119 protein-coding genes and 1 pseudogene (2 of these 120 running past the window's edge) are annotated in these 115343 nt (G+C 33.8%); 78 read left to right on the top strand and 42 right to left on the bottom strand.

Features of this window, described 5'->3' with window-relative positions; translation table 11 throughout:
* From HGP29_RS03090 to HGP29_RS03100, 3 genes are all read left to right on the top strand, one after another.
* Window positions 1-1078, top strand: the 3' portion of a protein-coding gene (locus tag HGP29_RS03090; protein WP_168880862.1) for a glycoside hydrolase family 36 protein. The gene continues 812 nt to the left of window position 1, outside the view; only the last 1078 of its 1890 coding nucleotides appear in the window; its start codon lies beyond the left edge, outside the window; its stop codon occupies window positions 1076-1078.
* Window positions 1079-1394: 316 nt separating this feature from the next.
* Window positions 1395-4106: a D-alanine--D-alanine ligase family protein gene (locus HGP29_RS03095; RefSeq protein WP_168880864.1), complete on the top strand. Its 2712-nt coding sequence runs from the start codon at window positions 1395-1397 to the stop codon at window positions 4104-4106.
* A 2-nt stretch (window positions 4107-4108) separates the two neighbouring features.
* Complete coding sequence (locus tag HGP29_RS03100; protein WP_168880866.1) at window positions 4109-4951, top strand: PASTA domain-containing protein; 843 nt, start codon at window positions 4109-4111, stop codon at window positions 4949-4951.
* A 69-nt stretch (window positions 4952-5020) separates the two neighbouring features.
* Here the strand turns inward: HGP29_RS03100 and HGP29_RS03105 are convergent, their stop codons facing one another.
* The 3 genes from HGP29_RS03105 to folP all read right to left on the bottom strand — a co-directional run bounded on the left by HGP29_RS03105 (window position 5021) and on the right by folP (window position 7747).
* Complete coding sequence (locus tag HGP29_RS03105; RefSeq protein WP_168880868.1) at window positions 5021-5902, bottom strand: leucine-rich repeat domain-containing protein; 882 nt, start codon at window positions 5900-5902, stop codon at window positions 5021-5023.
* A gap of 111 nt (window positions 5903-6013) precedes the next feature.
* Window positions 6014-6832 carry a diadenylate cyclase CdaA gene (gene cdaA / locus HGP29_RS03110; RefSeq protein ID WP_168880870.1) on the bottom strand — a complete coding sequence of 273 codons (819 nt, stop codon included), beginning with the start codon at window positions 6830-6832 and terminating at the stop codon, window positions 6014-6016.
* Window positions 6833-6913: 81 nt separating this feature from the next.
* The gene (folP, locus tag HGP29_RS03115) at window positions 6914-7747 is read right to left on the bottom strand and encodes a dihydropteroate synthase (RefSeq protein WP_211093185.1); all 834 of its coding nucleotides are present in this window, start codon (window positions 7745-7747) and stop codon (window positions 6914-6916) included.
* Between the two features lie 72 nt (window positions 7748-7819).
* Between folP and HGP29_RS03120 the strand changes: the two genes are divergently transcribed.
* The 4 genes from HGP29_RS03120 to HGP29_RS03135 all read left to right on the top strand — a co-directional run bounded on the left by HGP29_RS03120 (window position 7820) and on the right by HGP29_RS03135 (window position 11182).
* Complete coding sequence (locus HGP29_RS03120; RefSeq protein ID WP_168880872.1) at window positions 7820-8368, top strand: DUF1599 domain-containing protein; 549 nt, start codon at window positions 7820-7822, stop codon at window positions 8366-8368.
* A gap of 75 nt (window positions 8369-8443) precedes the next feature.
* Complete coding sequence (locus tag HGP29_RS03125; protein ID WP_168880874.1) at window positions 8444-9604, top strand: BT_3928 family protein; 1161 nt, start codon at window positions 8444-8446, stop codon at window positions 9602-9604.
* 5 nt (window positions 9605-9609) lie between these two features.
* The gene (locus HGP29_RS03130) at window positions 9610-10665 is read left to right on the top strand and encodes an ABC transporter permease (RefSeq protein ID WP_168880876.1); all 1056 of its coding nucleotides are present in this window, start codon (window positions 9610-9612) and stop codon (window positions 10663-10665) included.
* Between the two features lie 10 nt (window positions 10666-10675).
* Entirely contained in the window at window positions 10676-11182 is a 507-nt protein-coding gene (locus tag HGP29_RS03135; protein WP_168880878.1) for a shikimate kinase, read from the top strand.
* A gap of 45 nt (window positions 11183-11227) precedes the next feature.
* Here the strand turns inward: HGP29_RS03135 and HGP29_RS03140 are convergent, their stop codons facing one another.
* A complete protein-coding gene (locus HGP29_RS03140) occupies window positions 11228-12094 on the bottom strand; it encodes a DUF3108 domain-containing protein (RefSeq protein ID WP_168880880.1) in 867 nt (288 codons plus the stop codon).
* 152 nt (window positions 12095-12246) lie between these two features.
* On the opposite strand from HGP29_RS03140, the gene HGP29_RS03145 reads away from it, so the two are divergent.
* The 7 genes from HGP29_RS03145 to HGP29_RS03175 all read left to right on the top strand — a co-directional run bounded on the left by HGP29_RS03145 (window position 12247) and on the right by HGP29_RS03175 (window position 17250).
* Entirely contained in the window at window positions 12247-13026 is a 780-nt protein-coding gene (locus HGP29_RS03145) for a TatD family hydrolase (protein ID WP_168880882.1), read from the top strand.
* 7 nt (window positions 13027-13033) lie between these two features.
* Entirely contained in the window at window positions 13034-14119 is a 1086-nt protein-coding gene (locus tag HGP29_RS03150) for an asparaginase (RefSeq protein WP_168880884.1), read from the top strand.
* 259 nt (window positions 14120-14378) lie between these two features.
* Entirely contained in the window at window positions 14379-15191 is an 813-nt protein-coding gene (locus tag HGP29_RS03155; protein ID WP_168880885.1) for a MotA/TolQ/ExbB proton channel family protein, read from the top strand.
* A gap of 60 nt (window positions 15192-15251) precedes the next feature.
* Window positions 15252-15599 (top strand): hypothetical protein, encoded by a 348-nt coding sequence (locus HGP29_RS03160; RefSeq protein WP_168880887.1) that lies wholly within the window; start codon window positions 15252-15254, stop codon window positions 15597-15599.
* Window positions 15600-15601: 2 nt separating this feature from the next.
* Window positions 15602-16150 carry an ExbD/TolR family protein gene (locus HGP29_RS03165; protein ID WP_168880889.1) on the top strand — a complete coding sequence of 183 codons (549 nt, stop codon included), beginning with the start codon at window positions 15602-15604 and terminating at the stop codon, window positions 16148-16150.
* Window positions 16151-16205: 55 nt separating this feature from the next.
* Window positions 16206-16667 carry an ExbD/TolR family protein gene (locus tag HGP29_RS03170; RefSeq protein WP_168880891.1) on the top strand — a complete coding sequence of 154 codons (462 nt, stop codon included), beginning with the start codon at window positions 16206-16208 and terminating at the stop codon, window positions 16665-16667.
* Between the two features lie 70 nt (window positions 16668-16737).
* On the top strand, window positions 16738-17250 hold the full coding sequence (locus HGP29_RS03175) for a flavodoxin family protein (RefSeq protein WP_168880893.1): 513 nt from the start codon (window positions 16738-16740) through the stop codon (window positions 17248-17250).
* A gap of 32 nt (window positions 17251-17282) precedes the next feature.
* On the opposite strand, the gene pulA is transcribed toward HGP29_RS03175, so the two are convergent.
* The gene (gene pulA, locus HGP29_RS03180) at window positions 17283-19307 is read right to left on the bottom strand and encodes a type I pullulanase (RefSeq protein WP_211093186.1); all 2025 of its coding nucleotides are present in this window, start codon (window positions 19305-19307) and stop codon (window positions 17283-17285) included.
* Window positions 19308-20019: 712 nt separating this feature from the next.
* On the opposite strand from pulA, the gene HGP29_RS03185 reads away from it, so the two are divergent.
* The 10 genes from HGP29_RS03185 (at window position 20020) to HGP29_RS03230 (ending at window position 31656) form a co-directional block, all read left to right on the top strand.
* Window positions 20020-20601, top strand: a complete 582-nt coding sequence (locus HGP29_RS03185; RefSeq protein ID WP_168880896.1) for a GNAT family N-acetyltransferase — start codon at window positions 20020-20022, stop codon at window positions 20599-20601.
* Window positions 20602-20630: 29 nt separating this feature from the next.
* Window positions 20631-21842, top strand: a complete 1212-nt coding sequence (locus HGP29_RS03190; protein ID WP_168880898.1) for an argininosuccinate synthase — start codon at window positions 20631-20633, stop codon at window positions 21840-21842.
* Window positions 21843-21968: 126 nt separating this feature from the next.
* Window positions 21969-22958 carry an N-acetyl-gamma-glutamyl-phosphate reductase gene (argC, locus tag HGP29_RS03195; RefSeq protein WP_168880900.1) on the top strand — a complete coding sequence of 330 codons (990 nt, stop codon included), beginning with the start codon at window positions 21969-21971 and terminating at the stop codon, window positions 22956-22958.
* Between the two features lie 24 nt (window positions 22959-22982).
* Window positions 22983-24122, top strand: a complete 1140-nt coding sequence (locus HGP29_RS03200; protein WP_168880902.1) for an aspartate aminotransferase family protein — start codon at window positions 22983-22985, stop codon at window positions 24120-24122.
* 34 nt (window positions 24123-24156) lie between these two features.
* Window positions 24157-25110: an N-acetylornithine carbamoyltransferase gene (locus HGP29_RS03205; RefSeq protein ID WP_168880903.1), complete on the top strand. Its 954-nt coding sequence runs from the start codon at window positions 24157-24159 to the stop codon at window positions 25108-25110.
* 69 nt (window positions 25111-25179) lie between these two features.
* On the top strand, window positions 25180-25956 hold the full coding sequence (argB, locus tag HGP29_RS03210) for an acetylglutamate kinase (protein WP_168880904.1): 777 nt from the start codon (window positions 25180-25182) through the stop codon (window positions 25954-25956).
* A 150-nt stretch (window positions 25957-26106) separates the two neighbouring features.
* On the top strand, window positions 26107-27186 hold the full coding sequence (locus HGP29_RS03215; RefSeq protein WP_168880905.1) for a M20 family metallo-hydrolase: 1080 nt from the start codon (window positions 26107-26109) through the stop codon (window positions 27184-27186).
* An 88-nt stretch (window positions 27187-27274) separates the two neighbouring features.
* Window positions 27275-28570 (top strand): argininosuccinate lyase, encoded by a 1296-nt coding sequence (argH, locus tag HGP29_RS03220; RefSeq protein WP_168880906.1) that lies wholly within the window; start codon window positions 27275-27277, stop codon window positions 28568-28570.
* Window positions 28571-28829: 259 nt separating this feature from the next.
* Entirely contained in the window at window positions 28830-30839 is a 2010-nt protein-coding gene (locus HGP29_RS03225; RefSeq protein WP_168880907.1) for a TonB-dependent receptor, read from the top strand.
* Window positions 30840-31062: 223 nt separating this feature from the next.
* Entirely contained in the window at window positions 31063-31656 is a 594-nt protein-coding gene (locus tag HGP29_RS03230) for a hypothetical protein (RefSeq protein WP_168880908.1), read from the top strand.
* Window positions 31657-31674: 18 nt separating this feature from the next.
* On the opposite strand, the gene HGP29_RS03235 is transcribed toward HGP29_RS03230, so the two are convergent.
* Genes HGP29_RS03235 through HGP29_RS03245 form a run of 3 tightly spaced genes read right to left on the bottom strand, consistent with a single transcriptional unit; the run spans window position 31675 to window position 33877 of the window.
* Entirely contained in the window at window positions 31675-32196 is a 522-nt protein-coding gene (locus HGP29_RS03235; RefSeq protein ID WP_168880909.1) for an AAA family ATPase, read from the bottom strand.
* Entirely contained in the window at window positions 32165-32743 is a 579-nt protein-coding gene (gene pnuC, locus HGP29_RS03240; protein ID WP_168880910.1) for a nicotinamide riboside transporter PnuC, read from the bottom strand. The genes HGP29_RS03235 and pnuC overlap by 32 nt, the downstream gene beginning before the upstream one ends.
* A gap of 3 nt (window positions 32744-32746) precedes the next feature.
* Complete coding sequence (locus HGP29_RS03245; protein ID WP_168880911.1) at window positions 32747-33877, bottom strand: hypothetical protein; 1131 nt, start codon at window positions 33875-33877, stop codon at window positions 32747-32749.
* Between the two features lie 29 nt (window positions 33878-33906).
* Between HGP29_RS03245 and HGP29_RS03250 the strand changes: the two genes are divergently transcribed.
* On the top strand, window positions 33907-34914 hold the full coding sequence (locus HGP29_RS03250) for a helix-turn-helix domain-containing protein (RefSeq protein ID WP_168880912.1): 1008 nt from the start codon (window positions 33907-33909) through the stop codon (window positions 34912-34914).
* A 539-nt stretch (window positions 34915-35453) separates the two neighbouring features.
* Here the strand turns inward: HGP29_RS03250 and HGP29_RS03260 are convergent.
* Genes HGP29_RS03260 through HGP29_RS03270 form a run of 3 tightly spaced genes read right to left on the bottom strand, consistent with a single transcriptional unit; the run spans window position 35454 to window position 38945 of the window.
* Window positions 35454-37373 carry an STN domain-containing protein gene (locus HGP29_RS03260; RefSeq protein WP_168880914.1) on the bottom strand — a complete coding sequence of 640 codons (1920 nt, stop codon included), beginning with the start codon at window positions 37371-37373 and terminating at the stop codon, window positions 35454-35456.
* Window positions 37374-38351: a FecR family protein gene (locus HGP29_RS03265; RefSeq protein WP_168880915.1), complete on the bottom strand. Its 978-nt coding sequence runs from the start codon at window positions 38349-38351 to the stop codon at window positions 37374-37376.
* A 54-nt stretch (window positions 38352-38405) separates the two neighbouring features.
* Window positions 38406-38945: an RNA polymerase sigma-70 factor gene (locus HGP29_RS03270; RefSeq protein ID WP_168880916.1), complete on the bottom strand. Its 540-nt coding sequence runs from the start codon at window positions 38943-38945 to the stop codon at window positions 38406-38408.
* A 128-nt stretch (window positions 38946-39073) separates the two neighbouring features.
* On the opposite strand from HGP29_RS03270, the gene HGP29_RS03275 reads away from it, so the two are divergent.
* The 7 genes from HGP29_RS03275 (at window position 39074) to HGP29_RS03305 (ending at window position 43477) form a co-directional block, all read left to right on the top strand.
* Window positions 39074-39853 carry a phosphatidylethanolamine N-methyltransferase family domain-containing protein gene (locus tag HGP29_RS03275; protein WP_168880917.1) on the top strand — a complete coding sequence of 260 codons (780 nt, stop codon included), beginning with the start codon at window positions 39074-39076 and terminating at the stop codon, window positions 39851-39853.
* A gap of 116 nt (window positions 39854-39969) precedes the next feature.
* Complete coding sequence (gene rplS, locus HGP29_RS03280) at window positions 39970-40323, top strand: 50S ribosomal protein L19 (RefSeq protein ID WP_168880918.1); 354 nt, start codon at window positions 39970-39972, stop codon at window positions 40321-40323.
* Between the two features lie 125 nt (window positions 40324-40448).
* Window positions 40449-41192, top strand: a complete 744-nt coding sequence (locus tag HGP29_RS03285) for a UDP-2,3-diacylglucosamine diphosphatase (RefSeq protein ID WP_168880919.1) — start codon at window positions 40449-40451, stop codon at window positions 41190-41192.
* The gene (locus HGP29_RS03290; RefSeq protein WP_168880920.1) at window positions 41158-41973 is read left to right on the top strand and encodes a hypothetical protein; all 816 of its coding nucleotides are present in this window, start codon (window positions 41158-41160) and stop codon (window positions 41971-41973) included. Before HGP29_RS03285 ends, HGP29_RS03290 begins: the two co-directional genes overlap by 35 nt.
* Window positions 41974-41975: 2 nt before the next feature.
* Window positions 41976-42464: a YkgJ family cysteine cluster protein gene (locus HGP29_RS03295; protein WP_168880921.1), complete on the top strand. Its 489-nt coding sequence runs from the start codon at window positions 41976-41978 to the stop codon at window positions 42462-42464.
* Window positions 42465-42606: 142 nt separating this feature from the next.
* On the top strand, window positions 42607-42993 hold the full coding sequence (locus tag HGP29_RS03300; protein ID WP_168880922.1) for a hypothetical protein: 387 nt from the start codon (window positions 42607-42609) through the stop codon (window positions 42991-42993).
* A gap of 115 nt (window positions 42994-43108) precedes the next feature.
* Window positions 43109-43477 (top strand): hypothetical protein, encoded by a 369-nt coding sequence (locus HGP29_RS03305; RefSeq protein ID WP_168880923.1) that lies wholly within the window; start codon window positions 43109-43111, stop codon window positions 43475-43477.
* 58 nt (window positions 43478-43535) lie between these two features.
* Here the strand turns inward: HGP29_RS03305 and HGP29_RS03310 are convergent, their stop codons facing one another.
* From HGP29_RS03310 to HGP29_RS03325, 4 genes are all read right to left on the bottom strand, one after another.
* Window positions 43536-44195, bottom strand: a complete 660-nt coding sequence (locus tag HGP29_RS03310) for a hypothetical protein (protein ID WP_168880924.1) — start codon at window positions 44193-44195, stop codon at window positions 43536-43538.
* 127 nt (window positions 44196-44322) lie between these two features.
* Complete coding sequence (locus tag HGP29_RS03315; RefSeq protein ID WP_168880925.1) at window positions 44323-44898, bottom strand: hypothetical protein; 576 nt, start codon at window positions 44896-44898, stop codon at window positions 44323-44325.
* Window positions 44899-45135: 237 nt separating this feature from the next.
* A complete protein-coding gene (locus tag HGP29_RS03320) occupies window positions 45136-45522 on the bottom strand; it encodes a hypothetical protein (protein ID WP_168880926.1) in 387 nt (128 codons plus the stop codon).
* A gap of 127 nt (window positions 45523-45649) precedes the next feature.
* The gene (locus tag HGP29_RS03325; protein ID WP_211093187.1) at window positions 45650-46138 is read right to left on the bottom strand and encodes a thioredoxin family protein; all 489 of its coding nucleotides are present in this window, start codon (window positions 46136-46138) and stop codon (window positions 45650-45652) included.
* A 21-nt stretch (window positions 46139-46159) separates the two neighbouring features.
* Here HGP29_RS03325 and HGP29_RS03330 point away from each other — a divergent pair, with 21 nt between their 5' ends.
* Window positions 46160-46369 carry a YgjV family protein gene (locus HGP29_RS03330; protein ID WP_168880927.1) on the top strand — a complete coding sequence of 70 codons (210 nt, stop codon included), beginning with the start codon at window positions 46160-46162 and terminating at the stop codon, window positions 46367-46369.
* Window positions 46370-46371: 2 nt separating this feature from the next.
* Here the strand turns inward: HGP29_RS03330 and HGP29_RS03335 are convergent, their stop codons facing one another.
* Window positions 46372-47817, bottom strand: a complete 1446-nt coding sequence (locus tag HGP29_RS03335; protein ID WP_168880928.1) for an arginine deiminase family protein — start codon at window positions 47815-47817, stop codon at window positions 46372-46374.
* A 583-nt stretch (window positions 47818-48400) separates the two neighbouring features.
* Between HGP29_RS03335 and pckA the strand changes: the two genes are divergently transcribed.
* Together pckA and HGP29_RS03345 are read left to right on the top strand one after the other, a co-directional pair.
* Entirely contained in the window at window positions 48401-50011 is a 1611-nt protein-coding gene (gene pckA / locus HGP29_RS03340; RefSeq protein WP_168880929.1) for a phosphoenolpyruvate carboxykinase (ATP), read from the top strand.
* A 362-nt stretch (window positions 50012-50373) separates the two neighbouring features.
* Window positions 50374-51666, top strand: a complete 1293-nt coding sequence (locus HGP29_RS03345; protein WP_168880930.1) for a porin — start codon at window positions 50374-50376, stop codon at window positions 51664-51666.
* Between the two features lie 64 nt (window positions 51667-51730).
* On the opposite strand, the gene HGP29_RS03350 is transcribed toward HGP29_RS03345, so the two are convergent.
* The 3 genes from HGP29_RS03350 to HGP29_RS03360 all read right to left on the bottom strand — a co-directional run bounded on the left by HGP29_RS03350 (window position 51731) and on the right by HGP29_RS03360 (window position 56949).
* Window positions 51731-52345, bottom strand: coding sequence for a hypothetical protein (locus HGP29_RS03350; protein ID WP_168880931.1), 615 nt, complete (start codon window positions 52343-52345; stop codon window positions 51731-51733).
* Window positions 52346-52472: 127 nt separating this feature from the next.
* The gene (locus tag HGP29_RS03355) at window positions 52473-55997 is read right to left on the bottom strand and encodes an ABC transporter permease/M1 family aminopeptidase (protein WP_235958249.1); all 3525 of its coding nucleotides are present in this window, start codon (window positions 55995-55997) and stop codon (window positions 52473-52475) included.
* 67 nt (window positions 55998-56064) lie between these two features.
* Window positions 56065-56949 carry an ABC transporter ATP-binding protein gene (locus tag HGP29_RS03360; protein WP_168880933.1) on the bottom strand — a complete coding sequence of 295 codons (885 nt, stop codon included), beginning with the start codon at window positions 56947-56949 and terminating at the stop codon, window positions 56065-56067.
* 192 nt (window positions 56950-57141) lie between these two features.
* Here HGP29_RS03360 and HGP29_RS03365 point away from each other — a divergent pair, with 192 nt between their 5' ends.
* From HGP29_RS03365 to HGP29_RS03380, 4 genes are all read left to right on the top strand, one after another.
* Window positions 57142-58095: an aldo/keto reductase gene (locus tag HGP29_RS03365; RefSeq protein WP_168880934.1), complete on the top strand. Its 954-nt coding sequence runs from the start codon at window positions 57142-57144 to the stop codon at window positions 58093-58095.
* Between the two features lie 222 nt (window positions 58096-58317).
* Window positions 58318-58698, top strand: a complete 381-nt coding sequence (locus tag HGP29_RS03370) for a hypothetical protein (protein ID WP_168880935.1) — start codon at window positions 58318-58320, stop codon at window positions 58696-58698.
* 12 nt (window positions 58699-58710) lie between these two features.
* Window positions 58711-59202 carry an RNA polymerase sigma factor gene (locus HGP29_RS03375; RefSeq protein WP_168880936.1) on the top strand — a complete coding sequence of 164 codons (492 nt, stop codon included), beginning with the start codon at window positions 58711-58713 and terminating at the stop codon, window positions 59200-59202.
* The gene (locus tag HGP29_RS03380) at window positions 59184-59819 is read left to right on the top strand and encodes a hypothetical protein (protein ID WP_168880937.1); all 636 of its coding nucleotides are present in this window, start codon (window positions 59184-59186) and stop codon (window positions 59817-59819) included. The genes HGP29_RS03375 and HGP29_RS03380 overlap by 19 nt, the downstream gene beginning before the upstream one ends.
* Before the next feature lie 43 nt (window positions 59820-59862).
* Here the strand turns inward: HGP29_RS03380 and HGP29_RS29055 are convergent, their stop codons facing one another.
* Window positions 59863-61209 (bottom strand): DEAD/DEAH box helicase, encoded by a 1347-nt coding sequence (locus HGP29_RS29055; protein WP_168880938.1) that lies wholly within the window; start codon window positions 61207-61209, stop codon window positions 59863-59865.
* Window positions 61210-61370: 161 nt separating this feature from the next.
* On the opposite strand from HGP29_RS29055, the gene HGP29_RS03390 reads away from it, so the two are divergent.
* The 6 genes from HGP29_RS03390 to HGP29_RS03415 all read left to right on the top strand — a co-directional run bounded on the left by HGP29_RS03390 (window position 61371) and on the right by HGP29_RS03415 (window position 66487).
* Window positions 61371-62564: a thioredoxin family protein gene (locus HGP29_RS03390; protein WP_168880939.1), complete on the top strand. Its 1194-nt coding sequence runs from the start codon at window positions 61371-61373 to the stop codon at window positions 62562-62564.
* Window positions 62565-62575: 11 nt separating this feature from the next.
* Window positions 62576-63109: a DUF1697 domain-containing protein gene (locus HGP29_RS03395; protein ID WP_168880940.1), complete on the top strand. Its 534-nt coding sequence runs from the start codon at window positions 62576-62578 to the stop codon at window positions 63107-63109.
* Between the two features lie 141 nt (window positions 63110-63250).
* Window positions 63251-63679 (top strand): MarR family winged helix-turn-helix transcriptional regulator, encoded by a 429-nt coding sequence (locus HGP29_RS03400; protein WP_168880941.1) that lies wholly within the window; start codon window positions 63251-63253, stop codon window positions 63677-63679.
* Between the two features lies 1 nt (window position 63680).
* On the top strand, window positions 63681-64229 hold the full coding sequence (locus tag HGP29_RS03405) for an NADPH-dependent FMN reductase (protein WP_168880942.1): 549 nt from the start codon (window positions 63681-63683) through the stop codon (window positions 64227-64229).
* Window positions 64207-65025 carry a pirin family protein gene (locus HGP29_RS03410; RefSeq protein WP_168880943.1) on the top strand — a complete coding sequence of 273 codons (819 nt, stop codon included), beginning with the start codon at window positions 64207-64209 and terminating at the stop codon, window positions 65023-65025. The genes HGP29_RS03405 and HGP29_RS03410 overlap by 23 nt, the downstream gene beginning before the upstream one ends.
* Before the next feature lie 67 nt (window positions 65026-65092).
* The gene (locus tag HGP29_RS03415; RefSeq protein ID WP_168880944.1) at window positions 65093-66487 is read left to right on the top strand and encodes an MATE family efflux transporter; all 1395 of its coding nucleotides are present in this window, start codon (window positions 65093-65095) and stop codon (window positions 66485-66487) included.
* 47 nt (window positions 66488-66534) lie between these two features.
* Here HGP29_RS03415 and HGP29_RS03420 read toward each other — a convergent pair whose 3' ends face one another.
* Together HGP29_RS03420 and HGP29_RS03425 are read right to left on the bottom strand one after the other, a co-directional pair.
* Window positions 66535-66936 carry a hypothetical protein gene (locus HGP29_RS03420; RefSeq protein ID WP_168880945.1) on the bottom strand — a complete coding sequence of 134 codons (402 nt, stop codon included), beginning with the start codon at window positions 66934-66936 and terminating at the stop codon, window positions 66535-66537.
* A 110-nt stretch (window positions 66937-67046) separates the two neighbouring features.
* Window positions 67047-67631 (bottom strand): Crp/Fnr family transcriptional regulator, encoded by a 585-nt coding sequence (locus HGP29_RS03425; protein ID WP_168880946.1) that lies wholly within the window; start codon window positions 67629-67631, stop codon window positions 67047-67049.
* Between the two features lie 137 nt (window positions 67632-67768).
* Here HGP29_RS03425 and HGP29_RS03430 point away from each other — a divergent pair, with 137 nt between their 5' ends.
* Entirely contained in the window at window positions 67769-68635 is an 867-nt protein-coding gene (locus HGP29_RS03430; protein WP_168880947.1) for a lysophospholipid acyltransferase family protein, read from the top strand.
* Between the two features lie 88 nt (window positions 68636-68723).
* A complete protein-coding gene (locus tag HGP29_RS03435) occupies window positions 68724-69158 on the top strand; it encodes a hypothetical protein (protein WP_168880948.1) in 435 nt (144 codons plus the stop codon).
* On the opposite strand, the gene HGP29_RS03440 is transcribed toward HGP29_RS03435, so the two are convergent.
* Window positions 69155-70507: a sulfatase-like hydrolase/transferase gene (locus tag HGP29_RS03440; protein ID WP_168880949.1), complete on the bottom strand. Its 1353-nt coding sequence runs from the start codon at window positions 70505-70507 to the stop codon at window positions 69155-69157. The genes HGP29_RS03435 and HGP29_RS03440 overlap by 4 nt on opposite strands.
* Window positions 70508-70724: 217 nt before the next feature.
* On the opposite strand from HGP29_RS03440, the gene HGP29_RS03445 reads away from it, so the two are divergent.
* The 4 genes from HGP29_RS03445 (at window position 70725) to HGP29_RS03460 (ending at window position 73489) form a co-directional block, all read left to right on the top strand.
* Window positions 70725-71261, top strand: coding sequence for an FKBP-type peptidyl-prolyl cis-trans isomerase (locus tag HGP29_RS03445; protein WP_168880950.1), 537 nt, complete (start codon window positions 70725-70727; stop codon window positions 71259-71261).
* 126 nt (window positions 71262-71387) lie between these two features.
* Window positions 71388-71909 carry an FKBP-type peptidyl-prolyl cis-trans isomerase gene (locus HGP29_RS03450; protein WP_168880951.1) on the top strand — a complete coding sequence of 174 codons (522 nt, stop codon included), beginning with the start codon at window positions 71388-71390 and terminating at the stop codon, window positions 71907-71909.
* Between the two features lies 1 nt (window position 71910).
* Entirely contained in the window at window positions 71911-72117 is a 207-nt protein-coding gene (locus HGP29_RS03455) for a YwbE family protein (RefSeq protein ID WP_168880952.1), read from the top strand.
* An 85-nt stretch (window positions 72118-72202) separates the two neighbouring features.
* Complete coding sequence (locus HGP29_RS03460) at window positions 72203-73489, top strand: DEAD/DEAH box helicase (protein ID WP_168880953.1); 1287 nt, start codon at window positions 72203-72205, stop codon at window positions 73487-73489.
* Between the two features lie 299 nt (window positions 73490-73788).
* Here the strand turns inward: HGP29_RS03460 and hpt are convergent, their stop codons facing one another.
* Window positions 73789-74334, bottom strand: a complete 546-nt coding sequence (gene hpt, locus HGP29_RS03465) for a hypoxanthine phosphoribosyltransferase (protein WP_168880954.1) — start codon at window positions 74332-74334, stop codon at window positions 73789-73791.
* 286 nt (window positions 74335-74620) lie between these two features.
* Between hpt and HGP29_RS28720 the strand changes: the two genes are divergently transcribed.
* The 3 genes from HGP29_RS28720 to HGP29_RS03480 are packed head-to-tail and all read left to right on the top strand — an operon-like array spanning window position 74621 to window position 76721.
* The gene (locus HGP29_RS28720; protein WP_211093189.1) at window positions 74621-75289 is read left to right on the top strand and encodes a hypothetical protein; all 669 of its coding nucleotides are present in this window, start codon (window positions 74621-74623) and stop codon (window positions 75287-75289) included.
* A gap of 17 nt (window positions 75290-75306) precedes the next feature.
* Entirely contained in the window at window positions 75307-76161 is an 855-nt protein-coding gene (locus HGP29_RS03475; RefSeq protein ID WP_168880955.1) for a hypothetical protein, read from the top strand.
* Window positions 76162-76169: 8 nt separating this feature from the next.
* Window positions 76170-76721, top strand: coding sequence for a hypothetical protein (locus HGP29_RS03480; protein WP_168880956.1), 552 nt, complete (start codon window positions 76170-76172; stop codon window positions 76719-76721).
* On the opposite strand, the gene HGP29_RS03485 is transcribed toward HGP29_RS03480, so the two are convergent.
* The 7 genes and pseudogenes from HGP29_RS03485 to HGP29_RS03515 form a co-directional block, all read right to left on the bottom strand.
* Complete coding sequence (locus tag HGP29_RS03485) at window positions 76718-77605, bottom strand: DUF4249 family protein (protein WP_168880957.1); 888 nt, start codon at window positions 77603-77605, stop codon at window positions 76718-76720. The two genes, HGP29_RS03480 and HGP29_RS03485, sit on opposite strands and share 4 nt — an antisense overlap.
* A gap of 8 nt (window positions 77606-77613) precedes the next feature.
* Window positions 77614-80256, bottom strand: a complete 2643-nt coding sequence (locus tag HGP29_RS03490) for a TonB-dependent receptor (RefSeq protein WP_168880958.1) — start codon at window positions 80254-80256, stop codon at window positions 77614-77616.
* A gap of 37 nt (window positions 80257-80293) precedes the next feature.
* Entirely contained in the window at window positions 80294-81817 is a 1524-nt protein-coding gene (locus tag HGP29_RS03495) for a helix-turn-helix domain-containing protein (protein ID WP_317169933.1), read from the bottom strand.
* A gap of 347 nt (window positions 81818-82164) precedes the next feature.
* Window positions 82165-82515 (bottom strand): hypothetical protein, encoded by a 351-nt coding sequence (locus tag HGP29_RS03500; protein ID WP_168880960.1) that lies wholly within the window; start codon window positions 82513-82515, stop codon window positions 82165-82167.
* A gap of 83 nt (window positions 82516-82598) precedes the next feature.
* Window positions 82599-82871 (bottom strand): annotated as a pseudogene (gene hisE, locus HGP29_RS03505) (phosphoribosyl-ATP diphosphatase); the annotation flags it as partial.
* A gap of 238 nt (window positions 82872-83109) precedes the next feature.
* The gene (locus HGP29_RS03510) at window positions 83110-83349 is read right to left on the bottom strand and encodes a DUF6952 family protein (RefSeq protein WP_168880962.1); all 240 of its coding nucleotides are present in this window, start codon (window positions 83347-83349) and stop codon (window positions 83110-83112) included.
* The gene (locus HGP29_RS03515; RefSeq protein WP_168880963.1) at window positions 83349-83666 is read right to left on the bottom strand and encodes a thioredoxin family protein; all 318 of its coding nucleotides are present in this window, start codon (window positions 83664-83666) and stop codon (window positions 83349-83351) included. The genes HGP29_RS03510 and HGP29_RS03515 overlap by 1 nt, the downstream gene beginning before the upstream one ends.
* Window positions 83667-83843: 177 nt before the next feature.
* Between HGP29_RS03515 and HGP29_RS03520 the strand changes: the two genes are divergently transcribed.
* The 3 genes from HGP29_RS03520 to xerD all read left to right on the top strand — a co-directional run bounded on the left by HGP29_RS03520 (window position 83844) and on the right by xerD (window position 85754).
* Window positions 83844-84452: a beta/alpha barrel domain-containing protein gene (locus tag HGP29_RS03520; protein WP_168880964.1), complete on the top strand. Its 609-nt coding sequence runs from the start codon at window positions 83844-83846 to the stop codon at window positions 84450-84452.
* Between the two features lie 91 nt (window positions 84453-84543).
* On the top strand, window positions 84544-84849 hold the full coding sequence (locus HGP29_RS03525; protein WP_168880965.1) for a hypothetical protein: 306 nt from the start codon (window positions 84544-84546) through the stop codon (window positions 84847-84849).
* Window positions 84849-85754 carry a site-specific tyrosine recombinase XerD gene (gene xerD, locus HGP29_RS03530; protein WP_168880966.1) on the top strand — a complete coding sequence of 302 codons (906 nt, stop codon included), beginning with the start codon at window positions 84849-84851 and terminating at the stop codon, window positions 85752-85754. Before HGP29_RS03525 ends, xerD begins: the two co-directional genes overlap by 1 nt.
* 75 nt (window positions 85755-85829) lie before the next feature.
* Here the strand turns inward: xerD and HGP29_RS03535 are convergent, their stop codons facing one another.
* Window positions 85830-86207 (bottom strand): DUF1987 domain-containing protein, encoded by a 378-nt coding sequence (locus tag HGP29_RS03535; protein ID WP_168880967.1) that lies wholly within the window; start codon window positions 86205-86207, stop codon window positions 85830-85832.
* An 11-nt stretch (window positions 86208-86218) separates the two neighbouring features.
* On the bottom strand, window positions 86219-86767 hold the full coding sequence (locus tag HGP29_RS03540; protein WP_211093190.1) for a SiaB family protein kinase: 549 nt from the start codon (window positions 86765-86767) through the stop codon (window positions 86219-86221).
* Window positions 86768-87064: 297 nt separating this feature from the next.
* Between HGP29_RS03540 and HGP29_RS03545 the strand changes: the two genes are divergently transcribed.
* The 4 genes from HGP29_RS03545 to HGP29_RS03560 all read left to right on the top strand — a co-directional run bounded on the left by HGP29_RS03545 (window position 87065) and on the right by HGP29_RS03560 (window position 91546).
* Window positions 87065-88165 carry a DUF1573 domain-containing protein gene (locus HGP29_RS03545; RefSeq protein ID WP_168880969.1) on the top strand — a complete coding sequence of 367 codons (1101 nt, stop codon included), beginning with the start codon at window positions 87065-87067 and terminating at the stop codon, window positions 88163-88165.
* 9 nt (window positions 88166-88174) lie between these two features.
* A complete protein-coding gene (locus HGP29_RS03550; protein ID WP_168880970.1) occupies window positions 88175-89086 on the top strand; it encodes a hypothetical protein in 912 nt (303 codons plus the stop codon).
* Between the two features lie 2 nt (window positions 89087-89088).
* A complete protein-coding gene (gene murI / locus HGP29_RS03555) occupies window positions 89089-89880 on the top strand; it encodes a glutamate racemase (protein ID WP_168880971.1) in 792 nt (263 codons plus the stop codon).
* 115 nt (window positions 89881-89995) lie between these two features.
* Window positions 89996-91546, top strand: a complete 1551-nt coding sequence (locus tag HGP29_RS03560; protein WP_168880972.1) for a M20/M25/M40 family metallo-hydrolase — start codon at window positions 89996-89998, stop codon at window positions 91544-91546.
* 80 nt (window positions 91547-91626) lie between these two features.
* Here HGP29_RS03560 and HGP29_RS03565 read toward each other — a convergent pair whose 3' ends face one another.
* The 4 genes from HGP29_RS03565 to HGP29_RS03580 all read right to left on the bottom strand — a co-directional run bounded on the left by HGP29_RS03565 (window position 91627) and on the right by HGP29_RS03580 (window position 95199).
* Window positions 91627-92196, bottom strand: a complete 570-nt coding sequence (locus HGP29_RS03565) for a TlpA family protein disulfide reductase (protein WP_168880973.1) — start codon at window positions 92194-92196, stop codon at window positions 91627-91629.
* A 38-nt stretch (window positions 92197-92234) separates the two neighbouring features.
* Window positions 92235-93143 (bottom strand): gliding motility-associated ABC transporter ATP-binding subunit GldA, encoded by a 909-nt coding sequence (gene gldA, locus HGP29_RS03570; protein WP_168880974.1) that lies wholly within the window; start codon window positions 93141-93143, stop codon window positions 92235-92237.
* Window positions 93144-93257: 114 nt separating this feature from the next.
* On the bottom strand, window positions 93258-94898 hold the full coding sequence (locus tag HGP29_RS03575; RefSeq protein WP_168880975.1) for an FAD-binding oxidoreductase: 1641 nt from the start codon (window positions 94896-94898) through the stop codon (window positions 93258-93260).
* 31 nt (window positions 94899-94929) lie between these two features.
* The gene (locus tag HGP29_RS03580; protein WP_168880976.1) at window positions 94930-95199 is read right to left on the bottom strand and encodes a SelT/SelW/SelH family protein; all 270 of its coding nucleotides are present in this window, start codon (window positions 95197-95199) and stop codon (window positions 94930-94932) included.
* A gap of 111 nt (window positions 95200-95310) precedes the next feature.
* On the opposite strand from HGP29_RS03580, the gene HGP29_RS03585 reads away from it, so the two are divergent.
* Window positions 95311-96378: a lactonase family protein gene (locus HGP29_RS03585; RefSeq protein WP_168880977.1), complete on the top strand. Its 1068-nt coding sequence runs from the start codon at window positions 95311-95313 to the stop codon at window positions 96376-96378.
* A 68-nt stretch (window positions 96379-96446) separates the two neighbouring features.
* On the opposite strand, the gene HGP29_RS03590 is transcribed toward HGP29_RS03585, so the two are convergent.
* Window positions 96447-97448, bottom strand: a complete 1002-nt coding sequence (locus tag HGP29_RS03590; protein WP_168880978.1) for an META domain-containing protein — start codon at window positions 97446-97448, stop codon at window positions 96447-96449.
* A gap of 233 nt (window positions 97449-97681) precedes the next feature.
* Between HGP29_RS03590 and HGP29_RS03595 the strand changes: the two genes are divergently transcribed.
* From HGP29_RS03595 to HGP29_RS03620, 6 genes are all read left to right on the top strand, one after another.
* Window positions 97682-98053 (top strand): hypothetical protein, encoded by a 372-nt coding sequence (locus tag HGP29_RS03595; RefSeq protein ID WP_168880979.1) that lies wholly within the window; start codon window positions 97682-97684, stop codon window positions 98051-98053.
* Between the two features lie 217 nt (window positions 98054-98270).
* Window positions 98271-99179: a PfkB family carbohydrate kinase gene (locus HGP29_RS03600; RefSeq protein ID WP_168880980.1), complete on the top strand. Its 909-nt coding sequence runs from the start codon at window positions 98271-98273 to the stop codon at window positions 99177-99179.
* Window positions 99180-99268: 89 nt separating this feature from the next.
* Entirely contained in the window at window positions 99269-99934 is a 666-nt protein-coding gene (locus tag HGP29_RS03605) for a TatD family hydrolase (RefSeq protein ID WP_168880981.1), read from the top strand.
* 34 nt (window positions 99935-99968) lie between these two features.
* On the top strand, window positions 99969-100688 hold the full coding sequence (locus HGP29_RS03610; protein WP_211093191.1) for a tRNA threonylcarbamoyladenosine dehydratase: 720 nt from the start codon (window positions 99969-99971) through the stop codon (window positions 100686-100688).
* Window positions 100689-100812: 124 nt separating this feature from the next.
* Window positions 100813-101406, top strand: a complete 594-nt coding sequence (locus HGP29_RS03615) for a 1-acyl-sn-glycerol-3-phosphate acyltransferase (RefSeq protein ID WP_168880982.1) — start codon at window positions 100813-100815, stop codon at window positions 101404-101406.
* A gap of 138 nt (window positions 101407-101544) precedes the next feature.
* A complete protein-coding gene (locus tag HGP29_RS03620) occupies window positions 101545-102363 on the top strand; it encodes a serine O-acetyltransferase (protein ID WP_168880983.1) in 819 nt (272 codons plus the stop codon).
* Window positions 102364-102447: 84 nt separating this feature from the next.
* Here HGP29_RS03620 and HGP29_RS03625 read toward each other — a convergent pair whose 3' ends face one another.
* From HGP29_RS03625 to HGP29_RS03635, 3 genes are all read right to left on the bottom strand, one after another.
* Window positions 102448-102984 (bottom strand): hypothetical protein, encoded by a 537-nt coding sequence (locus HGP29_RS03625; RefSeq protein ID WP_168880984.1) that lies wholly within the window; start codon window positions 102982-102984, stop codon window positions 102448-102450.
* Window positions 102985-103138: 154 nt separating this feature from the next.
* Window positions 103139-103969 carry a PspA/IM30 family protein gene (locus HGP29_RS03630; protein WP_168880985.1) on the bottom strand — a complete coding sequence of 277 codons (831 nt, stop codon included), beginning with the start codon at window positions 103967-103969 and terminating at the stop codon, window positions 103139-103141.
* A 6-nt stretch (window positions 103970-103975) separates the two neighbouring features.
* Window positions 103976-104407: a J domain-containing protein gene (locus tag HGP29_RS03635; protein WP_168880986.1), complete on the bottom strand. Its 432-nt coding sequence runs from the start codon at window positions 104405-104407 to the stop codon at window positions 103976-103978.
* Window positions 104408-104819: 412 nt separating this feature from the next.
* Here HGP29_RS03635 and HGP29_RS03640 point away from each other — a divergent pair, with 412 nt between their 5' ends.
* The 3 genes from HGP29_RS03640 (at window position 104820) to HGP29_RS03650 (ending at window position 107851) form a co-directional block, all read left to right on the top strand.
* The gene (locus tag HGP29_RS03640) at window positions 104820-106517 is read left to right on the top strand and encodes an AMP-binding protein (protein WP_168880987.1); all 1698 of its coding nucleotides are present in this window, start codon (window positions 104820-104822) and stop codon (window positions 106515-106517) included.
* A gap of 81 nt (window positions 106518-106598) precedes the next feature.
* On the top strand, window positions 106599-107264 hold the full coding sequence (locus HGP29_RS03645) for an alpha/beta hydrolase (protein ID WP_168880988.1): 666 nt from the start codon (window positions 106599-106601) through the stop codon (window positions 107262-107264).
* Complete coding sequence (locus HGP29_RS03650; protein WP_168880989.1) at window positions 107261-107851, top strand: phospholipid scramblase-related protein; 591 nt, start codon at window positions 107261-107263, stop codon at window positions 107849-107851. Before HGP29_RS03645 ends, HGP29_RS03650 begins: the two co-directional genes overlap by 4 nt.
* Here the strand turns inward: HGP29_RS03650 and HGP29_RS03655 are convergent, their stop codons facing one another.
* Window positions 107852-108754, bottom strand: a complete 903-nt coding sequence (locus tag HGP29_RS03655; RefSeq protein ID WP_168880990.1) for an RluA family pseudouridine synthase — start codon at window positions 108752-108754, stop codon at window positions 107852-107854. It abuts the gene before it with no gap.
* A 300-nt stretch (window positions 108755-109054) separates the two neighbouring features.
* Between HGP29_RS03655 and HGP29_RS03660 the strand changes: the two genes are divergently transcribed.
* From HGP29_RS03660 to HGP29_RS03690, 7 genes are all read left to right on the top strand, one after another.
* Window positions 109055-111070, top strand: a complete 2016-nt coding sequence (locus HGP29_RS03660; protein WP_168880991.1) for a T9SS type A sorting domain-containing protein — start codon at window positions 109055-109057, stop codon at window positions 111068-111070.
* 33 nt (window positions 111071-111103) lie between these two features.
* The gene (gene ribD, locus HGP29_RS03665; protein WP_235958250.1) at window positions 111104-112141 is read left to right on the top strand and encodes a bifunctional diaminohydroxyphosphoribosylaminopyrimidine deaminase/5-amino-6-(5-phosphoribosylamino)uracil reductase RibD; all 1038 of its coding nucleotides are present in this window, start codon (window positions 111104-111106) and stop codon (window positions 112139-112141) included.
* 12 nt (window positions 112142-112153) lie between these two features.
* The gene (locus tag HGP29_RS03670; RefSeq protein ID WP_168880992.1) at window positions 112154-112861 is read left to right on the top strand and encodes a DNA alkylation repair protein; all 708 of its coding nucleotides are present in this window, start codon (window positions 112154-112156) and stop codon (window positions 112859-112861) included.
* A gap of 23 nt (window positions 112862-112884) precedes the next feature.
* Window positions 112885-114153 carry a bifunctional folylpolyglutamate synthase/dihydrofolate synthase gene (locus HGP29_RS03675; protein ID WP_168880993.1) on the top strand — a complete coding sequence of 423 codons (1269 nt, stop codon included), beginning with the start codon at window positions 112885-112887 and terminating at the stop codon, window positions 114151-114153.
* 254 nt (window positions 114154-114407) lie between these two features.
* Window positions 114408-114764 (top strand): hypothetical protein, encoded by a 357-nt coding sequence (locus HGP29_RS03680; protein WP_168880994.1) that lies wholly within the window; start codon window positions 114408-114410, stop codon window positions 114762-114764.
* A gap of 99 nt (window positions 114765-114863) precedes the next feature.
* Window positions 114864-115112, top strand: coding sequence for a hypothetical protein (locus HGP29_RS03685; RefSeq protein WP_168880995.1), 249 nt, complete (start codon window positions 114864-114866; stop codon window positions 115110-115112).
* A 204-nt stretch (window positions 115113-115316) separates the two neighbouring features.
* Window positions 115317-115343: the 5' portion of a DUF4251 domain-containing protein gene (locus HGP29_RS03690; RefSeq protein ID WP_168880996.1), read on the top strand. 600 nt of this gene lie beyond the right edge of the window; only the first 27 of its 627 coding nucleotides appear in the window; it begins with the start codon at window positions 115317-115319; the stop codon falls past the right edge of the window.

Genomic DNA, 115343 nt, shown 5'->3' on the forward strand with positions numbered 1-115343 from the left:
GGAATACATTCAGCTGGATGATGGTTACCAACCGTATATGGGAGATTGGTTAGATCCGAACCCTGCTTATGGCGACGTTCGAAAAACTATTGATGGCATCGCGGCAAAGGGTTTTAAACCAGCTATTTGGGTGGCTCCATTTATTGCTCAAAAGGAATCTAGAGTGTTTAAAGAACATCCAGATTGGTTTGTAAAAGGAAAAGACGGGAAGCCGCTAAATTCTAAAACGGTAACGTTTGGTGGTTGGAGAGAAGGCCCATGGTATTGTTTGGATGGAACACACCCAGAGGTACAGAAACACTTTACTCATATCTTTAAGACAATGCGTGAAGAATGGGGTGTAAATTATTTTAAGTTGGATGCGAATTATTGGGGAGCGATACAAGAAGGGGCTTTTTATGATGAATCAGCTACACGAATTGAGGCTTATAGAAGAGGTATGGAAGCCATCTTAAAAGGTTGTGATGAGAACTCAGTAGTATTAGGTTGTAATGCTCCAATTTGGCCCTCATTGGGTTTGGTTTCGGCACAACGAACGAGTGCAGATATCAACAGGAAGTGGACAAACTTTAGAAAATTAGCTATTCAAAACCTAAGTCGTTGTTGGCAAAACGAAAAAATATGGGATGCAGACCCTGACTGTATTGTTCAGGTGGCAGATAGTCCTTTTAAAAGTGCTAAACCAACAGAAATAACAAAAGAGGAGTGGTTTTTCCATCTTACCTCTATCCATGCCGTAGGTGGTTTTGCGTTGAGCAGTGATAAAGCTGAATTAATGACAGATGAAGATTTTAGAATTCTAAAAAAACTATTTAAACCTACAGGTAAGGGAGCAAAATTTAAGAATTCAAAATTGGAAGTAGGAGTCACTGACTTAGGTGATACACAATACTATTATGTATTCAATTGGACAGAAGAACCCATTGATATTGATGTAGATATTATAAAGAAAGGAAATTTGAAAGATTTCTGGACTGAAGAAGAAATAGGAACTGTAGAGGGAAAGTATTCAGTAAAACAATTGAAGCCTCATGCAGCAAAATTATTAGTAGCAACAAATGCTAAAAAAGCTATTTAATTTATAAAAACTAGGTACTAGTAATTTGTCAGTCAATTAATGTATGACTACTAGAATTAAACATTTTATACAAAAGTAATCTTATTAAATGATGAAAAGCTCAAAGATATTCTTTGGGCTTTTTATTTTCCTTCAACTTTTAACTTCTTCATTTATTTATTAAAAGGTAATTTGGTACTTTTATAAGTTGTTTTCAGTCAATAAATTTAAATACTGATTTGATTGTAAGGATTAAACTGCTTTATCTTCCAATTGTCTACTAAGTGATTGGTTGAACATAGCAAAAACCTAATTCTTTTTCCTAAATTTGCTCGTCATGATGAAAGTAGGGATTTTTTTTGGAGGTATTTCGCGAGAACGTGAAATCTCCTTTGCAGGTGGTAGAACAGTGTATGATAACCTAGATAAGCACTTGTTTGAGCCCGTACCAATATTTGTAGATAGTTTAGGCAACTTCATTCATTTGGAGTGGTCATATGTATATAAAGGAACAGTAAGAGATTTTTATCCCCCAGTACAAAGTATTCCTGAAGAATTATCAGGTTTCCAGATGTATGTAGAATCTCTTGGTAAACTTACAGAAAGTGAGGCTTCTGAAATGGCCTCAAAAGTGGGCCGAAAAGTAAACCCAAGTGACTTTTCTGATTTATTTGACTTTGCCTTTTTAGCACTTCATGGTCCATTTGGTGAAGATGGAAACTTACAAGGTTTATTGGAGTGGTATGGTATTCCTTACTCAGGAGCAGGGGTTCTTTCTTCTGCGATCGGTATTGATAAAATTACTCAGAAGAAATTATTTAAAGACTTAGGTTTAACCACTCCAGATTATGAAGTGATTGAGACTAAGGATTTAGAAGACGATATTATTGAAACTACTTACAAAAACTTAAAAGCCTCTTTAGGTATGCCTTTAGTGGTGAAAGCACCTCGTCAGGGGTCTTCATTAGGCGTAAGTATTGTAAAAGAAGATAATCTTGAGGCATTTAAGCATGCTGCAAAAAAATCATTATTTATTGAGGAAGTAAGCCAATCAGATTGGGTATCACTTTCTGATGATGATAAGATACGTTTTGTACATGATTTTGTAGATGTGAGATTAGGTATTGGACTTCCTGTGTATGTAAATGGACAAGAAGATCATATCATCTATAATCCAAAAGAACTATACGATCACCTATCATCATCTTTTGATAAAGAAGGTTTAGAGTCTGTAAGTTATCAGTCATTAGACGCGGAAGAGCGTTTACTTATCGAACAACATGTAAAAGGTAGAGAGTTTTCATGTATCGTTGTTGAAGACGAAGATGGAACTCCACTAGCATTGCCGCCTACGGAAATTGTTAGAGGTAATGAAGGTGTATTTGATTACCGTTCTAAGTACCTTCCTGGTATGAGTAGAAAGGTGACACCTATTGATCTGCCATTAGAAAAAGTACGCGAAATTCAATCAGATTGTGAGGATTTATATAAGAAATTACAGTTTGATGTATATGCTCGTATCGATGGTTTTGTGACAGAAGACGGGACAGTTTATCTAAATGACCCGAATACTACTTCTGGAATGATGCCTTCTTCATTCTTTTTCCATCAGGCAGCCGAAATAGGATTGAACCCTTCTCAGTTCTTAACTTTCATCATAAGAACATCTTTGGCTTGTCGTATCAGATCAGGAAAGAATACAGTTGTTACAAAACCACTATTAAGAACACTAGATCAACAAATATCTCATTCTAATTCACTTCAACAGGAGTCTCTGAAAGTTGGTGTTATTATGGGAGGTTATTCTTCAGAACGCCATATTTCTGTTGAATCTGGTCGTAATATCTATGAAAAATTAGCATCATCACATAAGTATGAAGCTATTCCTATATTTCTGACTGGTGATCATGATAACCACGAGTTGTATGAATTGCCAGTTAATATCATGTTGAAGGACAATGCTGATGATATTAAATTAAAAGTAAATCAAGCTTTAGCAGGTGAGAAGAATGCTATTCTAACGGAAGCTATTGAAAAGGCGAAACCTATTACAAATAAGTATGCTGCAGGAGCTTGTTTTGATCCTAAACCTTTAAATTATGATACGCTAAAAGAGCGTGTTGATGCAGTATTTATTGCGTTACATGGTCGACCTGGCGAAGATGGTGCGGTACAGAAACATCTTAATGAAAAGCATATTCCATATAATGGTTCTGATGTTGATAGTTCAGAAATTACAATTGATAAATATGTAACAACAGAGATTCTAGGTAAGAAAGATATTTTTGTCGCTGAACATATGTTGTTAGAAAAATCTATCTGGCAAGAAGATGCAAAAGCAGCTATAGACCAGGTAGAAAGTCGTTTTAAATTTCCTCTTATTGCAAAACCTGCCGATGACGGATGTTCTTCTGCAGTAATGATGATTAAGAAGAGAGAACAGTTGGAAAACTTTGCCCTAGCGATGTTTAGATCTGAAGAAGAGGTAAGTGAAGAACTTCGCCTTAAATTGGATTTAGATAAAAACGAAGAATTTCCAAGTAAACAACGCATCCTGATTGAAGAATTGATTAGTGCAAAAGATGCAGATCATTTCCTTGAGATTACAGGAGGTATGTTAACAAAGTGGCATGAAGATGGCACTCGTTCATATGAAGTTTTCGAACCATCAGAAGCATTAGCTAGTGGAGAGATCTTATCTCTTGAAGAAAAGTTTTTGGCAGGGGAAGGTCAAAATATAACACCTCCTCGTTTCTCTACGAATCCAGAAGAACAAAAATGGGTTTCTGATGCAGTAAGAAAGGATTTAGAAAAAGTAGCTAAAACATTAAATGTACAAGGGTATTGTAGAATTGATGCTTTTGTGAGAATTTGGAAAGAAGAGAAAAAGGTAGAAACTATTGTAATTGAAGTGAATTCACTTCCAGGTATGACACCTGCTACTTGTATTTTCCATCAGGCAGCAATTAATGGATATAAGCCTTTTGATTTTATTGATAGTATCTTAGATTACGGAATTAAACGAACTGAAGCTAATCTTAGCAAATAATAATGGATAAAGACAAGATTAAAAAAATCGTTTTTGGAGACTCTCCTTTATCACTTTTAATAAACTTAGTTTTAATAGCTGTTGCTTTTGTTGTTATACTATTTTTATTCTTTCAGGTGTACTTGCCTTCTTCAACAAAGCATGCAGAGACGGTTACTGTACCTAAAGTAGATAGTATGTCATTAGTAGATGCTACAAAGCGTTTAGAGGCAGCAGGTTTACGAGTAGCTGTTTTTGATTCTGCTCCTGTGAATTATGATGCAGGATTACCTTACTTAACAGTTTTAGCTGCTACACCTAAGGCAGGTGAAAAGGTGAAAGATAACCGTAAAATCTATCTTACTGTTAACCCAGCTCAACCAGAAGCAATTACTTTAGATGACCTTTTAACTTCTTCGTTGAAAAATGCAGCTGAGGTGTTAAAGACGAAGGGAATTACTCCTGGTAAAGTAACTCGAGTGCCAGATCGTTATGAAGGTATTCTTGAGGTGCGTTACAGAGGAACAATGATTCAGAAGTACGATAAAAAGAGAGGTAAGAAAATTCTTACCAAAAATAAAGTACATAGAGGAGGAAAAGTTGACATTGTTGTTGGTGATGGCCTTGGTAAACAAGATACTGAAGTTCCTAATTTAGTAGGAATGTCAGAAGGTGATGCTGAGTTTGCTCTGTTTGGTCAAGGCTTAGGGAAAGGTAGAGTGCAATATATCCCATATGATACTATTCCAGGTGTTGTAGTGAAACAATATCCTTCAGCAGAGAAAGATGAAGAAGGTAAATATCCTAGAATTAGATTTGGTCGAACGATAGATCTTTGGGTGTCTGAATTTACAGGCAAACAATAAACTATCATGTATATAGAAACAGAAAAGGGAAGCATCTACGCTTCCCTTTTTTTATTTTCTTGTTATATCTTACATATCAAAAATGATTTGAGTATCATGTAACTCAAGTTTGAGTTTCTTAATATCACTTTTACTGATTGGGTTACCAGATAAAACCAAAACATCCAACCCTTTTAATTGACTAATATCTTTAGGTAGCTTCTTGAATTGATTTAATGATAAATCAAGCACTTTTAAAGATTTAAGTTGCTGAATATTTTTAGGCAAACTGTGCAATCTATTCCCCCTCAAATTTAGATAGGCTAAATGAGATAATGTTGTAATCTGATCAGGTAGTGATTTAATATTGTTATGGCTCAAGTTCAAGTCGTACAAATATGTACAGTTTTGTATAGATGAAGGGATATGTCGTAATTCATTGTGACCTATATCTAGGGAGAGTAAATATGAATTATTCCCTGTAATATTTTCTAGCTCAGAAATGTTATTATGGCTCAGATTTAATGCAATGAGGTGAGGATATTGATGATATTGTTGAGAAATACTTGCAACACCTTGATTTGACATGTCGATGTTGTATATCTCCTCATTGGGTGAATTTATATGGTCAATACGAACTGCTTCATTGCGCCCTAAAGTGTATGCAGCCTCGATCGCATCATAATATTCATTATCAATGGCAGCAATAAAATCTAGGCAGAAATTAGGGTTATAATACCCCATTTTTTTACCCAGTTGACTTTTAGCAAGCCCTCTATGATAATATGCTGATCCAAGATCATCTTGAATACTAACAGCCATTGTAAAACTGGAAATGGCCTCTAAATAATTTTCATTATTGAATTGTTCAACACCTCTTTCTAAAAATGACTGAGGATCATTATTTAAGGGGTGAAAGGCAAAGAGGGTAAGTATTATTGGGATAATTGCGACTTTTATGAAAATCTTCATAACAGTAAAAATTAGGTATAACAAGTAAGTACTTAATTAAACTGTTATCCCGAAAAATTAGTTTTTGTTTTTTTGTCTGATAAGTATGAAAACATACATGCATTGGAAGTGCTATGATTTCGGAGAATTATTCTCTTCATCATCAAGCATATAATTTCTGATTTTTCCTCTTAGTTCAATAGCAGAGATATTGTGGTCAATAACACCACCTTGGATAAATGACATCTGTCCAGTTTCTTCTGAAACAATTAATACTATACAGTTGGTATTTTCCGTCATACCAATACCTGCTCTATGTCTAAGACCCATGGTTGCAGGAATGTTAGGGTTTTCAGAAACAGGAAGGATACATCTTGCCGCTTGGATTCTATTTTTGTAGATCAAACAAGCACCATCATGCATGGGGCTATTTTTGAAAAAGATGGATAATAGAAGTCTCTTTGAAATTTTTGCATCGACATAATCTCCAGTTTCAGCATAGAACTGTAAAGCATCATCTTTAGAAATAACAATAAGTGCACCTGTATTGGTACCACTCATGTCTTTCATTGCATCAATGATAGAAGGGATGTCTAAATCAATTTCAGTTTCTTTACTCTTGGTTTTGAAGAGTTGAAACAAAGGGAAGTTTTTGAAATCAGTAGACTTTCCAATGATGAGTAAGAACTTTCGTATTTCCTGTTGGAAAAGGATGAAAGCTGCAATTACCCCAACATCAATAAACTGACTTAGAATCTCAGATAGTAATTCCATGTCAGTGGCTTTTACCACTAAATAAGTGAGGTAAATTGAAAGTCCACCAACAAATATTTTTAAAGCAACACTGCCTTTTATCAATTTATACATGTGAAACAACAACACCGATACCAATAGGATATCGAGGAAGTCCACAAAATTGATTTCTAAAAAGCCAACGCTGAATAATAACATTTATATTCGGTCTGAGATGTGATCACAAAAATCTAATATTCTATATACAAAAATAGACCCTTTCTTTAAAAAAGAAACTGTTTACGAGAGAAGTTTTACACATTCTACAGCTTGTTTTACATCATGTACTCTTAGAATGTTAGCTCCTTTCTGAATTGCAACAGTATTAATGACAGTTGTTCCATTTAGAGCATCTTGCGGAGTGATGTTTAACTTTTTGGTAATCATGGATTTACGAGATACTCCAATAAGAAGTGGGCATTCTAAAGACTGTAAAAGGTCTAACTCATGCAGTAACTCATAATTTTGCTCAAGTGTTTTAGCGAAACCAAAACCAGGGTCTAATATTAAATCACTACCTCCATCTTTAAGAAATTCATTTTTCTTTTCTGCAAAATGTCGAATGACCTCGTGTGTAACCCCACTTGGGTAATCAGTGAGTTGCTGCATCGTTTGAGGGTTTCCTCTCATATGCATCAAGATATAAGGAACATTTAGTTTTTTGACTGTATCAAACATTTTGTCATCTAAACTTCCTCCAGATATATCATTAATAATACTAGCACCCGCCTGAATACTTTTTTCTGCTACTTCACTTCTAAATGTATCAATAGAGATAATAGCTTGAGGATATTTCTCCTTAATCGATTCGATAATTGGAATTACTCTTTCTAATTCCTCAAAAGTAGATACATGGTCTGCACCAGGTCTTGAAGAGTAACCACCGATATCTAGAAAAGTGGCACCATCTTTCAACATTTGGTCTGCTTGTGCAACTGCATCTTCGATATAAACTTTTCTACTATGTGTATAAAATGAATCAGGAGTAGCATTTATGATACCCATGACTTTAGGAGTAGTTAATTCTAAAAGATTTCCAGAAATTTTAATTGAAAGGGGGGATGTTTTCATCATTTATTTTGATGTATCTATTAACTTTACGGCAAAGTTAGTTGAAAAAAATCACTAACAAAGTTAGAACAAGAAATGGCAGAGAAGACAGAACAAGAATTTAAGGCAGTGATTTCAAAATGTAGATCACTATTTGAAAAGAAAACGATTGATTACGGTACAGCTTGGAGAATATTACGATTATCTTCCATTACAGATCAAATCTATATCAAAGCAATGCGTATCCGCTCAATTCAAGAGAAAGGAACGCAAAAAATTGATGAAGATATTCTTGATGAATTCGTAGCGATTATCAATTATTGTTTGATGGCTTTAACTCAGCTAGAATTACTTGAAGACGAAAGAATGGAGTTGTCGGCAGAAGAAGTAATGAAGTATTACGATAAGCATGCTAACGAAACCATGAACTTAATGTTCAACAAGAACCATGATTATGGTGAAGCTTGGAGAATGATGAGAGTATCTAGTATCACTGATATTATTCTTATGAAATTACTTCGAGTGAAACAAATTGAAGGAAACGAAGGGAAAACTATTGTGTCTGAAGGAGTAGATGCTAATTATCAGGATATGATTAACTATTCGATATTTGCCTTGATTCTATCAGGTTTTGTATCAGAATAAATCCTATCTTTAGAAGACTTTTTTATTTAACGACTTTTTAGAACGACGAACAGCAACCTACTCAATAATAGACGAATGAGAGTTTTACAGAGAATTTTTGCCATACTTGTGGGATTAGTATTCATGGTGTCTGGATTTGTGAAAATCGACGACCCTATGGGGACTGCAATAAAATTTGAAGAATATTTCCATGTATTTGCAGATGATATGGCCGGAACAATAGGCTTTATGGAAGTGTTTTTCAATGAAATGGCACATTGGTCTTTGATATTGTCAGTACTTTTCTCGTCATTTGAATTTATCTTAGGTGTTGCTCTAGTTGTAAATTATAAACCTAGATTAATGCAGAAGGCTACATTAGCACTTTTAGTATTTTTCGGGTTCTTAACTTTTTATTCTGCATACTTTGATAAAGTAACAGATTGTGGATGCTTTGGAGATGCTATCAAATTCTCTCCTTGGGGATCTTTTACCAAAGACATCATTTTATTGGTGTTGCTTTTAGTGGCGATGGTTCTGACACCAAAAAAGAAAGCCTCTCAGTTTGGAACTTATGGAGGAGATAGAAATTATACAAAAGACAAATCAAACCCAATGCAAGTATTAATGGTATGGTTGTCTGTTTTCTTCTCTTTTGGTCTATGTTATTATGCTTTGGAACACTTGCCTCCAATAGACTTCAGACCATATCAGATAGGTGCAAATATTGAAGAAATGATGAAACCTCAAGCTCCATGTGTCAATGTTTATTACATGGAAAAAGATGGAGAGGAGAAGGTTTTTGAAACATATCCAACAGATCCTGCATGGAAATTTAAGAGGATGGAAATCTTAAATGAAGATGAGTGCAAACCACTTATTCCGGATTATTATGTTTCCAATGAAAATGGAGATGATCTGACAGAAATCACAACAACAGGAACAAAGTTGTTGATAATTGTACAGAATGTATCTAAAATTAATTTTGAGGTGATGGAACCTATCAATAAATTAATTGCAGATGTTTCTATGAAAGATGTAAAAGCAGTTACGATAACAAGTGATGCTTCAGATTTTGAGAAATTCAGACATGATGTACAACTTGCTACTCCTTATTATTATGCAGATGCAACTGTCCTTAAAGCTATGATCCGCTCTAACCCAGGGGTGATCTTAGTAAAAGATGGTACAATTTTAGGAAAATGGCATTATAATGATACTCCAACTGTGGAGGAATTAACTACTCTTATTGATTAATATCTGTGCTTCAATTTATAATAAATAGATTCTTATACGGATTATTGGTAATCTGGGGTGTGATCACAGTAGTGTTCATGCTTTTTCATGCCCTTCCTGGCGATCCTGTAGACCTTATGTCCGGTCAGCATGCTGATTTAGAGACAAGAGAGCTTATCCGTCATGAATTAGGACTAGATAAACCGTTGATCGTTCAATATGGTAGATACTTAAGTGATTTATCCATTATTTCAATTGAAGAAAACACAGAAAAAGCCGCTAAAAAATATCATTACTTCAAAGTGATTGGAGGAGAAAACTATTGCTTAGTTTTTAAGCCACCCTATCTTAGAAAGTCGTTTCAAACAAATAAGAGGGTAGATGATATTCTTCTTGAAAGCCTCCCTGGTACATTTTGGCTGTCGTTGGCTGCAATCTTAATTGCTTCTATATTGGGTGTGTTTTTAGGAGTGGTGGCAGCATTAAACTATGGACAGAAAATAGACCATTTTATTATTAGTGGTTCTGTAGTATTTATATCCATGCCGTCTTTCGTGTTAGCTATTCTAATGGCAATGATATTCGGTTATTATTTATCTGATATCACTCATTTGAGTATGACAGGATCATTATGGGTAAATGACCCTATTTATGGACGACAACTTCATCTGGAGAATATTATCTTACCTGCCATTACCCTCGCTACAAGACCTTTAGCAATCATTGTACAATTGACAAGAAGTTCTATGCTAGATGTGATGTCTCAGGATTATGTGAGAACAGCAAAAGCTAAAGGAGCTGGGTTTGTAAGAGTCGTAACTGTACATACATTAAGAAATGCCTTAAATCCTGTAATCACAGCAGTTTCAGGTTGGCTAGCGACGATGTTAGCAGGTGCATTTTTTATTGAATATATTTTCAAGTGGAAAGGATTAGGTTTTAAAACGATTCAGGCGGTAGAGTATTTAGATCTTCCAGTAGTAATGGGATCTACAATATTTATCGCATTTGGTTTTGTTGTTGTTAATATCTTCGTGGATATTTTGTATGCTGTCCTAGATCCTAAAATTAGACTGACTTAGAAAAGTTATTATGCGTATTTATTTGGTAGGTATGCCAGGAAGTGGGAAATCTACATTAGCAAAAGAATTATCAGAACTCATATCTCTACCATTTTATGATATGGATTCTGAAATTGAAATAAGAGAAGAAGCTCCAATACCAACAATTTTTGAATTGAATGGTGAGGACTACTTTAGAAAAGTAGAACAAAAGGTCGTTCAGGAATTTAAACCGGATAATTCGATTATAGCAACGGGAGGAGGAGCACCTTGTTTTTTCAATAATATGGAAGTGCTAAATCGATTAGGAACTACTGTGTTTGTAGATATAGCACCATTAGAGCTGACAGAGAGAGTTTGGGAACAACATGGTTCTAGACCATTACTCGCTCAAGAATCTAAAGAAGAGATATTTCAAGCAATACAGGCTAAAAGAGAACAACGACTACCGTTCTATAATAAAGCTCAGATAATTATTAATGGTGGAGTTAAAACACCAAAAGAATTAGCAGAAGAGATCAAAGACGCTTTGTATTAAGAAAAAAGGCCTTCGTAGAATTTTAAATCTACGAAGGCCTTTTATTTATTTTACCTTTTTGAGCTTTTCTTTTAGTCCTTTATATCGGACAAGATCAACATTAACGGCTCCTACAATAAGTTCGGCCTGAATTTTTAATGGGATACGATTTACATCGTTAGATACCCAAAATTTAATAGGGTGAGTTCCAGAAAAAAGGTCATTCTCCGGCATAATTGGTGACATTACAAAGGAATCAATTCTTCCGAATTTTGTATAACACTTTTCCCTACCTAAATAAACTATGTCGAAATCATAAGCCTTATTTTCCCAGAAAGCATTCATTTTGATGGTGTCTCCTTCACTCATTTTCTCATAATCAAGAGTTCTCAAGTAATAATATCCTGAAATAATATCATGAGTATTAGGCTTCATCTCAAAATGTTCATTTTTGATGTCTTCAGGTTTATCCTTCTTATACCAATGAGATTCAACTTTTCCGTTTTCTTGATCGAAATCTAATTTTTCAACTAGTGTATATCCACCTTCAACAATATCTCTGTTAAACTGAGCAGGAAATCTAGTATCTGTGTTAAAGTAACTTTGCCATAGGTCTCTTATTTTCATTGTCATACCGAAAATACCGATACTTCTACCTGTAACATCCACTTTATAACATTCCTGGTCGTTTACATTTTTTGTGTGTTTGTCTAGTTTTACAACAGCTTCACCTGCTTCAAACATAGCATAACCTGCAATATATGTTAGCATTTCTCCTTTTTGAAATTCGATGTTTTCTAAAACAGGAGGGTTTTCTAATTTTTTATTTTGAGTAGTATCAGAAGGGTTTTCAAATGAATTGAACCCAAAAAGGCCCATTCCAATAAAAATTGAAGCACAAGTTAATTTTATATTTTTTTTATTGAGTCTCATGGATTACTATGAATTACTTAATAATTAATTTCAATATTAGCCATTATTTTGGAATAAGGTGAAACCTATTGAAAAAATTAGATTTCAGTACTAGGACCAATTTCAATGAAGCTATTAGATTTGCGTGATTAACATTTAAAAAATTGATAAAAATGATAGACACTCACGCTCATATATATTCAGACAAATTTAAAGAAGATATCGACAATGTTTTAGCTTCAGCATTTGATAATGGACTGAAACATATATTAATGCCAAATATCGACCATACCTCTATAGACGGAATGTTGGCTTTGGAGGATAAATATTCTTCACAATGTTTGTCAATGATGGGTTTGCATCCTTGTCATGTTGATAAAAATTTTGAAAAAGAATTATATATCGTTGAAGATTGGTTGAATAAGAGAAAGTTTGTTGCTGTTGGAGAAATGGGTCTAGATCTGTATTGGGATAAGACTTTTAAAGAACAACAAATTGAAGCTTTTAAGATTCAGGCAGAATTGGCAAAGAAACACCAACTACCTTTAGTTATTCATGCTAGAGACGCAATGACAGAAACGATAGAGTTATTAGAAGAATTAGCCTGTGATGAACTTTTTGGAGTCTTGCATTGCTTCACTGGTACTCTTGAGGAAGCGAACAGAATTATTGATGTAAACTTCAAACTTGGAATTGGTGGTGTTGTCACTTTTAAAAATGGAGGTCTGGATAAAGTAGTGCCACATGTGGATTTGAAACATATGGTATTAGAGACAGACAGCCCTTACTTAGCACCTAAACCATTTAGAGGGAAAAGAAACCAACCTTTGTATACTACTTATGTATGTGATAGGGTTGCTGACTTATTAGGCATAAGCGGAGCAGAAGTAGAAGAAGCTACTGACCGCAATGCATATGATTTATTTGACATAGAAAACTACCTTTCAAAATAATCCAGAAATGTCAACAAGAACTTACTTTAAAACTGTAAATATCAATTCTACAGGTCCTAACACTTCCGATACATCGATTCTTTTGATTTATACAGGAGGAACAATTGGTATGGATAGACACCCAGAAACAGGGAGTCTAATACCATTTGATTTCGAAAAAATTATTGATGCTGTTCCTGAGTTAAGAGCATTTGATTTTGAATTAACGGTCATTTCATTAGACCCATTAATTGACTCGTCAGATGTTACGTCACAGCATTGGGTACAGTTAGGAACTATTATAGAAGAGTTTTATGAAGACTTTGATGGCTTTGTAATACTTCATGGAACAGACACTATGGCCTATACTGCTTCGGCATTAAGTTTTATGTTAGATGGAGTACATAAGCCTATCATACTTACAGGTTCTCAGTTACCGATTGGAGAGAAGAGGACAGATGCTAGAGAAAACTTAATGTCAGCTTTAGAAATAGCATCCGAGCGTCATGAATCGGGTGAGATGTTGGTTCAGGAGGTATGTATTTGTTTTAACAGTAAGTTATTAAGAGGTAACCGTTCTAAAAAGTCACAGAATTTTAATTTTACGGCATTCCGTTCTTATAATTATCCATCCTTAGCGGAAGCAGGAATTTTTATAGAATACAAACGAGACATGTTTTGGAAAGATCCGATCAATGGTCCGGTCAGATCCATGAAAGAGATCAATGCCAATGTAATGTTATTGAAGATATTCCCTGGTATGCATAAAGAGATGATAGCTCATATGCTAAAACAACCTCAATTACAGGGTGTCATTCTAGAATCATATGGATCAGGAAACATTCCATCGTCTGGTTGGTTTATAGAGTTGATTGAAGAAATCGTAAAGAAAGGGGTTATTGTTGTCAACATTTCTCAGTGTACTGGTGGAACTGTAATGCAAGGACACTACGCCACAAGTGCCAAGCTGAATAAGATCGGTGTTTTGAGTGGGAAGGATATGACCACTGAAGCAGCCTTAACAAAGTTAATGTGTCTGTTAACAAAGTATAAAGATTCAGAAAGGGTTAAAGAGTTGATAGGCATACCTTTAAAAGGAGAATTGACACTATAAATTAACTAACTATAACATTTATTAGGTTTATTAGTGTCTTTTCAGCGTTTATAATTGAATAGGTCACTTGTATATCAATTTAATTATATTTTTCTTTGCGAGTCAGTAGTCGTTAAAAACTATCAAAAAAGATACTAATTCAAGTTTTAGTATTAACTTGCTCAACGATTACGGATGATAGTCAAACAAATTTATTATTACAGTATCGGTGAGTGGTTTGTTTTTATTTGACAAACTGCGATCTGAACGTTAGAGAGTTATGAAAAGAGTATTCGCGTTATTGATGTTTTTCTGTGCATTGACTTTAGGTATCGCACAGTCTTATGCGCAAGATGAAACAACTGAAGAAGCTACTACAGAACAAGTAGCTGAAGAGACAACATCTGCAGCAGTTACTGAAATTTCAGGTGACGAAGTAGCACAAGTTGAAGAATTATCTTTCACTCAAGCAGTGAAACAAAAATTCATCGAAGGTGGTTGGGAATTCATGGGAGCTGTATTGCTTACATTAATCCTTGGTTTAGCAATCGCTATCGAGCGTGTGATTACATTATCACTTTCAACTACAAACACTAAAAAATTATTAGTTAAAGTTGAAGAGGCTTTATCTAATGGTGGTGTTGAAACAGCTTTAGATGTAACTAAAGCTACTCGTGGTCCAGTTGCTTCAATCTTCACGCAAGGTTTAATGAGAGCTTCTGAAGGTATCGAAATGGTTGAGAAATCAGTTGTTGCTTACGGTTCAGTAGAAATGGGTAAATTAGAAAGAGGTTTACCTTGGATCTCATTATTTATCGCTATGGCACCAATGTTAGGTTTCATGGGTACGGTAATCGGTATGATCGGTGCATTCGACGCAATCGAAGCAGCTGGTGATATTTCTCCTTCGCTTGTAGCAGGTGGTATTAAAGTAGCCCTACTTACTACAGTAGCTGGTCTAATCGTAGGTGTAATTCTTCAAGTATTCTACAACTACTGTGTATCAACTATCGACGGTATCGTATTAGAAATGGAAGATGCTTCAGTTTCTTTAATCGATATCTTAGTGAAACACAAATTGTCTGCTAACTAGTAGACCCCTATTTACAAAAAGTAAATAGTAGATTGTAGAACTTAGAAATTTATTACGATTATGAACGGTGAAGCTATATTTACAGAATATTTGCTACCATTCACAGGTATATTGATCATTATTGCACTAGTTGCTACGGTAGTTGGTTTCTTAATGTCAATTGCTACTGATCCAAAATCAGCAATCACTGTATTAGGTACAGTTGCTGGGTTAGCAATTTTATTCTTTATTGGTTATTCAATGGCTGATAGTTCTGTTACAGCAAGAGAATTAAACGAGTTCGGAGTGAACGAAGATCTATCACAAAAAATTGGTGGTATCTTAAACATGACGTACTACTTATTCGGAATCTCAATCGTTGCGATTGTGATTGACGCTGTACAAAGAATCATTAAATCTATTGGATAGTTATGTTAAAGAAGAAGAAAAAAGAAACACCAGAAATTAATGGTGGAGCAATGGCGGATATCGCCTTCCTTTTGCTTATCTTCTTCTTGGTGGCAACAACAATTGCATCTGATAAAGGTGTGACAGTAATGTTACCTCCAAAGGCGGAGGATGTAGACGTAAAGGTAAAAACTCGTAACGTATTCAACATTCTTGTGAACTCACAAGATATGATGCTTGCACAGGAAGAACAAGTTGATCTTCCTAGGTTAAGAGAAATGGTTAAAGAGTTTGTTCTTAACAATGGTAAGAACAAAGATATGTCTGAATCACCGCAAAAGGCTATTATTTCATTAAAGACTGACCGTGGTACAACTTATGAGATGTACATCGGTGTAATTGATGAATTAAAGTATGCTTACGCAGAAATGCGTGCTTTATACTTAAAAATGCCTTTAGAAGATTATCAAGCATTAGATAAAGATAATCCTGCTCATAAAGAAAAGCTTCAAGATGCTAAAAAGGCAATCCCTTACAAAGTATCTGATGCGGAGCCTTCTGAGATAAAATAATTTGTAATCATCAAACGTCACCAATTTAGGTGGCGTTTGTACAAATACTTTGCAAATGGCAACGTTTAAGAAAAAAACAAAAACGAAGCAGGATATTCCTACTTCGGCCTTGCCAGATATCATCTTCATGCTATTGTTCTTCTTTATGATTTCGACGACTTTCCGTGAGTCTGAGTTATTAGTAAAGAACTCTTTGCCACAAGCATCTGAGTTAACAAAGCTTGAAAAGAAATCGCTAGTATCTTATATCTATATCGGTGAGCCTCAAGATTCGAAAAAATTCGGTTCTGAAGCACGTATTCAAGTTAACGATGTATTGATCGACGCTGATCAAATCGTTCAACATGTAATCACTGAGAAAGATAAGCTAGGTGAGGACGGTGATAAAATCACTATGTCACTTAAAATTGACAGAGAAGCAAAAATGGGTGTAATTTCAGACGTACGTCAGAAACTTAGAGATGCTAACGCTCTTAAAGTGAACTACGCTGCGAACAAGAGATTACGTTTCGAATAAGCAGATTCTGTTAAACATAAAAAGGTCAAGTCTAAATATAGGCTTGACCTTTTTTATTTTATATTCAAGTATGAAAGGTGTAATAATATTAGGCAGTGCCAATAGTAAAGGAAATACATATACCTTATTGAAGACCATCAATAAGGACCTTGATTTTGATGTCGTTGATTTAAATGATTATAATATCCAGCCGTTTGATTACGAGTTTAAGAATCGAGAGGACGATTTTTATAACTTGATTTCAAAAATGATAGAGTATGACATTATAGTACTGGCAACTCCTGTGTATTGGTATACTATGAGTGGTATTTTAAAGATGTTTTTAGATCGTTTTTCTGACTGTTTAATGATCTATAAAGAAATAGGACGTCAATTGAGGGGGAAATCGCTTTCAGTAATTAGTACAGGAAGTGACAACGTATTGAAAGAAGGATTTTATATGCCTTTTGAAGAAACTGCTAAATATTTAGGTATGAGTTGGAAGGATGGAATTTACTTCTCATCTGACAAACTAAGTCAACTGGATAGCCATCATTCTAGAATACATTCGTACTGTAAAGCAATAAAAAAGGGTAACCAATAAATGATTACCCTCTAATATTATTTCTTGATTTTTTACTCTTTGACCATTACTAATGGTGCTACTCCGTTAACAACTAAGTTTGATGTAGTCTTTATTCCTTTAGGGTTAGCATTATTGCCATCAGCTAAAATCTTCCATTTTCCTTTTGTAAAGAACTTCGAGACATTTTTACTGCTTTTATTTGCATTATAAACGACTGCGATTTCCTTTGCTGAGTCACCATTCGCATTACCAGAGATAGTATATGCAACTAATAAAGGATCTTTTGTATCAATAAATTTCAAATGTTTTTGAATCATTTCTGTAGAAGGCATTCTGAAAGCAGGGTGAGCTTTTCTGATTTCAATAAGTCCTTGATAGTACTCAAAAACATCTTTATGTTGAAATTTCCAGTTGTAATCTAATTTGTTAAGAGCATCAGGTTTATTGTAAGAATTGTGTTCTCCTCCTTTTGTTCTCATCATTTCGGCTCCAGAATGAATAAACGGAATACCTTGTGATGTTAAAATAACAGTAGAAGTTAAACGATGCATTCTTTCTAGATCTTTCTCTGTAGCTTTTGGTTGAGATACTTTAAGCTTATCATATAAAGTATGATTATCATGACAAGAAACATATGTAACAGTTTGGGTTGGTTGTGGAGCCCATGCAGACTTGGAGTAATTTACTTTTGAGTAGTCTACTTGAGGATGTTGTGTAGAGGCTACAACACCGAACTTTATTGCCTCAACTAACTCTTTATTTCCTTGTACAAAACCAATTTCATCATCATAAAAGACACTACCTTTTAATGCGTCTCTGATATCATCTGAAAATGCAGCAACGCCATTCATTTTTGGAGTATTTGCTTTTAATGCTCTTTTGTCTTCTGGAAGTGGTGAATCTCCAGCATTCCAACCTTCGCCATAAATGATTATAGATGGATCAACCTCGTCATGTAACCTTTTAGCTAACTCTGTCATCGTTTCTGTGTCATGGATTCCCATTAAATCAAAACGGAACCCATCAAGGTGATATTCTTCGGCCCAATACAATACTGATTCAATCATGTATTTTCTCATCATTGCTCTTTCTGATGCAGTTTCATTACCACATGCAGAGGCATTTGAATATCCTCCTTCAGCATTTTGTCTATAGTAATATCCTGGAACTTCTAAAGAGAAGTTAGATTCATCACCTTGTGATGTGTGATTGTACACGACATCAAGTACTACTCTTATTCCTTTTTTATGGAAAGCTTGAACCATTTCCTTGAACTCCTTAATTCTAACAGCTCCATCATGTGGATTAGTAGAGTAAGAGCCTTCTGGAACATTATAGTTTTGAGGATCATACCCCCAGTTGTATTGTGGTTGATCCAATTTTGTTTCATCAACGGTTTTATAATCAAATGAAGGAAGTAAGTGAACATGAGTAACACCTAACTCTTCAATATGATCAATACCTGTTTTTAAGCCTTTATCACTAACGGTACCTGTTTCAGTAAGACCTTTGAACTTTCCTTTATTAGTAACACCTGAGTTTTCTGCAATTGTAATATCTCTTACATGGATTTCATATAGGATGGCATCCGTTAAGTTTTTTAATGGAGGTCTTTTGTCTTTGTCCCACCCTGTAGGGTTAGTTGAGGCTAAATCAACAATTTGTCCTCTCATACCATTTGCACCAGTTGCTACAGCGTAAATGCCAGGTGTTTCATCAAATTCTTTACCACCGATTCTAACTTGATAGGTATAATATTTACCTAATAGATTTTCGTTGATTGAAATACTCCAGGTTCCTTTTTCAGTCGCTTCCATGTCAACTGTTTTGAAAGGAGTTCCACCTAAGTCTTGATCATACAGTTTAAGCGTAACGGTAGAAGCGGTAGGTGACCACATCTTAAATGAAGTTTTCCCTTTTGTGTAGTCTACTCCAAGTTGACCATCAAATGCTGGATAATTGTTGTAAGATGAGGTATCAAAATCGTTGTGTCCATCCATATTTTTTTGTTGACATGCATTAAAAGCAAGTGTTCCTAAAGCAATGGTAAGGAACCAAAATCTAAAGTTCTTCATTTTCATATTTAGTACTGTGGATAATGAAATTGATGTATCAATATCTGAAAATCAGTAAATAAACTGAAAATAACAATGACCTATATTCGAATTATATTCTGCATACGGTTGCATAACTTATTTTAATTAAAGATTCAGCTTTATCCTCTTCAATTTTATTGATCTTGAGAAAATCTCAAGGTATGATTGAGTACTTATTTTAGTCTCTAAAAAGTGGCTTATAAAACTAAGTTTTTGATATGATGATAAGTTCTATACTTAAGATTTTGTTGAATGATGTGAAAGAACAAAGTGTTCAAAATTTAACATCGAATATAGAGGTGTTCAAAATTTAACACTCTGTATTTTAAATTTTTCATTACAAAATTAAATTCATTAAAAAAGTACTAATAAAAGGCTGATTTGCTTGAATTTATCATTTTAAAATATCTACTTTGAATCATCGGAAAACAAAAATGAGTACACTTAATACATATATCGCCAATAAAAATTTGGTACATGCGAGCTTTAAAATTGTATGTAGTAATGAGTGTATATCTCCCCATTTTTATCGACGTAGAAAGCGATGTTCTCTCTGGTAATTCACTTCTAATTGATAGTATTTTACCAAGTTTTTTTCTTAAGTACAGACGTCGATAAAAAATAAACCACTATTTTCATTAATACCCCGATTTCGGGAACGAAAATGACAATTAAGAATACCATTCAAGAAATGAAACATATATCAACCTTCACTATAGTTGAGGCAAATATTGATGTGCATAAAGACTATGCAAAAGATATATGTGCTCAGATAGAGGAGTCGGCAAAAGCGAGAGGAACAGGTATTGCCAAAAGAAGCGTAGATTATATTGAAAATAAATTTATGGAGGGAAAAGGCATTATCGCTATTGCTGATGATGGAACTTTTGCCGGATTTTGTTATATTGAATCTTGGGGACACAACAAATATGTTGCTAATTCGGGTCTAATTGTAAATCCTCAATTCAGAGGAACAGGATTAGCAAAAGCAATTAAGAAGAAAGCTTTCCAACTTTCAAGAAAAAAATATCCATCTGCGAAATTATTTGGTCTGACTACCTCATTGCCTGTGATGCGAATTAATAGTGAATTAGGGTATAGACCTGTTACATTTTCTGAATTAACAGATGATGAGCAATTCTGGAAAGGATGTCAAAGTTGTGTCAACTATGATATTCTTCAACGTACAGAACGTAAACATTGTCTTTGTACAGGGATGATTTTTGATCCCAACGATCCAAGGTACAAATCGACAGTAGAAGAAATAAACTAAAGAAATAAACAATAAAAGATTAAGAAGAGATGAGTAAGAAAGTGGTCTTAGCCTTCAGTGGTGGATTAGATACTACATATTGTGTGAAATATCTTTCAGAGGAGAGAGGGCTAGAGGTGCATACCGCTATCGTTCAAACAGGAGGTTTTTCTGATGATGAATTAAAAGAGATTGAGGAAAAAGCATACACTTTAGGTGTAAAGTCTCACATCACTTTAGATCAGACAGAAACTTTCTATGATCAATGTGTAAAATATTTAGTATTCGGTAACGCTTTACGTTACAATACATATCCTTTATCTGTAAGTGCAGAACGTGTATTCCAAGCATTAGCTATTGCTGAATATGCAAAGAGCATTGGTGCTGATAGTATCGCTCACGGTTCTACAGGTGCAGGTAATGACCAAATTCGTTTCGATATGGCATTTAAAATTATTTGCCCAGAAGCGGAAATTATTACACCAATTAGAGATAATCAATTATCTAGACAAGATGAGATTGATTTCTTAATTTCTAAAGGTGTAGATGGTGATTGGGCAAAATCAATGTACTCAATTAACCAAGGATTATGGGGTACTTCAGTAGGAGGTAAAGAAACTTTAGGTTCTCGTTATACACTTCCAGAAGAAGCTTATCCAACACAAGTGACGGAAACTATTCCTAAGAAAATCAGCCTTACTTTTGAAAAAGGTGAGTTAGTTGGTATCGACGGAAAAATATATGACAAACCAGTACATGCTATCCAAGAGTTGAACAAAATTGCTTCTCCTTTTGGTATTGGTAGAGATATCCATGTTGGCGATACGATTATTGGTATTAAAGGTAGAGTTGGTTTTGAAGCAGCTGCACCTGTACTAACAATTAAAGCACATCACCTGTTAGAAAAGCATACGCTAACGAAATGGCAATTGTACTGGAAAGAACAACTAGGTAACTACTACGGTATGTTGACTCATGAAGGACAATGGATTGATCCTGTGATGCGTAATATCGAGAAGTTCTTAGCAGATACTCAAGACCATGTATCAGGAGAAGTGTTTGTAACATTATATCCATACCGTTTTGAATTAGAAGGTATTGAGTCGAAATATGACTTGATGAATGACAAATTCGGAGCTTATGGTGAAATGAACAATGCTTGGACTGGTGAAGACGCTCGTGGTTTTGCGACAATCTTAGCAAATCAAAACATGATCTTCGGTAAAGTGAAAGAAGCTGCTGAAGAGACTGTTACTGAATAAAAGATTTTTAGGTTTTTAAACCTGATAACTTGAATTGGTATAACTACTAAGGGTGCAGATTACTTCTGCATCCTTTTTTACAGAAAAAAAAACGAAACAAACTTACAATAACTAAAGATAAAGATCATGAAAATTGGAATCATTGGCGGTGCCGGTATGACTGGTGGAGAGCTATTAAGAGTCGTATTAAATCATCCTGAAATTGAAATTGCATACGTACATAGCCGCTCACAAGTAGGCAAACCATTATATGCTGTTCATAAAGATCTTTTTGGTGAAACTGATATTGTATTTACTGGAGAAATAGCAGACGCTGACGTTGTGTTCTTATGTTTAGGTCATGGTGAGTCTGTAAAGTTTTTAGAAGATAATACATTCGACCCTTCTACTGTAATTATAGATCTTAGTCAAGACTTTAGATTAGGTGAAGGCATCGTAGAAAATAGATCAATGAAGTTAGGTGATAGAGAATTTATCTACGGTCTTCCTGAACTTCAAAAAGAAGCAATAAAATCTGCAAAAAATATCGCAAATCCGGGTTGTTTTGCAACAGCTATTCAGATTGCTTTATTACCACTAGCAGCATCTCAAAAATTAAATGACGAAGTACACATTAGTGCAATCACAGGTTCTACAGGAGCGGGTGTAAAGCTAATGGCAAGTACAGCTTTTACATGGAGAACAAGTAATATCTCACATTATAAAGCTTTCCAACATCAACATTTATTAGAGATCGGACAAAGCTTGAATCAATTGCAAGATGGATTCAATCATAAAATCAACTTTATTCCTTATAGAGGAAACTTTACGAGAGGAATTTTAGCTTCTTGTTATTTAAAGTCTGATTTGTCTCAAGAAGAAGCTGTAAAATTATTCAAAGATTATTATGCTGATGCTGCATTCACACATGTATTAGACGGTCCGTTAGACTTGAAGCAAGTAGTGAATACCAACAGAGGTTTCATCAGTATCGAAAAGCATGATGATACTTTATTAGTGACATCTGCAATTGATAATTTATTAAAAGGTGCAGTTGGTCAAGCAGTTCAGAATATGAACTTAATCTTTGGTTTAGATGAGAAAACAGGTCTAAACCTTAAACCAATGGCATTTTAATTTTCACCTTAAGAACAGAATAAAATGGCAAATTTATTTGATGTATATCCATTATTTAACATCGAGCCAGTTAAAGGTGAAGATGTTTGGATTTATGATAAAAACGATGAGAAATACCTAGACCTTTATGGCGGACATGCTGTAATTTCAATTGGACATACTCATCCTCACTATAAAGAAAAATTATCGAATCAGTTAGAAAACTTAGTATTCTATTCTAACTCTATTCAGAACCCTCTTCAAAAAGAATTGGCTGAAAAGTTAGGAGAAGCAAGTTGCTATACAGATTGGAACTTATTCTTATGTAATTCTGGAGCTGAAGCAAACGAAAATGCTTTTAAATTGGCTTCATTCTACAATAAGAAGACGAAAATTATCTCTTTTTCTAAAGGCTTTCATGGTAGAACATCATTGGCTGTAGCGACAACAGATAATAAAAATATTGTTGCTCCTGTTAACGCTGTACATGATACTTTGATCCTTCCTTTTAATGATGTTGAAGCATTGAAAAAAGCTTTTTCAGAGCATGAAATCTGTGCTGTTATCATTGAAGGAATCCAAGGTATTGGAGGTATCTATGAACCAACGGAAGAATTTATGAAAACGATCCGTTCATTGTGTGATGAGCAGAATGCAGTATTTATTGCTGATGAAATTCAATCAGGCTATGGACGTAGTGGTAAATTCTTTGCCCACCAATGGTACAATGTTGTTCCTGATGTGGTTACAATGGCCAAAGGTATGGGTAATGGTTTCCCAATTGGAGGTATTTTCATTGCCCCGAAATTCGAAGCTCACTATGGTATGTTGGGGACTACATTTGGTGGTAACCATTTAGCATGTGCAGCAGGAATTGCGGTATTAGATGTTTTAAAAAATGAAAACTTAATACCTCAATCCGTAGAAGTAGGAGAATGGTTGGTAAATCAACTGAAAGATAATCCTGCTATTAAGGAAATTAGAGGAAAAGGCTTAATGTTAGGTATTGAGCTAAATGAGGAAGTCGCTCCAATTCGTAAGAAGATCTTATTAGAGCATAAAATCTTTACAGGAGCTTCGTCAAACAAAAATACTATTCGTTTACTTCCTCCTTTAACTTTAACAAAAGAACAAGCTCAACTATTCGTTGATGCATTCGAGGCAGTAACAAAAGAATTGGCATAAAGAGACTTAAAAGTCTATTAGAAAATATAAAATCATGGAGAAATTTTTATCTGTAAACGATGTTCCAAATTTAGATGAACTCGTTAAAAGTGCATTAGAGATAAAAGCCAATCCTGTAGCTTACAGTGAAGTTGGTAAACATAAAATGTTGGGACTGATCTTTTTCAACCCAAGTTTAAGAACTAGACTTAGTACTCAACGCGCCGCTCGTCATTTAGGTATGGACGTGATGGTGATGAATATTGATAAAGAAGGTTGGAAAATCGAAACTCAAGATGGAGTAATCATGGATGGCGATAAAGCAGAGCATTTAAAAGATGCTGCAGCAGTAATTAGCCAATACTGTGATATCATTGGGGTAAGATCTTTTCCAAACTTAAATAGTAAAGAGGAAGACTATACAGATGCAGTAATGAAAGACTTTGTGAAGTTCTCTCATTCTCCAATTGTAAGTTTAGAGTCTGCAACAAGGCACCCTTTACAATCTCTTGCTGATTTGGTGACAATTAGAGAGAATTCTAGTAAGCCAAAAAAGAAAGTAGTTTTAACTTGGGCACCACATCCAAGAGCTTTACCTCAAGCGGTACCAAATTCATTTGCTGAATGGATGAATGCTGCAGATGATGTTGAATTGGTAATCACAGCTCCAGAAGGATATGAATTAGATCCTGAATTTGCAGGTGATGCTACATTTACAACAAATCAAGATGAGGCGTTAAAAGATGCTGATTTTGTTTATGCTAAAAACTGGTCATCAACAAAAGAGTATGGTAAGGTAGTATGTACTGACAAATCTTGGGAAGTGACAGCAGAAAAAATGGCACTAACTAACGATGGTAAGTTTATGCACTGTTTACCGATCCGTCGTAACGTTGTAGCTAGCGATGAAGTTTTGGATAGTGATAATTCATTAATCATTGCAGAAGCAAATAATAGAACTTTTGCCGCTGCAGCAGTTCTACGAGCTATTTTAGAAAAAGATCAATAGATAAATAGCAAGGTCTGGAGTATTTTTATTCTAGACCTTGCTATTGTTATTATAAACAACAAACAAAGAATGAAAGTATCAGTAATTAAGGTAGGAGGAAATGTTATTAATGATGAACAAGCATTATCTTCTTTCTTAGAGCAGTTTTCAAATTTAGAAGGTGCGAAAGTTTTAGTACATGGCGGAGGTAAACTAGCTACAGCTATGGCTCAGCGTTTAGGGATCGAACCAAAAATGGTCGATGGCCGACGTATCACTGATGCAGATACTTTAGAAGTTGTTACTATGGTATATGGTGGTTTGGTTAACAAAAGAATTGTTGCTCAACTACAAGCTAAAGGAACAAACGCAATTGGATTAACTGGTGCTGATGGAAATATTATCGAAGCAGATAAGCGTACAGGCTGGGAAATTGATTTTGGTTTCGTAGGTGATGTTCGCAAGGCTAATGCAGCTCCAATTGCTAATTTATTGACACAAGGAATCACACCCGTAATTGCACCTTTAACACATGATGGAAAAGGACAATTATTAAATACTAATGCCGATACAATGGCACAAGCAGTAGCGGTGGCACTTGGTCAAGAAGGACATGAAGTTTCTTTAAGATACTGTTTTGAAAAGGCAGGCGTACTTTTAGATGTTAATGATGATGCATCATTAGTACCTGTACTTGATCCCAAAAAGTTTGAAGAGTTTAAAGCGGAAGGTATCGTAGCTGATGGTATGCTACCGAAGCTCAAAAACGCATTTGACGCTATTGAGGCATCTGTAACAGAAGTGTGGTTAGGAAAAGTAGAAGGGTTACTTGCTAATGATCCAATAGGCACAAAAATAATCGGCTAAATCACTAAGTCGTTTTATTTAACTTCATAAATTTAAGATGCATGTTGACCATTTGGAAAGCATGCATTTTCTTTAATTAATTGATTGTATTATTTTCGGTGAGAAGAAAAAAGATATCTTTACCGTGATTGTATAATACCAATACCAAATATGAAACATCAAGAACTTACTGAGAAAGCCATTGCATTATTAAAACAAATGATAGCTACTGAATCATTATCAAAAGATGAAGATGATGTGGCAGAAGTTGTTGCTAGGTTTTTCGTTGAAAATGAAGTAGAAGTTCATCAATATAAAAATAACCTTTGGGCACAAAATGTACATTTTGATCCAGCAAAGGAAACCATCTTATTGAATTCACACATTGATACAGTTAAGCCCAATAAAGATTGGACATTAGATCCATTTAATCCTATCGTAAAAGAGGGGAAATTATATGGATTAGGTAGCAATGATGCTGGTGGATGCTTAGTAAGTTTAATAGCTACATTCCTTTACTTTTATAAAAAGGAAAACTTGCCATTTAACTTAGTGATTTGTGCTTCTGCCGAAGAGGAGATTTCAGGAAGAGACGGTATTGCAGACGTTTGGGATCAATTACCCAACATCGATTTTGCAATTGTTGGTGAGCCTACATTAATGCAAATGGCCGTAGCAGAAAAAGGTTTGATGGTGTTGGATTGTGTTGCTCATGGGGAATCAGGGCATGCAGCAAGAAATGAAGGTGTTAATGCATTGTATAAAGCGATCGAGGATATAGAATGGTTTAGAACATTTCATTTTCCAAAGACATCGAGTACATTAGGACCAATTAAAATGTCAGTAACTTGCATTGAGGCAGGAACTCAACATAATGTAGTTCCATCAGAATGTAAGTATGTAGTGGATGTTCGTACTACGGATGCATACTCAAATCTTGAAACTTTAGAGATCATCAAGAAATATGTGAAAAGTACAGTAACACCTCGATCAACAAGATTAAACCCATCTGGTGCTCCTATGAACCATCCAGTTATTAAGGCTGGACTTCAGCTACAAAAAGAAACTTATGGTTCGCCAACATTGTCTGACCAGGCGCTAATGCCAATTCCATCATTAAAGATGGGACCGGGTGATTCGGCGAGATCACATACCGCCAATGAGTTTATCTTTGTAGATGAAATCGTAAAAGGTATTGAAGGATATATAAAAGTACTTGAAGGAGCAAGTATCATTTACAATAACGAATAGTTAGGGTAACTTCGATTAAAGCTCAATTTTTAATAAAAAAAGAATCATTGAAGAGTAGCGATAAACTCTTATAATATAAAATATAGTTATGAAACTTTGGCAAAAATCCACTTACACAGTAAATGAAAAAGTTGATAAGTTTACAGTAGGTAAGGATAGAGAATTAGATATTTTACTAGCACCATATGATGTAAAAGGCTCAATGGCTCATGCGACAATGTTGGCAGAGGTAGGTCTTTTAACAGAAGAAGATAAGAATACACTTTTAAAAGGTCTTCAAGAGATTTATGAAGAGATTGAAAAAGGTGACTTTGTCATTGAGGACGGTGTAGAAGATGTACATTCTCAAGTAGAGATGTTATTGACACAGCGTTATGGTGATGTAGGAAAAAGGCTACATTCAGGACGTTCAAGAAACGACCAAGTTTTACTAGATTTAAAATTGTATTTAAGAGATGCTATTAAAAATGTAGCAGCAAATACAAAAGATCTTTTTGACACATTAATCAAGAAGTCTGACGAATTTAAAGATTACTTGATGCCTGGTTATACGCACATGCAAGTGGCTATGCCATCATCATTTGGTCTTTGGTTGGGAGCTTATGCAGAATCATTGGTAGATGATATGGTGATGCTTAAAGCTGCCTACGATATCACTGACAGAAACCCTCTGGGTTCTGCTGCAGGTTACGGTTCATCTTTCCCATTAAATAGAACAAGAACAACTGAGTTGATGGATTTCCAATCAATGGCAGTCAATGTTGTTTACGCACAAATGGGTAGAGGAAAAACGGAATATCACGTAGCCAATGCAATGGCTTCTGTAGCAGCTACAGTTGCAAAATTATCGATGGATGGTTGTATGTATGCCGGTGGTAACTTTGGTTTTATCAAGTTCCCTAATGAGTTTACAACTGGTTCGAGTATTATGCCTCATAAAAAGAACCCAGATGTATTGGAGTTAACTAGAGCAAGATGTAATCAGATTACTTCATTGCCTACCCAAATTATGGCAGTATTGAGTAATCTTCCAGTGGGATACCATAGAGATCTTCAGCAGATTAAAGAAATGTTGTTGCCAGCTTTTGAGATGTTAAACGATTGTCTTGAGATGACCAAGTTAATGTTCGAAAAGATGGAACCAACAAAAGATCTTTTAGAAGCTCCAATTTATGATTACCTATTCTCTGTTGAAGAAGTGAATAAGCTAGTATTACAGGGAATTCCATTCAGAGAGGCATATGTGATTGTTGGTGAAGGTATCGAAAAGGGAGAATACAATCCTGAAAGATCAGTTAATCATAACCATGAAGGTTCTATTGGTAATTTAGGAAACGATATTATCAAAAAACGTATGGAAGCGACATATTCATTTGAGGATTAATCATTTGAATTCATATTAGAATATATTAGAGGCACTTTTCGTATTGGAAGGTGCCTTTTTTTTTATGAATTTACAAAATCAACAAATTGAAATAGAAGGATATAAATAGAAAATTATAACAATCATATTTTTTAAGTGAGTTGTTCGCTTAAATAATAGATAATGACTTTAAAAGTTCTTTTTTGATGTGTGTTTGTTGTTATTAAATAAATACCTTTGCGACCCTTTCATCTTTTATCATCAAAACACATTAATCAAATTGAAAAAATATTTACTCTTCCTTTCAATTTCTATTCTTTCGTCTGTAAATGTATTTTCCCAAAAAAGTATGTTCGATGAGGATAGTATTACTAACCTTGATGAAGTCATCATTTCATCGTCTTTTTTAGCCACAAAATATACTCCCGTTGCTTACGAGGATTTATTGGTTGAAGATATCTCTTTCAAAAATATCGGACAAGAACCTTCTTTCCTTCTGTCTGAAAGCCCTTCTATGACCGTTTATTCTGATGCGGGTGGATATCAAGGGTATTCTTATTTTAGATTAAGGGGGATAGATCAAAGTCGAATTAATTTCACCTTGGATGGTGTTCCTTTAAATGAACCTGAAGACCAAGGCTTTTATTTTGCAAATTTTGGAGATTTTCTCAACTCAGTAAGCTCAATGCAGATTCAAAGAGGAGTAGGGACAACTCAAAACGGTACAGCTAGTTATGGTGGTAGTATACAATTTGCTTCCGTCAACTTGTACGATTCTACTTATGCTAAGCTCGAAGGTGGATATGGTTCATTTAATAGTTACAGAATTGCAGGTGAATATAATTCTGGTGTTAAAAATGACAAAGCAATATATGTTAGAGCATCTCATTTAGCTTCTGATAATTATAAATATAATGCTGATAATAATTCTGTTTCAGGTTTTGTTAGTGCTGGTTTGTTTAAAGAAAAGTACGATTTGAGGTTTACGACTTTTGCAGGTAATCAGAAGAATGGTTTGGCTTGGGCAGGTGTATCACAAGAGTTGATCGATGAAGATCCTAGAACCAATGCTAACGTTAATGAAAGAGATAACTTTACACAAACGTTTTCTTCGTTATCAAATAAATGGTCGATTTCAGATCAGTCAACATTGAACACTAGTGTTTTTTATAGCTATGTTGATGGTAATTATGATTACAATTGGCTAGGCTATGATACTACCCCTGATACACTCGACAACTATGCCTTTACCTCTAATTTTGTAGGGTTTTACTCTAATTATCAATACGAAACTGATCATTTGAAATGGACTACTGGAGTGTTGATGGATTGGTATGCTAGAGATCATGTTGGAACAAATACTTATGACCCGTCTTTATTTTATAAAAATACAGGCTACAAGAATGAAATAAGTGCTTTTACTAAAGCAATGTATCAGTTGGGTAATTTCTATTTCTTTGTTGATTTACAATATCGATATGCATCATTTGATTATGAAGGTGATGTATCCTTTGAAAAATTAGAATGGAACTTTTTTAATCCTAAAGGTGGAGTGACATATAAGATTGATTCCTCTTGGGATGTATACTATAACATTGGGAAAACAGGTAGAGAACCCACAAGAAACGATATGTTTGGAGGTTGGGATAACTTGTTGGCAGACTCAACAGGAGCTCCTCAGATCGGAGGTACAGATCCAGAATATGTTGTAGATCAAGAATTTGGAGTTCGAGTATCAAAACAGAATTGGAATGCAAACCTAAATGGTTTTTATATGAGTTTTGATAATGAGTATATACTTGATGGTCAATTAGGGCCAAATGGTTTGCCTTTAACGAGTAATGTAGAAAGTAGTATTCGAACGGGTGTTGAGTTAGAAGTGACTTATCATTTAAACGAGCATTGGAAATTAAAGAATTCGACCTCTTATAATTACTCACAAGTGAAAGACCAAGGGGTGGAATTCAGTCAAATTTTGACACCAAATTGGATTGTAAATCAAGATATTCTGTATATGATTCATCGCTTTGAAATAGGTGCTACTTTGAGGTATCAGAGTGAATCATATATTGATAATGCAAATGAAAATATTATCGATGGATACTTCTTACTAAATGCCAGAGCATCATATATTCTCAATGATCATATACAAATTTCAGTTATTGGAAATAATTTAACGAATTCTTTCTATTATAATTATGGGTATGTAGATGTTTGGGATAATAACACAAATAAATACCTTGTAACAGCCCCTATTAATTTCTATGGAAACTTAACTGTTACATTCTAAGTGACTTAGGATATTGAAGCATGTAATGTTAAAAATTGGACATTACATGCTTTTTATTATACTTTTTAATGGTGTAAACAGAACGTTTTATCAAAAAACTGCTAAATTGCAGTACATTATATGTTATAACTATTTTTCTCTAACGATTTTTATCTTAATTTTGCAGCTGTGCATTAGTTTCAAACAGTTCAATCTATTTAAACTTACTTTAACTTAAATTACAATGAAAAAACTAACACTTTTAATGCTGACATGCATCTGTATGTTAGGTAATGTCGCGTATGCCCAAAGTGAAATAAATTTCTCACTAACACCCAAACGATCATCTATCGTAATTGATGTAGATGAAATCTACAGTAAGTCTATCACTTATCACTTGATAGATTCTAACAAAGTAGAGGTAGAGGCAAAAAACCTTACAGAAAAAGGTAAAAAGGTATTAAACTTTAAAGAAGTACCTGAGGGGAATTATGAATTAGAACTTCTATTCGAAAACAAAAAGATTGTAAAACAAATCAGAGTGGCTCCAAACAAAAAGATTTCATTTATATCTAATAAATGGGAGGCTCTAAATGCAGGATTTGTTATTAATATCAGAGGGAAGAAAATGGAAGTAAGAACCAACAATAACCTCGAAGAAGAATTTGAAATTATCTTTAGAGATATGATTGGTAAGGAAGTTTATAGAGAACACTTTACTGGAGGAATGAACAACGTAATGAATGTAGATTTATCTTCATTTGGTACGACAATGTTTATGATGGATCTAGAGGTAGGAGATGCTTTATATTCCGATATTGTATCAACAACAAAGTAAAAAAAGAGAGGTACTTGATTAGTCAGGTACCTCTTTTAGTATATCTGTAATTTTTTTTATCCTTTCGGAGAGGTTACCATTGATTAAATGATATCCACCATAGATATCTGTTAATTCTTTCTTGAAAATTTCTAGAATAGCCTTTCTATCTTCAGGATTGGGATGTTCTCTTTGTTCGTCATATTCCCAAGGGACATCAATATCGAGTAGAAATACAGCATCAAATTGTTGAGATGATAGATGTTCAATTACCCAAGGATCACAACGCTTGTATTTATATTCTGACCAAATCTTTATGACCTCTAACCCAGTATCACAAAAGAGAAACTGATGGGCTAATTCTAAGTTGATCTTTTGTATTTCTAACTGTCTCTCACCAATCTTTTTCAGATCAGATTCGATATACGGTCGATGTAAACGATCAATATAATCTCTTGCATACTCTTTTACCCAAAGAGTATCATATTGTTCTGCTAACGCAATGCAGATAGTACTTTTGCCTGTTGATTCAGGCCCTGTGATCAATATATTTTTCACCATATTCGGTTCTCCATTGATAATAACCCCATACAGCTAACAGAGTGTAAACAATAAATAGAAAGGAGGTTAATTGAAACCCTTTGATGTAATACATATATACTGATATTGCATCGATCACTACCCAGTATAACCAATTAGAAACGATCTTTCTAGTTACCATAAAGGTGGCGATTATACTGAATACAGTTGTAAAAGAATCTACAAAAGGCAATGCAGCATCGGTATATTTTAATAACCCAGATGCAAGGATATAAATTCCAATACCTCCAATTATGAAAAGAATAATGTGTGTTTTTAAAGACCATTCTGATAATTGTAATATTTCTTGATCTTTTCGTTTAAACTTCCACTGGTAAAATCCTACTACATTCATGATCAGGTAGAATATTTGTAAACCTGTTTCTGCATATAATTTTGCAGTAATACACAAATACATATAAATAGATACAGATATAGTAGAAGCTGCCCAACACCAAATATTTTCTTTTATGGCTAAGACAGTAAAAGTTATACTAAAAATAACAGCAATAAGCTCTAAACTACTCATGGTCTAAATATAATTTTGAAGATAATTTTTTAGTGAAAGTTCATCTGGAAGTTCATTCAACAAATGCTGATACTGTTGAAATATTACCTTTTCATCATTTGCCATAGAATAGGCTTTTTTAGTGATGCCTCTTCCAGATACTCCTGCAAATATCTTATAAATATATTCATCCATTGGAGATGATAGTAAGTTAGCTTTTTCTTCCTCTAGTTTTGATAGCTGATTTTTTAGTATTTGATATAAGTGTTCGGCTTCAGATTCATTAAACTTTACATTTTCCTCTTTAAAATATTCTGTATAGAGATTCAATAAAGTAATTAAATCATTTTCCTTTTTAGCAGTTGAAATAACGATCATTAAATCATGAAACTTATCCTTTTCATGTACATCTTGTGTTTTATCAGGGTGCAATTTTTTTGCCAATTGCTTATAAAGACTATTTACAGATGTATGTTTTATCTCAAGTGTATTTGTCTGATTGTCAATATTATGTTTCTCTTTTGAGTTGTGTACGTTGTTAGCTTCATGAATTGCCTTTTTTAGTTGTTTTTGATAAAGGATAGGAGCAATTATTTGATCAAAATATTTTTTAACTTTTTCATCATTGGATAACATTTCTAGCCACTGTTCTTCAGAAAAATAAGATTCAATGTTTTCTAAATGATTTGATTTATACTGAAGATAGTTGAGTACCTCTTGTTTTCTTTCGTTCTTTTGTTGTGTTTTTGTCTTCTTTTTTGACTTCTTCTCATGTGCACTTTTATATTCTGGGATTAAATCTCTGAAGCCCATTGTATCAATAAAAGGAGATTGAAGAGCATCGACCATAAGCTGATTAATAATACCTTGAAAAACTTGACGTTGCTTACTACTTAATTTTGCATCTTTTTCGAGAAACAATAATTGTTCAATTAGTTTATATAACTCTTGGAACCGTTGCTTGTGTTCTTTTTCTACATATTCTTCGTATGCAGATTTCATATTCACTAAATCACTAGTAATTCTGTTATTTCTATTTTTAAGTTTCTGTACTTTTGCCCAAAGTATAGTAAGTTGATCAGTTAATGTTTTAGGATTTTTCTTGGGTTTTCCTTTCTTAATCTTATCAAATACTATTAATTTATCTTTACTCATATATTTTTGATGAAAATGATTCAGTACACATGACTTTAGACGAAGATAAGATATATAACATAGATCATGAATCGGAAAAGCCTTTTCCAGAACAATTAGCCGAATTAGTGAATGGCAAGTTTGATGGAAAAATGCTTACTGTAGATAATAAAATAGCTAAAGCCACTTATGAGTTCTTTACCGAATTAGACAATATTAAATTGGTGATTCATAAAAGTGAAATGCGATCCAAAGTTAACGTTAGACATAATCCTATTCTCCAGAGTAATGATTTTGTATACCTAATGATGTTGAAAGAAGGGGAGATCACACATATCTATGAATCCGAAAATAACATTGAAGTTTTCGGTCCCAAAAGACAGAGAGGTATAATGATTACCAACTTAAAATACCCGTTGATTAATCAGAGTGAAGCCACTGGATATTGTGAGTGGTTTACAATTTTGGTGAGGAAAACGACCTTAATTGATTTAATAGAAGGAGCAAAAAAAGAAGAAGTCAAGAAAATCATTAGTAGTAATGATCCATGGTTATTTTTTGAACCCTTTAACCTTGAAGTGGTAACGGCTTTGGAAAAAATATTTTCTGTTGAAGAAAAAGTGGCAAGGAAATTAAAAATCTATGGACAGTCACTGATTATTCTTGCTGAGACCATGAACTTACTAGGAAGTAGAAAATCAGCGGATACGAGTAGGTTGAGCGTACATGATACGGCAAGGATGTTTGAGGTAAAAGAATACATAACTCAAGACCTTTCTGTAACTCCCAACCTAGAAGAAATTTGTAATGAGTTTGGTTTAAGCAGATCAAAATTAATCAGAGACTTCAAAGCTGAATTTGGCCGTCCTGTTTATAAATTTTATAACCATGTTAGGATGGAAGAGGCAAGAGTGATGCTTGTAGATAAAGGATTGAGTGTAACAGAAGTATCTCAAGAACTAGGCTTTAAAGGATTGTCAAAATTCTCAGATGCATTTAAGAATTTCTATGGAATGTCACCGAAGACAATGGTAGAATTGAGTACAAAAATGGAGTAATAATTAAAAGTTATTCACAATGTGTGCTGGTTAGTTTATAGTTATTCACATTGCCCTATCATTAATGTTGATAACTATCAATCACAAGTGAATAATTAATTGAATATTATAATTCCTAACTAAAATATATAATTATTGGAATAAAATATTGTCATATTCTGATTAAATCATGTGAAAAGACTCAAGTCTATTAACAATTCAAGATTTGATAAAATGTTGATAACTTTGATGAAAGCTTGTTGAAAACTAAAAATTCAAAAGAAAAACTCCTATTTATATTGATTTATAAACAGGAGTTTTTAGTTTATTCACATCCACACAATTTTATTTGTTTAAGGATAGAATGATATGTTTTGTTAAACTCTTCTTTTTCAATTTGTTGAATTTTAGAGTAGGCAGCTTTAAAGTAATCTACCTTTTTCTTTGATTGGAAGTAGTTGTTCTTGAAATGCATAGTAATTGATAAATAATTAAGTTTTATTTCCTTTCAATTAAAAGACACATCAAAACCAATTTCCCCCTATTCATTTATAATAATTTTAGAAATTTATTCTTAATGCCGCTTTTGCAGATATCCATAATATACTATTGTTGGTGTGATAGGTATAGAATGAAGGTGGGTCGAATGGTAGAGTATTATCATCAAAATTCAACTGATAATTTGCTGTAGGACCAATAACGAATGTAAAAGTTTTACCGATAGGTTGGGCATACATTAATGCCACACGAACATAAGAATCAGTAAACTGATCTTCTTCAATCTGATAGAAAGAATGTATTCCACCCTCAATATTGATTCTATTTCCAATAAATGTACCTACCCCTCCTCCAAAGGAAAGACCTTCATTTAAATTTTCTCTTTGGTTAAATTGGTAACCAAATTGATAGTAGTTGTAGAATCTCTTAGATCCTGATCTAAAAGCAAAATTAACAAAACTAAATTCATCTACACTATATTCTGCTGAGTGGTACCCATCATCGTACCAAGAGAATAAACCAATGGGTATACTATTATTGCCTTTTTTGGCGTAGTTTACAAGCCCGATCTGTAAACCATTCATTTCTTCTGATCTATTATAAATACCAGCAATCTGAGCACCTTTCGTAGTATCGGATACAATATTGAATATTCCTGAAACTTGTGCTCCATTGATATTTTTACCGTAATTACTAATACCGGCTAATTGCATACCATTGATATTTTCTTTGGTACTACTTGTAATACCAGAAACTTGCATACCATTAATGGATTCTGCATAGTTGTAGATACCACTTAGCTGCATACCATGTACATTAGTTTTGGCCGCAGCTAAAATACCCCCAATTTGTAATCCATAAACATTTTTTCTGGTCATTGAAACAATACCACCAACATGCATTCCTAGGGTAGAATCTTTGGCCATATTAAAAATACCACCAACACTCAATCCATCCACTTTGTTCATGTTGTAGTTGGTAATACCACCAATCTGAACACCTTTAACATTACCACCGACAATATTGGCTAAACCACCAATCTGTACACCAGTTACTTTATATCTATTGATATTGACTAAACCACCAATTTCAATTCCTTCTACTCCGGCAGAATATCCCATAAAAGTATTTAATGATACCTTATTGACATATGATCCACCTAAGAAATTGGCATTACTTAGGAAAGGCACTAAAGTAAATTGGAACACTCTAGTCTCAGTTTGATCTAAGTTATTAGAGATGATGTCTACCTTTTTCGGAACAAATCTCTGTACAAAACCTAATGTATATGGGTTGGATCCATTCAAGGCTAAGTCGTTATCAACAGGAGATGTAAAGTTATTATAAGGCGTTAAAGCGATATTGTATTTAATGAACTTTTCTTCCTTATCTGGGTCAAATTGTACCATGGTATCATAATACCCTCTACCTCTAAAGTAGACCCCTTTATTAAGGTATTCAACAGGAACATCTAGTTTATAGTAGCCTAAGCTATCCGTTAATGTTAGCATCTTTCTTTGCTCATCGTAGATAACTACATTTTCGATACCTTTGCCTGTTTTTTCATCAACGACCTGTCCCACTAAGGGAATATCTTCTTTTAATCGTGCTTGTTGTTGTGGTGTGAGCCTTCGTTTATCTTCCATAGGTCGGATTGTTAAACTAAAAGCATCACGAATAATTATATGTGTATCACCTACTTGTTTAAAATCATAAGCACTACCAAACATTTCCAAAAGGATCTGTTCAATGGTAGTATTTTGTACTTTTAAGGAAATCAGTTGGTTGAAGTCAATAATACTTGGATTATAGGAAAAAGAAAATCCCCCTTTTTCACTTACTTTATCTAAAGCATCTTCCAAGGGGACTTTTTTAAATTCTATTGTTATAATTCTATCTAGGAGATCTCTTCTGGTATTTACTCCTGATACATTTTGTATAAGAATCAGAACAAAAATGCTTGTTAATATATAGGATTTCATTTAGTCAATTAAGTATGCTTTGTCACCGGTTTTCTGAACTCTGATACCTAAAGTGGCTTCTAACACTTCAAATACACTTTCGATTTTTTCATGATCAAAGCTACTTGTGACTTTATTCCTGTAAAGGTTTTCGTTTTTAACTTGAATGTCGACTTTATATGCTTTTGCAATAGCACTGATCACTTCATCAAAACTGTCATTTTTGAAGTTGAGCTTCTGGTATTTCCAGAACATCTCATTGACAGTATTGATTTCTTTTTTCTTAGGTGTACTTGTGTCTAATGCAGCTATACCTTGAGTTCCTTTCTTTAGCAAAACATATTTATCTTCTTTTGAAGTGAGCTTTACCAAGCCCTCTGTTACAGTTACCTCAACTTTACCTGATGAGGTGTTGACATTAAACTTAGTGCCTAGAACAGTAACATCTCCATATTGGGTATGCACAATAAATGGCTGATCTTCATTGTGGGCTACTTCAAAATAAGCTTCTCCATCGAGTTCCATCTCTCTAGAATTTCCTTCAAAGGAGTTGACAGCCAATGTTGTCCCTGCATTCAATGTAATCAGTGACCCATCGGTTAAAGTATCTAGTTGAGGAACATCAACAGCAACGAATTTAGTCGTCTCAATTGGAGTGGCCTGCTGTCCTGAATACCATCGAATACCAAAGAATACTAAAACAATAGCAGCCACTCCCGCAGAGTATTTGTACCAAGGGGAGAAGGTGACCACTTTTGTGGTATTCTTTTCTTCTATCTGTTGGGACATCCGTTCCCAAGCCTTATCAACATTAACACTCACTGCCGGAACCTCAGTTTTTGCAGTAAGCATCCATACACTTTGTAATTCATCAAAGTATTGTTGATTTTTTACATCATTCTTAAGCCAAATTTCCACTTCTTCGTTTTCTTTCTCCGAAGTTTCACCGGTTAAAAATTTTGTAAGTAATATATCGTCAATTTGTGAAAAGTTTTCCATAATCAATTAGAAGACACTTACCATAGAGAATACCCCTATGGTGAAATCAGAAAATTATAAAAGAATGAAAATTAAAATGGAAATAAATGCAGAAAGCTCAGTTTTGAGGTATTTCAATGCACTAGACATTTGATTCTCAACTGTTTTTATACTGATGCTTAATTTTTCAGCGATCTCAGCATATTTTAATCCCTCAAACCTGCTCATCATAAATACCTCTTTCCTCTTGTCAGGAAGACTGTTTATTGCTTGATGAATTTTCTGATTTAGTTCTGAAGCTTCCATCACATCTGCCGATTGTATGGCTTCTTCTTCTAACACAGATTGATTATGTGATTTGTAATCTTCTTTTACTTGAAGGTGACGGATTACATTTAAACATTTATTCCTGATAGCTCTAAATAGATAAGCTTCTATTGAGGTATCAATATTTACTGATTCTCGATTTTCCCAAAGCTTGAAAAGTACATCATGTACTACATCTTCTGAAGCTTCAATATCTTTTAGAAAAGTATTGGCATAAGCACAGAGTCTTGGGTACTCTTCTCGAAAGAGTTTTTCAAATTTATCTTTTGTAATGATTTCTTGTATCAAGACGCTAACGATAGTTCATTTAATGCAATTATTCTTTCAAATAAGGTTACTTCAAAGAATTTTATGCAATATAAGGATTAAGCAAAACATTATTTTTTTATTTTGAAGTACAATTTCAAAACAAGAGAATGAACTTTTCAGAAAACTTCAATCTACACGAGAGTATCAATACTTTTTCTTTATTATGGATCATTTTAGGTATTGCTACTTTTGTGATTTTATTTTATGGTAAAGTTACTGCCCCATTTGGTCGTCATACAAGATCTGATTGGGGGCCTGTAATTCCAAATTCTTTAGGATGGTTTATCATGGAGATCATTTCACCTATTGGGTTATGGGTAGGGTTTTATTTTGGTTCTGATGGTACTATGGAAACTTCTAACCAAGCATTTATTGGAATGCTATTATGGAGCATCCATTATTTGAATAGAACATTTATTTTCCCTTTAAGAATGCCCAATAAGAAAAAGAAGATGCCCTTGATTATTACCTTGTCTGCAATGCTGTTTAACTCTGTCAATGGAACTTTAAATGGATACTTTTTAGGGAGTGATTGGATCTTGCATTCTAACTATTTACTATTATTAGGTGGTTTATTATTTGTGTTGGGGATGAGTATCAATATTAAATCCGATAACATACTGTTGTCATTAAGAAAGCCTGGAGAAACCCACTACGTAATACCTAGAGGTTTTTTATTTGATAAGGTAAGCACACCCAATTTATTTGGTGAAATTGTAGAATGGTTTGGTTTTATGTTGATCGTTCCGAGTTTTGGAAGCCTTAGCTTTTTATGTTGGACATTAGCGAACTTAATTCCAAGAGCAAGGGACCATCATGAGTGGTATCTATCTCATTTTGACGACTATCCTAAAGAAAGAAAAGTAGTTTTTCCTTTGATTTATTAGAGTGAGTGATGGTTTTGTTCTTATTAACGAGGTATTTACTATTTCCTTTTTATTATAAAATTTAATTCTCTACCTTTGCATCTCGAAAATTTTTGTATTGATAAATTTATCACACAATGGATTTAATCAAAAAAGTTGAAAAGGATTTTTCATCCAACATGGAGAAACATCCCGCTTTCGGCGCTGGCGATACGGTAGACGTATACGTAAAAATTAAAGAGGGTAACAAGGAGCGTGTTCAAAAGTTCCAAGGTACAGTTATCCAACGTCGTAACAAAGGATCTTTAGGTGAAACTTTCACTGTACGTAAGATCTCTAACGGTATTGGTGTAGAGCGTATCTTCCCATTAAACTCACCAAACATCGACAAGATCGAGGTATTGAGAAGAGGTAAAGTAAGAAGAGCAAGATTATTCTACTTACGTGGTCGCTACGGTAAGGCTGCGAAAGTTAGAGAAAAAAGATTCTAAAAATCTGATCTTGGCTTCGCCGAATATCATACAAAGCCGACATTCTGTAATAGAGTGTCGGTTTTTTTATTTTATACTCTTAGATTTACACTTCAAAAGTCATTATAAACAATTCGTAAATTTCAATGTCCAAGAAAATATATTTTGCTTCCGATTTTCACTTAGGAACTCCATCTGAAGAAGAGAGTTTAAAAAGAGAAAAAAAGATCTGCCGTTGGTTAGACATGGCAGCAGAAGATGCTGAACATATATATTTATTAGGCGATTTATTTGACTTTTGGTTTGAATATCGTTTTGCAGTTCCTAAAGGCTTCTTACGTTTTCAGGGTAAGCTAGCTGAACTTGTAGATAAAGGAGTAAAGATTACCTTTTTTACTGGTAATCATGATATGTGGATGTTTGATTACTTTCCTAAAGAACTAGGAGTAGAAATAATCCGAGAACCTATCGATGTAGAATGGTACGGTAAGACATTTCATATCGGGCATGGTGATGGCCTTGGACCAGGCGATTATACCTATAAGTTTCTGAAAAAGGTATTTGCCAATAAAATGTGTCAGTGGCTTTTTGGTTTTTTACATCCAACCATTGGAATGGGAATCGCACAAAATTGGTCAAGACATTCTAGAGCTTCCGGTGCAGAGAAAGACCATGAGTTTCATGGTAAGGAGAAAGAGTGGATATGGATATATTGTCAAGAAGAACAAGCAAAAAAATATCGAGATTATTATATCTTTGGTCATAGGCATTTGCCTTTGGATCTTGAATTAGATCAAGGAGGTAGATATATTAATACTGGAGAATGGCTTTCTTATGACACATATGCAACTTTCGATGGAGAAAAATTGGAGTTACTTACTTATAAATAGTATCATTTGCTTTGTACTTGCCTCTTTTACTGTAAAGGGGCAGGAACTACTTTTTGAAGTTACTGTAGGTGAAGTGTCTTCTGTTGATATAGATCGTACAGGTAAAGTATATGTTGTAGACTCACAAGGTAATGTTACACAATACATAGGAAAGGAAGTACATAGAAGGTATTCTCCGACTACTCCAGCAGAAATTCAGATAGATGCATGGCCAATGTTAAATACTACGGTATTTTCTCCAGATTGGCAGGGTATACAAATTTTAGGTCAGCAATTGACATTACAAAATGAGTATTTATTCGATCCTAGTTTAGTAGAATATGCATCTGTAGCTACTAATTCAACTGATGGAGGCATATGGCTGTATGATCAGCCTGCTTTTAGATTGAAAAAATATTATCCAGATCAAAATAATATTGGCTTGGATGTATCACTCGAACAAATTATCAACCAACCTTCTTGGAACCCAACTTGGATTAGAGAATATCAAAATAACTTATATGTTGTTGATGAATATCAAGGGCTATACGTGTTTGATCTGTTGGGGAATATTCTATCAGAACCATTTTATATCTCGAAATGTAGATCAATAGGCTTTACAGATAAGGAATTTTATTGGTTAAAAGGAGGGAAGCTCAAGTTTAAATCACTTTATGGAACAGAGGAAAGAGAGATAAATTTACCGGATAGAAAGGTGAATTTTGTTCTATACGATGCTACTCAAAAAAGAGTCTACTGCTTTATAAAAGATACGATGAAAGCTTATCAGTTAGTAAATTAATTATGGATTTATATCAGGATTGGCAAAAAAATGCCAAAACAAAATTTAAAGAACACAAAACATTTTTACAGAGACTAAAGAAACAGAAAAAAGGGAAACAGATTGATCAAATCGTTAACGATACGGATGAAGCTGCTTTCGAGACTTTTGACTGTCTTGCTTGTGCGAATTGCTGTAAAACGATAAGCCCTGTAGTTACTGCAACAGATGTAAAGAGAATCGGAAAACACTTAAGAATGAAAGAAACAGAAGTGATTTCTGACTTTATGAAAGTGGATGCTGATGGTGATTATGTAATGAATAGACAACCATGTCCTTTTCTTGGAGCAGATAATTACTGTTCTATTTATGAGGCAAGACCTAAAGCTTGTAGGGAGTATCCTTTAACACAGAATCAAGGGTTTAATCAACGTCCTGCATTACATGCTAGAAATACCTTAACTTGCCCTGTCGTATTCCATGTTGTGAAAGAATTAAAAAATAAACTATAAATATCTCGATTTAAGATAATGATGCTTAACAACTAAAACCTATTCCTCTTCAATTATACATATTTGCGATATTACTTATTTTAATAACTTAATTAACATAGTGTGAGCAACACTATTAACAACCTATTATCAAACAATCAGAATGAGAAAAATTACCCTTACCCTAGGAATTCTACTTTCAACAATTTTATGTCATGCGGTAGATTTGGATAAAATCACTGATGAACATCTTTCAAGAGTAAAAGGAGTAGAGTACAACGAGACAAATGCTAAATCTTTTGTAGAGCAGTACATAGGTATATTTTCAGAAGGAAAATCGGATTACTTATTTCATACAGAAACAGAAGAATTAGTCGCTTTATTTAAAGGAGGAATCCAAAAAGCAAAAATGATTGAAGTTGTAAAAACTTCAGGTATGACTAACGTTTATTTCATGATTAATGATGTGATGATTCATACTTCATACAAAAACTCTACTGGAGAAATGTATATGTGTCGTTTTAAAAAAGACGGCATTGATATCAAATAACTTATAGTAGAAGAAAAACAAAAGGCCACTTTTTTATAAAAAAGTGGCCTTTTGTTTTAGGGGTTTTGCATAACATTTTCCCTTAGGTAGATAAAGAACAATAATTATTACGCAAATGAAAAAAGTTATCTTAATCTTATTCTATTGTATACTGATAGGATGTAATCAAAATAAGGAAGTAATCCCTGCTGACGAATATAAAACTTACGTAAGAAGTAATCTAAATGAAACTTTTAGGCATGAAGTAAAAGTAAACATCACTAAGATGACTTTCGAAAGAAGAACTTCAGATGGAGACTTTTATAAAGGGAACATTTCTAAAGCAGCAAAAATATCACCTAATGAAGCACAGGATTATGTACTTCATATTAAACAAAAAAGACAATCTTGTGAGTATGATTGGATGGAAACAGATGAAACGGAGTTAATGGAATTTTCTTTCTTTAATGAAGTCGATGGTTTTACATTACAAGAATGCAACTAAATAAAAAAGGTGATTGCTACTACTGTAACAATCACCTTTTTTCAACTATTTCTATTTTCTAGAAGCCAAACACTACATCGAGTGTTGCTCCAAAAGTGGGTTCTCCGGTTTGAACATCTATACCTGGTGATAAAGTGAAACCTGTACTCCAATGGCTATTTAGTGAATAGGCTAAACCTGTCTGAACAATAACAGAACCGCCCCATTCTCTATGTGATCCATCTTCTACAGTATTATCGTAGTCATCAGGGTGTGTGATATCATCTACATCCACATCAATATAATGATCTCCTTCTTCATGGTGTGAATCGTGGTAACCAAATGTACCACCAATACCTACAAAAGTACCCCATCTTGAATGTCCGATCGGAATTTCTCTAACAACAACACTGGCAAAGTGCTTACCTGTAAATTCAACGGTACCTTGAAATTTTGTCAAATGGGCAAAATAAATAGATCCTGTGAACTCAAAGTAGCCACTATTGTTATAAGAAATCTCTAATTCATAACGATTATGATGAGACTTTTCACCATGTAATATATCTGGATTTGCCTCGATGTGCCCTTCCTGATGCTTCTCCTCTTTTGTTACAGTAAGATCTTCTTGTTCATCTTCTGTATAATCATGTCTTGTATTTTGTGCTATTGAACAAGTCCAAGCCGTAATACAAAGCAACGTGGTGAGAAATGACGTTTTTAAATTCAAAGCGTAAGACATAAGATTAGTAATTATTAGAGATCAGATTTATTATGGTATGTAAATCTGTCTACGCAATATTATGACTTATGTTCAGTATTAAACAATATAGTTTGAATATATTAAGAACGATTACAGTTTTTAACAACTAAAAACCAAATACAAGATCTAGTGTCATCCCAAAATTAGGCTGATGTGTTTCTACATTGAAACCTGGAGATAAAGTAAATCCAGTACTCCAGTGTTTGTCTACAGAGTAAGCTAAGCCAGATTGGAAAATCACACTTCCTGTCCAATCTCTGTGTACAGAATCATGATCAGCTACATCAGGAGCATGCGGTGCACTAGTTGTTGTTGTACCATGTTCTTCACCTTCTTTTTCAAAACCAAAAGTAGATCCAACACCTACGAAAGTACCAAATTTAGAGTGTCCTAAAGGAATTTCTCTAACAAAGCATCCTGCAAAATGATGGCCTGTAAATTCTACTGTACCTTGGAATTTTGTTAGATGGGCAAAGTATACAGAGCTTGTAAATTCAAAATGATTTCCATTGTTATAAGATAGCTCTACTTCAAAATGGTTTTCATGATGTTCGCCTTCGATGATGCTTTTATCATGATCTTCTTTTTTCTTCTTTTTATCTATTCCTTCTGCAAGACAGTCGACAGTGAAAAAACATAGAAATAAGAATACGTTCGAAATGATAATTTTTTTAGTCAACACGGATATTCACACGTTTTGTTCATTTAATTTATTGATTCAAACTATCAAATTAAATAATAATATGTTTCATGTATTATTATTTATTAACAATAAGTGCATTGTGTTATGGTTAAAGCTGTTTTAAATCATCTTTTTTTGGTGATAGTCTTATAATAGTGAATAAAAAATCACTTAAATGACTTGTTATAAGCGTTTTATAGACACTTTTGATTTTGTATTACTCTTTTTAGTTTTTTGTTAATTTGTAGTGGTAATCAATACATCCCATAAGACTGCTTGAGTAGTATCTACATGAGTAACAGATACCGTATTTTTTAAAGAAGCATATTGAAAATTTTCGGGGTTATCATATCTTTCAAGAGTTAGATTGCCTCTAAACTCAAAAGTATGATGTGTTATTATCACAGAATCGGCGGCTCTAGTAAGTAATTGTGTTCTGCCATATACGGGAGGTTCTAGTGGGTAACGATCTAAAACAATAACCCTTGCAGTAAGTGCTGTACACTTTTCCCAATTGAATTCAACCACTCCCTTTTTAAGAGGATATGATTCTATAGGCTGGCAAGCTACAATGATAAATGGTATAGCAATTATTAGAAGTGAAATTTGTAATATTCTTGTCATGAAAATATCGTTAAGTTTTCCCTTAAATTTAATGATTTAATTCGAAAAACTCTTTATTCCCTAATTGGCGGGTAATGGTGTGGTATAAAAAAGGGAATCATTATTGACTCCCTTCATGTTGGTACTTTTAGTTGTAATTTGCCGGATCTAAGGCCTTTACCGTCCATCCTTTCAAGAACATCAATACTTTATTTTTATCATACCCTTTACCACTTTCTAAATAAGCAGAATTTTGGATGTGAAGTACTTTACCACTACCATCGAGAATCACGAAGACTGGGTAGCCAAATCTATTAGGGTACCCTAAATATTCCATGGCTTTTTTGTTCTTGTTTTCTTTACTCCAATTAACAAGAACAGTCTCATATTCATCTTCCATGATTTTAGAAATTTCTGCATCGTTATGAGAAAATTTTGCATATAGTTTACACCAACTACACCAATTTCCTCCTACTTTTACAAAAACATGTTTATTTGTTTTGCTTGCTTCTTTTATTGCTGTTTGAATATCTTTCATTGCATCAGCTTCGGGATTATACACCTCGTTTTGAGCGAATACATTAGAGACAATCAGTAGAAAAAATACAGTGATAGAAGTTTTGAATAGTTTCATCATTTTGTTTAATAAAATAAGAATATGAATTCTGAATATGTAGGTTATATCGCCTCAGCAATATTAATGCTTTCTTTTACTTTTAAGAAGGCAAATACCCTAAGAATAATCAACTCAATAGGATGTATTGTGTTTGTCATCTACGGTGTGATGATAGATGCTTGGCCGGTCATCATCTCTAATGGTTTTATTGCTTTGGTAAATGCCTACTATTTATTTCTTAGTAAGAAGTAAGTCTAGAGATGATCTCTAAGAATAGGCATACTCATACAATGAGAGCCTCCTCTTGCTCTAGATAATTCTGCCGATGGTAGCAATATTAAAGTGTTACTAATATCATTTGGATGTACCTCTTCTTTTATAAGTTGATCTAAAAGGTCTGCAGCTTTGATGACATTCATACCTTGTTTTTTGAAACCATTCGATGTTTTGTCATTTCGGTCATAACCAATCACAACACCCTCTTTAAGGGCAAGAACATTGCAAGAGTCTGTCCACTGTTCTCTTCTACCGTGTGGGAATTCATTATCACCTGAGTAAATAAATTTGGTAGGAGATTCAGACTTTAAGTCATTAACACTGATGTCGTTTAATAGATCTTCTAGATAGTTAAAACGTATAGGGGTATTATAATCTTCTCCTTTTACATACTGTAGTATTTCTAATTCATTTTCACTTTTAGATCCACCTAAAGAAGAAATGAAGTCTCCTTTTTCTTTCTTTAATCCTTCTTTAGAGAAAGAACCAAAAATGACCCACATATCTCTTTTCACTTGTGTGAAGGTAGTATCAATATGCATGTAGGCTCTTTTGGCAGGGATTTTTACTATAGTGACTTTCTCCACAATATTTCTATCATGCATTTCATGAATCACTTTACTTGCTGCATGGATTGAAGTTCTTTCACTAACACCGACAAGTAGGTGATTGGGTGCGACCATCATCACGTCCCCACCTTCAATAGTGACCAGTTTCTTTTCTTGTTCTTCTTCATCCAATAAGAAAAAATCTTCGGGATCAGTGATTTCAATAATTTTATCAGTGTAATTCTGGAACATGGAATGATTGAAGAAAATGTACTTCATTAAAATCGATTCCCTTGTTCTTGCTTTCTTCTTGGGTTTATTTAATAAGATATGATCATTAACTGTGATCCCTATATCTCTTGTGAATATTAAATTGGGAATAGGAGGAAAGATCATTCTTTTGTCTGGAAGGATACCTGAGATTAATGTTCTTGCCAAAACAGATGATTCTAGCTCCATTAATTCTTCTTGTAATAGATAAGATGTTCCTTCATGAGCACAGACAGATGCAATCATTCTTTGTCGAAGTTCTTTTTCATCCAAAAGAGAAGAAAGTAAAGCCTGTGGCTCTATCACTTTATCAGAATTGAAGTATTTTTCTTTATCGGGTTTATAAAAGTGTCGTTCATTTTCTGGTAAGTCAATTTTATGAATAACACTGTGAATTTTATTATAATCTAGAAAGTAGAGGAGAATCTTTAAATAAAGGTCGTATTCTTTTTTTCTCATGGTGTCCAGGTGAACGATATCTTCAAAAAGCCAATCTTGAGCTTTTGTCGGAATTACTTTACCTATCCCTTCATCTGGACTGTGAATTAATAGTCTTCTTAACGTACCTACTTCAGAGCTTACGTGAATGTCTTGATAATTTTCCATCGATTGATTTAAATAACATATGTGGTTAAATAAATTTAGCAAAAAAAGTGGAAGGATAATATAGATGTCTCATTATCTCTGTGGTTACAGATCCAAAGAAGAAAGAAGAATCATGTTTTTCATGAAGAAGAAACCTATTACTTAATCCCAATAATTGACTTTTTTGAAGAGTTTTTAAAAAAATGAAATGAAAATTTTTGTTATATAAAGTGTAATATCTACATTTGAGGATCAATTCAAGTTCTTTTTAAAATTAAATTTCGTTATCAGAGTTCATGCTTTCATCGGAAGCATACAATCCATCTCAAATTAATTTATTGTAAACATCTGTAAAACAAATCGTTAATAAAGATTTGTTAATTGTCATTATATAATGATGATTAAATTTTTAGTTGTTATTGATAAAAGTCATTTTTACACTTATTACTTCGTAATAGGTTTGTATTGTGATCGGACACATCAACAACACAACACATAAAACCATTCCTATCACTCTTATACCACATTTTAAACAACACCGCCCCATAATGGGATTATTGTACTATTTCTAGAATTTTCCTAGGGGGACACAAATCACATTACGATGACAGAAACACACAAATTAGCCAGTAAACTTTTATCGGAATCTAAACAGGTGAGTAACGATTTATCGGTTGCTCAACTTGTCGCTGAAGCTATTAAAAATGGAGAGGGCGTATTGAGCTCAACAGGGGCTATCATGTGCGATACTGGAAAGTACACAGGTCGTTCACCACAGGATCGCTTTATTGTAGAAGACGACTACACTAAAGACAGAGTATGGTGGGGTAGCATTAATAAGCCTTTCCCTCAAGACAAATTTAATGGCTTGGCCAGTAAGATGGTCGATTACTTATTAGACAATCAGAAATTATATGTAAATAACGTTTATGCTGGAGCCGATCCATCATATCGTATAAAGGTGAGAGTGGTAACCCCTCTTGCTTCTGTTTCTCACTTTGTAAATAACATGTTTATTGTACCATCAGATGAAGAGCTAAGATCATTTGGTGAGCCGGACTATGTTGTTTTACAAGCACCGGATTTTAATGCGAATCCAGACCTAGATGGAACGCGTCAAGGTAATTTCTCGATTCTGAATTTCGGTGAAAAAGCAGCCTTAGTAGGTGGATCACGATATACAGGAGAGATCAAAAAAGGTATTTTCTCCGTATTAAATGCTTTGCTTATTGATCAGGATGTTTTACCAATGCACTGTTCAGCAAATGAAAGCTTAGATGGAGAATCTGCTGTTTTCTTTGGTTTATCAGGTACGGGTAAAACAACATTATCTGCTGATCCAGATAGAAATTTGATTGGAGATGATGAGCATGGCTGGTCTGCAAATGGCATCTATAACTTTGAAGGAGGTTGTTATGCTAAGACAATTGACCTTACAAGAAAGAATGAACCGGAAATTTGGGATGCGATCAAGTTTGGTGCTACACTAGAAAACACTCGTTTCTTCCCTGGTACATCAGTTGTGGATTATACGAATGTAGTTGTAACAGAAAACACAAGGGTTTCATATCCGATTGAGCATATTAGTAATGCTAAAATCCCATCGGTTTCAGAAACTCATCCTAAGAATATATTTTTCTTAACATGCGATGCATATGGTGTATTACCTGCTATTTCTAAGTTAACGAAAGAGCAAGCAATGTATCACTTTATGTCTGGATACACTGCAAAAGTTGCAGGTACTGAGGCAGGGATCACAGAGCCTACACCAACGTTCTCAGCATGTTTCGGAGCACCATTTATGCCATTACACCCTTCAGTATATGCAAAAAAACTAGGGGAGAAAATGACAGAACATAATACTAATATTTGGTTGATCAATACAGGATGGTCAAATGGACCATCAGACAAAGTTGGTCGTACTAAATTGAAGTATACAAGAGCAATGATTACTGCTGCCTTAGAGGGTAAGTTGGATCAAGTAGAGTTTGTTGAGCATCCAGTCTTTGGAGTACAAATACCTACTGAAGTACCAAACGTACCTAAAGAAGCATTAGATGCACGTCAATCTTGGATCGACAACGGTTTTAAAGGTTACGATGAGACAGCAATGAAGTTGGCAGGTAAGTTTGTTGCGAACTTTAAGAAGTTTGAAGATGGTCTTGAAGATAAATCTATCTTACAAGGAGCACCATCTGTAGCTCAGAAAGTTTAAAGAAGATATTATAATATGAGATTTTAAAAATAAATATCGATTTCATAAAGGGTTACTACATATGTGGTAGCCCTTTTTTATGCACATAACACTTATCAATAGACTGATTGATTGGTGATTCTGAAAAAGTTTCATAATGTAAGGTTTTCTCACTTTTATTAAGAGATGTGTTACATAAATTCAATCTGATAGAGGAATAATGCTATTCTATGTAACAAAAAAGACATCTTTCCTTCCTTTTATTTCTTTAATATTTCTTCAATATGAACTGTATGTTAACTCTTTATTTTGATAGTAATAAAGTGGAAAACGACCTATATACTTGCAGCACAATTCGCATACGCATACTACAATAATTATCAATGAAAAATTCGCATATTCGTCTACTGGTTATAGCAGTAGGTCTTTTATTATCATGGGACAACTATGCCCAAGATAGCTTTGCAGCTGAGAATGAAGTATTGTTAGACTCCTCGACAACTTATTCACCTGAACAAGACGGTGAAGGACTTATTCAAAAATCATTACCAAAGAGCTGGACAGACCGTATTAAAGTGAGTGGTTATATTCAGGCTCGATATAATGGGCTGTTTGAAACAAACCCAGATTTAGAAGTGCCTCAAATGGATAAAAACTGGGGTGCAGATAAAGGTATTTCATTACGTCGTGTTCGTATGAAAGTGAGTGGTTGGTTATTGGATAACGTATATGTTTATTTACAAGCCGATTTTGCTCCTCCTGCTCCGACTTTAAGAGATGCTTATATGGATGTTTATTTTGATCATCACAAATCCACTTGGATTAGAGTAGGACAAAGTAAAGTACCTTTCGGTTTTGAAAACATGCAATCTTCTCAATTCCGTATTCCTTTGGACCGTACAGATGCAATCAACTCAGCTTTACCTAACGAGCGTGATTTAATGGCTGTTTTATACCATACACCTCAAAAAGTTAGAAAAGTGTATGAGTTTATGAAAGAGAATAACTTAAAGCATTCAGGAAACTATGGTACATTTGCTTTAGGTGCTTATAATGGACAAAGTATTAATACTCAGGATAAAAATGAGAACTTGCATGTAGTAGCAAGAGCTTCATGGCCATTCCAATTTTCAAACGATCAAATATTAGAAGTATCAGTACATGGTTATACAGGTCAATATGTTTTGCCGAATGTATCTGAGGGAATGCAAGCAGAAGTAGAAGAAGGTGGAGAAGTGAAGCGAGTGTATGCTGATGGTATTAACTTTGATGATGCTAGAGTTGGTGCTACAGTAGTTTGGTACCCGCAACCAATTGGTTTCCAAGCGGAATACAATTATGGTAGAGGTCCTGAATATGATGCTGTAGAAGATGTGATTAAAACACAAAACCTTGAAGGGTTTTATGCTATGCTATTTGCTAAACTACATTATTCGCATCATACATTTTTCCCATTTGTAAGATATATCAACTACGATGGTGGTAAAAAGTTTGAATTAGATGCAAGAAGCTATACTGTAAACGATTGGGAAATCGGTGTAGAGTGGCAACCAAACAGAGCGTTTGAATTTGTAGCTATGTACACTATTGCTGACCGTACGTATGTGGATCATGATAATCCTGTAAATGCACAAGCAGGTAACTTACTAAGACTTCAAATGCAAGTGAATTTCTAAGATAATTATTCTATCGATATATAAAGTCACACTTTCTTATCATAAAGAAAGTGTGACTTTTTTATTAAAAACGTTTTCCGATTGCAATAGCAAAACACATGGCGTCATAAACTCCGTGACCATTACTGGATTTAAATTCATAGGAGAACATCGGTGTTACATCCCATCCGCCTTCCCCTTTTATCGGGAATTCTTTTTCAATACTTGTTTTTACTACAAAGAAGTTTCTATTCTTTTCCATTTCAATACCTGGACCAATTCCAATAGCCCAAAGGTGAGCAAACTCGTAATAAGCCATTAATGCTCCTACATATACATACTCCCTTTCTAACTCTTCCTCTTCATGACTTACTTCGATCACATAGTTCGATAATTCTAAATCATTTGAAATACCGATAGCAAATTTATGGGAGAACCAATATTCATAATCAAGACCAATAACAGGAATAATTAGTGTTCGTACTTCTGTATAATTATTAAACCCTTTAGGAATATATCCATGTCCCCAGATTAAAGCCACTCTATGGTGTTTTAATGACCCATGCGCTTCTTCTCTTCCATGTACTTTTTGTGATTTAGGAGATGAAGAGTCATGTTCTGAAGAAGGAGTTTCATGTTGTGCAATAGCTTGAGTTGTCATCAGTAATAATAGACAGCAGAATGCTAAAAATTGTCTCATATTGATAGTGAATAAAAAGGGGATAAATGTTTTAATTACTAAAATAATTCAAAACATTTATCCCCATATAAATTTTAATATCAATCTTATTTAGAATCAATGATTCCTTTTAGAAGTTCAATGATTATTAGATATTAATTTTCTTGGTGTTGTCATCATATATTCTTTCAATCAACAATCTCTTAGGGTCGATACTCGCTTTTTCAGCTTTTTGATCGAGTGTAAACTGAAGTTGAATTTTTGGTTGATTGACCTTAATACGTTCCGTATAGATTAATTCTTTTGCGTCTGCATCTGCAAAAAATCCAATATCTACCCAATCATCTAGTTGAGACTCTACTTCATTACCTAATGAGTCTGATTTTACCTTTCTCGCCTCGATATTAAGCGTATAAGTATATTGTGCTGAGTCTGTTTTCTGAACATTGACATCCGTTAAACGGTAATCGTATAGTGTAATTTCTTTAAACCAATCATCAACAATATATTGTAATGAATCAGGAACTTTACCAGATAGGTGGTTTAAGAAATCTATTGAAGTTGGATAAGGAGGTTCTTTGTACCTAAACTCCGATAGGAATTCTCTTAAAGCACTATTTACACTATCTTCACCGATATAATTTTGAAGTGCATACATTATTATAGAGCCCTTTCCGTAATGTATATACCCTTGATTTTCCACTTTATATAAAGGCATTTCTTTCTCCTTCTCTACCGTTCTTCCTCTTAGGTATCGGTTCATATTATATTTTAAGAAATCTTTCATCTTAATATCATCCGATTCTTGTTTCATTACCATTAAAGCAGAGTATTCAGCAAATGTTTCTGTAAGCATTGTACTTCCTTGAATGTCGGCTCCAACCTCTTGATGTGCCCACCATTGATGAGCCATTTCATGTGCGATAACAGCATCAATAATATTGTTATCAGTTTCATTTTCTAAGTTGATGATAAAGCCGAATGCTTCAGAGTAAGGCATCGTTCCAGGGAAAGCCTGTGCAAATGTACTATACCTTGGAAATTCAATGATTCTAGCCTGTTTATGGAAATAAGGACCATAGTTTTCGGTATAATACTTTAATGACTTTTCTATTGCTGAAAGCATTCTGTCAACATTAACTTTGTGCTCATCAGTATAGTAAACTTCTAAGTCTATACCATTCCATGTTCTCTTGGCAATCTTATAATCAGCAGAAATGAATGAAGCAAAATATTGTGACGGGTGATCGACAACGTAAGTATAGTAATTACGTCCTGCTTCTTTCCAACTCTTAATCATCGAACCTGGAGCAATAGCCATTTGGTCGCCAGAAGTAGAGATGGTTGTCGAAATATTTACCCAATCAGAAACACCTTCTGAAAGGTAATTTTTATAACAAAGGTCATGATTGTTGTCTTCAGAAAGCTCTGGAGTTCTTTTTCTATAAGGAAGCCCATGTTCTTTACGTTTAAACTTATCTGCTAGCTCATACCTTTTACTATAGCCAATGATAGGTAACAATTCTAAGTTGTTGAAGAATGTACCATTTTCTACAATATTGAGATTAGCACTGTTATTATGGAAACCCTTAGAGATAAAATTAGATTTAATAATCATTTTCATTTCTTCGCCTACCTGTAACGGTTTGTAAAGAGAGATCTTTTTGAATCCAATTTCTTCATCATGAAAGACTTCTTTAGCTCCAGTAAGAATTAATTCAGTCTCCCAATTATCGTTCATAGTAAAGAAAATACTATCGATAGCTGTTTTTCCTTTATTAATTAATGTGATTTCATTGACTGAATATACATTTCGCTCATCCGGGAAAATGCTAATATTATAATTGATATCTGTAATTACAGGCTGATTGATTCCATCGTATTGTTTGTACTTTTTCTCATATTCTACCTGTAAGTCTTCAGTTACATCACTGGTCTTATAGTCATTTAGAATTTGCGTATTGTAATAGATATTACCGGCTACAGCCAACCAAATGACGAATACCAAAGAAATTGCTCCCATGTAACTGGAGTCCATATTCTTTTTAATATTTAATACTCTTTCTTTAAATGTAGAAGCCGTTCCTCTTTGCCACATTAGTGATGCAATCAACAACAGGGCTAAGCCTAGTAAGAACCAATAAAGATTAAACCAAAGCACACTAAGTACATTCGGGCCGAATCCATTCATATCAGAGTACTGGATAAATGGAGCACCTCCAATTATCAACATATTGGAAGAAATATCCATAATATTCAGAATAATCGTTGAACCAAAAACGGCTAGAATAGATACTCCATAACCAATATATTTTTGATCGATGACAACATGGATGAAAGAGAATATTAATGATAAAGCAATAAAAGAAGGTAACCTTGTCAATAGGAAACTGATCAGGTATACATCAAGTTTAATGTTGAAATATCCATTACCTAATTGATATAAAACACCTACTACAGTAAGTAATCCGAACAGGATACTTACCATGATTACAATCGACAGAGTATTTGCTAGTAATGATAAGAAACTAGAGTGGGGAGTAGCATCAATTACTTCATTGATATGAGCATCTCTACTTTGCCATATTAATTCACCACTATAATACACTACTATAATCATAATGAAAATAGCAGAACTGTTATCGATACTATCTAATATTTTATAGGTTACAGGGTAAGACTGCAAACCATAATATTCATAGCCTTCTAGCAGATCAGCAAAAATCATAATCAAGCTGAAAATGATCATGATTTTGAAAGTATTACTCTTAAAAATACTGATAAGGTTTACTCTCATAAAACTGGCAAACTTTATCCAATCTGTGCTAGATGAAAATGCATAGGAAACTTTAGGTTTTGTAAAGGTAACCGATGTGTTTGTTTCTTTTTCTTTCTTCTCTTTTCTGACAGATTTCTTTGTCTCAAATGTAAATAGTGAGTAAAACAAATACACTAGACCTGTACTTATGCCTATCCAAATCAGTCGGTTTAAACCAATAGTACTTGAAATGGAAGGTAGAATTGTATTTTTCTCTGCTGGGGTAAAATACTTGCTTTCATACTTTACAGCACTATTGGCAAATAAATCGATTAGTGCTGCTACTTTTTCGTTGTCAAGGTCAGAGGCAAAAGATAAACCAAGAATATACCCCACAATGATAAGCATTGCTCCTACAAAAGAGATTGTCGTATTTCTAAATTGTGATGCTAAACCAAAAATTATAGTTCCAGCAATTAACATATTTGGGATAACAAGAACGAAGTAACTCCAAATAAATGCACTCCATGGAGTAACTCCCATCTTTTCAGCATCAATCCATCCGGCTAGAGGGCCAATAAAACTACCCAAAATACTTCCGATGTAAATCCCAAGAAATGGAATAGTAGACAATACTAGGGCACCCAAAAATCGACCAAAGAAATAATCAAATTTTTTGATAGGGGCAGAGAATAATATTTCATTAAACTCATTACTGAAGTCTCTCAATGCAGCATTATTAAAGAACGCTGCAGCGAACATGACTCCAAAAATTGAAAGGATTACACTGAATCCTAAAATGACTTGTGGAGCATTGGCATGTACATTTCCAATTGCTCCACCAATAATAACTTTGTCAGAAGCTGTAGCACCAAAACATAATAGTGCTACTATACCGGTGAAAATATAGATCATGGGCTGTCTTAAAGCCCCTTTGATTTCTTTTGAAAAAAATTCAATAAACATTACAGAAAAAGAAAGATTAGTTAGTTACAAATTGTTGGGAAGTTTTTGTGAAGAATACATCTTCAAGGTCTGGCTCGACTTGTTTAAAACCATTACCAGGATCCACATTACTTAGCACATGGATAACAGTTTTCCCTGCTACCATTTTATCAGAAATAATTTCGTATTGATCTTTATAGTTAGCAAACTCATTTCTTGGGATCATTTTCTGCCATACAAGACCGTCAAGTTCACTGATTACATTTTCAGGAGACCCGTTGTAAACAATTTCTCCTTCCCTCATAATTGCCATGTCTGTACATAATTCACGTACGTCATCCACGATATGAGTAGAGAGGATTACGATAGCACTATCTCCCACATCTGCCAGCAAATTATGGAATCGATTTCTTTCTCCAGGGTCAAGACCGGCAGTAGGTTCATCCACGATAATCAGTTTTGGGTCGCCAATAAGTGCCTGAGCGATACCAATACGTTGTTTCATACCGCCAGAAAAGCTTTTTACTGCCTTATTTCTTTTTTCGTATAAGTTTACCTTTTGGAGTAAATACCCAATAAGTTCTTTTCTTTCTTTTTTGTTAGTCACCCCTTTTAAAATGGCAAGGTGATCTAAAAGTTCTTGAGCCGTAATTCTTGGATAAACCCCAAACTCTTGAGGTAAATAACCAAGTACTTGTCGTAATTGATCTTGATTTTCTAGGACATTTAGGCCATTAAGTTCAATAGTTCCGCTATCAGGTGATTGAAGTGTTGCAATAGTTCTCATTAGAGAGGATTTACCAGCACCGTTTGGTCCTAATAATCCAAACATACCATTTTCAATTTCTAGGTTAATGTTTCTTAGAGCATGTACACCGTTGTTGTAGACCTTATTTAAGTCTTTAATAATTAGTTTAGCCATGGACGTGGATAGATATAGATTGAGTAAGTTTGATTTTTTATAAAAATAAAGAATACCTTTTTAAATTTAAAATCTGATTTAAAGACACTTACAAAGATTTTTTAGTTGCATGACAAAATATAAAAACTTAGTTTTTTATTGGCCAAATATAAATCGTATATTAAATTAACAACCACATAAAACTATTACAACATGAGTAAGTCATTTAAATTAAACAATGGCAAAACTATCCCAAGTATTGGTCTAGGCACTTGGAAATCAAAACCAGGTGAAGTCTATGATGCAGTTAAGAAAGCAATTAAACTCGGATACAGACACATTGATTGTGCTGCGATCTATGAAAATGAACCAGAAGTAGGCAATGCTATTAAAGAATCTATTGAGCAAGGAATTGTAAAGCGAGAAGATCTTTTTATTACAGGTAAATTATGGAATGATTCTCATTTAAAAGAAGATGTTCCAAAAGCAATGGAGCAAACTCTTTCAGATTTAAAACTTGATTATCTTGACCTTTATCTCATTCATTGGCCAATTGCCTATAAAAAAGGAGTGAAGTTTACGCAGAAAAAAGAAGAATTCTTAACTTCTGAAGAGGCTCCACTCTTAGAAACATGGCAAGCAATGGAAGCATTGGTTGAAAGTGGGAAAGCATTATCTATTGGTGTATCTAACTTTGGTGTATCCAACTTAGAACATATTCTTACAAATGCTAAAATTCCACCTGCAGTGAATCAGATAGAAATGCATCCTCTGAATCAACAAAGAACAATGATGGAGTATGCAGATGCACATGGAATTATTCTTACAGCATATTCACCTTTAGGTACAAAAGATAGTTTAATGGAAAAGGATGGAGTACATCCGCCTGTTCTTTTAGAAAATGAATTATTAAAAGAAATTGCAGATAAACATGGTGCTTCAACTGCACAGGTAATGTTGGCATGGGCAAATAGAAGAGAAACTGTTGCTATCCCTAAATCTGTTCATGAACACCGTTTAAAAGAAAATTTAGAATCTGAGAAGATACAATTAACCCCATGGGACTTAAGAGAAATAGCTCGCTTAAATGAAAAGTATAGATTTGTTGATGGAACAATCTTTACGGATGGAGGCAGCCCTTATACACTTGATTATCTTTGGGGATAATTAGAAAAATGAAAAAAGAATGCGATGACTACCTTGTTGATTATCAAGGTGGTCATTTTTTTTGTTTCTGTTTTTTGAAAAAAAAGTAATTGATCTGTAATAAATCAATCACATTGGATACTAACTACTTGAGTTACAAAAAATCCTTCTATTAATAACTCCGGAGGGTAGAGGATTTTCAACTCATCAATAAATTTTATTCTTCAATAACTAATTATTAAAATGAAGCTCTTAAATCAATTACACAAAGCACTTTTCTATAAATCAACAGCGAAAGAATCGTATATCTTTACTTCTCAAGATAAAGAATATCAGACTTTAGTAAGAAGTATTGCTGAAAAGTATGGGTTGAAAATTATGCACTCCGGAAAGAAAACTTTTAAACTTTTATTTCCAGGAAGCACATTTATAGGTAATTCTCAATTTGAGTCTTTTTTATGTGCGAACACTTATATAAAACTGAAATATGATGAGGAGAAAATTGATATTACATCTTTTGAAACTTTGATCTCTTGGTCCTCTGAAGAGAGAAAAATATTTGATAAAGTTATTCATATAAAATTGAATCAATTCTTAAGCTTTCTACAGACTGAAGTCAATTAAAATACCATCAATATGTCAATTGAATTTTATGAGGAGTATATAGAAAGTAATAAATCCATCATTTATAAAATTTGTAGGGCTTACACCAATTCATCAGCAGAATTTGATGATTATTTTCAGGAGGTTTGTCTACAACTTTGGAAATCGAAAGACAGTTATACACAACAATCTAAGTTGTCTACATGGGTTTATCGCGTAACTCTGAATACTTGTTTATCTATTCTCAAAAAGGAGAATAAAAAGGTAAAGGCTGTAGAGATCAATGAAAAGATAGATCACATAACTACAGATACATCCGAGAACCAAGAACGATTGGATTCTTTGTATACAGCGATCAAGGCTTTGAAAGAAGCTGATAGAGCAATAATTCTCCTCTATTTAGAAGACCATTCTTACAACGACATCGCAGAAATAATTGGTATTTCGGCATCTAATGTAGGAGTGAAAATCAATAGGATTAAGAAACAGTTAAAAGAAAATATGGTATGGAAGAGTTTGATCTAAAAGACATCTGGAACAAAGGACATCAAACAACTCCTGTTTTAGATGAAGTAAAACTAGCAGCTCAAAAGCAGAGAAAAAAATCGATTAGTTTGGTGGATACTATACTTCAAAAGAGTAAGCTAGAATGGGTGATTGTAGGTGTTATTTATACTGCCATAGGAGTACCATTAATAATTAATGGAAGAATTCTTATAGTCATATTAGGGGTACTTCCAATGTTGTATTTCTTTGTTCTATCATTAAAGAATTATAAAAAAGTAAGGGCTTTTGATACTCAAAATACATTAGAATATCTCAAAAAAGTAGATAGTTTTATAGACAGGTCCCTACAGATTTACGCGAAACAACTAAAGGTATTAATCCCATACTCTTTGTTATTTGGAATGTATATCGCTTTGCAGAATATTATAGAAGAGGAAGGTGTTTCATTTTCAGAGTTTTATTTTGAGTATGGAGGACAGGAACAAATTATTGGTGTACTGATCTTTTTCATCATAATTTTTATCCCATTCTGGCGATTTGCAACAAAAAGTACGCACAAGTTTATCGATAAATTTTACGGTAAAGAACTAAAAGGAATAAAATCGATGATCGAAGAACTACAGTCTGAGCAGTAAAAATAATCCCCACCTGATATCACACAAGTGGGGATTGTCTTTATTATTTCTTTCTGAATTTTCTTTTTAGTCGTCCTCTATTAACTGGCTTCGTCTTTTTAGGACCTCTGTGCACTTTCTTTGTTTGGTTCTCCGGATTGTTGATTCCTTGTTTTGTATGGAAGGCACCACCTCCACCTCTAGGAGTTTTGTGACGGACATCCTGCAAGTAATCTTTATCTGAGATCTTTGGTTTTTCCTCTTCAGAGAAAATTTGTGATACTGGCACTTCTTCAGGCATAGGTTCCAAAGGAATCGCTTTACCCATTAAAGTTTCAATCATCATTTGGTATTCTTGCTCAGCTTCATTGATGAATGTTATGGCAAGACCTTTTTCATCAGCTCTACCTGTTCTACCAATACGGTGAATATATTCTTCCGGAATTTCAGGAGTATCAAAGTTGATGACATGGGTGATTCCTTTAATATCCAATCCTCTTGCAATAATATCTGTAGCAATTAAGATATTGAACTCACCATTTTCAAACTTCTCTAATGACCTGAAACGATAGTTCTGTGATTTGTTAGAGTGGATGATTCCTGTTTTTTCAGGAAACTTCTTCTCAATAGTTTCATGTAAACGGTCTGCGAGTTTTTTATTTCTTACGAATACCAATGTACGTTCCATATTTGGTTCGTGATCTAAAAGGTATTCGAGCATACTCACCTTGGTGTAGAAGTTAGGAACATGATAGGCCCTTTGAGTTACCTTATCAGCAGGAGTACCCGTTCTGGCTATTTCTACTTTTGTTGGTTGATTGAAGAAAGTTTCAATTAATTCAGCAACATCATCTGTAATCGTAGCAGAGAACATAATATTTTGTCGGCGATCGGGCATCAAGTCCATTAACCTTGTTAATTGTGGACGGAAACCTAAATCCAACATTTCATCTACTTCATCAATAACAAATTTCTGTAGTGATTTGAACTTTAAGACACCCGCTAAAGCTATATCCAAAACCCTACCTGGAGTTCCAACAAGAATGTCTAAACCCTCATGTACTTTTTGTTTTTGAGTGTTGATATTTGCACCTCCATACACACCTACAGTTCGAACAGACATGTATTTCGTTAATGCATTAATTTCCTCCACTACCTGTGCAACTAATTCTCTTGTTGGTACGACAATAAGAACTCTTGGATCATCTTGATTAGAGAATTTTAAATTTTGAAGTAGCGGTAGAAGATAGGCCATAGTTTTACCCGTACCTGTTTGGGCAATACCAATTATATCTTTACCTGAACCAATGACAGGGAATGCTTCTTTTTGAATAGGAGTAACGTTCACATATTCAAGGTCTTCGATAGCATTTTTAAGGAAATTATTAAGCTTTAATTCTTCGAATGTCACTTTCTTAAATGTTTAATTTTCCACAAAGGTAACTGTAGCCTCAATAAACACGAAATATCTAATAGATATATAACACACATTGACAGACTAATAATAAAAACTGTATATTGTAAGAACTAACGTTTAACAAGGACAACGCAACAAATTACTAACATTAGACAATGAAATATTTTATTCTTACTAGTTCAATACTTTTTCTGTTGAATACTGCATTTGGTCAATCTGTTAATTTCGAACGAGGGGATTGGGGAGAAATAATTTCTCAGGCAAAAGAAGACCACAAACTTATTTACGTTTCTTTATCTCCATCTTGGTGTGAATCCTGTAAGAGTTTTGATGAGGATGTGTACCACAACAAATTTGTAAGCGATTATTTTAATAGTCATTTTGTTTCTATTAAGAGAGATCTAGATGATCCTGTAGCAAAAGAATTTGTTTCAAAATATAAAGTTCGTTCATATCCTACTCACCTCTTTTTTGATCAAAAAGGAAATTTAGTGCACATGTTTAAAGGTGGAATGCCAGCCAATATTTTTTTAGACAAGAGTGAGGAAGTTCATGACCCTTCAAAACAAGTATTTACGCTAAAAAAGAGGATTAAAGACAATGAAAAGCTAACATATGAGGAATATTTAAATTATTGTATTGGTGTTTTTGATTTAGGTTTAGAAGATGATAGAACCACCGACCTATTTTTATCAAAACTCAATGCATCTTCTTTTAAGGACAAAAGAGTCGTGAATGTAGTGAGTCACGCTTTATATCATTCAGATGCGAATGCTTATGCTTTTGAGGTATTTAAAAAGTACCATGAGCAAATTAAAGAGAACTTTCCACCTCAGACCTTAAATTCTATCTATTCTAAAATCGGTCGTAATATTTTAGGAGCATCATTAAAAGAAAATAACCCATTGATGTTTGAAAAAGATATGTACACCTTAAAGAAATATATACCTGTTGAAAATGCAGCAGTTATCTTTTTTGAGTTATATCCAAAATTTTACCTTTCAATAGGTGAAGATGATAAGGCCTTTTATAGTATTCAAAATACTTTTCAAGAGGTGAAACACTATCAAACAAAAAAGATAGTTAACAGCTGTAATGATTGGGCATGGTATTTCTGTGAAAATTCAGAGGACAACGAGAGACTTCAAGCGGCTCTAAGTTGGGTGAATTATGGCTTATCTATGGCAGACTCTTATGATTTAATGGATACTCAAGCACACCTTTATTTTAAACTTGGTATGGTGGAATCATCAAAGTCTGTAGCAGAAAAAGTCTTAAAACATTATCAAAAAACGGGTAAAGATACTGCTCAAATAGCATTTCTAATGCAGCAAATTACTGTGCGATAAATACCATAAAAATGAAATATGTTTGTTTACTAAGAGGTATTAATGTTGGAGGGAAGCGAAAAATTCTCATGGCTGACCTAAAAGAGTTAATCACGAAACTTGGCGTAAAAGAAGTAACCACTTATATACAATCTGGAAATGTTGTATTCAATTCAGGTACTGAACTCAATGAAAAAGAATTTGAGAATACTCTTCAACAAAAGATCAAAGAACATTATGATTTTGATGTTCCTGTGATGTTAATTAATGAAGTGGATTATAGAGATATTATTAGTAAGCAGCCATTTAATCAAGATGATATCAATAAACTACATGTTGGCTTCTTAGGTGATTTACCTTTAGATGAAAATATAACGCATTTGTCTGAAGTTGATGCAAAGGAAGATCGTTTTGAAGTGAAAAAAAAGGCTCTTTACTTATACTGTGAAGGGAAGTACCATCAAACGAAATTAACACATGCAATAATGGAAAGGAGACTAAAAGTGGATGTGACCGTAAGAAATTGGAAAACGGTATTGAAATTAGATTCAATGCTTGTAAGTTAAATACAGAGCTGCTTGAATAAGGCAGCTCTTTTTCATTAAATAGAAATCTCTCTAAACTTTTTTATAAAAAAAAACCGAATTATTTGGATACTTATAAAATTACCCTTACAATTGTATGTACATTAATCGTTTAAACAAATAATGATCAATAAAGAATATTATAAAGCCATTTTTGAAATCATAAAAACTGGACATTGGATTACAGATTCTGTGAGTCAAGCTTTGAAAGAAGATAAAATTACAGAACCACAATACAATGTTTTAAGAATATTGAAAGGGCAAAAAGGAAATCCAATTACTGTAAATGAAATACAGGAAAAAATGGTTCAACGCTCAAGTAACGTAACTCGAATCGTTGACAAATTATTGGATAAAGGGTTTGTCAATCGATCAGAATGTCCTACCAATAGAAGGAAAATGGACATTACAATTACTGATTTAGGTTTGTCCGAATTAGATAAAATGAATAAAAAGGTAGAAGCTATTCATTTACCTTATAAGGATAACTTAACTGCTGAAGAAGCAAAAACATTAGAAATCTTAATTAAAAAACTTAAAGGAGAAAATTAAAATGAAAAAATTAGTCGTATTCGGAGCATCATCTTCAAAAGCATCAATCAATGAACAATTAGCCGTTTGGGCAGCTCAACAAGTTGAGGACGCAGAAGTGAAAGTATTAAAGTTGAGCGATTATGAAATGCCAATTTATAGTATCGATAAAGAGGTAGCATCAGGTATTCCTCAAGAAGCGAAAGATTTTATCGAAGAGATTAATAATGCAGACGGAGTGGTGATCTCATTTGCAGAGCATAATGGTAATTTCACAGCAGCATATAAGAATATTTTTGATTGGGCCTCTAGAGCTACCCGTTCAGTGTATAATGATAAGCCTGTATTTGTCATGGCTACTTCACCAGGTCCAAGAGGAGGTTTAGGAGTATTAGGTATAGCAAGTGCTTCATTACCATATGCAGGAGCAAAAGTAACTGGTAACTTCTCTCTTCCTACTTTCCAAGATAATTTTTCAGAAGGTATCACAAATGAAGAGCTAAAAGAAAAGTTTGAATCTTCTTTTTCACTATTTAAAGATGTATTAAATGAAACGACAGTTAAAGCGTAACCAGCAAGGTCGAGGAGGGTTTCAATATATTGTAGACCCTCAGACAAGAAGAGATTTACAACCTTTTGTGTTTTTTGATGCAGGAGTGAGTAAACGAAATGATGAAGGGATGTTTTTCGGTATGCATCCACATTCAGGTATTGGTATTATCACCTACTTTGAAGGAGGAAATTTAGTTCATCAAGACTCAGGTAATAACGATGATATTATTAAAAGTGGTGGAGTACAATGGATAAATGCCGGTAATGGAATTTTCCATGCAGAAGGATACAGAATGCCTAAAGGAGTCAATCCATTTGATTCTTGGGAGTTGGCCATACATCAATTGTGGTTACAATTACCTCCTGAACTTGAGAATGGATCTACAGGATATTTGAACCTTCAACCAGAAAATATTCCACTAGTAGATAATGTCAAAGTCATCGCGGGTGAATATAAAGGAGTGAAATCAAACTTAGATATTCCTTTTGATATTACTTACTTGGATGTCTCATTAAAAGAAGGAGAAAAGTTTGTGTTAGAAACACCGTTAAACCAAACTCGTGGGTTTATCTTCTTAAGAAGTGGTGAAGCTTCAATTTACGAAGATGAATTAACCACAAATACTCTACATATTCTTGAGGAAAATGATGGAGAAATTGAAATCATTGCCAAAGAAAATACAAAGTTTGTTATAGGACTTACTGTTCCAACTGATCATAAAATGTTTTTGGGAGGAGGTTCGATCCATACAAATAAACTTTCTTTTGAAAAGGCTCAAGAAAATATACAAAGCCTTTCTTCTACTGTTATTTAAAAAATTTTCACTAACTATTGTATGTACAATAGTTGTATATGTTACTCTGTAAATTAATCTTTCTATTATGAATGCGATCCTAAATGGTAAAGTATCAAATACTCTCACTAAAATGAGTTTACCAATAAGTGTTGGTATGTTGTCAACATTCCTTTTTCAAGTGATAGACACCTATTTTGTTGGGCAGTTAGGTGGAAATGCTTTAGCGGCACTTAGCTTTTCATCAGTATTGTATTTTATGATAGTTGGATTATTTATGGGGTTAGCCATAGGTGTTTCAACATTAGTAGGAAAATTAATTGGAGAGCAGAAAAATAAGATAGCGGAACATACAATCATTTTAGGCTTAGTGATTTGTTTGCTTTCCACTACTGTTTTGAGTGTTCTAGTTTTCTTGTTTAGTGATCAATTATTTAGTCTTTTAGGAGCTACTCCAGAAATTTTACCACTTGTTCAGCAATATCTAAATACATTATTGGTGGGATTGCCACTATTAACAACAGGTATTATGGCAGGTAGCTTATTAAGAGCTAATGGAAACTTAACAAAACCAGAAGTGATTATGGCTATAGCAGGTGTCATTAATTTAATTCTTGATTACGGCTTTATCTTTGGTCATTTAAACCTACCGGAGTTAGGAATTCAAGGAGCAGCTTTAGCAACAGTGATTTCATGGGTGTTTATTATAGTAGGAATGACTGTTTTATTTATTCAAGATAACTTGATAAAGTTAAACTATAGTATAACTAGTATTTCTGTGAAAATGTTAACGAAAGACATTTTCAGTATTAGTATACCGATCACTATCAGTAATATTATATCTCCTTTCACACAAATGTTTATTACTTATGTATTGGCTACACATTCAGCTATGGCAGTTGCTGCATTTGGTGTTGCAGGCAGGGTAGAGATGTTGTCATTAATAGGTATTATGGGAGTAAGTACTGCAATTACACCCTTTATCGCTCAAAATCTTGGAGCAAAAAATACAGTACGTATAGATAAAGCGATTGTCTTTGGAGGTAAAGCAGCTTTTTACTTAGGTTTAATCGTTTTCATCATTTTATTTTCGTCTATTGGAAACATTGCACAACTCTTCAGTGAGGACATTTCTGTAGTGAACTACTCAATTGATTATTTCAATTTTATATCGCTCTCTTATATATTTTATGGAATGTTTTTAGTAACAACAGCGATTCTGAATGGTTTACAAAACCCAGGGAAGTCAATGAAAATTATGTTGATCAAGACTTTTGTTTTCACATTTCCTTTAGCGATTATCGGCAGTTATTTTTATGGTACAACAGGTGTATTTGTAGCGATTGGCCTAAGTAATATTTTAGGAGGAATCTATGCAATGTATATCATGAGACAAGTAATCAAATCATTAAATACCGACCTTAAGGATAAAAGTATTATTAATGATTATAAGAATGATTTTGTAAGTATCATAAGACACTAAAAAAGGCACCATAAAGGTGCCTTCTCGTTTATTTATTGGAGCGATTATTATTCTGCAAAATCTCTGTTATATGTACTTAAGAAGTAAGCACCATAGAGACAAATCATAGAGTCGAAAAATAACGCAAACTTATAAGTATCCATGATAACATGTGTTTGATTCATTAGGAATACAATAGTAATAATCATGTATAACTTTAATAGACAAACATAAATCGCAATGGGGATTCTGAAACCATTTTTAATCATAGATAACATCATTAGTACTCCTACAATTAATACAGTAAGGCCAATTTGTTCTGGGATTAAATGACTAGAAGCAGCCATTGATGTATCAATTCCATAAGGTAGTAAATGTTGCCTAAATGGTGATAAAACAGACATTAGGCCACTACAGAAAGTGATCAATCCTCCTATTCCGAAGAAGATCCTGACTTCCTTCTCGTTCATAAATTAATTTTTGGTTCAACAATAAGATCTGTAACTTTTTTGGGTAGACAAAAAATTACAAACACAATAGTACGCTTCTTTTTTGATTGAAAAATTGATGTAAGATAATTCTACGACCTTTTTGACATCTCCTTTCTAATTCTTGAAAGACTTTCAGTTGTTATTCCTAAATAAGAGGCTAAATGATAGTTTTTAACTGACATTTCAATGTTAGGATACGTTTCTATAAAACGTTCATAACGCTCTGTTGCATTTTGAGAAAGGTTTGCCAAGATCCTTTTTTGGTATCCAACAATTGAACCTTCCATTTTTGATCGATATAGTTTATTAAAGACTGGAATTTGAAAACATAACTTTTCAATATCTTCTCTATGAATGGCGAAAACGATAGAATCTTCAAGGCATTCTATGTTATAGATCGCTTTCGTTTGTGAGAAAAATGCTACCATATCGCTTATCCACCAATCATGCACCGCAAATTGAATGGTGTGTTCTTTTCCTTTTTCATCAATAAAATAGGTTCTAAGACAACCATCAACAACATACAAAAGAGTATCTACGTCTTGTCCGTTTAAAATAATTAGTTCTCCTTTTTTATAGTGTTTTTCATGGAAACAATTTCTAATGGCTTGTTTTTCAGTCTCTGTAAGGTAGAGGCTTTTGAAAACATCAAAAAAGAAAATATCGGTATTCATAGTTTTTAGATTAATGCAAAGTATATGGGTTACTCTATATAAGTTAAGCATCATAATTTAAAAAATAAATTACTTTAAGAATAGTTTTGTTTGATTAGGTACATAAATTAATTTTGCTTGTCACTTTTTAGCATATTATGTTTTTTATACAACTATTATCAAAGATACCCTTTAGCTTATTGCATATTATCTCAACATTTTTAGCCTTTGTTACAGGAAAAATAATAAGGTATAGAAGAGATGTTGTTGCGGAAAATATTAAGATTGCCTTTCCTGAAAAATCAGAGGCAGAACACAAAAAAATAGTAGATGGATTTTATACGAACTTATCAGATGTAGCACTAGAATCTATCAAATCACTATCCATGTCTAAAGAAGATATGAAGCAACATTTTAAGGTGAAAAACCCCGAAGTGTTTAATAAGTTTCATGATAAAAACCAGCCAGTAATTTTAATGTGTGGCCATGTTTGTAATTGGGAATGGCAAATGACGGGGTTTGCAGCCAATTTTGATTTTGGTTTTGGTGCGGTTTATAAACCTTTAGAAGGAAAGTTTTCTGAACAACTGATGCAACAAATTAGAAGTAGGTTTGGTGGATATGTCGTTCCTATGGCCAATACTATGCGTCAGATTCTAGTGAGAAAAAAGAAAGGAGAGAACTTTGGATTTGGAATGGTGTCCGATCAATCACCTCCGGGCTATGATAGAAAAAGAATTTGGATTGATTTCTTTGGGAGACCATCTGCATTCTTTGCAGGACCAGAAGTGATTACAGGTTCTATGAAAATACCTGTCATTTATTCAAGAATTATTAGAACCGGTAGAAGCCAATATGAAGCAGAATTATTCGAAATCTATGATGGAGGAGAATATGAAAAAGGGTCTAATTTAGTACTGACAAAATACGCTCAACTCGTAGAAGAAAATATAAAAGCTCAGCCCTCTAATTGGTTATGGTCTCATAAGAGATGGAAATATACTAAAGAAGAAATGGGTGAATAACTAAAAAATCTCAAGTAGAAAAGTACTTGAGATTTTTTTATATTGAATGAATTAATCAAAGCCCTTTATCAAAACGCTATCCATGATTATGAAAAACCTTTTATTCTTTGTCATCTTATTATCTTCCATTAGCTTTTGTAAGGCTCAGGAAATAACTGATTTTCCGTTAGGAAAGGAGTTTACAGAAGAAAGGGATATGATAAGAATGGACGTTGGTGGAATTGAAGGTACTTTGTTCGTCTATACTAATAAGAAGAAGCAAATTGTATCATTAGGTTTTGTACCTAGTTTAGATGGAACGAACCCCAACCGAGTGCATAAACAAGAATTTATGGGTTTCATTCAATACCTTCAAGTGGCCTATGGAATACAGTTTGAAAAAACGTATGAACGGACGAGAGGAAAAGAACATTTTACTGCTCGTACTGCAGATATGAAAATTGCAGTTACCATAGAAACATATAAAGATGACCTAACGCCAACGCCTATGACAATGATGATAAACAAAAGAGCTAAAAACTAATCAACTCTCCATTTATCAACTTGATTAAGCAAAGTAGCTTTTGCTGTTTCATGCTCAGTAGATAACCCTCTGTATTCATAATTTACAGTTTCATAGGCATCTTGTTCAAGATCATAGAACTTTTGTCGATTATCAGAAATATATTTATAAGTACCGTCTGTAATAGTAAAATTACCATCTGCTTCGATAAAATTATGTTTTCTAGGACCCATTGTTTCATTAAAAAGTAGAGGAGCATATGAGATGCTATGATTATCTAAAGTTGTACTTGAAGAAGCTAATTCAAGTACAGTAGCAAACATATCCGCAGCATTTACCATAGATTCTTCTGTACCAATTCTAACAGAAGGTCCACTTATAATTAATGGAGTATTAATACCTCCTTGATGTAAACTACCTTTTACCTTGCCTTTTTCATAAGGTGTTTGTGCCACTCTGTAATCTGTACCATTATCTCCTATAAATATGATAATGGTATTTTCTTTATTAGGGATATTTTGTAATAAGCGTTTTATTTCGGAATCCATAGCTTCTATACTTGCTAAATAATAAGGTAAAGGATTGGCTTCTATTTCTGTTTCAACATCTGATAAACTTCCCTGATTGTGTAAATCACTTGGAGGTAAATGGAAAGGTGTATGAGGTGCTGTATATGCTAACCATAAAAACCAAGGATTATTTTGATCATTAATCCATTCAATTGCTAAGTCAGTAAAATAACTAGTAACATATGTATTTGATATGTCTTTAGTTGTTGAATTTGAGCAAGTAGTGAAATTATAATAATCGTTTAGTGTACCTGGAATAGTTCCTTCAAAATATGGTATTCCAAAACCTTCTACATCTACAGTACTTACATTTCCAGATAAATGCCACTTTCCTATTAGTGCAGATGAATAATTGGTACTATTTGTTAGTTCTGCATGTAAAGTTTTACTATTTGAAGGTAAATTATCACCTACTGCAATTACACCATTTGTACCTCCATAGTTACCAGTTAGCATAGCAGCTCTTGTTGGAGAACAGGTTGGAGCTACCCAATTATTATTAAAAATTAACCCATTCTGAGCTAATGAATCTAAAGTGGGCGTATTGGCAGAAATGATTCCTTCATCATAAAAACTTAAGGCATCCTTCCCTAAATCATCGGCAATGATTAGTAATACATTAGGATCAGTAGAAGGGGATTCAGGCACTGATACAATAGTTGTATCTTCATCTACAATAGTGGTGTCAGGTTCAGAAAGTACTATTTCGTCCTCTATGATATCATCAATTTTTGAAGATGAGCAAGAGAAAAAAGTAGACAGTAATAGTGTTGTAATAATAAAGTTTTGCTTAGTAATCATAATTCATTCAGAAGTATCACACTCCAAATTGGAGAAGTTGAAAAAAGTAATCTAATTCAGTAAAGTAGTCGTCATACACTTTGTACTCAATTCTTTAAAGGAAAAATTAAGAACAGATCAATTAAAAAAGAAATCTTTCACAATAAATCTTTCTCAAATCACTTTTCTATATTTTAACAGGTTTATTTAATGTACCTTTGTCAAAAATTAAAGAACTATGAAAGCAGCAAAAGATAGCGTAGTCACTATTGCCTACAAATTATACGATGAAAATGCAGAAGGTGTATTACTTCAAGATGTTAGAGAAGATGATGCATTTGAGTTTTTATTTGGTTATATGGATGTACTTCCAGAATTTGAGGTAGAGTTAGAAGGAAAAGAGAAAGGACATACTTTTGAATTTTCTATCGCTAAGGATAAAGCATATGGAGATTACCAAGAACAAGCGGTAATTAAAATTCCTAAAGAAGTATTTAACATAGAAGATGAAGTAGATGAGGCAGAGATCTTAAAAGTAGGTAACGTATTACCTATGGTAGGTCCTGACGAAATGCCAATGGAAGGTGAAGTGAAAGAAGTAAACGATGATCATGTTGTAATGGACTTTAATCACCCACTTGCTGGTAAAACATTATACTTCACAGGTGAAGTTTTAGATGTTAGAGCTGCTACTGAAGAAGAACTTCAAGAAGCAAAAGCTGCTGTAGAAAATTCAGATTTAGGCGGATTAGATTTTGATAATCTTCCACAATAATCATAGAATTTAGAAGTCGTTTGTACTTCATCATGATATAATATAACAAGCTTCCTAACGAATGAATGTATCGTATGGAAGCTTTGTTTTTCTACTAATCATCAAATATTAAGATAATTATTAGATATGGATAAGTTAAAAATAAAAGAAGGCTTGGTTGTAGCCTTAACATATAAATTATACGAAGGGAACGCTCAAGGTAAATTTATCGAAGAGGCAGACGCTTCAGAACCATTTTTATTTTTTGTAGGTTCTGGTGGAGTATTACCAAAATTCGAAGAAGCATTATTGGGTAAAGAGGAAGGAGATAACTTCCAAATCTCGTTGCCATGTAATGATGCTTACGGAGAAGTTATTGAACAATACAGAGAAGTTAAGGTAGATAAAAATGCTTTTGGTTTTGCTGATAAAGAAGAGGAAGAAGCATTTTTACAATTAGGACATATTCTATCGGTTGCTGACCAAGATGGAGATGTTTACGATGGGAAGATCACAAAACTGAATAAGAAAGATGTGATTATGGACATGAACCATGAATTAGCAGGAATGGACCTGTTTTTCGATGGTAAAATTGTAGAAGTACGCCAACCAACAAAAGAAGAAACTGATTTTGATGGTGAAGGTGTGGAAATTATGCCATCAAAATAATATGGACGGTAAGAAAAGAAGTAACATAAAAATCGGAGGTCATGTGATGATCGTTCTAAAGGAAGATCAAAGAACAGGAGACCTTACCGAAGGTTTTGTTGAAAAAATTCTGACAAAATCATCTACTCACCCTCATGGTATTAAAGTTAAACTAGAGACGGGAGAAGTAGGGCGAGTAAAACAGATCCTCGAAGACGGAGAGTTTTAATAATTAATTATGAGTGAAGAAAGAATGGTGTCGATGGATTACTGATCATTATTCTTCACTATTCTAACAAATTCACGATTAAAGAATGAAATTCGAAAATTATAATATATCTGCTTCTCTAAAAAAGAGTATAGCAGAAAATGGATTTAAACGTCCTACAGATATTCAGTTCAAGTCAATACCTCCAATTTTAAAAGGTGAGGATGTATTAGCAATTGCACAGACAGGTACAGGTAAGACCGCTGCGTTTGCAATTCCTGTTATGGAGTCTCTTTTACGAAATAAGCCCAAAGGAAAAAGTAAAAGGGTTATTCGTAGTGTTGTAATGGCTCCGACAAGAGAGTTGGCAGAACAGATTACTGAAGTTTTTACATCAATTGGTAAATACACAAAGCTGAATATCTTATGTATTTATGGTGGAGTAGAACAGGATAATCAAATCAAGAAGTTAGAAGAAGGAGTCGATATTTTAATTGCAACTCCAGGTAGACTCTTTGATTTGAATCACCAAGGTTACATCAAACTAGATCGAGTAGAAGTCTTAGTACTAGATGAAGCCGATCACATGTTGGAGAAAGGTTTTATTAAAGACATCAAAGATGTTATCCGCCTTCTTCCTAAAAAGAGACAAACATTGTTTTTCTCAGCTACTATTGATGAAGCAATTAAAAAACTTGCTTATTCATTAGTTAGAAATGCGATTAGAATACAAATTTCTCCAAAAGATCCTGTTTCCAAGAATGTAAATCACGGTGTCGTTTCAGTTGAAATGGATGACAAAAGATTCTTCTTGGAAAGAATTGTCAAAGAACACCCTGAAGACAAAATTCTTGTATTTGTTAGAACTCAAGTCAGAGCCGAAAGAGTACACAAGGCGATGGCGAGGGTAGATATAAAAACAGTAACAATACACGGAGGTAAAGATCAAAAAGAAAGATTTGAAGCCTTAAAGCTGTATAAATCCGGAGAGGTAAAAGTATTAATTGCTACAGACGTTTCTGCTAGAGGTATTGATATCCCTGGAGTCCAATATGTTATTAATTACGATTTGCCTGATGATCCAGAAAACTATGTGCATAGAGTTGGTCGTACAGGTCGTGGTACTCAAAAAGGTGATGCAATCGCATTTTGTGCGGAGAAGGAAAAAGAACTTCTGGATGCTATCGAGAACTTTACAGGTACCAAAATCGCTGTTTATGAAATGGACAGAGGAGAGTATGCAGGTATCGTAGGGCATTCTGAGGAAACATCTACTGACTGGAAAACAGTGATGCGAGAGATAGAAACAGATCAGAAAAACTATAAGGAAGCGAAAAAGAAAGCAAATAGGAAAAAAGAGAAAAAGAAGAAGGTAAAATCTTCGAAAAAATAAAAATCAAAACACTTAGACTTCGGTTTAGGTGTTTTTTTATCTATAAAAACCGATAATGTTAAATATTAAACATTGTTGTGAATTTTATTATGTTTGAATTAAAACAATTTATTTTAAAGAGGTATATTTGTGTGAAGTTAGATGAATACGCTTAGTAGATAAGTGAAAAAATTAAGAGAGTTAAGTTCATGAAATACCTCTTTGGTACTGCCGGAGAGGTATTTTTGTATAGTATTGAATAAAAAAATCCTCACCATTTATAATATGATGAGGATTTTTATTTATCTGTATACTTCAGATTAAATATCTTTCAGTACTAAAATTTCTGGAATATTTCTACCGTATCCGTCGTAATCCAATCCATAGCCTACAACAAATCTTGGGTCGATTTCAAAACCAACATAATCAACGGTAATAGGTATTTTTAAAGCTTCAGGTTTAAACAATAAAGATACTACTTTAACTGAAGCAGGTTCCATACCTTCTAAGTCTTTGATCAAAGCTTGCATTGTACGACCTGTATCTACAATATCTTCAACAATGATAATGTGTTTGCCTTTTACTTGGTCAGCATTAAAGCCAATCAATTGCTTCACCTTACCAGTACTTTGAGTCCCTTCATAAGAAGCATATTTTACGAATGAGATCTCAAGTGGTGTTTTAATTTCTTTTACAAGATCTGAAGTGAACATAAACGCTCCGTTTAAAACACTTACCAAAAGAACATCTTTTCCTTCGTAATCATTAGTAAGTTGCTGACCTAACTCGCGGTTACGCTCTGCGATTTGCTCTTTGCTGATAAAAGGAACAAACTCTTTGTCTAATACTTTTGTGACTTCAGTCATGATTGAATATATGTATTATATATGAATTCTGTCTAGAATTTTAAAGTGCAAATATACACACTACTCTTTAATATTAATTGTGAGTATTTCTTAAAAGAATAGATTATTCTTATGTTTTGGAAAATTCAACCTTTTAAATCAAATTTATTAGGTGAATAATTAAAGAATAGAAATATTTTTAGGGTGAGAATGTCGATTTTTAGTGTCTTATATTCTCATTTTCAGTATTTTTAATTGAAAGGAAATACCATACTATTGTTTTTTTAACTAAACCCTTAACAAGAAAATGTCAGATCAAGAGAACCAAGGATTCTTCTCTAAGTTTGTTAATAATATTGAGGATTATATCAATAACCTAGTCACTTTAGATATTAAAACAGTGATAGGAGAGTACAGAGTAGAAGGAGAGAAAGATGAAATCATCAAGAAAGAAAATACTGATTTTAAATTGATGAATAGCCAAATTCATCTATTGAAAGGAGATATTACAACACATATTAGCAACGATCTACTACAAGATAAATATGCATGGGTAAGAGATTTCCACGCTCAAAAAGAGCAACATGGCCATCAGATTATCAACGATAATATTAAAGCTATTTTTAGCTTATATGAACTCTATCAAAAAACAAAAGGAGTGGATGTTCCTGAGGTAGATTTCTCAAGACAGAATCCTGCACAAGTATATGGAAATACGGCTGCGGCACAACCGGCTACTTATGCCGAAATTCCAATGCAGTTTGATCCAACAGCCACGGCAGCAGCAGCTCCAGCGATTGAATCTCCTAACTCAATGTATGATTACGATCAACCTGCAGCTATGGATCAAGTGGCAGCAGAGATGCCTGCTGAAGATGTTGAAGCAGAAGCTATTGATTTTGATGCACCAGCAGATGATTTTAATTCTGTTGCATCGGAAGATGAAGATGAGGAGAACAAAGAAGAAAAAGAATAAGCTAAAATTACGTAACAATGGAGCAATCCTTAAAAGCATTAGCCAGTGAGTTATTGACTTTAGAAATCAATACTATTTTTAAAGAAAATACTACAGGAGCTAAGATGCCGGCAAACAAGCGTATTGCATTGTATGATATCATACAGAGGTATAGAAAAACTTTAATTGAATACGGAATTTGTGAAAAAGCAAATGGACAACCACCCTCATTGGATGGCGCAGGTAATCCCAAGTTTCTTTTAAGGTTTGTTGGAGCAGGGGAGTACTCATTTTATGAAGTGAAAAGAGCTGCTGTTCATGGAAAAGCTTATTATGAGAAGCTACAAACTCAGATGCAAACTCCTGAACAACTAGAAGAATTAAAGAACCGAATGCAAATGCTGTATCGTATCGAAAGGCAAAGTGCAGTAATGATGGGACTCTTCAAGGAACAGCGACATAAATTAGATATCGATAACAAGCAGGGAACTACTGGTTATGATGCAGAATTTAATGGGAAAGGATGTAATTCAGATTATGATCTATACCCTTCTCAGAATGGATCTTTTGTTTGGAATAATGATATCTCTTTAGCTGAAATGAATAATGTTGATCCATTGGATCTCACTTCAGAGCAAGTGACTAACATTAGAAAAGCATGGGAGTTAGGTACACAGCAAGTATTATTACAAACTGTTGTTCAAATTGATGGTGATGTAACTTCTTATCTAACACCAAAATTTGTACATCTACCAAAGGATTTTAGAGATATGGTGATGAACTTTCATCAGAGTTCTACCAATGAAGCAACAGCACATTGGAGTTCTTTATTTAAGGTAGTAGCAGACCTAACAGGGAAAGCATTTTCATCGATATTTGGTGGTGGTAAATAATCATAATAATGACTAAAACACCAAAACTAGAAGAACAATTACAGACACTAAAAGCATCTAAGGAAGCTGCGGAATTATTATGGCATTCTTTTGAAGATGGAGGGATGACCATTGAAACACCTTTTACTTTAGGTCATAATTCTTATTCTTTTACGACTGTTATTCAATTGGATGCAGATATTATAAATTACTTCCCGAACCTATGTAATGAAGATTTAAGGCTTTATCAACCTAAGTTATCAAATGTGATGAAAAAACATTGGTACGAAGTTGAATTTGCTTTTTTCAAATTATCCAACAATAAGAAACTGTGGAATTTGTTGTCTGATACAATGGTTGTATTTATTAATGCGATCTCAGTTATTACAATGTTAGATGTTGAGAAACTAGAATCTGTTTTGGTGATGTTGATTCCATTGGCATATGTTTTCTTTAGAAAAAAAATTATTGAGCACATCTCACCACTAATTGTTCGTAGTGCATTTTTTGTCTATAAAAAGTTTAAGCCTTTATTGGATAAAGTGATTAAGAATCAAAAAGCATCCATTATCAACAGCTAATCGATCAAAACAGGTTCGTCTTCTACAAAAACGGAATCTGCGATAGGAATAATTTCAGAATCAGAGACACCTTCTACAGATAAGAAACCAATAGGATTTTCCCCAACGACTGTACTTGCAAAATTAGTTGGTGGATTATCCACTGTTATACTCGTACCAGAAGCCTCAATTAAATTGTTTAATGACACATAGTAGTTGTAAGCACTTTGATCGAGGCTTTTTAGATGTACCTGAATAGTATCTTCTGTGGTGAAAGAGGTATATGGATATTCTACAAATACTTCCTTACCATCAATGCCTTGGTCTGTACTTATCGGTACTCTGGCAGGTGTTAAAAGAATAAACTCACCATTGATTTTTTGTGATACTCTCCAACTATAATAATTATTTTCTTTCTCAGGGTCCAAGAAGTATATCCTTACATAGTAACGATCTTCGCTAGGTTCATATCTGAAGTTTACATCTTGTATAGGAACAACTGTAGGCATTCTCACTTGAGCTTGATAGAGTGTATCTTGTTCAAACTCTGAACCTGGTAAGAAAACATTTAAAGTGTAAAATTGCTTAGGAACTAAAGTGACTTGACTCTGAGGAGTATAAAGTGCTCCGTAATCGAAAGTACCTGAATAGGTAAATGGAAATGTAGTATTGCCAAAATTAGTCGCAAATAATACAACAGAGGCATTTTCAATCGCAGGGAAAGTTGTCGTATCATTAAACCCTAGCGAACGAGAAAGAATAACTCGAGAAATATATTCACTTTCAGATACATTAGCATCAATTACAGTTCTTTGAGGTCCCGATGGTAGGTTAAGTACAATGGGTTCCTCACAACTATAACAAAACGCTATTAGCAGTGAAAAAATGAATACGTATTTTCTCATTAGGTCTATTAAAACTTAAAGTTATAACTAAAGGACGGCAATATACTAAACAAATAGACTTTTACAGTTTCTAATTGCTCAGGATTACTTTTGCTACTTCTAAAAATATAAGAGTAAGTATTTTTACGAGCATACACATTGTAAATAGAGAAATTGAAACTACTCTCATTTTGTTTCTTCCTAGACATCTTACGATAAAAAGTAAGAGAAATATCTAAGTGATGTGTACTTGGAAGTCTTGCTGCGTTTCTTTCGCCATAAATAGGAACCACATATCCATCCTTAATGTATTTACCTTCAGGAGCGGTATAAGGACGGCCAGAGGCATAATTCCAAACGGCCGAGAATTGTATCTGTGGTGATAACTGAAAAGACCCTAAAATATTGAATACATGGCGTTGATCTTGATTGGTAGGGTACCAATTACCATCATTAATCTCATCCACTTTCATAAATGAAAAGCTATAGGTATAAGCCATAGACCCTGTAAACTTTCCTTTTCTTTTTCTAAATAACGTCTCAAAGCCATAACTTTTACCGATACCTCCCACCACATCATTTTCTATTTGGTCGGTAACTAAATATCTGCCGTTGGGATGAAACTCTAATATGTCTTTTGAATCTTTATAATATGCATCAAAAGAAAAATCGAAAACACCATCTTTTAACTTACTTAAGTAACCAATACTGTATTGATCATTAATAAGTGGTTTGATAAGTTTATTTGATGGGATCCAAACCCCAGCATTATTTGGTAAAGAGGATAAGGATAACTCTTGAGCATATTGAGCCATTCTATCATATGCAATCCTCAAAGAATGTTTTGGAGTGATAGCCACACTCATGGACGCTCTAGGACTGAAGTTGTGGTAGCTATTATCAATATTAAAACCAGAATAAAAGACAGTGTCAACAACCGTATTAAGTGTTCCGGTTGATGTAAATGGAGTTAATTCATAAATATACTGTCTTCTGTTTCGGATATTATCAAATCTGGAATACCTACCTCCAATACCTAGTTTTACTTTTTCATCAATATTCCATTCTATGTCAAAATAAGCAGCACTTTCAATTGCTGAAATATCTTGAGCATCTGTTGGAGTAACAATACTTTCAGGGGCATAAGGTGCAATGTCTCCTTGATTATAAAGATGATAGATACTCTCAAGACCTGTTTTAAATGTGACATAGGGGGTGAAATAGTGCTCTAGATTATATTTCAATCCTATATCATCCAAAGTATAAGAAGTGATATAACTCGTTTCTGGTACAGTATTAATAATGTTGGATACACTATAATGGGTGTACCATAAAGTCATATTACTATATGTCTTAGGAGATAATAATGAGTTCCAAGTAATGTTGGCGGTATTATTACCCCACTCACTTGCAGAAACATCTTGAAAGGATAGCTTATCTCTACTAAAATAACCAGAAGTGGTAATCGTATTTTTACTATTAATTTGATACTTCACTTTAGCACTCAAATCATAGAAAACGATTGTATTTACACCATTTTCAGAATTAAGTTGAAATAGATCGGTATAAGGTCTTCTTCCTGAAATGATAAAAGATGCTTTGTCTTTTTTGATAGGACCTTCTATCGTTGCATTGGCAGAAATAGTTCCGATTCCACCAGATACATTAAATTTCTGGTTGTTACCCTCCCTTAAGTGAACATCAATAACAGAAGAACCTCTACCACCATATTGGGCAGGGATACCACTTTTATAGGTTGTCACATTTTTTAATGAATTGGTATTGAAGATGGAGTAAAAACCTAAACTGTGAGTTGCATTGTAAATAGGCACATTGTCAATTAAGAATAAATTCTGATCTGTTCCTCCTCCTCTAACAGATAGTTCACTACTTCCTTCATTCGCACTCTTAAATCCAGGCATTAGTTGCAGTGATTTGATAACATCACCTTCCCCCAAAATCATCGGTAATTCTTTGGTGGCTTCTGGCGTAACATTAGTGATATTACTTAGTTGGAGAATACCCTCATAAATTTCAGAGTTACGAGAAATGACTAAAACTTCTCTCAATTTGGTCTCCATGATATTGAGTTGAACATTCAGCTTTACAGCCTGTTCGACCTTTACTAAAGTATCATATTCAAAGAACCCAAGTGATTTTACTTTAATACGATAAGAACCTATAGGGACAGAGAGGGAGTAAAAACCATCAAAGTTTGTCACTGTACCAATGTTTAAGTCCTCAACAATTACTGTAGCTCCAATAATTGTCTCTTTGGTTCCTTTTTCTCTTACCACTCCATTAATGGGATATTTGGTCAAACGACGTCCTTCTGGTGAATCTAAAGGGATACGATGTACTGAAATAACAATATCATTTCCTTCAATTCGATAACCCAAAAATCTTCCATCAAACATTAAGTTTAAGATGTCTGATAGTTTCGCCTGTTTACGTTGGAATGTGATTTTTTTTACCAATGGGATATTGTCATCACTATAGATGAAATTCACTCCACATTGATCGGTGATTTTTTGAATAGCTTCTGGGTAGGTGACTTCAAAAAAATTGAACTCATATACCTGATCTCCCTTATTTTGAGCATAAGTTGCCTTTGCTCCTAAAAAAACGAAGCATAAAATGAGGAAGAAATATTTAACAGTATATGAGCTCAAGTATGTTAGACGTATTGTAATAGCTTATGTTAGCATACTAAGATACAACACCTTTTCCTAATATTGCTTCTAAAGCAGTAATTCTTTCTTTTTCTTTTCTGTGTTTTTTGAGTACCAAAGCATCAGAGGCTCTAACTGAACAATCTACAGATGGACAACGCTCACAAGTTTCGTTAACGAACTCCATACGTACTTTCTCAGATTGCCATATGTTGGTCTTTTCTCTGAACTTATCATTCATTAAAAAGCCAATGGTAATACTTGTATCGATAGACTCATCCACTAATGGTAATGCTCTTGCTACACTAATACAAAAATACTCTTTTCCTGAAGTAATGTATTTCGAGATTTGAGCATCACAAATGTATTTGTCATGCTTTCCTTCCGCTCTGTTTTTCTCTAAATCTTCAAAGATTTTTAAAGAGACCCAACGTCTACAGTAGTGTTCAGATAGTACTGTACCATGCGGGCTATGTAAACCATCTAAATGAAGCTCTTTTGTTAAAGAGTATACATTGCTTCCAGGTTTGTGATCTAATCTTAAGAAGAAAATTTTACTTAAACCAAAGTGTTTTGGAAGGATACTCATCATTCTATATAAGAATGTCTCAGGAGAAGTGTTGTGCTTAAGAATCAGCTCAATGAAATTATCAAAAGAGAAAGTACTACCTTCTAAAATCTTTTGGATATCTGCAATGATCCTCTCTTCTGGAACTAGAAGTGCTCCAGCAAAATACGTTGCCATGTAATCATTGAATAGCATATCAAATGATTTGACTTGCATCCAAGAATAGGTTTTAGAACGGTCTGCTAACCCTAAAATATGGAAAGCAGCTTCTCTAGCATAAATAAAAGTTCTTCTTCTTTGGTTTAATTTTTTATTAAGAAGGAGAGTTTTAGAGTGATCAGTATCTGATTTCAGAATTGATCGAAAAGTATCTAAAGCTGGATGTTCACTAATAGAGTTGTGATCCAAGTGATAACCACAAACTTGCTTTAAGTACTGTTCTAATTGTTCTTCAAGTGGTTCTCCATCTTTAATAAACTCTGCTCTAAACTCTTTTGCAGATTTTTCAATGTCTTCAAAATAATTATCGTGAATTTCCTGATATGACCTTAATACAGAGAAATAAAAGTTTTCTACTGTAAGGTTATAATTTCTAGAAATTTCAACAATTGTATTAATAAAAGCTGAAAGTTTAGATGGAGCATCAGACATTAACTCTAAGAGGTTTCTTGGCTCTAAACCAAAAACATCTAGAGGTAATTCCTGAAGAATATTTGAATTAAGAAGCTTGGAGATCGCACCTAATTTCTTAGAGATCTTTAAAGAAACAAGTTCATCGTATGAAACTCCTAATGCAGCAGCAAGAGCTGTGATTTTATTTCTTTTTGGGTATTTCTTTCCCTTCTCGATTTCATTGATGTATGAAACCGACATCTCCGCTCTTTTTGCTAACTCCGATAATGATAATTTTTGTTCTTGTCTATGCATACGGACTTTCAATCCGAATATAAGACGTATATTTTCCTCTAAAATCACAGGCAATGGATTTATCACACTTGGTTGAATGTTGACTGCATTTCGCAATCATGAATTAAATTTACATCAATTCATTTTTTGTACCCGCTTTATACAGATAATTTCTGCAAAATTAGGACGATTTTTATAAAAAATATAGCATTTTGCGAAAATTCGCTTTCATTTACTGTTTCGTTTACTTAATTTTGTGTCATAGATTAGCGACTTAATTATGACATAGCGATATGTCATTAAAAATAGTTCTACTTGCTAAAAGATACGCTAATAATCAGATATATAATTTTTCGTTTTCAAAAAAAGGCTACCTTTTCAAAAGGTAGCCTTTTTTCTATATATTACTTTCGTAAAGTTTTGTAAATCAAAGCTTATGAAGCAAAGAAGACAAAAAGGCCACTAATAAAGACTAATAAACCTGCTGCTGCTACGGTCGCTGTACCATAAGCAACTAAGTCTTTTGCTAAATTACCTTTAGAAGGCAAAGAAGATACTCCATAATGTCGAGTAGAAAATGCTAGCCTTACTCTACGCTTTTTTTCTAAAGACCATGAAACCATTTGTGGACTCATTTCAATTACCAAATCAAAGTCATCCCTTAGTTCAGCATCAGACATCAATTGACGTAGGAATTTCTGACTTTCTAAGTGGGAAAGTTTACCATCGAAAAAGTTTTCAATGAGTTCAATGTTTTGGAAAGAAATGGATTCTAGGGTTTTCATGATGGTTACGTAGACAGTAGTGCTAATTTATTGATTCTAATCGATACAATATAAGATAACAAAAAGCTACAGAACAATCTAATTTATTTGTGACGTTCTTCTAAAATCTTAGTAACGTCTTCTAAACTGTAACCTTTAGCTCTTAATAGTACAATATAATGATACATTAAATCTGCTGCTTCATTTAAGAATAAGTCTTCATTATCATCTTTAGCCTCAATCACTAATTCTACCGCTTCTTCTCCTACTTTTTGAGCTACTTTATTAATTCCTTTGGCAAATAAGCTGCTCGTGTAAGACGATTCCGAAGGATTATCGAATCTTTCCTTAATTGTTTGTTCTAGTGATTCTAGAAATTTAATAGACATTGTATTGTAATTTCGATTAATAATAATACTTGGGAATAAAGGTAATTGTTTCTATTCAAGTATGATATTTTTTGAACAAATAATTAATAATCTCGAAGGAAATACCACCTTAAATTAAAGTTTTGATAAAAGAGAATAAAAAAAGGCCCAACCTTATTAAAGATTGAGCCTTTTCGCTAGAAGTGATTAAATTTCTACAAACTAAAAAATAAATCACTAAAGATTGCTATGAAATAGAACCTCTCACCATTGAAGTGTAAGCTCTTAAAGCAACTTTAAAGTCTTCACCAGCATCTACTTTTTCTTTTATCCAGATTGCCGCAAATGCATGAGTAAGTTGTTCCCCTTCATCATCACCACCAATCTCAATAGTGGGTTGTTGTTCTTCAGCTAAAGCCTCTTCGGCAGCTTGAAGCTCTTCCAATGAGTAGGTTTCTACTAATTTTTTTATAACTGGTATTTTCATTATTTCAATTTTTCGATAAGTTCTACAACAGCATCTTCTTTAGACATTGGACCTCCTTCAACTAATTTACCATCTTTGAAAATGGCAAAAAATGGAAGGTTATTAACTCCTGCTAATGCTCTTGCTTCAGGACTTTCTTCAGCGTTTACATCAAGAAAAGCAATACCCTCAAAACGTTCATCACCTGAAAGTCTTTTAAATTTTGGTTTGAATAAACGACAGCTGCCACACCATCCTGCGAAATATTTTACTACAACTTTATCATTTTGAGATAATAACTCTTGGAAATTGCTATCATTTGCATCGATAACTGCCATGTTGATTCTTATTTTAAAGGGGTGATTAAAAAACTCTTAATATAAGGTAGTTGTACGTATAAACTTGAATATTGATTTCCTCCTTTCAATCTATTTTACAACCTTTGCAAAAATAATTATTATTAAACAAAATTGGGGTATTTTCTAAGGATACTTACAACGTAATTATAAAATTTTATGGGACTGAAAACACGCGTATTTGTTTCAGATGTAGATAATTTGGGAGACGGTAGATATTGTGCAGGAATGGGAGTGGAAATGATTGGTTTTCCTATCGAAGAGAGTCACCCACGCTATGTTTCAGCAGATAAATACAAAGAGATCGCAAGTTGGTTGGCAGGAATTAAATTTGCAGGTGAGGTATACTCTTCAGCAGATGTAGACTTTGCTGCTTATGATGCTATCGAAACCATCGTTACTGACAACCCCGCTTTAGTTGATGACCTTTCTAACAGAGGAAAAACTTTAATGTACAAGATTGAAGTGACTTCTTTGGAAGAAACAGAACAACAAATGTCGATGTTGGAGCAAAAAGTAGATTTATTCCTATTAGAGTTTTCTGCTGATTTAACGGCACAGGATTATGCATCTATTCGTCAGTTAACAGAAGAATATAAAGTGATTATCGCTGGTGGCTTTAATGAAAATACTGTAAATGATCTATTGGATGAGGCGAAACCAGAAGGTATAGCTTTAAAAGGTGGTTCTGAGGTTGCTGTAGGTGTAAATACCTTTGATGGCCTAGTAGAAGTTTTAGAAGCTATTGAAACGGACGAGTGGGCTTAGTACTCTCGTTTGCATAAAGAAATAGATTACCAAAAATATTTATAGGGTGTTTTGAAAAAAACATCCTATTTTTATGTCTAAACAGTAGACTATGTATTTAGAAGCTTGGAATAAATTACGGGAACGTTTTGAAATTGAAGAACCTGACTTCAAAGCCGATTCATTTGGAGAAACAGCAGATAAATTATCAGAATATTTTGAACACCTATTACGTACTGACTCTTCAAGATTGATGAACGGTTTGTATAGAATTGATGTTCGAGAAGATCTCGTAAAAGAGGCTTTTGAACAAGGTAGTTTAACTGATATTGCAGATGCTTTGGCTCGTTTGGCTTTAAGAAGAGAATGGGAAAAGCAAAAAATGAGAGAACGTTGGTCTAATATGGACGATATTTAATGGATTGGAATACTTCAATAAAAGACTACTCTCTTTACTTGAGATTGGAAAGAGGAATGTCTGATAATACTCTGGAAGCATATATTCGGGATGTAAGGAAATTAAAAGATTTTCTATTACTGATAGAATCTACAGAGAAGCCTAATACTTTAACAAGAGATGACATCATGCAATTTATGATGTACTTGAATAAAGAGTTCTTCTTGGCTACATCTTCTCAAGCTCGCATATTGTCTTCACTGAAATCATTTTTTTTATATCTCAACGAAACAGATCAGACCGAAAACAATCCAGTCGAACTGATAGAGGCTCCTCGTTTACCTAAAAAACTGCCAGATACTCTTGAAGTAGAAGAAATAGATAACTTAATAGCAGCAATTAACCACACTACTTATGAAGGGAGGAGAAACCATGCTATTATTGAAGTACTATATGGATGCGGACTAAGAGTTTCAGAATTAATCAACCTTACACTAGACTGCCTTTATTTTGAAGAAGGTTTTATTAAAGTTGTAGGCAAAGGAGATAAAGAACGATTTGTACCAATTGGTGAAGAAGCAATACATCAAGTGGACTTATACCTCCAAAACGATAGACATACTAAAACGCCAAAGAAAGGTTCAGAAAGTATACTCTTTCTCAATAGAAGAGGAGCTAAGCTTACTAGAGTTATGATTTTTACTATAGTGAAAAGGTTGGCAGAAGAAATCCAGTTGGGTAAAAATATTAGCCCTCATACATTTAGACATTCATTTGCCTCACATATGGTAGAGGGTGGAGCAGATCTTAGGGCTGTTCAAGAAATGCTAGGACATGAATCAATTACAACCACTGAGATCTATACGCACCTTAATAAAGATTACCTCCAACAAGTGGTGACAGAGTTTCATCCAAGAGTAAATTAGCAATAAAAAAAGGTTGCTTGAATTGTATATCATGCAACCTTGAATTTTTTTAGTAGTCCTACTAATATTAATCCCTTAATATGGAAGTAAATTAAATGAAAGCTCAACGTCATCAGCGTATTCTTCACCGCTTTCTAACATATCTACATCATTTTCTTCGTAATACCAATTGACAGTAACTTTACCTTCTTTGTCATTTTGGTAATCTTCTAACATTGTTAATATTTCAAGGAAACGTCTAGAAGATGAAGTATTGAAATAAGACATCTTAAAGTTTAATGTAATTTCCTTTCCTGGAGCTTCTAGGTAGTCTTCTAACCATGAGAAGATAGGGCCAAAAAACTCAGTAGTATACTCATGATACGATTCGCCTTCCAATTCTAAAACGCCTGTCTGAGCATTGAAATCAATTCTTGGAATATATGTGGATCCGTCAATATGGAAGTTTTCCATGCTATTTGATTTTAAAGTTCTTTATTAACTTTTACTGACAATATAAAAAATGACCTGGTCTCGTCGTAGTCTTTTATGTTTATTTCAATCGGGTTTCCGGACTTACGAACCATGTCTATAAAACCTAAGTTTGCACCAGGTTTCCCTTCTCGTTGTGGAGCTTTGCGTTGTTCTCTGTAAAATTGTTTCAATTTATCGGGAGACAACCCATTAATATAGTTTGCCCTTTCTATTAAAGGAGGAACTTCTGTTTTAATAATACAGTTACCTGATGTGATGATATAATGATCATCATCTTCAGCTATAGCTACAATTCCCACGCCAATATCTCTTCCATCCTTTTCAGAGTATTGTTTTTCTGCAGAATAATGGTGAATATTTTGAGCCATTTCAATAACAATGGCGAAAAGACGTTTAGCAATTACCCTACTTTCTGGAGTGTTCCTTAAACTCTTACCTATCAAAGCAAGTACGTCCTGAGAAAAAATACCTTGGAATGCCAAGGAGATTTTTCTAGCAGACAGTTGTTGCTTGAAAGTCTTAACACTAAAATGTTCCATATATGCCATAATTCTTCCGGCCTTAATGCTTAGTTCGTTTAAAAAATCTCTTTAACTAAAATCAGATAGCTAAAAAATTAGATAAAGTCTTGATTCTGTTATTGGACTGTAGTCCAATTATACTATTTTTTAATGAAAGTTTAATAACTATTCAAAACTTTAGTTACAACTTTTTTGCCACTTATTCAATAAACGCTAAAAAATGATTGTCAGTATATAAATGATCTTTTTATTTTTGTGTTTTAGCGAAGAAGTAGCTTAGTTAGATATATATAATTCAAGTAAATATAAGATAAGATGAAAGCAAAATTTAGTTCGGTACTGCTTTTAGTATTTTCAATTTTCTTTGGAATGTCCAATTCTTACGGACAAGGAAAGATTCAATTTGAAAAAACAGTGCATGACTTTGGGGATATCAATGAAGAAGATGGAGATGCAAAAGTAATCTTTGATTTTACAAATAATGGAAACAAACCTCTAAAATTAACTAGTGTAAAAGCAAGTTGTGGTTGTACTACTCCTAATTGGTCAACAGACCCGGTAGCCGCTGGTGGTAAGGGGTTTATAGAAGTAAGTTACTCTACAAAAAATAGACCTGGTACATTTAATAAAACGATTTCAGTAAGAACAGACGGTCAACCACAAGTATTGCTGTTAACGATAAAAGGAAATGTAATTCCAAGACCAAAAGGGCCTAAAGATTGGTACCCTATGGAAATTGGAAATGTTCGATTCAAGACAACTCACTTAGTATTTACAAATATCAAAAATACTGACAAAGATACGTTGAGTACAGTATTATATAATGAAGGGAAATCAGAAATCGCCATCAATTATAAGGATGCAAAGACACCGGACTATGTTAAAGTTTGGGGTTCTAAGGATAAATTAGCTTCCGAAGATACTGCAACGTTATATATAAGTTATGATGCAGCTTTGAAAGGGGATTATGGTTATTTATTTGAATATTTTCAATTACCAACATCAGATATTAAGCAACCCAAAAAGAGAATCAATATTAGTGCTCATGTCAAAGAAGACTTTAGTAATGTCTCAAAAGATCAATCGACTTGGCCAAAAGTAGAGTTCAATACTAAAAAACATGAGTTTGGTGAAATGAAAGCATTGGATAAAAAATCTACTGCATTCAAAATTACAAATAAAGGAGGCAATGAGTTAATCATAAGAAAAGTAAAAGCTTCTTGTGGATGTACAGCGACAAAACCTCAAAAAACACAATTGGCTCCGGGAGAAAGTACTACACTTGATGTTACTTTTACTGCCGGTAATTACAATAGAAAAGTAACAAAGTCGATCACAGTGATCACAAACGATCCTGATCATCCTGAAACTACGCTTCAAATTGAAGCAGATGTAAAAACAGCCGAAGAAAACTAAAAATAAACGATGACTAATAAACTAAAGGTCTTAATTGGAGTCAATATCATATTGGTGTCAGCCATAGTATTCTCTGTTTTTTCCGTTTTCCCTTTGCAAAGTAACGATGTAAAGGGAAAGCCCTTTTTCAACTTAGCGGACCTATCTCAAGTCAATCAATTTGACATTAATGGCCAGTCTATTGTTCGTTTAGAAGATGGTAGGTGGGTAATGAATGGTAAGGTAGATGTCTCACCTATGTTTGTTGGACGTGTTTTTCAAGCAATGCAACAAACACAAATCATCGAGAACAAGAAAAGTATGCCAACGGACGGAAAAGATATTACTGTGTATGTCGCATCTACTCCGGTATTTACAGGGACCATTGCTTCCGAAGGGGATGTAATGGCATATGGAAATAGAAATGGTGAAATCTTTAGTATTGAAATGCCAGGTCAGTTCTTAAACCTAGAAGAATTGTTTGATGCCAATGAAAAAGATTGGAGAGATAAAACAGTTTTTAGAACTTCTTGGAGAACATTGAAGAATTTTGAACTTACATATAATAGAAATCCAGAAAATGATGTTAATATAACATTCAAAGATCCTTTTTATTCTGTTCAAAATGTAAAAGCTTTAGATTCTGCTGCTGTTTATCAATTCGTAACTTCCTTACCAAGAGTTCAGGTAGATCAGTATGAGGTAAGAAATAGCTTCATAGAAGATACAGTTAAAAAGTATCGACCATTTTGTGAAATCATCATGGAAGATTTAGTCGCAGACTACAATGCAGAGGTATTTATTTATCCTTTTGATAATAAAGTATTTGCTTACTTCCCTAATTCTAATGAAGTAGGAACACTAAATACTAAAGTTGTACAAGACCTATTGGTATCTTGGCATTTCTTTGATGCTAATGACCCTAGAAAAAAAAATAGATAATAATGATAGGATTGTTTGATTCTGGTTACGGAGGGCTTTCAGTTTTTAGAGTACTAAAGGAAACTCTTCCTGATACTCCTTTGATCTATTATGCAGATCATGAGCATTGTCCATATGGTCAGAAATCAAAAGAATATTTGATCAATCGAGCGGAGAAAATCACAGAAGTTTTAATTGAACAGGGAGCTGAAATTATTGTAGTAGCTTGTAATACAGCAACAGCGGCAGCAATTGATCATTTAAGAAACAACTACGATATTCCGTTTGTGGGAATGGAGCCTGCTATAAAACCTGCAGCATTATCTTCAATAACTAAAGCAGTTGGTGTTTTAGCCACTGAAGGTACTTTCTCTGGAAAACTATTTAATGAGACAAAAGAGAAATATGCAAAGGATATAAAAGTGGTTATCCAGCCTGGTACAGGTCTAGTAGAATTAGTGGAGGCGCATAAAATGCATACTTACAAATCTTGGCAAGTACTTTACCCTCTATTAAAGAAAATGAAGGAAGAGAATGTAGATCAAATAGTTTTGGGATGTACACATTATCCATTTCTATTTGAAGATATACAGAAACTAGCAGGAGAACATGTTACATTAATTGACCCAGCACCAGCCGTAGCTAAACAGGTAGTAAGAATTAAAGAAACCATTCTTGATTTCCCAGAAAAAGGGAAAGCCCAGTTTTATCAGTTTATTACCTCTCATGCCGATGTTAAAAACTTTAGAGCATCAGTACTAAAACTAGTTGACGTAAATGACGATAACACCCTATTTGCTTACGATTGGTCTTAATGAAGATCACATACATTATTATTAACGTACAACAATTCCCATTCTGTCCCAAAATCGCGAATTTTAGAGCATAACATTCATCATAAATATTGAAACTACTACCATTAAATCAATCATGAAAAAATCATTAATCACTGTATTTTTACTCAGTACCTTAAATGTATTTGCACAAACACCAAAAGATGAAGGACTAAAAGCGATTGAGGAATCAACCATTAATTCTACTTTAACATACCTCGCGTCTGATTGGATGGAAGGAAGAGAGGCAGGAAGGCCGGGAGCTTACAGAGCTGCGGAATATATTGCTTCTATGTATGAGTTTATGGGATTAGAACCTGCAGGTGACACAGTGAATGGAAAACCTACTTATTTTCAATCTTTTGATGTATTGGAATATAAAGCCGCAGAAAAGCAACACCTTTCTATCGCAACAGAAAATTGTCAGGAATTTACTTTTGCCTATCATACAGACTTTGAGGTGAAAGCTGCTCCATCTTCTGTAAAAGGAAAAGGAAGGCTAGTTTTTGTTGGGTATGGATTAGAAGTGGATTCTTTAAACTATTCTGACTTTTATAAGAAAAATTATGAAGGTAAGGTTTGGGTACGATTAAAAGGAGCCCCAAAAAATGGTAAAGTAGGGAATGCTTTCAAGGATGAACCAGCAAAGCAAGTGCATAAATTGAAAGAAAAACTTGCTGAAAAGTATGGTGCATTAGCGATTATTGAAATTGATCCTTTTGGAGACTTGCCAAAAACATCTAGTAATTATCCGTTTAGAGATAATAGAAAATATTACGAAGGAGATCAACCGTTATCATCTTTTTATGATACAAGATTATATAGTCCAGTATCTGAAGCTAGCAAGATAGCACCAGTATTTATGGGTGGTGAATATATCACTGCGGCTTTGTTGAATATTAGTAGTGTAAATCAATACATCAAATCCTTAGAAAATAAAAAAATCTACTCACCACAACTAAAAGCTGTATCAGCTGAGTTTAAATCCAATGCTGTGGTAGAACGTAAAAGAGTAAGGAATGTTTTAGCACAAGTAACAGGTAGTATGTCTGATAGTATTGTGATGATTGGAGCACATTATGATCATTTAGGTAAAAGAGAAGGATATGTATGGAATGGTGCAGATGATAATGCTTCTGGAGTAGCCGCAGTATTAGGTATTGCAAAAGCAGTAAAGGCTACAGGTGTACAACCTAAGAAAACCATTTTATTTGCTTCTTGGACGGCAGAAGAGAAAGGATTACATGGTTCATTAAACTTCTTAAGAAACTATGTGAAAACTCAAGATATAAATATGTACCTCAACTTCGATATGATTGGTAGAAGAGGAGATTGGCATAGTAAGGATAATCAAGTAAGTTTTATCTATAATGCGGAGAACCCTGAAACATGGGAAATCAGTCAATCAAATATTGAGAAATATAGCCTTAACTTAGAGATGTTCGATGGTAAAACAAAGAGAGGTGAAGCCGGAGGATCTGATAATGTGAACTTTGATAATTTTGGAATTCCGTACTTCTGGTTCCATACTGGAGGACATGAGGATTACCACCAAGTTTCAGATCATTCGGAAAAAATAATGATGGATAAAGCAACTGAAATCACAAAATTAAGTTATTTGAGCATTTGGGATATTGCTAATGAGTAACCCATACATGTAAATAATAAATAAAGGCACAAAGATGGTTTAGTTCTCTTTGTGCCTTTTTTTTAGTCTAAAATCAGAAATTATAGCGTATTTTCTTTTATCTGTTTTTCAAGATAATTCTTCATCCATTCTAAATGGTACTCTTCATTCATTGCTCCTGAAGTTTTGTCTTTTAGGATTCCATTGACGTAATATAATTGAGTAGGAAAACCAACAATATTAAAATTATCGATTACATATGGCCTTTCTACACTAACAGTTTTATAACCAAATTCGCCATATTTAGCATAATAACTATGAATTAAATCTGAGCTGGATCTACAGATACTTACAAATTTAATATTTGAGTTATCAGAGAAATAGGATGATAATTCTTTCAGGTTCGGTTCTTCCATTTTACACATTTTGCATCCTATAAACCAAAAGTTTAAGACAGTAATACCACTTTCCAGTTCTGAAATTGAAATTGTATTTCCATATATGTCTTTAAGGTTTTCCTTTATTGGGATTTTACTTCCTAATTCAGGACCCATAGGGTATTTACTTTTTTTCTTGTACTTAATCTCATAGTTATCACCATTCTTTTTCAATTGTTGAGCTGTAATTGATAGACTAGTAAGGAACAAAAAGACAAATAGATATAGCTTCATGATAGTTTTTGAATGAAATAGTAAATAATAGCTTTAAGTTATTGAGCCAATTGCTGGAAAATCTCTTCCATAGATTGTACTTGAGTATTCATCTCAATGATTGCTTGATTGTTGGAAGCAGTAGCTCTAAAAATATCACCTCTTAAGTCGAGTTCGTTGGAATAATGAACAATTACAGAGCTGTCTTCAATGATCTCTACTTTATCAACACCTTCAACTGCTTGTAAGAATTGAGCATCCGTAGGGTTTTCGAATTTAAGACTCAAGGATGTTTTTGGACCTAAATGCCTTAAGTTATCGACTTTGTCATTAGCGACCAAATCACCTTTTCTAATGATAACCACTCTATCGCATAGTGCTTGGACCTCTTGCATAATATGAGTAGAAAGCATCACTGTTTTATCTTTACTTACCTTTTTGATAAGTAAACGGATATCTTCTAGTTGAATAGGGTCTAATCCTGTTGTAGGCTCATCTAAGATTAATACCTCGGGGTCATGGATTAATGCCTGTGCTAAACCTACTCTCTGACGATAGCCTTTGGATAGGGCTCCAATTTTCTTTTTTCTTTCTCTAGTAAGGCCAGTTAACTCGATCATTTCTTCGATCTTCTGTTTTTTTTGCTGGCCTTTTAGTTTGTATAAAGATGCAGAGTAGTCCAAGTATTCCCTAACATACATATCTAGGTATAAAGGGTTGTGTTCTGGTAAATACCCAACTCGTTTGCGTACTTCGATGGGATTCTCGACGACATCATAACCACAAACTTGAATACTACCTTCAGTTGGGGGAATATAGCATGTAGCTATTTTCATTGTAGTGGATTTCCCAGCACCATTGGGTCCAAGAAAACCAAGAATTTCACCAGGTTTTGCTTCGAAGCTTATATTGTTGACAGCTTTCTGTTCACCGTAAACTTTTGTTAGTTGATTTACTTTGATACTCATGGTGTAAAAATACAGTTTTTTTGTGTCGTGAGTTAAAGATGTATAGAATCCCGCATCATTTTAGGTGTTTTTTACACTTTTAATCTGAATGATACTGCGGGATCGCATACATGTTTATTGTATAAAAAGGCTTCCTGGATTCATGATATTATTGGGGTCGATCTCTTTTTTTATCGACTCCATCAAGTGATAAGACTGATCTCCTATCTTATTTTTTAACCAAGGAGCTAATGCTCTGCCAATTCCATAGTGATGTGATAAAGCCCCTTTGTTTTTCAAAATTGTCCCTATAAAACCTTTATGAAAATGTTCATAATCCTCTCTTGGAGAAACTTTATCGGTAGGTGTAATCACTGAGAAATATAAATTGACACCATTTTCGTAGACATGTGAAATATTGGCCATACAGATAGTATTAGGTTTGGCTTTGATATAAGTTTTTACACTTTTCCAAAGTTGACCTAGGTCCTTCCAAGTCACTGAAGTTTCTAGAATATCAGTAATCAACCCTAAGTCCATCAGAGGATCTCTCATATATGCACTACTAAAACGAGTTTCTAACCATTTTTTTGCAAACTTATTTCCTAAGTTTCGACCACCACTTTGAGCAGACACAGACTTAATTTTATTGATTACAAAAGATGTGTAGTCTTCGTCTCCATCTACAGAAACATGCATAATACACCTTTCATTAGTTTTATACCCTAATGTTTTGATAGCTCTATCTGAGAATGAACCATTGTACCCATTAATTCTAAAATCGATTTCGGTCTCTTCTGAGTCAGATAATCTAAAAAAATGAGGTTTTCCAAAACCACCTTGAATACAATTTCTCATGGCAAGGCATCCATCTTCAAAGTTCTTGAAAATTATAGATGTTGATTTTGAATGTTTCTGCTCATACTTTCTAATGCTGATCGTTACTTCAGAAATGACTCCTAATGTTCCTTCTGCTCCAATAAATAATGACATCACATCATACCCTTGAGAAGTCTTCGGGTAAATTTCATTAGAATATGTACCTGTAGGAGTTACGACCTTTAGTCCTAAAACGATATCTTTGATCGTCCCGTAACCCGTAGATCCCAACCCTACGCCATTAGAACTGACCCAGCCTCCAAGTGTTGAGAACTCAAAAGATTGAGGGAAGTGACCACATGTGTAACCTCTTTTATTGAGATAGTTTTCTAATTCTGGTCCGCTAATTCCCGCTTGAGCTGTAACCGTTAAGCTTTCCTCATCAATGGAAACAACCTTATTTAAGTGTTTATTGATATCAATGGCAATACCGCCATTATTGAAACCAATATTTTTACTCATGGACGATCTTAAACCATGAGGGATAACGGTTAATTTCCATTCCTGACATTTTTGAATAATTTTTTCTAACTGTTGATGATCGTTAGGTGAAACAATAATATCTGGCGGATAGTGAACAATACCTTTTCGAAGACTGACGAGTTCACCATAATTTTTCCCTGCACTATGTTGTGCTCTTTCAAAATCTGATGTACCAATATTTTCAGCTCCTACAATTTCAGTAAAGGTTTTTACATAAGAAGGTAAGAGGTTGATTTCTTTTTCAACTTTTACTTCTTTTTCCCCTGGAAGAAAAGTAGGTAAAGTAACTTCAAGAGCAGGAATACCTGTGTAATCTTGAATTACTTTTTTAGTATTTTCATTTAATGAAGCTTCCACAGTCGGGTTCCCCCAACGTAGAACCTGTCTGTATGTTTGTCTAAAAGCAGATTTCATTTTCTACTATAAATGTCAATTACTGAATGTGTTATCTGTCGGAATGACCTAATGATCTATCTGGCTCAACAACATCTCTTATTTTTTGTTTTACTGCTTTTGGTTCAGGAAAACCCGATTCTTTTCTATCCCAGACAAGTTGGTCATTTACAGAAATTTTAAAAACTCCCCCATCAGTAGGGATCAAGCTTACTTCTGAAACTTGTTGATGAAAAGTATAAAGTAACTCCTGAGTCATCCAAACAGCTCTAGGTGTCCATTGGCATAACGTACAATATTCGATTGTAATCTTAAATTTCATAAAAAGATGATGTTGTTAGTCGACAAATTGATCCTATCAATATAATATCCACAATTTAAAAAAATGTTTTCCTTATTTTTAAGTATTCTCAATTTTTTAATAAACGAAGAGATGAAGAAAAAACTAATGACAGTGTGTGCTATGCTTTTAGGTGTAAGCACGTATGCCCAAGACTTTTTAGTTGGAACTTATACGAAAGAAGGATCAGAAGGAATTTATAAAGTACATTTAGATGCAAAAAATGCTACACTAGAGATGAAAGGTGTTGCAGCAAAATCTGTTCAGCCATCTTATGTAGCTTATTCAAAAGATAGAAAATTTGCCGTAGCTGTGAATGAGACAGACGGTGGAGAGATAAGCTTATTTACTGTTGATAAATCTACAGGTGACCTTACTTTTGTCAATAAAGTGCCATCAGGAGGAGCCCATCCTTGCCATGTTTCACTAGATGGTAATAATACAGTCTTTGTAGCCAATTATTCAGGAGGTAATGTTGGGGTGTTCCAGATTAAAGATGGTTTACTGACTCCTTTCCATCAATTGATTCAATATGAAGGTGAAGGACCAAATAAATCTCGTCAGGAGGCTGCTCATGCACATTTTGCAAATTATGATTCAAAGCTTAAAAAGACATTTACTGTAGATTTGGGGTCAGATAAAGTTCATATCTATAATGTAAAGGAAACAAAGCTTGAGGAAGTACAGACATTAAGTACTCCTGCAGGTGGTGGGCCTCGTCATCTTGTTGCTCACGGTAATATATTGTATGTTCTTAATGAACTAGAGGGAAAGATTACAATCTATATTACCAATGAAGAAGGGCAATATAAAGAGCTGGCCAATGTATCTACATTACCAGAAGACTTTAAAGAGTATAATACATGTGCAGCTATTAAAATGTCTAAAGATGGAAAATTTTTATATGCCTCAAATAGAGGACATAATAGCATTACAATTTTTAAAGTGGACAAAGGATCGGGATTAATTGCCAATATTGGCTATCAAGATGTGCAAGGTAAATCTCCGAGAGATTTTACATTATCTCCAAAAGAAGACTTTATTGTAGTTGCCAATCAAGATTCTAATAACCTTTCCTTATTTGAAAGAAATAAAAAAACAGGTTTACTCGAATTTAAAACTATTCTAGAAATGAGTATGCCCGTTAATGTAGTTTTCTAAACCAGAAAATGATAACAAAAAAGCCCAACCTTTTACAGTTGGGCTTTTTTTATTGAGTGGGTGAATAATTATTTTCTTTTTGCTTTAATTATTACTTGTTGTCCTGATAATAATTGCAACTCACCGTCTACAATTTTGTAGTTATCTACAAGATCCATTTTTGCAAAAAATGCTCCTTCAACATTATTGTCTTGACACATTTTTCTTGTGGCTGCTAATGGTCCCATTTTAATAGTAGTTGAATAAGCATCCATAGTTACTTTTCCATGAAAGTTATTACAGCTACCTGAACCAGAAATTTCACCTTTATTTGTAATGATAAAGTTAGGAATGTGCCCGTTGAAATCATCAACTCCTTCAATAAATGACACTTCCCAGTTTCTAAAGAAATTCATATGGTTCACACCTTTTTTAGCAGTAACTAAAACTTCATCATCTTTCTTTAATGTCAATACATCATCAGAGATATCAAAAGCATTAAAGTTTTCTAATATTTTACCAAGTGCTCTTTCATTTTCAGCTACTTCTTCACAGAACATCATAGTAGACATAAATGGGCCTGACTTTATTGTTCCGTCTTCAGCATTGTATTCCATACTTCCACCAAGGCCGTTGCAACCGGCAAAACCATTGATTCTGTTTTCTGAAGTATCAAAATTAATGTATGTGATTAATGGGTTAGTCTCTTTTCCATTTAAAGTGGTAATTACCCAAGTACCGTTTAATAGAGGGTATTTGTTTTCCGTTTTCTTCACTACTTTCACTAATTTATAATGTAATGATGAACCGTCTGCTGGAGGGTTGTCAACTTGAGAAACAGCTACATTTAAAACGTATTCATAGCCTTCTTCATAATCAAAACCTTCAATTGAACCGTAGAAATTACTCCATGTGGTAGCATCACCTTCTTTAATTTGTAAACATTCTTGAGGGCCAACACCAACACAATCAGCTTTTTGAGGACCAACTGTAATTGTTTTATGTTGTGCATTAGGTTGTTTTGATGTTGCGCATGCAGATACTAATGCAGCGAGGAGTAAAATGAAATTGTATTTAAGTATTTTAGTCATATAAACATGTAGTTTGTTCTGATATTGATTAACGAGTCTTTTAATTTTTTTGTTCGATCTTTTACTAAATCACATAATAAAAGTATGTAACTAGTTGATATTTAAAATATTACCTTGGGTTAATTTAAGTTAAAAATATCAGTTTTTACAAAACCAGAAAAAAATTATTATTTGAATTGTTCATTTCGTATTTTCAATTGTCTTTTAGAAAGAATTAGAATAGAGACGTGTGTATGACAATCAAATTGTTATTATTTAGGACATTACTATTATCTGCTGTGACTTTTCTTTGGGGTTGTGAAACGGATGAAGAATCAAAAGTAACTGCATGTAATAATGAATATATTTCCGCTCAGTTTTTAGAGTATCGAAATGTAGTAAGAACTGCAATTTCAGATAAAGACTGTGAGTTAATTCAGGATGAGTCTGAAGATATTTTAGACTTCTTAAATGAAAACTATAATTGCCTTGTGATCTATTTGGTATTAGATGAAAACAATAATATATCAAATGATGATGAAGCTATAGAACTTCTTGAAGAGGTGAAATTGGAGCTAGAAGCTTTGGAATATAGTTGCGATGTAGAAAACTTCCCAACTTTATAAATAGAATATTGTAAGGAGAAATCCGATTATTTAAAGTTATCAACAAGATTGATTAATATTAAGACTGTATTACTGTAAAGAGGTGGTACAGTCTTTCTTATTTTCAATGTTTTATGTTTAAATTTGTGAGCTTTTAGAAATTTTTATCAATGTTATGAATACAATGAGCAATTTTTCTAATCAACAATTGAAATACATTTAGACTTAAATAATAAAGATGAGTTTATTAACAGTAGGTTCAGTAGCTTTTGATGCTATCGAAACACCTTTCGGAAAAACAGATAAAATTATTGGTGGAGCTGGTACGTATATCACTATCTCTGCTTCTTTCTTCACGAAACCTGTAAAAGTAGTTGCAGTAGTAGGTGATGACTTTCCGAAAGAGTATATCAGTACATTAGAGCAACAAGGTGTTGATACTGAGGGATTACAAATCAAAGAAGGTGAAAAAACTTTCTTCTGGGCTGGTAAATATCATAATGATATGAACTCTCGTGATACATTGGTTACTGAATTGAATGTTTTAGAACATTTTGACCCAATTGTTCCTGCTAACTACCAAGGTTCGGAATATGTAATGTTGGGTAACCTTTCTCCTCAAGTACAATCTACATTAATTGAGCGTTTAGAAAACAAACCAAAGTTAGTTGTATTAGACACAATGAACTTTTGGATGGATATCGCTTTAGAAGACCTGATGAAAACGATTTCTATGGTAGACGTATTGTCTATCAACGATGAAGAAGCTCGTCAATTATCTGGTGAATATTCTTTAAGAAAAGCAGCGAAGAAAATTATGGCTATGGGACCAAAGTACTTAATCATCAAGAAAGGTGAGCATGGTGCTTTATTATTCCATGAGGATAAGGTATTCTCTGCGCCAGCATTGCCATTGGAAGAAGTATTTGATCCAACAGGTGCTGGAGATACTTTTGCAGGTGGCTTTATTGGTTATTTGGCAAAAACAGATGATATCTCATTTGATAATATGAAAAAAGCAGTGATTTATGGTTCAGCAATGGCCTCTTTCTGTGTTGAGAAATTTGGTACAGAACGTTTATTAGAAATCACTGAAGCAGATTTAGAAGCAAGAGTAAAAGAATTTGAAGAGTTAACTAACTTCTAATATATTTTACTTGAAAATATAGAGGAACATTGCAATGCGGTGTTCCTTTTTTTATTTTCATTTTTTAAGTAAACCATAATTCAATTCGCTTGAAATATTTTAACGCTCATAGTCATTTTCCTCAAAATCATGATGAAGTATCTGTTTGGAATCAATTTATTCAACATTCTTTAGTAACAGATTCTTCACAACTTATTTCATCAGGAATTCATCCATGGCATATCAATGAAATAGATGTTGAGTGGTGTTTGCGACAGTTGGAAATAGATATTGATAAAATAGATGCTATTGGAGAATCAGGTTTGGATAGAGTAATTACAATTCCATTTGAGCTACAAAAAGAGATATTTCTTGAGCATATTAAGTTATCTGAAAAGTATAATAAACCACTGATAATACATGCCGTTCGTACATATCCAGATATTATTCAATTAAGAAAACAGGAAAAGTGTCAGCAGCCATGGATTGTACACGGTTTTACAGGAAATCTACAGTCCGGTTTACAACTTATTAAAAATGGATGTTATCTATCTTTCGGCAAAATGCTGATGAACGGACATAAAAAAACAGTAGAAACATTAAAGTGTATAGATCCAAAATATGCACTATTTGAGACTGATGACGACAAAAATCTTACTATTGAAGAATTGTATACTAAGGGTGCAGAAATTTTAACGATTGAAAAAGAGCAATTGAGAATAGAAAAAATGGAAATAGCCAAGGAGTTATTTCCCAAAATTGAAGGACTTCTTTAAATTTGCCCGTCAAAAAATATACTTAAACATTATTATGGGACACTGGCAGGAAAGAACAGAACTTTTAGTTGGACAAGAAGGACTTGATAAATTAGGTAATGCTCACGTATTAATCATTGGAGTAGGAGGTGTTGGTGGTTTTGCCGCTGAGGCTATTGCAAGAGCAGGTGTAGGTAAAATTACAATTGTTGATGGTGATACTGTAGAACAATCGAACAGGAACCGTCAAATTGCTGCTTTAATTAGTACAGACAATCAACCAAAAGCTTCTGTAATTGGTAATCGAATTAAAGATATTAACCCTAACGCTCAATTAGAGATTAGAGAGGAATATCTTGACGGTGAAAATATTGAGGCCTTACTTTCAGCACATCCATACGATTATGTTATTGAATGTATCGATACTCTTCAGCCAAAGATTTCAGTGATTGAAACTGCCATTTCAAAGAAACTACGTATTATTAGTTCAATGGGTGCTGGTGGTAGAATGGACCCTACGCAAACAAAAGTATCTCGATTAAAAGATTCTTACAACTGTAACCTTGCCAAGATGATTCGTAAAAGAATCAAAGCAAAAAGCGTAAAGCGTAAGTTGAAAGTGGTGTTCTCACCAGAATTAATTGATAAGAGTAAAGTAAAAGAAGTGAATGGTGTGAAACACAAAAGATCTACGATAGGTACCATTTCATATATGCCAGCTGTTTTTGGTTTGACTTGTGCTTCGGTCGCAATTAGAGACATCGTAGAGAATTAAGAATAATTAGTAAAAAAACTTTTCAATTTTGTCACAAATACAAGACCGGCAATGTTTAACTAATGTATCTAGATACATTAGAAATACTAAACCATAAGCATCACGATATAAGTGATAAACTAGAATGATAAGATTAATTTTTCGATTCCTTTTTTGGTTCAACGGATGGAAAATCAAAGTGGACCATATCCCATTAGAAACCATGAAGCGTAGCGTTTTCTTGGCGGCTCCACATACTTCCAACTGGGATGCTGTTTATATGGTTTCAGCTATGCGTCAGATTGGTATTAAACTAAGGTTTGCAATTAAAAGAGAGTGGATACGTTTTCCTCTGAGTATTGCTATTAAACCTATGGGAGCCATTGGAATCGATAGAAGACCAAAAACCAAAGGAGCAGAACGTCTTAGTATGGTAGATGCTATGGCCAACTTGTTCGACGAGAACGAAGAGTTAGCATTAGTAATTCCTCCTGAAGGGTCGAGGTCATTAAGAACTGAATGGAAGTCGGGTTTCTATTATGTAGCCTTAAAAGCCAAAGTTCCTATCTTATTAGCATACTTAGATTTTGATAAAAAGATTGGGGGAGTAATTGAGGCATTTATGCCGACAGGAGATTTTGAAGCGGATATGAAACATATCACTGAAGCTTATAAAAAAGCTGCTCCAGCACCAAAGTTTCCTGAATTATTTTCTTTAGATCAAAGATATATCGACTAATTAATTCCATAGAAATAATTGTCTTTTGAGAAGTTACCTTATTAAAATGGGGTAACTTTTCTGTTTTTAGTAGAATAATTCTAATATTGTATAAACTAAGCTCATAACGAGAGAGGGGAAGGTTAACTTGAAAACACTATGGATAACATCAATAAAGATATCATCGCACAAATCAATGAATATAAATGCATGTTTCAGATGCCATCCAAAGCGAAGGCTGAGGAGTTTGTAGATGATTTATTTCGTTTTCTGTTTCCAGTAGTTTCTGGAGTAGAACAAGGATATTATGCAGCAGAATTGGCATTAATTCGATTAAAAGGAAAGTTACAAGAATTATTTTTGCCTATTCGTGATCAGTTTGAAATAGGTTGTACGAGTGCTACAGAGCGTTTTTTTGATGCTTTACCAAGTATTCATGCTCAGTTGATTAAGGATGCTCAAGCAATTTTTGAAGGAGATCCAGCTGCCAAGCATATTGAAGAAGTTATTTTAGCTTACCCAGGTTTCTTTGCTGTATTCGTACATCGATTAAGTCATCAGCTTTACAATTGCCAAGTGCCGATTGTACCTCGTTTATTTTCAGAATATGCGCATAGTAAAACCGGTATTGATATTCACCCAGGGGCAACAATTGGAAATAACTTTTGCATTGATCATGGTACAGGGATCGTAATAGGTGAAACTTGTATCATCGGTAATAATGTAAAGATTTACCAAGGAGTTACTTTAGGTGCGTTGAGCGTAAGTAAAGATTTAGCAAAAGTCAAAAGACACCCTACAATTGAAAACAATGTAGTGATCTATTCTGGAACGACAATTTTGGGAGGAGAAACTGTAATTGGTGAGCATGCTATTATTGGAGGAAATGTTTGGTTGACAGAAAGTGTTCCTGCATTTGCTAAAGTGTACAATACTGCATCTGTAAGTGTGCGTCATAAAAAGGAAAAAGCTCAATAAACAGAGTGAATTCTATATATAAAAGGAAAGGTATTGACCTAGAATTAGGGCAATACCTTTTTTTGTTAAGCAGTCGGATCTTTATTATCTATTACCACAGTATTCTAATTCACCAAGGGCATTGTTTAAGCCATCTACACCATTATTAAGGTGAGATATTGCTAGATGAATATGGTCTATGGCATAGTTTAAATGAGAATGAATCTCGTCAACATCATCTGTATAGTGAGCCGTTGATAACGTACTCGTTACTTTTGTGAAACCATCTTTTGCTTCAGTGAAAGAGCCGTGTGCATTATGGGAATGACTGGATGCCACTTCACAATGATCGATAGCTTGTGATTTAGCACTATGCGTTTCATCTTTTGCATAATGAGCATTCCGCATAGCAGCTTCTACCTCTGTTTTCGCTCGGAACATGTTTTCTCGTATGCAATCAATAGAGTGACAATCGAAAGCCTCACTTATAAAATGGAGAGCTGTTTCAGCCCCTTCATGAGAGGATTGATAGTAATCGTAAGCTTCGTTAATGTCCGTGACAATCACATGGTGTTGTGCAATTGAAAAATGAGTGCAGAAAATTAGAGCGAAGGTAGTTAAAGGAAGTAGTATTCTTTTCATAGGTTATTTGGTTTAATAGTAAAATAACAAAATGAAAGATGGTTTGGTGCCTTTTATTAGAATAATGCAATTTATTTGTTGCTATTTTTCTAAAGTTATTCTCTAAAAATGAGAGGTATTAAAAAAGCCACTTCTTTTGGAAGTGGCTTTATATTTATGATTTATTTTTTAATTGCTCTTTCAATTTATCTAATTCTGATTGTTCAGAAGAAGAGGATGGAGGAGCTTGTTGATTGGTATCAGATTGTGATGAAGTATCTTGGTTTCCTTGTGCCAACCTTGCTTTTAATTTATTCAATTCATCAGAAGCCCCGATAGAAGGAGTACTTCCAGGAGCAATCCCTAATGCCTGATCAATTTCAGAATCAACAGATTGATTGGCCAATTGTGCGATATCACTATATGAATCTGCCAATGCTTCTTTTTCTTCAACTTTTTGCTTCATTTTCTCTAAACGAGCAACAGTATTTGAAGAGTCGATATTTGATAACTGTTTGTTCAACTTAGCAGAGGCATCGCTTACGGTAGCTCTTGCTCTTAAAGTCTTTAATTCATTTTCCCAATTAGAAATCTGTGACTTCAATTGTTGAACATTGCCTTCCATTTTTTTCAACATGCCACCATAATTATCAATATTCTTTTGATTAGCGGCTGCTCTCTGAGCATATTGTTGTTTTCTTTCTAACGCCTGTGTTGCTAAACGATCAGCTTCATCAGAATCTATTTGACCATTACTAGCTCTCTGAACTAATAAAATTGCTTTTTGCTCAAAATCTTTTGCGTTTCTATTGTTCGCCTCAAACTCCTTCTTCTCACGAATAGTTAACGCTTTTACTTCGGCTAATCCTTGCATCGATTTAGAAAGGTCAGCTTTCAAATCACGTATCCCTTGTTCCGTTTGTTTTATTGGGTTTTCTAATTTATCAAGAACTGAATGAGTTTCAGCTTCAACTATACCAAAAAGTCTTTTTAACCATCCAAACATATCTATCTATTTTTTATATTTTTTTTCAAAGTAATTGTAAGCCTCATTAATTTCCAAAGTAACCTTTTGGGCCATTTCCTGTTTCTTTGGATCGCTAGTATATAAATCAGGGTGATATACTTTTACAAGTCTTCTATATGATTTCTTAATTGTAGCAAAGTCATCACCTGGTTTAACTTCTAATGCATTGTAATGTTTTTCTTCTACAGTAGGTTCGGATTTTGGTGCTTGATATTGCTGTTGGTAAGTATCCTGATAGGAGTAGTCCTGGTAATCTGTATTTGTTGATTTATTTTCTTTTATGATCTCATCATAATATTTCTGCCATTCTTTTTTAAACCCATCATCATCTTGAAATAGGTTTTGAAAGACAGGATTACTTTCTATTTGATCATTAATTGTAGCTTTTAATATATTCTTAAAACGGTCTACTAACATCTTATTAATAATGATAATTTATTTTGACACTCTTTCTTTTAGTGACTAAAGATTTTCCTGATAGCTCAGTTTATCTAATAATACTAAAAATAATAAGGGTTTACTCTATTTCACGAAATAAATTGAAAAAAGATGTGCTTTTTCTAAATAAATTTAAAGTGAATGAATTTTCATTTATTTTTTGAGAATTATATTAGTACGTGTATATTGTACGATTATTAATTCAAAGTAATGTAAATCGCCTCAAACTTTAGATTCATTACGTAATTATTTAAACTTTAACTACTAAATTTGGTCTAGTACAAAAGTGCTTTATGTCCCTTTGTAAAGACAAAAATTATGAGTAGCTTTTTATTACTATTACTCTAAATTCACTGTGAACACTGAAAAAGTTTTTAAAAACAATATAGAAATGGAACAAAACCGCCCTTGGTATAAACATTACGCAGATTTTACTCCTCAGGAGATCAATCCTGATAACTACCAATCGTTGATCGCATTATTTGATGAATCGTTTAAGAAATTTGGAGATAAGATTGCCTATGAAAATATGGGGGGCAAGCTTACTTATAATGAAGTAAACAAGCAGTCAGAAAACTTTGCCTCATACTTACAAAATGTCTGTGGAATGCAAAAGGGAGACCGTATTGCTATTCAAATGCCTAACTGTCTTCAGTATCCAATTGCTATGATTGGTGCAATAAGAGCTGGAATGGTAGTGGTCAATACCAATCCATTATATACTGAAAGAGAAATGCTTCATCAGTTCACAGATGCTGAAATTAAGACAATAGTAATTGTAGCCAACTTTGCTGATAAATTACAAAACATTAAAGATAAGGTTCCAACGCTGAAGAATATCATCACAACTGAGTTGGGTGATTTATTAGCATTTCCAAAGAACTTGATCGTAAATGCAGTAGTTAAACACGTCAAGAAGATGGTGCCATCTTATGACTTACCTACAGCCGTAAAATTCAAGAAGGTTTTAAAAGAAGGAGCAAACTTTTCTTACAGAAAGCCTACACTTACAGGTAAGGATAATGCTTTCTTACAATATACAGGAGGTACAACAGGGGTAGCCAAAGGAGCTATTCTTACGCATAGAAATATTGTTGCTAACTTGGAACAATCGAACGCTTGGTTGCAAGGTGTTCTTAATGAAGGAGAGGAAATTGTAATCACAGCATTACCATTATATCACATCTTTGCACTTACAGTAAACTGTATGACAATGATGAAGATTGGGGCAAGAAATGTCTTGATTACGAACCCGAGGGATATGAATGGTTTTATCAAAGAGATTTCAGCCTATAAATTCTCGATCGTTACAGGTGTAAATACACTATTCAACGGCATGTTGAATCATAAAAAATTCCCTGATTTAGACTTCTCAGCATTAAAAGTAACCATTGGTGGTGGTATGGCGGTACAACAAGCTGTAGCCAAACGATGGGAAGAAGTGACAGGTTGTACTTTAGCTGAAGGCTATGGTTTAACAGAGACATCTCCAGTGGTTTGTGTACATCGCCTAGATAGCCCAAAAATTGGTACTATCGGTCTTCCATATCCATCAACGGATGTGAAAATTATGGATGAAAGTGGAGTAGAAGTAGCCATCGGAGAAGTAGGTGAACTTTGTGTTAAAGGCCCACAAGTGATGAAAGGTTATTGGAAAAGAGAGAAAGAAACTGAAGAAACTTTCTTTGACAATGGTTGGTTGAGAACAGGAGATATTGCAACGATGGATCACCATGGATACTTCAAAATTGTAGACCGTAAGAAAGATATGATTCTTGTGTCTGGCTTCAATGTTTACCCTAATGAGGTAGAGGATGTATTAGTAATGCATGACGGTGTGCTTGAATGTGCAGTAATTGGAGTACCTGATGATAAGTCTACAGAAGCAGTAAAATGTTTTGTTGTGAAAAAAGATCAACATTTAACAGCGGAGGCTTTAAAAGATTTCTGTAAGCAAAACCTTGCAGGGTATAAGGTACCAAGACATTACGAGTTCAGAACTGAATTACCAAAAACGAATGTCGGCAAGATCTTAAGAAGAACGTTAAAAGAAGAGGAATTGGAGCGTACAAAAAAGGCGTTACATTAATCTTTACGTAATATGTATAATTGAAATGATAAAAAGTCATTCTACTTTTGGTAGAGTGACTTTTGTTTTAATATAGGTAGTATGGAAAACCAAAAAGAATGGGTGAGTATAAAAATGGACGCACCGTTTTATACTAATGGAAATCAATCGGAAGAAACTGAGCATCTTTGGTTTCTTTTTCATGGATACGGACAACTGGCAGAGCACTTTATGAGACGCTTTGATATCGTTGATCCAAAAAAACATCATGTAGTTGCATTACAAGGCTTATCTAGGTTCTATTTAGACAATAAGTATGAAAAAATTGGAGCTTCTTGGATGACTCGAATGGAAAGAGAAAAGGACATTATTCATCAGAAAAGATATATTGATGAAGTGTATTATGACCGCCTTTTCAATACTAAAGCATTTGATGTGAAGAAAAACTTTTTTGCTTTCTCTCAAGGGGGAGCAACACTGATGCGATGGTTAAAAAATACTCAGCCAGAAGTGGATTCGATTGTCATGTGGGGAGCTGATTTTCCACATGAACTGAGTCCCGAAGACTTTTCTTTTCTAAATGAAGAAGTCAACCTCATTTATGTAATTGGAGAGAATGATCCTTTTCTTGAAATGATCAAGTTAGAAAGGATTAAAAAACTATTGAATGATTTAACTTGTAATACAGAAATTGTTACCTTTAAAGGAGGACATCATGTACACCGTGAGACACTTCAGAAAATAATAAACAAACTATATAGTAAATGAACTCACTCTTAAATAGAAATACGTTCTTTGTAAAAGAACATGTTGGGATGTTTAAAGCAGCGAACAACTACGACATCTACGATCCAGAAACCAATCAAATTATCCTTGAATGTAGAGAAGATAACCTAGGCTTTTTTACTAAAATCTTAAGATTTACAGATTATAAAACACTTACTCCATTTGAAGTGGAGATAAGAACACCACAAGGAGAAAAAGTACTAACAGTAAAGAGAGGAGTATCCCTTTGGCTATCAAAAGTTGAAGTATTCGATGAAAGAGATCAGTTAGTAGGATATTTCAAGCAAAGATTCTTCAGTATTGGAGGTAAGTTCGAAGTTTTTGATCCAAATGATGTATCACTTTGTATGTTGAAAGGAAAGTGGACTAGTTGGGATTTCAGATTTGTTAAAGATGATTTCGAATTTGCTCATGTATCTAAAGAGTTTGCAGGTATCATGAAAGAAATGTTTACTACTGCAGATAACTATGCTTTAGAAATCAATCCAGAAGTACCAGAAAACCATCCATTACGATTATTAATACTTGGTGCAGTTATGTGTATCGATATGGTATTAAAAGAAAGGTAATTAATCGTTATTGTACTTGTCCCACATTTTTGTTTCACGCAGTAGAAGCTTCTCAAACTTGTCAGGTTGAGGAGCTTTTATTGTTTGACGCTCCTCGTAGATAGGATGAATAAATGAAATCTCTACTGAAGATAGGAATAGTCCTTTGCCCTCAATGATATTTCCTTCTTCTCCATACTCTTTATCACCTACAATAGGGTGCCCGATGGACTGCATATGTCTTCTGAGCTGGTGTGTTCTTCCTGTATGTGGAGATAATTCTACAATAGAAAGGTATTCAGATCTTAAAGAAGGAATATATGAAATACGGGAATATGAACTATGACAAGCTTTGTCATCTAATGGAATCTTAATGTCTCCATCCTTTTCAATTTTTCCCATAACGACAGCATGGTACTTTTTCTTTATGATTTTGTCTTCAAATTGTTGTCCGAGACTTATTCTAGCTTTTCTTGTTTTGGCAATCAGTAAAACACCTGATGTCGGAGCATCTAAACGATGGCAGGGTTTAGGCCAGGGCATCGCATCGATAACATCACTAGGCTGTAAATTATATTGTAAAGCGTTTTCAATGGTTTTAAACTGATTTCCACTAACAGGAATACCGGCAGGTTTATAGACTACAGCTAAGTATTCATCTTCAAAAAGTACTTTTAGCTCTAATTTAAATTCTTTTGGAGGTGTAGCTTTTTCTTCAAGAATCTCTATGTTCTGTTGATCAATAGCCCACTCAGCTCCAGTAATTGGAGTACCATCCAATAGGACACGTTTGTCTCTTAACGCTTTTTTTAAACCATTCCTTGAAGAGATGACATTACTATTTGATAATACGTAGTCAAATAAACGTATAGGTTGATCATCTAATAACTGAATAATTATATTTTCAAGGATATTTTTTGCCATGGTAAATCAATGTGGATCTGAAAACAATATCACAAAACTAAGAACTAAATAGTATTTGATATCTTAAAAAAATGAATTTATTATCGAATAATCATTTACAACTTCAGAATTGAATACAATAAAATTGTTATCAAAGCATTTTGTTTTATTGAAATAATACAACCAATTATGCTTTCAATGATGTAAAGTTAAGAATAAAGATGATTTTCGAGATTTTTTCCTTAGTAGACCCTACATCTTGGAACTTTTAAGTTTGAAATTTCCTGCATAGATTATTATTACCCAAAACAAGTGACTACTATGAAAAACCTAATTACCCATACGATTCTTATTGCATGCCTATTCTTTTGCCACACCACTAATGCATTAACTTATTATTCTACAGGTTCTGGAACTTTCCGAGCTGACGATATGTGGTCGTTAACCACTAATGGTGAAGTCAAATTAACTATTGATTTTGATACAGACCAGTCTGCACATACGTTTGTTATTCAAGCGACTCATTCTTTTCCTTTTCCTTCATTTGATACATCTATTGGAAATCTAATTGTTCAAGGTAACCTTAATTCTGCACCTACAGCAGGAGTAACATTTAATGTAGCTGATTTAATAGTTACGTCAGGAGGATTTGTATATCTAAATGGAAGTAAATCAATTAATTTTAATGTTGATAATGTTTTTATCAATGATGGTAGTTTCTTCTTCTTGAACAATACCTCTATAGTTTTCAACCAAGCTAATTCAACATCCTATTTTTTCAATAATTCAAGTTTTTTTAATATCGCAGCAGCAGTTATTTCGAGTAGTACTATCCTGAACTATAATTCTGCTGATAATGGAACCTTAGTTTTAAGAGCAGATGAAACAATATCTGAATTTTATAGCCAAACTATGGTTATCGAAACTGGTAAAAATATCTTAACTGTTAATGGAGACTTGGGGACAGGAATTACTATTACTACAGGTAGTGACGCTACTCCAGCCAATAATGGTAGTATAGTCTTTTCAACCAATGCTACAGGTACATTTAGTATGACCAACCCGACAACAGATAAAATTAATAACCTTACCATTAATACAAGTGATACAGTCACCTTAGGTACAGGAGCTATTATAGCAGGAACATTGTATTTAACGGATGGTTTTTTAAAAGCTACGAGAACATTATCTATCGAAGAAGATGCAACTATCGATGGGCAGGTGGTGAGCTCTAGTATTTCAAGTGCTGAAAGTGGAGGTAGTGCATCGTCTCATATTATTTGTAGTGGCAGTGGAAATGTTAGAAAAGCGTATGCAGCAAATGCAGCAGCCAACTTTTATTTAATGCCTGTAGGAGATGGTACGTCTATCCATGAAGCAGGAGTTTTAAAAGATGCTCTTTTTAAAGATGATGGTTTCACCGTTTCGGCTGCTTATTTCGATGATGCTTATTCTGATACCGATATTGAGACTAGTTTTGCCAATACTAATCCTGAAGTTTCATTAAGTACAAGGGAATACTATGATGTTAGTGTATCATCAACAGGTAGTTTATCAACGAACCCCTTTAAAGTATTAATTCCATTTGATGCCGGATCTGGTGTAGCGGAAAATAAGATATCAACTTCATCTATTTATATGATGCATTATAATGGAGCAACTTGGGAGAGTTATGGTGTAGCAACCCATTTGGACCTTGGAGATTCTGAAGACAATGTTGGGTATGTATATGCCAATGCAGAATCCTTTAGTCCATTTACTTTCGGAGGAGATAATAGCAATCATGACCTACCGGTAGAATTAATCTCTTTATCAGCAGAAACACACGATAATGGATTAACGCTAGAATGGGAAACGGCTACAGAAATAAATAATGACTATTTCGAAATCGAGGCATCTTCTGATGCTAGAAATTATCATGTACTGGGAAAGGTTTCAGGGCAAGGTAATTCCAATGTAAGTCACCAATATTCTTTTGAGGTGAATCAAGAGGATGCGAATGCGTATCATATTTATAGATTGAAGCAAGTAGACTTTGATGGAACATACAGTTACTCAGATATTGTGCAGGTAAAAGCTGTAGACCATCAAGGACTATCCGTAAATATTTACCCCAACCCTGTTCGAGATCAATTAAATTTAGAGTTCAATCACTTTAATACTTTAGATCAGGTAATAGAAGCAAAAGTATATAATAAACATGGTCAGTTAATCGAAACCTTAGACCTTGATCATCTAGAGTCAATTAATGTCAATCAATATACTTCTGGTATTTATATTCTTCATTTGAAAACAAAATCAGGAAAAAATCAACATCATCGTTTTTCTGTACTGTGATAGTTACCTAAATTCGCTGTAAAGAATATTAGGATGGAAGAGAAGTACATGCAGCGTGCTTTGCAATTAGCAAAGTTGGGAATCGGAAAAGTGAGCCCTAACCCTATGGTAGGAGCCGTTATCGTATATAATGATCAAATTATTGGAGAAGGATATCATCAGCAATATGGAGAACCACATGCTGAGGTAAACGCTGTTGCATCAGTTAAGGAAGAAGATCTATCGAAGTTGTCATCATCGGAAATGTATGTGACACTCGAACCATGTAGCCATTACGGAAAAACACCTCCATGTGCTGATTTACTGGTTAAGCATAAGTTTAAGAAAGTTATAGTTTGTAATCTTGATCCTAATCCTTTGGTTGCCGGACGAGGAATCAAGAAATTGGAATATGCTGGGATTGAAGTGAAAACAAAGTTCCTTGAAGATGAAGGTTTCGAGATCAATAAACGCTTTTTTAAAGCGATGACGTTACAACAACCCTATATTTTATTGAAATATGCTCAAACTGCTGATGGTTTTGTAGCTAGAGAAAACTTTGATTCAAAGTGGATTAGTAATCAATACTCCCGTCAGTTAGTACATAAGATGAGAGCTGAAGAAGACGCGATTATGGTAGGTCGTAATACTGCTTTTTACGACAATCCTACATTAAATGTAAGAGATTGGGCAGGAAAAAACCCGTTGAGAGTGGTCATTGACAGACACTTGAAGCTACCTTCTTCTTATCATCTTTTTGATCAAAAAATTCCAACAGTAGTTTATACTTTAGAAGATAAAGAAGACATTGATAATGTCACTTATGTTCAATTAAAACAGGATACTTTTTTTGAAGAATTACTTCATGACTTGTTTCAACGAAAAGTACATTCATTAATTATTGAAGGTGGAAGTACAACACTAGACCAATTTATTGCTAAAGGTTTATGGGATGAAGCACATGTTTTTACATCATCATCACAAAAATTTAAAAAGGGAATAGCCTCACCAACCTTACAGCATGCTGAAAAAGTGAGCCAACAAACTATTATGGGTGACGATTATTCGATATATTATCGTATTAAAGATTAAATCGTTGTCGGTATGAATAAGAATGAAGTGATGGATGCTTTATACCAATTTGGTAATGAAGGCACCAAATCCATTTATATTAATCATGGAGCAAAAGAACCTTTTTTTGGTGTAAAAGTAGGCGATCTAAAAAAGTTACAGAAAAAGATTAAGGTGAACCATCAGTTGGCTTTGGAACTTTATGCGACCGGCAACTCTGATGCTATGTATTTAGCAGGTATGATTGCAGACCCTAAAGTGATTACTAAAGAACAATTACAGGATTGGGTAAAAAATGCCTACTGGTACATGCTTAGTGATTATACCGTCTCTTCAGTTGCTGCAGCATCACCGCATGCTTGGGAGATTGGTTTGGAGTGGATTACATCATCAGAAGAATTTATTTGTAGTGCAGGATGGAATACTTTAGCTGGGTATATCAGCATTAAAACGGATGAAGATATTGATTTAGAGAAAGTAGCATCGTTAATGGAACAAATAGGTGAAGATATTCATACTTCACAAAATAGAGTAAGATATAGTAAAAATGGATTTGTGATAGCTGTAGGTAGTTATATTTTACCGTTATCAGATTCAGCTTTAGAAGTGGGGCGTAAAATTGGCAAAGTGTCTGTTAATATGGGCAAGACAAGTTGTAAAGTACCCTTAGCTGAAGAATATATTACAAAGGTCCGTACTATGGATCGAGTAGGAAAAAAGAAGAAATCAACAAGATGTTAGTCTAACATCAAAGAATAATATCAATGACATATCAAGAGACTTTAGATTTTTTATTTGCACAACTTCCAATGTTTCAAAGGGAAGGAAAAAGTGCGTTTAAAAAGGATTTAACAAATACTATTGCATTATGTAAGGCATTAGGTCATCCTGAAAAGAAATTTAAATCCATCCATGTTGCAGGAACTAATGGTAAAGGTAGTTCATCTCATTTAACAGCATCTATCTTACAGGAAAGTGGGTTAAAAGTAGGGTTGTATACCTCTCCGCATTTAAAAAGTTTCACTGAAAGAATAAGAATAAACGGTTTAAATATCTCTGAGCAAAAAGTGATTGATTTTGTCGAGGAGATAAAACCTATCATTGAAGAAGTTCAACCTTCATTTTTTGAATTAACAGTAGCGATGGCTTTTGATCATTTTGCAAAAGAAAACGTAGACGTTGCTGTTATAGAAGTAGGATTGGGTGGTCGACTGGACTCTACCAATGTAATTTCTCCAGAAGCTTGTCTGATTACCAATATTGGTCTTGATCATATGGATATGTTAGGGACCACTTTAAGACAGATCAGTAAAGAAAAGGCAGGGATTATTAAATCAGAGACTCCCGTAGTTATCAGTCAAAAACAAGTAGAAACCTCTCCAATATTTTTAGAAGTAGCTCAAGAAAAAAATGCACCATTAATTTTTGCAGAAAATCATTTTTCATGGGATGTAAACAACCTTCTGAAAGATGGTAAAGAATATCTTCATGATGTAGAAATTGGAGTGAAAGGTAATTATCAACGCCATAATGTAATTGGTGTAATTGCATTAATGAAGGTTTTAAATGACCATCAGTTATTCAAGGTTACTTCTGATCAGATCTCGCTAGGGTTAAAAAAAGTAGTTGAGAATACAGGTTTAAAAGGTAGATGGCAAATACTACAACAGTCCCCTAAAGTCATTACAGATGTTGGGCACAATGAAGATGGATGGAAATTCGTTTTAGGACAAATTGCAGAAGAAACTTTTGAAAAACTACATATCGTTCTTGGTGTCGTAAAAGAGAAAGATCTGCCCAATATGCTATCCAAACTACCTTCAAATGCATATTACTATTACTGTAAACCCAATGTACCAAGGGGATTGGAAGCCAAAATTCTAGAAGAAGAGGCTAAGAAACTAGGTTTGGAGGGAATTCGCGTAGACGATGTTAACCAAGCCATTGTAAAAGCAAAAGATCAGGCGAATGCTAATGATTTGATTTTCATAGGTGGTAGCACTTTTGTAGTGGCAGAAGTTAATGAATTGTAATTAAATCAGTTCGTTAAACATCTTTTAACGTATAAATGTATGCGAAAAGGATTCTAAGTAATAGATTTGCCTCGCAATTTAATAATAGTTGACTTGTAATTAGTTGATTATTATATGTTTAACCAACTTTTAATTATATGATTTGTAGAAATTTATTCTACATTTTGACTTTAGTTTCTACCTTATTTCTTTACTCATGTGATAAAAAAGCGATTGATGCTACTAAACACGATCTTGTGTTTGAAAAAATAATCATGAGCGAACCAGTACAGGTAGAAAGTGGTGAGATGATTCAGTTTATGGATTCAATGATCTTAAAATTGGACATCACAGGAAAAGAAGTTAAAGGAACGTTTGACTGGGTTGTATCTGAAACAGACCGAAAAGAGGGGACATTAGTAGGAACAATTGAAAATGATTTGATAAAAGCAATATATTCTTATTCAGATCATGGTCTAACAGTAAAAGAAGAGAAATATATCAAAATCGAAGATGAATACGCTTATTTTAGAATAGGTGGGAAAATGAGATTAAAGGATGGTGTGTACATCTACACAAGTGATAATGATCTCAACTATGATTTTGGTTCAAAAATTCCAAGAAAATATTAAATGATAATATGAAGACAAAAAAGAGGAACAGTATTTTGTTCCTCTTTTTTGTCTTCAGAAAACATTTGTACATTTGCGAGTAATCTAAATTATTATACCATGGATGAAAATATGATCGCAATGCAGTTTGCGAACGCAATAAATACTGCAGAAAGCGAAGCACAAATTGTTCAGATGATGCAAGGTGCTTTTACTATGTTACAAACAATGAATTTACCAGAAGAAAATATCAAAGATATAGCTGGTAAAGTTTCAACATTTTTAGAGACACTAGAAGTAGAGGCAGGTTCACAACCTGAAAAAAATAAAGCTCAGGCTGTAAAAACTCTTGCGGAACTTATTGGCTAGAACCGCAATTCAGAATATTATTAAGGGTATAGGGTAATTCAATTATCTTATACCCTTATTTTTTTGATCTATGGTAAGAAAGTGCTTGTTTAAACTCAAATTATTATTTTCTTAACGAAACGAGGGTCAATTTATCATTTTTTAAGTTGTCATCTACGTATTATTAATTGTCATCTTAATAAGAATAATTAAAAGGTTATCGATATGAAAAACAACATCACCCATCGTCAA

The organism is Flammeovirga agarivorans (assembly GCF_012641475.1).
Taxonomy (GTDB): domain Bacteria; phylum Bacteroidota; class Bacteroidia; order Cytophagales; family Flammeovirgaceae; genus Flammeovirga; species Flammeovirga agarivorans.

Excerpts from the sequence above, each read along its gene's own strand:
- HGP29_RS03155 (WP_168880885.1), top strand. The coding sequence starts at position 14,379 with ATGAAAAGAGTATTCGCGTTATTGATGTTTTTCTGTGCATTGACTTTA.
- HGP29_RS03140 (WP_168880880.1), bottom strand. The coding sequence starts at position 12,094 with ATGAGACTCAATAAAAAAAATATAAAATTAACTTGTGCTTCAATTTTT.
- HGP29_RS03655 (WP_168880990.1), bottom strand. The coding sequence starts at position 108,754 with ATGGCAAAAAATATCCTTGAAAATATAATTATTCAGTTATTAGATGAT.
- gldA (WP_168880974.1), bottom strand. The coding sequence starts at position 93,143 with ATGAGTATCAAAGTAAATCAACTAACAAAAGTTTACGGTGAACAGAAA.
- HGP29_RS03620 (WP_168880983.1), top strand. The coding sequence starts at position 101,545 with ATGGATAACATCAATAAAGATATCATCGCACAAATCAATGAATATAAA.
- HGP29_RS03585 (WP_168880977.1), top strand. The coding sequence starts at position 95,311 with ATGAAGAAAAAACTAATGACAGTGTGTGCTATGCTTTTAGGTGTAAGC.
- HGP29_RS03095 (WP_168880864.1), top strand. The coding sequence starts at position 1,395 with ATGATGAAAGTAGGGATTTTTTTTGGAGGTATTTCGCGAGAACGTGAA.
- rplS (WP_168880918.1), top strand. The coding sequence starts at position 39,970 with ATGGATTTAATCAAAAAAGTTGAAAAGGATTTTTCATCCAACATGGAG.
- HGP29_RS03245 (WP_168880911.1), bottom strand. The coding sequence starts at position 33,877 with ATGAGTAAAGATAAATTAATAGTATTTGATAAGATTAAGAAAGGAAAA.
- HGP29_RS03345 (WP_168880930.1), top strand. The coding sequence starts at position 50,374 with ATGAAAAATTCGCATATTCGTCTACTGGTTATAGCAGTAGGTCTTTTA.
- HGP29_RS03185 (WP_168880896.1), top strand. The coding sequence starts at position 20,020 with ATGAAACATATATCAACCTTCACTATAGTTGAGGCAAATATTGATGTG.
- HGP29_RS03380 (WP_168880937.1), top strand. The coding sequence starts at position 59,184 with ATGGAAGAGTTTGATCTAAAAGACATCTGGAACAAAGGACATCAAACA.
- HGP29_RS28720 (WP_211093189.1), top strand. The coding sequence starts at position 74,621 with ATGTCAGATCAAGAGAACCAAGGATTCTTCTCTAAGTTTGTTAATAAT.
- HGP29_RS03100 (WP_168880866.1), top strand. The coding sequence starts at position 4,109 with ATGGATAAAGACAAGATTAAAAAAATCGTTTTTGGAGACTCTCCTTTA.
- HGP29_RS03550 (WP_168880970.1), top strand. The coding sequence starts at position 88,175 with ATGACTAATAAACTAAAGGTCTTAATTGGAGTCAATATCATATTGGTG.
- HGP29_RS03125 (WP_168880874.1), top strand. The coding sequence starts at position 8,444 with ATGAGAGTTTTACAGAGAATTTTTGCCATACTTGTGGGATTAGTATTC.
- HGP29_RS03335 (WP_168880928.1), bottom strand. The coding sequence starts at position 47,817 with ATGGAAAATTATCAAGACATTCACGTAAGCTCTGAAGTAGGTACGTTA.
- argH (WP_168880906.1), top strand. The coding sequence starts at position 27,275 with ATGAAACTTTGGCAAAAATCCACTTACACAGTAAATGAAAAAGTTGAT.
- HGP29_RS03205 (WP_168880903.1), top strand. The coding sequence starts at position 24,157 with ATGGAGAAATTTTTATCTGTAAACGATGTTCCAAATTTAGATGAACTC.
- HGP29_RS03135 (WP_168880878.1), top strand. The coding sequence starts at position 10,676 with ATGCGTATTTATTTGGTAGGTATGCCAGGAAGTGGGAAATCTACATTA.
- HGP29_RS03600 (WP_168880980.1), top strand. The coding sequence starts at position 98,271 with ATGAGTTTATTAACAGTAGGTTCAGTAGCTTTTGATGCTATCGAAACA.
- HGP29_RS03485 (WP_168880957.1), bottom strand. The coding sequence starts at position 77,605 with ATGAGAAAATACGTATTCATTTTTTCACTGCTAATAGCGTTTTGTTAT.
- HGP29_RS03525 (WP_168880965.1), top strand. The coding sequence starts at position 84,544 with ATGTATTTAGAAGCTTGGAATAAATTACGGGAACGTTTTGAAATTGAA.
- HGP29_RS03660 (WP_168880991.1), top strand. The coding sequence starts at position 109,055 with ATGAAAAACCTAATTACCCATACGATTCTTATTGCATGCCTATTCTTT.
- HGP29_RS03680 (WP_168880994.1), top strand. The coding sequence starts at position 114,408 with ATGAGCGAACCAGTACAGGTAGAAAGTGGTGAGATGATTCAGTTTATG.
- HGP29_RS03480 (WP_168880956.1), top strand. The coding sequence starts at position 76,170 with ATGACTAAAACACCAAAACTAGAAGAACAATTACAGACACTAAAAGCA.
- HGP29_RS03145 (WP_168880882.1), top strand. The coding sequence starts at position 12,247 with ATGATAGACACTCACGCTCATATATATTCAGACAAATTTAAAGAAGAT.
- HGP29_RS03350 (WP_168880931.1), bottom strand. The coding sequence starts at position 52,345 with ATGAGACAATTTTTAGCATTCTGCTGTCTATTATTACTGATGACAACT.
- HGP29_RS03450 (WP_168880951.1), top strand. The coding sequence starts at position 71,388 with ATGGATAAGTTAAAAATAAAAGAAGGCTTGGTTGTAGCCTTAACATAT.
- HGP29_RS03440 (WP_168880949.1), bottom strand. The coding sequence starts at position 70,507 with ATGATTACTAAGCAAAACTTTATTATTACAACACTATTACTGTCTACT.
- HGP29_RS03580 (WP_168880976.1), bottom strand. The coding sequence starts at position 95,199 with ATGAAATTTAAGATTACAATCGAATATTGTACGTTATGCCAATGGACA.
- HGP29_RS03330 (WP_168880927.1), top strand. The coding sequence starts at position 46,160 with ATGAATTCTGAATATGTAGGTTATATCGCCTCAGCAATATTAATGCTT.
- HGP29_RS03355 (WP_235958249.1), bottom strand. The coding sequence starts at position 55,997 with ATGATCTATATTTTCACCGGTATAGTAGCACTATTATGTTTTGGTGCT.
- HGP29_RS03390 (WP_168880939.1), top strand. The coding sequence starts at position 61,371 with ATGAAATATTTTATTCTTACTAGTTCAATACTTTTTCTGTTGAATACT.
- HGP29_RS03260 (WP_168880914.1), bottom strand. The coding sequence starts at position 37,373 with ATGAAATCCTATATATTAACAAGCATTTTTGTTCTGATTCTTATACAA.
- ribD (WP_235958250.1), top strand. The coding sequence starts at position 111,104 with ATGGAAGAGAAGTACATGCAGCGTGCTTTGCAATTAGCAAAGTTGGGA.
- HGP29_RS03235 (WP_168880909.1), bottom strand. The coding sequence starts at position 32,196 with ATGGTGAAAAATATATTGATCACAGGGCCTGAATCAACAGGCAAAAGT.
- HGP29_RS03310 (WP_168880924.1), bottom strand. The coding sequence starts at position 44,195 with ATGTCTTACGCTTTGAATTTAAAAACGTCATTTCTCACCACGTTGCTT.
- HGP29_RS03395 (WP_168880940.1), top strand. The coding sequence starts at position 62,576 with ATGAAATATGTTTGTTTACTAAGAGGTATTAATGTTGGAGGGAAGCGA.
- HGP29_RS03640 (WP_168880987.1), top strand. The coding sequence starts at position 104,820 with ATGGAACAAAACCGCCCTTGGTATAAACATTACGCAGATTTTACTCCT.
- HGP29_RS03590 (WP_168880978.1), bottom strand. The coding sequence starts at position 97,448 with ATGACTAAAATACTTAAATACAATTTCATTTTACTCCTCGCTGCATTA.
- HGP29_RS03405 (WP_168880942.1), top strand. The coding sequence starts at position 63,681 with ATGAAAAAATTAGTCGTATTCGGAGCATCATCTTCAAAAGCATCAATC.
- HGP29_RS03325 (WP_211093187.1), bottom strand. The coding sequence starts at position 46,138 with ATGATGAAACTATTCAAAACTTCTATCACTGTATTTTTTCTACTGATT.
- HGP29_RS03635 (WP_168880986.1), bottom strand. The coding sequence starts at position 104,407 with ATGTTAGTAGACCGTTTTAAGAATATATTAAAAGCTACAATTAATGAT.
- HGP29_RS03150 (WP_168880884.1), top strand. The coding sequence starts at position 13,034 with ATGTCAACAAGAACTTACTTTAAAACTGTAAATATCAATTCTACAGGT.
- HGP29_RS03575 (WP_168880975.1), bottom strand. The coding sequence starts at position 94,898 with ATGAAATCTGCTTTTAGACAAACATACAGACAGGTTCTACGTTGGGGG.
- HGP29_RS03105 (WP_168880868.1), bottom strand. The coding sequence starts at position 5,902 with ATGAAGATTTTCATAAAAGTCGCAATTATCCCAATAATACTTACCCTC.
- HGP29_RS03370 (WP_168880935.1), top strand. The coding sequence starts at position 58,318 with ATGAAGCTCTTAAATCAATTACACAAAGCACTTTTCTATAAATCAACA.
- HGP29_RS03515 (WP_168880963.1), bottom strand. The coding sequence starts at position 83,666 with ATGGCAGTTATCGATGCAAATGATAGCAATTTCCAAGAGTTATTATCT.
- HGP29_RS03175 (WP_168880893.1), top strand. The coding sequence starts at position 16,738 with ATGAAAGGTGTAATAATATTAGGCAGTGCCAATAGTAAAGGAAATACA.
- HGP29_RS03165 (WP_168880889.1), top strand. The coding sequence starts at position 15,602 with ATGTTAAAGAAGAAGAAAAAAGAAACACCAGAAATTAATGGTGGAGCA.
- HGP29_RS03290 (WP_168880920.1), top strand. The coding sequence starts at position 41,158 with ATGGAGAAAAATTGGAGTTACTTACTTATAAATAGTATCATTTGCTTT.
- HGP29_RS03275 (WP_168880917.1), top strand. The coding sequence starts at position 39,074 with ATGAACTTTTCAGAAAACTTCAATCTACACGAGAGTATCAATACTTTT.
- argC (WP_168880900.1), top strand. The coding sequence starts at position 21,969 with ATGAAAATTGGAATCATTGGCGGTGCCGGTATGACTGGTGGAGAGCTA.
- HGP29_RS03685 (WP_168880995.1), top strand. The coding sequence starts at position 114,864 with ATGGATGAAAATATGATCGCAATGCAGTTTGCGAACGCAATAAATACT.
- xerD (WP_168880966.1), top strand. The coding sequence starts at position 84,849 with ATGGATTGGAATACTTCAATAAAAGACTACTCTCTTTACTTGAGATTG.
- HGP29_RS03230 (WP_168880908.1), top strand. The coding sequence starts at position 31,063 with ATGAAAAAACTAACACTTTTAATGCTGACATGCATCTGTATGTTAGGT.
- pnuC (WP_168880910.1), bottom strand. The coding sequence starts at position 32,743 with ATGAGTAGTTTAGAGCTTATTGCTGTTATTTTTAGTATAACTTTTACT.
- HGP29_RS03295 (WP_168880921.1), top strand. The coding sequence starts at position 41,976 with ATGGATTTATATCAGGATTGGCAAAAAAATGCCAAAACAAAATTTAAA.
- murI (WP_168880971.1), top strand. The coding sequence starts at position 89,089 with ATGATAGGATTGTTTGATTCTGGTTACGGAGGGCTTTCAGTTTTTAGA.
- hpt (WP_168880954.1), bottom strand. The coding sequence starts at position 74,334 with ATGACTGAAGTCACAAAAGTATTAGACAAAGAGTTTGTTCCTTTTATC.
- HGP29_RS03670 (WP_168880992.1), top strand. The coding sequence starts at position 112,154 with ATGAATAAGAATGAAGTGATGGATGCTTTATACCAATTTGGTAATGAA.
- HGP29_RS03365 (WP_168880934.1), top strand. The coding sequence starts at position 57,142 with ATGAGTAAGTCATTTAAATTAAACAATGGCAAAACTATCCCAAGTATT.
- HGP29_RS03500 (WP_168880960.1), bottom strand. The coding sequence starts at position 82,515 with ATGAAAACCCTAGAATCCATTTCTTTCCAAAACATTGAACTCATTGAA.
- HGP29_RS03305 (WP_168880923.1), top strand. The coding sequence starts at position 43,109 with ATGAAAAAAGTTATCTTAATCTTATTCTATTGTATACTGATAGGATGT.
- HGP29_RS03675 (WP_168880993.1), top strand. The coding sequence starts at position 112,885 with ATGACATATCAAGAGACTTTAGATTTTTTATTTGCACAACTTCCAATG.
- HGP29_RS03460 (WP_168880953.1), top strand. The coding sequence starts at position 72,203 with ATGAAATTCGAAAATTATAATATATCTGCTTCTCTAAAAAAGAGTATA.
- HGP29_RS03625 (WP_168880984.1), bottom strand. The coding sequence starts at position 102,984 with ATGAAAAGAATACTACTTCCTTTAACTACCTTCGCTCTAATTTTCTGC.
- HGP29_RS03320 (WP_168880926.1), bottom strand. The coding sequence starts at position 45,522 with ATGACAAGAATATTACAAATTTCACTTCTAATAATTGCTATACCATTT.
- HGP29_RS03650 (WP_168880989.1), top strand. The coding sequence starts at position 107,261 with ATGAACTCACTCTTAAATAGAAATACGTTCTTTGTAAAAGAACATGTT.
- HGP29_RS03200 (WP_168880902.1), top strand. The coding sequence starts at position 22,983 with ATGGCAAATTTATTTGATGTATATCCATTATTTAACATCGAGCCAGTT.
- HGP29_RS03265 (WP_168880915.1), bottom strand. The coding sequence starts at position 38,351 with ATGGAAAACTTTTCACAAATTGACGATATATTACTTACAAAATTTTTA.
- HGP29_RS03425 (WP_168880946.1), bottom strand. The coding sequence starts at position 67,631 with ATGAATACCGATATTTTCTTTTTTGATGTTTTCAAAAGCCTCTACCTT.
- HGP29_RS03615 (WP_168880982.1), top strand. The coding sequence starts at position 100,813 with ATGATAAGATTAATTTTTCGATTCCTTTTTTGGTTCAACGGATGGAAA.
- HGP29_RS03415 (WP_168880944.1), top strand. The coding sequence starts at position 65,093 with ATGAATGCGATCCTAAATGGTAAAGTATCAAATACTCTCACTAAAATG.
- HGP29_RS03610 (WP_211093191.1), top strand. The coding sequence starts at position 99,969 with ATGGGACACTGGCAGGAAAGAACAGAACTTTTAGTTGGACAAGAAGGA.
- HGP29_RS03375 (WP_168880936.1), top strand. The coding sequence starts at position 58,711 with ATGTCAATTGAATTTTATGAGGAGTATATAGAAAGTAATAAATCCATC.
- pulA (WP_211093186.1), bottom strand. The coding sequence starts at position 19,307 with ATGAAGAACTTTAGATTTTGGTTCCTTACCATTGCTTTAGGAACACTT.
- folP (WP_211093185.1), bottom strand. The coding sequence starts at position 7,747 with ATGATGAAAACATCCCCCCTTTCAATTAAAATTTCTGGAAATCTTTTA.
- HGP29_RS03595 (WP_168880979.1), top strand. The coding sequence starts at position 97,682 with ATGACAATCAAATTGTTATTATTTAGGACATTACTATTATCTGCTGTG.
- HGP29_RS03630 (WP_168880985.1), bottom strand. The coding sequence starts at position 103,969 with ATGTTTGGATGGTTAAAAAGACTTTTTGGTATAGTTGAAGCTGAAACT.
- HGP29_RS03300 (WP_168880922.1), top strand. The coding sequence starts at position 42,607 with ATGAGAAAAATTACCCTTACCCTAGGAATTCTACTTTCAACAATTTTA.
- HGP29_RS03475 (WP_168880955.1), top strand. The coding sequence starts at position 75,307 with ATGGAGCAATCCTTAAAAGCATTAGCCAGTGAGTTATTGACTTTAGAA.
- HGP29_RS03535 (WP_168880967.1), bottom strand. The coding sequence starts at position 86,207 with ATGGAAAACTTCCATATTGACGGATCCACATATATTCCAAGAATTGAT.
- HGP29_RS03430 (WP_168880947.1), top strand. The coding sequence starts at position 67,769 with ATGTTTTTTATACAACTATTATCAAAGATACCCTTTAGCTTATTGCAT.
- HGP29_RS03445 (WP_168880950.1), top strand. The coding sequence starts at position 70,725 with ATGAAAGCAGCAAAAGATAGCGTAGTCACTATTGCCTACAAATTATAC.
- HGP29_RS03455 (WP_168880952.1), top strand. The coding sequence starts at position 71,911 with ATGGACGGTAAGAAAAGAAGTAACATAAAAATCGGAGGTCATGTGATG.
- HGP29_RS03540 (WP_211093190.1), bottom strand. The coding sequence starts at position 86,767 with ATGGAACATTTTAGTGTTAAGACTTTCAAGCAACAACTGTCTGCTAGA.
- HGP29_RS03435 (WP_168880948.1), top strand. The coding sequence starts at position 68,724 with ATGAAAAACCTTTTATTCTTTGTCATCTTATTATCTTCCATTAGCTTT.
- HGP29_RS03215 (WP_168880905.1), top strand. The coding sequence starts at position 26,107 with ATGAAACATCAAGAACTTACTGAGAAAGCCATTGCATTATTAAAACAA.
- HGP29_RS03645 (WP_168880988.1), top strand. The coding sequence starts at position 106,599 with ATGGAAAACCAAAAAGAATGGGTGAGTATAAAAATGGACGCACCGTTT.
- HGP29_RS03285 (WP_168880919.1), top strand. The coding sequence starts at position 40,449 with ATGTCCAAGAAAATATATTTTGCTTCCGATTTTCACTTAGGAACTCCA.
- HGP29_RS03360 (WP_168880933.1), bottom strand. The coding sequence starts at position 56,949 with ATGGCTAAACTAATTATTAAAGACTTAAATAAGGTCTACAACAACGGT.
- HGP29_RS03565 (WP_168880973.1), bottom strand. The coding sequence starts at position 92,196 with ATGAAGCTATATCTATTTGTCTTTTTGTTCCTTACTAGTCTATCAATT.
- cdaA (WP_168880870.1), bottom strand. The coding sequence starts at position 6,832 with ATGTTATTATTCAGCGTTGGCTTTTTAGAAATCAATTTTGTGGACTTC.
- pckA (WP_168880929.1), top strand. The coding sequence starts at position 48,401 with ATGACAGAAACACACAAATTAGCCAGTAAACTTTTATCGGAATCTAAA.
- HGP29_RS03250 (WP_168880912.1), top strand. The coding sequence starts at position 33,907 with ATGACTTTAGACGAAGATAAGATATATAACATAGATCATGAATCGGAA.
- HGP29_RS03120 (WP_168880872.1), top strand. The coding sequence starts at position 7,820 with ATGGCAGAGAAGACAGAACAAGAATTTAAGGCAGTGATTTCAAAATGT.
- HGP29_RS03545 (WP_168880969.1), top strand. The coding sequence starts at position 87,065 with ATGAAAGCAAAATTTAGTTCGGTACTGCTTTTAGTATTTTCAATTTTC.
- HGP29_RS03190 (WP_168880898.1), top strand. The coding sequence starts at position 20,631 with ATGAGTAAGAAAGTGGTCTTAGCCTTCAGTGGTGGATTAGATACTACA.
- HGP29_RS03420 (WP_168880945.1), bottom strand. The coding sequence starts at position 66,936 with ATGAACGAGAAGGAAGTCAGGATCTTCTTCGGAATAGGAGGATTGATC.
- HGP29_RS03170 (WP_168880891.1), top strand. The coding sequence starts at position 16,206 with ATGGCAACGTTTAAGAAAAAAACAAAAACGAAGCAGGATATTCCTACT.
- HGP29_RS03410 (WP_168880943.1), top strand. The coding sequence starts at position 64,207 with ATGAAACGACAGTTAAAGCGTAACCAGCAAGGTCGAGGAGGGTTTCAA.
- HGP29_RS03400 (WP_168880941.1), top strand. The coding sequence starts at position 63,251 with ATGATCAATAAAGAATATTATAAAGCCATTTTTGAAATCATAAAAACT.
- HGP29_RS03510 (WP_168880962.1), bottom strand. The coding sequence starts at position 83,349 with ATGAAAATACCAGTTATAAAAAAATTAGTAGAAACCTACTCATTGGAA.
- HGP29_RS03560 (WP_168880972.1), top strand. The coding sequence starts at position 89,996 with ATGAAAAAATCATTAATCACTGTATTTTTACTCAGTACCTTAAATGTA.
- HGP29_RS03520 (WP_168880964.1), top strand. The coding sequence starts at position 83,844 with ATGGGACTGAAAACACGCGTATTTGTTTCAGATGTAGATAATTTGGGA.
- argB (WP_168880904.1), top strand. The coding sequence starts at position 25,180 with ATGAAAGTATCAGTAATTAAGGTAGGAGGAAATGTTATTAATGATGAA.
- HGP29_RS03160 (WP_168880887.1), top strand. The coding sequence starts at position 15,252 with ATGAACGGTGAAGCTATATTTACAGAATATTTGCTACCATTCACAGGT.